Source organism: Luteimonas padinae (assembly GCF_014652935.1).
Taxonomy (GTDB): Bacteria; Pseudomonadota; Gammaproteobacteria; order Xanthomonadales; family Xanthomonadaceae; genus Luteimonas; species Luteimonas padinae.
On sequence record NZ_BMZT01000005.1, the window covers coordinates 1 to 113,569 of the forward strand.

95 protein-coding genes, 3 tRNA genes and 2 pseudogenes (1 of these 100 cut by a window edge) are annotated in these 113,569 nt (G+C 72.0%); 48 read left to right on the top strand and 52 right to left on the bottom strand.

Translation table 11 applies throughout. The annotated features are described in order from the left end of the window. Positions 1 to 133 precede the first annotated feature (133 nt). Genes IE168_RS06580 through IE168_RS06590 form a run of 3 tightly spaced genes read right to left on the bottom strand, consistent with a single transcriptional unit; the run spans position 134 to position 2,519 of the window. A complete protein-coding gene (locus IE168_RS06580; RefSeq protein ID WP_189496485.1) occupies positions 134 to 367 on the bottom strand; it encodes a DUF6587 family protein in 234 nt (77 codons plus the stop codon). After that, complete coding sequence (feoB, locus tag IE168_RS06585) at positions 367 to 2,229, bottom strand: ferrous iron transporter B (RefSeq protein ID WP_189496486.1); 1,863 nt, start codon at positions 2,227 to 2,229, stop codon at positions 367 to 369. Before feoB ends, IE168_RS06580 begins: the two co-directional genes overlap by 1 nt. Next, complete coding sequence (locus IE168_RS06590) at positions 2,226 to 2,519, bottom strand: FeoA family protein (RefSeq protein ID WP_189496488.1); 294 nt, start codon at positions 2,517 to 2,519, stop codon at positions 2,226 to 2,228. Before IE168_RS06590 ends, feoB begins: the two co-directional genes overlap by 4 nt. A gap of 89 nt (positions 2,520 to 2,608) precedes the next feature. Here IE168_RS06590 and IE168_RS06595 point away from each other — a divergent pair, with 89 nt between their 5' ends. The 7 genes from IE168_RS06595 (at position 2,609) to yeiP (ending at position 10,852) form a co-directional block, all read left to right on the top strand. Beyond that, positions 2,609 to 3,391, top strand: coding sequence for an enoyl-CoA hydratase-related protein (locus tag IE168_RS06595; RefSeq protein ID WP_189496490.1), 783 nt, complete (start codon positions 2,609 to 2,611; stop codon positions 3,389 to 3,391). A gap of 90 nt (positions 3,392 to 3,481) precedes the next feature. After that, positions 3,482 to 3,865 carry a GxxExxY protein gene (locus IE168_RS06600; protein WP_189496493.1) on the top strand — a complete coding sequence of 128 codons (384 nt, stop codon included), beginning with the start codon at positions 3,482 to 3,484 and terminating at the stop codon, positions 3,863 to 3,865. Between the two features lie 60 nt (positions 3,866 to 3,925). Further along, positions 3,926 to 5,935 carry an acetyl/propionyl/methylcrotonyl-CoA carboxylase subunit alpha gene (locus IE168_RS06605; protein ID WP_189496496.1) on the top strand — a complete coding sequence of 670 codons (2,010 nt, stop codon included), beginning with the start codon at positions 3,926 to 3,928 and terminating at the stop codon, positions 5,933 to 5,935. Between the two features lie 16 nt (positions 5,936 to 5,951). After that, positions 5,952 to 6,836, top strand: a complete 885-nt coding sequence (locus IE168_RS06610; RefSeq protein WP_189496914.1) for a hydroxymethylglutaryl-CoA lyase — start codon at positions 5,952 to 5,954, stop codon at positions 6,834 to 6,836. Continuing rightward, positions 6,833 to 9,373 carry a sensor domain-containing protein gene (locus IE168_RS06615; RefSeq protein WP_189496498.1) on the top strand — a complete coding sequence of 847 codons (2,541 nt, stop codon included), beginning with the start codon at positions 6,833 to 6,835 and terminating at the stop codon, positions 9,371 to 9,373. The genes IE168_RS06610 and IE168_RS06615 overlap by 4 nt, the downstream gene beginning before the upstream one ends. A gap of 131 nt (positions 9,374 to 9,504) precedes the next feature. Continuing rightward, positions 9,505 to 10,275, top strand: coding sequence for an SDR family NAD(P)-dependent oxidoreductase (locus IE168_RS06620; protein ID WP_189496501.1), 771 nt, complete (start codon positions 9,505 to 9,507; stop codon positions 10,273 to 10,275). 10 nt (positions 10,276 to 10,285) lie between these two features. Beyond that, positions 10,286 to 10,852: an elongation factor P-like protein YeiP gene (gene yeiP, locus IE168_RS06625; RefSeq protein ID WP_189496502.1), complete on the top strand. Its 567-nt coding sequence runs from the start codon at positions 10,286 to 10,288 to the stop codon at positions 10,850 to 10,852. A gap of 155 nt (positions 10,853 to 11,007) precedes the next feature. Here yeiP and IE168_RS06630 read toward each other — a convergent pair whose 3' ends face one another. The 3 genes from IE168_RS06630 to IE168_RS06640 are packed head-to-tail and all read right to left on the bottom strand — an operon-like array spanning position 11,008 to position 14,662. Continuing rightward, positions 11,008 to 12,924, bottom strand: coding sequence for a DUF7844 domain-containing protein (locus IE168_RS06630; protein ID WP_189496504.1), 1,917 nt, complete (start codon positions 12,922 to 12,924; stop codon positions 11,008 to 11,010). Positions 12,925 to 12,956: 32 nt separating this feature from the next. Then, positions 12,957 to 13,259: a DUF2388 domain-containing protein gene (locus IE168_RS06635; RefSeq protein ID WP_189496506.1), complete on the bottom strand. Its 303-nt coding sequence runs from the start codon at positions 13,257 to 13,259 to the stop codon at positions 12,957 to 12,959. Between the two features lie 8 nt (positions 13,260 to 13,267). Then, a complete protein-coding gene (locus IE168_RS06640; protein WP_189496508.1) occupies positions 13,268 to 14,662 on the bottom strand; it encodes an FAD-binding oxidoreductase in 1,395 nt (464 codons plus the stop codon). Positions 14,663 to 14,781: 119 nt separating this feature from the next. Here IE168_RS06640 and serA point away from each other — a divergent pair, with 119 nt between their 5' ends. Next, positions 14,782 to 16,014, top strand: coding sequence for a phosphoglycerate dehydrogenase (gene serA / locus IE168_RS06645; protein ID WP_189496510.1), 1,233 nt, complete (start codon positions 14,782 to 14,784; stop codon positions 16,012 to 16,014). A gap of 281 nt (positions 16,015 to 16,295) precedes the next feature. On the opposite strand, the gene IE168_RS06650 is transcribed toward serA, so the two are convergent. Beyond that, complete coding sequence (locus tag IE168_RS06650; RefSeq protein WP_189496512.1) at positions 16,296 to 16,853, bottom strand: NUDIX hydrolase; 558 nt, start codon at positions 16,851 to 16,853, stop codon at positions 16,296 to 16,298. A 191-nt stretch (positions 16,854 to 17,044) separates the two neighbouring features. Between IE168_RS06650 and IE168_RS06655 the strand changes: the two genes are divergently transcribed. From IE168_RS06655 to IE168_RS06670, 4 genes are all read left to right on the top strand, one after another. After that, the gene (locus IE168_RS06655; protein ID WP_189496513.1) at positions 17,045 to 18,535 is read left to right on the top strand and encodes an amino acid permease; all 1,491 of its coding nucleotides are present in this window, start codon (positions 17,045 to 17,047) and stop codon (positions 18,533 to 18,535) included. A gap of 21 nt (positions 18,536 to 18,556) precedes the next feature. Next, a complete protein-coding gene (locus IE168_RS06660; protein WP_189496515.1) occupies positions 18,557 to 19,858 on the top strand; it encodes an amino acid permease in 1,302 nt (433 codons plus the stop codon). A gap of 163 nt (positions 19,859 to 20,021) precedes the next feature. Beyond that, complete coding sequence (locus tag IE168_RS06665) at positions 20,022 to 20,666, top strand: methylthioribulose 1-phosphate dehydratase (protein WP_189496517.1); 645 nt, start codon at positions 20,022 to 20,024, stop codon at positions 20,664 to 20,666. A gap of 103 nt (positions 20,667 to 20,769) precedes the next feature. Then, entirely contained in the window at positions 20,770 to 21,324 is a 555-nt protein-coding gene (locus tag IE168_RS06670) for a 1,2-dihydroxy-3-keto-5-methylthiopentene dioxygenase (protein WP_189496519.1), read from the top strand. Positions 21,325 to 21,392: 68 nt separating this feature from the next. On the opposite strand, the gene IE168_RS06675 is transcribed toward IE168_RS06670, so the two are convergent. Continuing rightward, positions 21,393 to 21,548: a hypothetical protein gene (locus tag IE168_RS06675; RefSeq protein WP_189496521.1), complete on the bottom strand. Its 156-nt coding sequence runs from the start codon at positions 21,546 to 21,548 to the stop codon at positions 21,393 to 21,395. Between the two features lie 57 nt (positions 21,549 to 21,605). Here IE168_RS06675 and mtnC point away from each other — a divergent pair, with 57 nt between their 5' ends. Then, the gene (mtnC, locus tag IE168_RS06680; protein ID WP_189496523.1) at positions 21,606 to 22,298 is read left to right on the top strand and encodes an acireductone synthase; all 693 of its coding nucleotides are present in this window, start codon (positions 21,606 to 21,608) and stop codon (positions 22,296 to 22,298) included. A gap of 92 nt (positions 22,299 to 22,390) precedes the next feature. On the opposite strand, the gene IE168_RS06685 is transcribed toward mtnC, so the two are convergent. Further along, positions 22,391 to 23,998 carry a calcineurin-like phosphoesterase C-terminal domain-containing protein gene (locus IE168_RS06685; protein ID WP_229823209.1) on the bottom strand — a complete coding sequence of 536 codons (1,608 nt, stop codon included), beginning with the start codon at positions 23,996 to 23,998 and terminating at the stop codon, positions 22,391 to 22,393. A 133-nt stretch (positions 23,999 to 24,131) separates the two neighbouring features. Here IE168_RS06685 and IE168_RS06690 point away from each other — a divergent pair, with 133 nt between their 5' ends. Then, positions 24,132 to 25,967 (top strand): sensor domain-containing diguanylate cyclase, encoded by a 1,836-nt coding sequence (locus IE168_RS06690; RefSeq protein ID WP_189496525.1) that lies wholly within the window; start codon positions 24,132 to 24,134, stop codon positions 25,965 to 25,967. 135 nt (positions 25,968 to 26,102) lie between these two features. Here the strand turns inward: IE168_RS06690 and IE168_RS06695 are convergent, their stop codons facing one another. From IE168_RS06695 to hisS, 3 genes and pseudogenes are all read right to left on the bottom strand, one after another. After that, positions 26,103 to 26,474 (bottom strand): hypothetical protein, encoded by a 372-nt coding sequence (locus tag IE168_RS06695; protein ID WP_189496527.1) that lies wholly within the window; start codon positions 26,472 to 26,474, stop codon positions 26,103 to 26,105. Next, a complete protein-coding gene (locus tag IE168_RS06700) occupies positions 26,471 to 28,372 on the bottom strand; it encodes an HAL/PAL/TAL family ammonia-lyase (RefSeq protein ID WP_189496529.1) in 1,902 nt (633 codons plus the stop codon). Before IE168_RS06700 ends, IE168_RS06695 begins: the two co-directional genes overlap by 4 nt. 125 nt (positions 28,373 to 28,497) lie before the next feature. Further along, a pseudogene (gene hisS / locus IE168_RS06705) lies at positions 28,498 to 29,844 on the bottom strand (histidine--tRNA ligase); the annotation flags it as partial. A gap of 133 nt (positions 29,845 to 29,977) precedes the next feature. Between hisS and IE168_RS06710 the strand changes: the two are divergent. The 6 genes from IE168_RS06710 to pgaD all read left to right on the top strand — a co-directional run bounded on the left by IE168_RS06710 (position 29,978) and on the right by pgaD (position 37,242). Continuing rightward, positions 29,978 to 30,054: transfer RNA gene (locus tag IE168_RS06710), tRNA-Pro, on the top strand. 86 nt (positions 30,055 to 30,140) lie between these two features. Next, positions 30,141 to 31,439, top strand: a complete 1,299-nt coding sequence (locus IE168_RS06715; RefSeq protein WP_189496533.1) for an MFS transporter — start codon at positions 30,141 to 30,143, stop codon at positions 31,437 to 31,439. Between the two features lie 136 nt (positions 31,440 to 31,575). Continuing rightward, positions 31,576 to 33,663 carry a tetratricopeptide repeat protein gene (locus IE168_RS06720; RefSeq protein WP_189496535.1) on the top strand — a complete coding sequence of 696 codons (2,088 nt, stop codon included), beginning with the start codon at positions 31,576 to 31,578 and terminating at the stop codon, positions 33,661 to 33,663. Beyond that, entirely contained in the window at positions 33,660 to 35,546 is a 1,887-nt protein-coding gene (pgaB, locus tag IE168_RS06725; protein ID WP_189496537.1) for a poly-beta-1,6-N-acetyl-D-glucosamine N-deacetylase PgaB, read from the top strand. Before IE168_RS06720 ends, pgaB begins: the two co-directional genes overlap by 4 nt. Continuing rightward, a complete protein-coding gene (pgaC, locus tag IE168_RS06730; RefSeq protein WP_189496540.1) occupies positions 35,543 to 36,805 on the top strand; it encodes a poly-beta-1,6-N-acetyl-D-glucosamine synthase in 1,263 nt (420 codons plus the stop codon). The genes pgaB and pgaC overlap by 4 nt, the downstream gene beginning before the upstream one ends. Beyond that, entirely contained in the window at positions 36,802 to 37,242 is a 441-nt protein-coding gene (pgaD, locus tag IE168_RS06735) for a poly-beta-1,6-N-acetyl-D-glucosamine biosynthesis protein PgaD (protein ID WP_189496542.1), read from the top strand. The genes pgaC and pgaD overlap by 4 nt, the downstream gene beginning before the upstream one ends. A gap of 30 nt (positions 37,243 to 37,272) precedes the next feature. Here pgaD and IE168_RS06740 read toward each other — a convergent pair whose 3' ends face one another. The 8 genes from IE168_RS06740 to IE168_RS06775 form a co-directional block, all read right to left on the bottom strand. Continuing rightward, the gene (locus IE168_RS06740) at positions 37,273 to 38,259 is read right to left on the bottom strand and encodes a magnesium transporter CorA family protein (protein WP_189496544.1); all 987 of its coding nucleotides are present in this window, start codon (positions 38,257 to 38,259) and stop codon (positions 37,273 to 37,275) included. A 99-nt stretch (positions 38,260 to 38,358) separates the two neighbouring features. Then, positions 38,359 to 39,654, bottom strand: a complete 1,296-nt coding sequence (gene argH, locus IE168_RS06745; RefSeq protein ID WP_189496546.1) for an argininosuccinate lyase — start codon at positions 39,652 to 39,654, stop codon at positions 38,359 to 38,361. Positions 39,655 to 39,774: 120 nt separating this feature from the next. Then, the gene (argC, locus tag IE168_RS06750; protein WP_189496548.1) at positions 39,775 to 40,785 is read right to left on the bottom strand and encodes an N-acetyl-gamma-glutamyl-phosphate reductase; all 1,011 of its coding nucleotides are present in this window, start codon (positions 40,783 to 40,785) and stop codon (positions 39,775 to 39,777) included. Beyond that, positions 40,782 to 42,119 carry an acetylglutamate kinase gene (locus IE168_RS06755; RefSeq protein WP_189496550.1) on the bottom strand — a complete coding sequence of 446 codons (1,338 nt, stop codon included), beginning with the start codon at positions 42,117 to 42,119 and terminating at the stop codon, positions 40,782 to 40,784. The genes argC and IE168_RS06755 overlap by 4 nt, the downstream gene beginning before the upstream one ends. 198 nt (positions 42,120 to 42,317) lie before the next feature. Beyond that, positions 42,318 to 43,424 carry an acetylornithine deacetylase gene (locus tag IE168_RS06760; RefSeq protein WP_189496916.1) on the bottom strand — a complete coding sequence of 369 codons (1,107 nt, stop codon included), beginning with the start codon at positions 43,422 to 43,424 and terminating at the stop codon, positions 42,318 to 42,320. 26 nt (positions 43,425 to 43,450) lie between these two features. Then, a complete protein-coding gene (locus IE168_RS06765; RefSeq protein WP_189496552.1) occupies positions 43,451 to 44,659 on the bottom strand; it encodes an argininosuccinate synthase in 1,209 nt (402 codons plus the stop codon). A gap of 152 nt (positions 44,660 to 44,811) precedes the next feature. Beyond that, entirely contained in the window at positions 44,812 to 45,828 is a 1,017-nt protein-coding gene (locus tag IE168_RS06770) for an N-acetylornithine carbamoyltransferase (RefSeq protein ID WP_189496554.1), read from the bottom strand. Between the two features lie 242 nt (positions 45,829 to 46,070). Beyond that, complete coding sequence (locus tag IE168_RS06775; RefSeq protein WP_189496556.1) at positions 46,071 to 46,550, bottom strand: glycine zipper 2TM domain-containing protein; 480 nt, start codon at positions 46,548 to 46,550, stop codon at positions 46,071 to 46,073. A gap of 102 nt (positions 46,551 to 46,652) precedes the next feature. On the opposite strand from IE168_RS06775, the gene cysS reads away from it, so the two are divergent. The 3 genes from cysS to IE168_RS06790 all read left to right on the top strand — a co-directional run bounded on the left by cysS (position 46,653) and on the right by IE168_RS06790 (position 49,862). Then, on the top strand, positions 46,653 to 48,098 hold the full coding sequence (cysS, locus tag IE168_RS06780; RefSeq protein ID WP_189496558.1) for a cysteine--tRNA ligase: 1,446 nt from the start codon (positions 46,653 to 46,655) through the stop codon (positions 48,096 to 48,098). Positions 48,099 to 48,103: 5 nt separating this feature from the next. Further along, complete coding sequence (locus IE168_RS06785; RefSeq protein ID WP_189496560.1) at positions 48,104 to 48,547, top strand: SufE family protein; 444 nt, start codon at positions 48,104 to 48,106, stop codon at positions 48,545 to 48,547. A 136-nt stretch (positions 48,548 to 48,683) separates the two neighbouring features. Continuing rightward, positions 48,684 to 49,862, top strand: a complete 1,179-nt coding sequence (locus IE168_RS06790) for an MFS transporter (protein WP_189496917.1) — start codon at positions 48,684 to 48,686, stop codon at positions 49,860 to 49,862. 180 nt (positions 49,863 to 50,042) lie between these two features. Here the strand turns inward: IE168_RS06790 and dksA are convergent, their stop codons facing one another. After that, positions 50,043 to 51,062, bottom strand: a complete 1,020-nt coding sequence (gene dksA / locus IE168_RS06795) for an RNA polymerase-binding protein DksA (RefSeq protein ID WP_189496562.1) — start codon at positions 51,060 to 51,062, stop codon at positions 50,043 to 50,045. 300 nt (positions 51,063 to 51,362) lie between these two features. On the opposite strand from dksA, the gene yidD reads away from it, so the two are divergent. From yidD to IE168_RS06810, 3 genes are all read left to right on the top strand, one after another. Continuing rightward, on the top strand, positions 51,363 to 51,602 hold the full coding sequence (gene yidD / locus IE168_RS06800) for a membrane protein insertion efficiency factor YidD (protein WP_229823239.1): 240 nt from the start codon (positions 51,363 to 51,365) through the stop codon (positions 51,600 to 51,602). Next, positions 51,599 to 52,945: a dihydroorotase gene (locus IE168_RS06805; RefSeq protein WP_189496564.1), complete on the top strand. Its 1,347-nt coding sequence runs from the start codon at positions 51,599 to 51,601 to the stop codon at positions 52,943 to 52,945. Before yidD ends, IE168_RS06805 begins: the two co-directional genes overlap by 4 nt. 139 nt (positions 52,946 to 53,084) lie before the next feature. After that, positions 53,085 to 53,906: a M23 family metallopeptidase gene (locus IE168_RS06810; protein ID WP_229823241.1), complete on the top strand. Its 822-nt coding sequence runs from the start codon at positions 53,085 to 53,087 to the stop codon at positions 53,904 to 53,906. Between the two features lie 299 nt (positions 53,907 to 54,205). Here IE168_RS06810 and IE168_RS06815 read toward each other — a convergent pair whose 3' ends face one another. From IE168_RS06815 to efp, 8 genes are all read right to left on the bottom strand, one after another. Beyond that, positions 54,206 to 55,099, bottom strand: a complete 894-nt coding sequence (locus IE168_RS06815; protein ID WP_189496566.1) for a hypothetical protein — start codon at positions 55,097 to 55,099, stop codon at positions 54,206 to 54,208. Further along, entirely contained in the window at positions 55,096 to 56,799 is a 1,704-nt protein-coding gene (locus IE168_RS06820; RefSeq protein ID WP_189496568.1) for a GGDEF domain-containing protein, read from the bottom strand. Before IE168_RS06820 ends, IE168_RS06815 begins: the two co-directional genes overlap by 4 nt. 49 nt (positions 56,800 to 56,848) lie before the next feature. Next, positions 56,849 to 57,772 carry a GTP cyclohydrolase FolE2 gene (folE2, locus tag IE168_RS06825; RefSeq protein WP_189496569.1) on the bottom strand — a complete coding sequence of 308 codons (924 nt, stop codon included), beginning with the start codon at positions 57,770 to 57,772 and terminating at the stop codon, positions 56,849 to 56,851. Positions 57,773 to 57,883: 111 nt separating this feature from the next. Further along, positions 57,884 to 58,570: an isoprenoid biosynthesis enzyme family protein gene (locus IE168_RS06830; protein WP_189496571.1), complete on the bottom strand. Its 687-nt coding sequence runs from the start codon at positions 58,568 to 58,570 to the stop codon at positions 57,884 to 57,886. Further along, on the bottom strand, positions 58,567 to 59,208 hold the full coding sequence (gene gph, locus IE168_RS06835) for a phosphoglycolate phosphatase (protein WP_268245199.1): 642 nt from the start codon (positions 59,206 to 59,208) through the stop codon (positions 58,567 to 58,569). The genes IE168_RS06830 and gph overlap by 4 nt, the downstream gene beginning before the upstream one ends. Positions 59,209 to 59,279: 71 nt before the next feature. Continuing rightward, positions 59,280 to 60,002 carry a bifunctional 2-polyprenyl-6-hydroxyphenol methylase/3-demethylubiquinol 3-O-methyltransferase UbiG gene (gene ubiG, locus IE168_RS06840; protein ID WP_189496575.1) on the bottom strand — a complete coding sequence of 241 codons (723 nt, stop codon included), beginning with the start codon at positions 60,000 to 60,002 and terminating at the stop codon, positions 59,280 to 59,282. A 34-nt stretch (positions 60,003 to 60,036) separates the two neighbouring features. Further along, positions 60,037 to 61,386 (bottom strand): TRZ/ATZ family hydrolase, encoded by a 1,350-nt coding sequence (locus IE168_RS06845; protein ID WP_189496577.1) that lies wholly within the window; start codon positions 61,384 to 61,386, stop codon positions 60,037 to 60,039. Continuing rightward, a complete protein-coding gene (gene efp, locus IE168_RS06850) occupies positions 61,386 to 61,952 on the bottom strand; it encodes an elongation factor P (protein WP_189496579.1) in 567 nt (188 codons plus the stop codon). Before efp ends, IE168_RS06845 begins: the two co-directional genes overlap by 1 nt. A 49-nt stretch (positions 61,953 to 62,001) precedes the next feature. On the opposite strand from efp, the gene epmB reads away from it, so the two are divergent. Both epmB and IE168_RS06860 read left to right on the top strand, forming a co-directional pair. Further along, entirely contained in the window at positions 62,002 to 63,006 is a 1,005-nt protein-coding gene (epmB, locus tag IE168_RS06855) for an EF-P beta-lysylation protein EpmB (RefSeq protein ID WP_189496580.1), read from the top strand. A 101-nt stretch (positions 63,007 to 63,107) separates the two neighbouring features. Then, positions 63,108 to 65,189, top strand: a complete 2,082-nt coding sequence (locus IE168_RS06860) for a GGDEF/EAL domain-containing response regulator (protein WP_189496582.1) — start codon at positions 63,108 to 63,110, stop codon at positions 65,187 to 65,189. A 52-nt stretch (positions 65,190 to 65,241) separates the two neighbouring features. Here the strand turns inward: IE168_RS06860 and htpX are convergent, their stop codons facing one another. Further along, on the bottom strand, positions 65,242 to 66,150 hold the full coding sequence (gene htpX, locus IE168_RS06865; RefSeq protein WP_189496584.1) for a protease HtpX: 909 nt from the start codon (positions 66,148 to 66,150) through the stop codon (positions 65,242 to 65,244). 97 nt (positions 66,151 to 66,247) lie between these two features. Between htpX and gluQRS the strand changes: the two genes are divergently transcribed. The 3 genes from gluQRS (at position 66,248) to phaR (ending at position 68,538) form a co-directional block, all read left to right on the top strand. After that, positions 66,248 to 67,174: a tRNA glutamyl-Q(34) synthetase GluQRS gene (gene gluQRS / locus IE168_RS06870; protein WP_189496920.1), complete on the top strand. Its 927-nt coding sequence runs from the start codon at positions 66,248 to 66,250 to the stop codon at positions 67,172 to 67,174. A 49-nt stretch (positions 67,175 to 67,223) separates the two neighbouring features. Beyond that, positions 67,224 to 67,964, top strand: coding sequence for an acetoacetyl-CoA reductase (gene phbB / locus IE168_RS06875; RefSeq protein WP_189496587.1), 741 nt, complete (start codon positions 67,224 to 67,226; stop codon positions 67,962 to 67,964). 94 nt (positions 67,965 to 68,058) lie between these two features. Beyond that, positions 68,059 to 68,538 carry a polyhydroxyalkanoate synthesis repressor PhaR gene (phaR, locus tag IE168_RS06880; RefSeq protein WP_386659250.1) on the top strand — a complete coding sequence of 160 codons (480 nt, stop codon included), beginning with the start codon at positions 68,059 to 68,061 and terminating at the stop codon, positions 68,536 to 68,538. A gap of 250 nt (positions 68,539 to 68,788) precedes the next feature. Here the strand turns inward: phaR and IE168_RS06885 are convergent, their stop codons facing one another. Both IE168_RS06885 and IE168_RS06890 read right to left on the bottom strand, forming a co-directional pair. After that, positions 68,789 to 69,688, bottom strand: coding sequence for a M48 family metallopeptidase (locus tag IE168_RS06885; RefSeq protein ID WP_189496591.1), 900 nt, complete (start codon positions 69,686 to 69,688; stop codon positions 68,789 to 68,791). A 26-nt stretch (positions 69,689 to 69,714) separates the two neighbouring features. Next, complete coding sequence (locus tag IE168_RS06890) at positions 69,715 to 71,577, bottom strand: SUMF1/EgtB/PvdO family nonheme iron enzyme (protein ID WP_386659268.1); 1,863 nt, start codon at positions 71,575 to 71,577, stop codon at positions 69,715 to 69,717. A gap of 116 nt (positions 71,578 to 71,693) precedes the next feature. On the opposite strand from IE168_RS06890, the gene rnd reads away from it, so the two are divergent. From rnd to IE168_RS06925, 7 genes are all read left to right on the top strand, one after another. Next, positions 71,694 to 72,812 carry a ribonuclease D gene (gene rnd, locus IE168_RS06895; protein WP_189496595.1) on the top strand — a complete coding sequence of 373 codons (1,119 nt, stop codon included), beginning with the start codon at positions 71,694 to 71,696 and terminating at the stop codon, positions 72,810 to 72,812. 15 nt (positions 72,813 to 72,827) lie between these two features. After that, positions 72,828 to 72,903: transfer RNA gene (locus IE168_RS06900), tRNA-Ala, on the top strand. 113 nt (positions 72,904 to 73,016) lie between these two features. Further along, a tRNA-Arg gene (locus IE168_RS06905) sits at positions 73,017 to 73,093 on the top strand. Between the two features lie 93 nt (positions 73,094 to 73,186). Continuing rightward, entirely contained in the window at positions 73,187 to 74,722 is a 1,536-nt protein-coding gene (gene amaB, locus IE168_RS06910; protein WP_189496597.1) for an L-piperidine-6-carboxylate dehydrogenase, read from the top strand. Between the two features lie 10 nt (positions 74,723 to 74,732). Further along, the gene (locus IE168_RS06915; protein ID WP_189496599.1) at positions 74,733 to 75,791 is read left to right on the top strand and encodes a quinone-dependent dihydroorotate dehydrogenase; all 1,059 of its coding nucleotides are present in this window, start codon (positions 74,733 to 74,735) and stop codon (positions 75,789 to 75,791) included. Next, on the top strand, positions 75,788 to 76,846 hold the full coding sequence (gene murB / locus IE168_RS06920; protein ID WP_229823219.1) for a UDP-N-acetylmuramate dehydrogenase: 1,059 nt from the start codon (positions 75,788 to 75,790) through the stop codon (positions 76,844 to 76,846). The genes IE168_RS06915 and murB overlap by 4 nt, the downstream gene beginning before the upstream one ends. Positions 76,847 to 76,887: 41 nt before the next feature. Continuing rightward, entirely contained in the window at positions 76,888 to 77,757 is an 870-nt protein-coding gene (locus IE168_RS06925) for a DMT family transporter (RefSeq protein ID WP_189496922.1), read from the top strand. A gap of 77 nt (positions 77,758 to 77,834) precedes the next feature. Here IE168_RS06925 and IE168_RS06930 read toward each other — a convergent pair whose 3' ends face one another. The 3 genes from IE168_RS06930 to ispG all read right to left on the bottom strand — a co-directional run bounded on the left by IE168_RS06930 (position 77,835) and on the right by ispG (position 83,275). Next, a complete protein-coding gene (locus tag IE168_RS06930) occupies positions 77,835 to 81,119 on the bottom strand; it encodes a S8 family serine peptidase (protein ID WP_189496603.1) in 3,285 nt (1,094 codons plus the stop codon). Positions 81,120 to 81,303: 184 nt separating this feature from the next. Continuing rightward, the gene (locus IE168_RS06935) at positions 81,304 to 81,993 is read right to left on the bottom strand and encodes a phosphatase PAP2 family protein (RefSeq protein WP_229823221.1); all 690 of its coding nucleotides are present in this window, start codon (positions 81,991 to 81,993) and stop codon (positions 81,304 to 81,306) included. Beyond that, positions 81,983 to 83,275 (bottom strand): flavodoxin-dependent (E)-4-hydroxy-3-methylbut-2-enyl-diphosphate synthase, encoded by a 1,293-nt coding sequence (gene ispG, locus IE168_RS06940; protein ID WP_189496605.1) that lies wholly within the window; start codon positions 83,273 to 83,275, stop codon positions 81,983 to 81,985. The genes IE168_RS06935 and ispG overlap by 11 nt, the downstream gene beginning before the upstream one ends. A gap of 63 nt (positions 83,276 to 83,338) precedes the next feature. Here ispG and xseA point away from each other — a divergent pair, with 63 nt between their 5' ends. From xseA to IE168_RS06960, 4 genes are all read left to right on the top strand, one after another. Next, positions 83,339 to 84,682: an exodeoxyribonuclease VII large subunit gene (gene xseA / locus IE168_RS06945; RefSeq protein ID WP_189496607.1), complete on the top strand. Its 1,344-nt coding sequence runs from the start codon at positions 83,339 to 83,341 to the stop codon at positions 84,680 to 84,682. Between the two features lie 142 nt (positions 84,683 to 84,824). Beyond that, on the top strand, positions 84,825 to 86,471 hold the full coding sequence (locus IE168_RS06950; RefSeq protein ID WP_189496609.1) for an acetolactate synthase large subunit: 1,647 nt from the start codon (positions 84,825 to 84,827) through the stop codon (positions 86,469 to 86,471). 37 nt (positions 86,472 to 86,508) lie between these two features. Beyond that, positions 86,509 to 88,050, top strand: a complete 1,542-nt coding sequence (locus tag IE168_RS06955) for an aldehyde dehydrogenase family protein (protein ID WP_189496611.1) — start codon at positions 86,509 to 86,511, stop codon at positions 88,048 to 88,050. Between the two features lie 94 nt (positions 88,051 to 88,144). Next, the gene (locus IE168_RS06960; RefSeq protein ID WP_189496613.1) at positions 88,145 to 89,851 is read left to right on the top strand and encodes a vWA domain-containing protein; all 1,707 of its coding nucleotides are present in this window, start codon (positions 88,145 to 88,147) and stop codon (positions 89,849 to 89,851) included. A gap of 22 nt (positions 89,852 to 89,873) precedes the next feature. Here IE168_RS06960 and IE168_RS06965 read toward each other — a convergent pair whose 3' ends face one another. After that, positions 89,874 to 92,762: an EAL domain-containing protein gene (locus tag IE168_RS06965; RefSeq protein ID WP_189496615.1), complete on the bottom strand. Its 2,889-nt coding sequence runs from the start codon at positions 92,760 to 92,762 to the stop codon at positions 89,874 to 89,876. Positions 92,763 to 92,939: 177 nt separating this feature from the next. Between IE168_RS06965 and IE168_RS06970 the strand changes: the two genes are divergently transcribed. The 5 genes and pseudogenes from IE168_RS06970 to IE168_RS06990 all read left to right on the top strand — a co-directional run bounded on the left by IE168_RS06970 (position 92,940) and on the right by IE168_RS06990 (position 97,918). Then, positions 92,940 to 93,548 carry an RNA polymerase sigma factor gene (locus IE168_RS06970; protein WP_189496617.1) on the top strand — a complete coding sequence of 203 codons (609 nt, stop codon included), beginning with the start codon at positions 92,940 to 92,942 and terminating at the stop codon, positions 93,546 to 93,548. Then, complete coding sequence (locus IE168_RS06975) at positions 93,545 to 94,630, top strand: hypothetical protein (protein ID WP_189496618.1); 1,086 nt, start codon at positions 93,545 to 93,547, stop codon at positions 94,628 to 94,630. The genes IE168_RS06970 and IE168_RS06975 overlap by 4 nt, the downstream gene beginning before the upstream one ends. Beyond that, positions 94,627 to 95,212, top strand: a pseudogene (locus IE168_RS06980) (IMPACT family protein). Before IE168_RS06975 ends, IE168_RS06980 begins: the two are co-directional and overlap by 4 nt. 27 nt (positions 95,213 to 95,239) lie before the next feature. Then, complete coding sequence (locus IE168_RS06985; RefSeq protein ID WP_189496620.1) at positions 95,240 to 97,063, top strand: ABC transporter transmembrane domain-containing protein; 1,824 nt, start codon at positions 95,240 to 95,242, stop codon at positions 97,061 to 97,063. Positions 97,064 to 97,366: 303 nt separating this feature from the next. After that, positions 97,367 to 97,918: a DUF6630 family protein gene (locus IE168_RS06990; RefSeq protein ID WP_308430345.1), complete on the top strand. Its 552-nt coding sequence runs from the start codon at positions 97,367 to 97,369 to the stop codon at positions 97,916 to 97,918. A gap of 19 nt (positions 97,919 to 97,937) precedes the next feature. On the opposite strand, the gene IE168_RS06995 is transcribed toward IE168_RS06990, so the two are convergent. The 9 genes from IE168_RS06995 to IE168_RS07035 all read right to left on the bottom strand — a co-directional run bounded on the left by IE168_RS06995 (position 97,938) and on the right by IE168_RS07035 (position 106,412). Next, the gene (locus IE168_RS06995; protein ID WP_189496622.1) at positions 97,938 to 98,621 is read right to left on the bottom strand and encodes a hypothetical protein; all 684 of its coding nucleotides are present in this window, start codon (positions 98,619 to 98,621) and stop codon (positions 97,938 to 97,940) included. Positions 98,622 to 99,024: 403 nt separating this feature from the next. Next, positions 99,025 to 99,231, bottom strand: coding sequence for a cold-shock protein (locus IE168_RS07000; protein WP_189496624.1), 207 nt, complete (start codon positions 99,229 to 99,231; stop codon positions 99,025 to 99,027). Between the two features lie 97 nt (positions 99,232 to 99,328). Beyond that, the gene (locus tag IE168_RS07005) at positions 99,329 to 100,081 is read right to left on the bottom strand and encodes an S-methyl-5'-thioinosine phosphorylase (protein WP_386659245.1); all 753 of its coding nucleotides are present in this window, start codon (positions 100,079 to 100,081) and stop codon (positions 99,329 to 99,331) included. Positions 100,082 to 100,086: 5 nt separating this feature from the next. Beyond that, on the bottom strand, positions 100,087 to 100,650 hold the full coding sequence (locus IE168_RS07010; RefSeq protein WP_189496628.1) for a hypoxanthine-guanine phosphoribosyltransferase: 564 nt from the start codon (positions 100,648 to 100,650) through the stop codon (positions 100,087 to 100,089). After that, on the bottom strand, positions 100,647 to 101,648 hold the full coding sequence (nagZ, locus tag IE168_RS07015; RefSeq protein WP_189496630.1) for a beta-N-acetylhexosaminidase: 1,002 nt from the start codon (positions 101,646 to 101,648) through the stop codon (positions 100,647 to 100,649). Before nagZ ends, IE168_RS07010 begins: the two co-directional genes overlap by 4 nt. A 12-nt stretch (positions 101,649 to 101,660) precedes the next feature. Then, positions 101,661 to 102,176: a CYTH domain-containing protein gene (locus IE168_RS07020; RefSeq protein ID WP_189496927.1), complete on the bottom strand. Its 516-nt coding sequence runs from the start codon at positions 102,174 to 102,176 to the stop codon at positions 101,661 to 101,663. A 135-nt stretch (positions 102,177 to 102,311) separates the two neighbouring features. After that, positions 102,312 to 103,640, bottom strand: coding sequence for a 23S rRNA (uracil(1939)-C(5))-methyltransferase RlmD (gene rlmD, locus IE168_RS07025; protein WP_189496632.1), 1,329 nt, complete (start codon positions 103,638 to 103,640; stop codon positions 102,312 to 102,314). Between the two features lie 111 nt (positions 103,641 to 103,751). Continuing rightward, the gene (locus IE168_RS07030; RefSeq protein WP_189496634.1) at positions 103,752 to 104,378 is read right to left on the bottom strand and encodes a YdbL family probable chaperone protein; all 627 of its coding nucleotides are present in this window, start codon (positions 104,376 to 104,378) and stop codon (positions 103,752 to 103,754) included. 18 nt (positions 104,379 to 104,396) lie between these two features. Next, positions 104,397 to 106,412: a translocation/assembly module TamB domain-containing protein gene (locus tag IE168_RS07035; RefSeq protein WP_189496636.1), complete on the bottom strand. Its 2,016-nt coding sequence runs from the start codon at positions 106,410 to 106,412 to the stop codon at positions 104,397 to 104,399. 34 nt (positions 106,413 to 106,446) lie between these two features. Here IE168_RS07035 and IE168_RS07040 point away from each other — a divergent pair, with 34 nt between their 5' ends. Further along, positions 106,447 to 107,160, top strand: a complete 714-nt coding sequence (locus IE168_RS07040) for a response regulator transcription factor (RefSeq protein WP_229823226.1) — start codon at positions 106,447 to 106,449, stop codon at positions 107,158 to 107,160. Here the strand turns inward: IE168_RS07040 and recO are convergent. The 7 genes from recO to IE168_RS07075 form a co-directional block, all read right to left on the bottom strand. Further along, on the bottom strand, positions 107,139 to 107,888 hold the full coding sequence (gene recO / locus IE168_RS07045; protein WP_343224895.1) for a DNA repair protein RecO: 750 nt from the start codon (positions 107,886 to 107,888) through the stop codon (positions 107,139 to 107,141). The two genes, IE168_RS07040 and recO, sit on opposite strands and share 22 nt — an antisense overlap. A gap of 246 nt (positions 107,889 to 108,134) precedes the next feature. Further along, on the bottom strand, positions 108,135 to 109,058 hold the full coding sequence (gene era / locus IE168_RS07050) for a GTPase Era (protein WP_189496641.1): 924 nt from the start codon (positions 109,056 to 109,058) through the stop codon (positions 108,135 to 108,137). Continuing rightward, complete coding sequence (gene rnc / locus IE168_RS07055; RefSeq protein ID WP_189496643.1) at positions 109,055 to 109,735, bottom strand: ribonuclease III; 681 nt, start codon at positions 109,733 to 109,735, stop codon at positions 109,055 to 109,057. Before rnc ends, era begins: the two co-directional genes overlap by 4 nt. Beyond that, complete coding sequence (locus tag IE168_RS07060; RefSeq protein WP_189496645.1) at positions 109,722 to 110,102, bottom strand: DUF4845 domain-containing protein; 381 nt, start codon at positions 110,100 to 110,102, stop codon at positions 109,722 to 109,724. The genes rnc and IE168_RS07060 overlap by 14 nt, the downstream gene beginning before the upstream one ends. Positions 110,103 to 110,165: 63 nt before the next feature. Further along, on the bottom strand, positions 110,166 to 110,960 hold the full coding sequence (lepB, locus tag IE168_RS07065) for a signal peptidase I (RefSeq protein ID WP_189496647.1): 795 nt from the start codon (positions 110,958 to 110,960) through the stop codon (positions 110,166 to 110,168). A 37-nt stretch (positions 110,961 to 110,997) separates the two neighbouring features. Beyond that, positions 110,998 to 112,791, bottom strand: a complete 1,794-nt coding sequence (lepA, locus tag IE168_RS07070; protein WP_189496929.1) for a translation elongation factor 4 — start codon at positions 112,789 to 112,791, stop codon at positions 110,998 to 111,000. A 165-nt stretch (positions 112,792 to 112,956) separates the two neighbouring features. Further along, a protein-coding gene (locus tag IE168_RS07075; protein WP_189496649.1) for a Do family serine endopeptidase crosses the window boundary here: on the bottom strand, positions 112,957 to 113,569 show its 3' portion. The gene runs 893 nt beyond the window's last position; the window shows 613 of its 1,506 coding nt (coding positions 894–1,506); its start codon lies beyond the right edge, outside the window; its stop codon occupies positions 112,957 to 112,959.

Here is a 113,569-nt window from a genome sequence, read left to right on the forward strand (position 1 = left end):
GCGCTCATCCGCAACCCCGCCCCCTACGATGGTGCCAAGCTCTTCGCCACCCTGCAGGCTTGACCGAGAACAGAGTGTCTACATGGGCATGCGCATGCGGTCATGTGCATGCGGTGCTGCGGTGCTGCGGCGCTCAGTCGCAGCCGCTGCAGCCGCCGCAGCCCTTGCCGCCGCCCGCCACCGGCGGGGCGATCCTGCGCCCCAGCGTGCGCATCCACGCCGGTCGGCCGTCGCGCACCAACGGGACCGCCAGCGCCACGCGCAGGCGCCGCGCCGCGGCCGGGAACTGCCGGCGCAGCACCATCCACGCGCTGAGCGCGACCACCGCCGCGACCACCGCGTACTGCAGCGCCAGCCCGGCATCCATCAGCCCGCTCCCAGCGCGGTCGCGACCTGGTAGGTCACCAGCGACGCCAGGTAGGCCAGCGCGAACAGGCCGACGGCATTGGCCGCCATCAGCCTCCACGAGCCGGTCTCGCGACGGATCGCCGCCCAGGTGGCGATGCACTGCGGCGCGTAGATGAACCACACCAGCAGCGACAGCCCCGTCGCCAGCGACCAGCCGTCGCTGATGATCGGCAGCAGCGCCTGGCTCGCCGCCTCGTCGTCCGCCGCCGACAGCGCGTACACCGTTGCCAGCGACGACACCGCCACCTCGCGCGCCGCCAGCCCCGGGATCAGCGCGATGCAGATCTGCCAGTTGAAGCCAACCGGCGCGAACACCGCCGCCAGCGCGTGGCCGATGCGGCCGGCGAAGCTGTAGTCGATCGCCGGCCCGACCGCATCCGCCGGCGGCGCCGGGAACGTCAGCAGCACCCACAGCAGCACGGTCAGCGCGAAGATGATGCCGCCCACGCGGCGCAGGAAGATCATGCCGCGCTCGTACAGCCCGATCGCCAGGTCGCGCGGATGCGGCACGCGGTACGACGGAAGCTCCAGCAGCAGCGGATGCTCGCTCCTGTCGCGGCGCCAGCGCTTCATCGCCCACGACACCGCCAGCGCACTGAGGATGCCGGCCATGTACAGCCCGAACAGCACCAGGCCCTGCAGGTTGAAGCCGCCGGCCACCGTGCGCGCCGGGATGAAGGCGCCGATCAGCAGCGCGTACACCGGCAGCCGCGCCGAACAGGTCATCAGGGGCGCGACCATGATCGTGGCGATGCGGTCGCGCGGGTCCTGGATCGAGCGCGTGGACATGATCCCCGGCACCGCGCAGGCGAAGCTCGACAGCAGCGGGATGAAGGAGCGCCCCGACAGCCCCGCCGCCGCCATCATGCGGTCCAGCAGGAAGGCCGCGCGCGGCAGGTAGCCCGACTCCTCCAGCGCCAGGATGAAGGCGAACAGCACCAGGATCTGCGGCAGGAACACGATCACGCCGCCGAGGCCGGAGATGATGCCGTCGACGACGAGGCTCCGCAGCGGGCCGTCGGGCATCGCCCCGCCCACGGCCTCGCCCAGCCACGCCGTGCCGGCCTCGATCAGGTCCATCACCGGCGTCGCCCAGGCGTAGACCGCCTGGAAGATCAGGAACATCACCACCGCCAGCGTCAGCAGGCCGAACACCGGGTGCAGCAGCCAGCGGTCGAGCGCGTCGTCGACGTGCGCGGTGCGGCTGGGCATGGTGACGGCGAGGTCGAGCAAGCGGCGGGTCTCGGCGTGGAGCGCGTCGTCGCCGTGGAGGCGCCCGGCCGGCGGCCGCGGCGCCCGGGCCATGGCCTCGATGCCTTCGACCAGAGCCGCCGCGCCGTCATGGCGCACTGCGACGGTCTCCACCACCGGTACGCCCAGCTCGGCCTCCAGCACCGCACGGTCGATGCGGATGCCCCGGCGCTCCGCCACGTCGGCCATGTTCAGCGCCAGCACCATCGGCACGCCGAGCTCGCGGACTTCCAGCGCGAAACGCAGGTGCAGGCGCAGGTTGGTGGCATCGACCACGCAGACGATGACGTCGGGCGCCGGCTCGCCGGGATAGAAGCCGCGGCAGAGATCGCGGGTGATCGCCTCGTCCAGGCTCGACGGCACCAGGCTGTAGGCGCCCGGCAGGTCGAGCACGGCATAGCTGCGGCCCGAGGGCGCGAGCAGCCGGCCCTCCTTGCGCTCGACCGTGACGCCGGCGTAGTTCGCCACCTTCTGCCGGCTGCCGGTCAGCTGGTTGAACAGCGCGGTCTTGCCGCAGTTGGGGTTGCCGACCAGCGCCAGGCGCATGACCGGAGCGGTGGCCTCGCTCATGCGGCGGCACCTCCGGCCCGGCGTTCCGCGGCACCGGCGGCGTCCGCCGCTTCGCCCGGCGACGCCAGCACGACCCGCGCGGCCTCATCGCGCCGCAGTGCGAAGCGGGTGTAGCCGACCTGCACCAGCAGCGGCTCGGCGCCGAACGGCCCGGCGGCGGTGACCTGCACGTCCTCGCCGGCAACGAAGCCGAGTTCGCGCAGGCGGCGGGCGATGGGATCGTTCTCCGAGCGCGCCTCGACGCGCTCGACCACGCCGCGGACGCGGCGGGGAAGTTCGGAAAGCCTCACTGGGCGGATCCATTTGGGAATGGTTCTCATTATAGGGGCATGCGGGCCGGCGGCTATCATTCCGCCTCTTCTTTTTTCGAGGCCTTCCCATGTCGGCAAACCTCACGGTGGCCCGCGAGGGCGCGGTCGCGCGCCTGCGCCTGGACCGCCCCGCCCTGCACAACGCCTTCGACGACGCCCTGATCGCCGGCCTGACCGATGCGCTGCAGGCGCTGGGCCGCGACCCCACCGTGCGCGCGGTGGTGCTGGAGGGCGCCGGCGCCTCGTTCTCGGCCGGCGCCGACCTGAACTGGATGCGCGGCATGGCCACCGCCAGCGAGGAGGCCAACCGCGAGGACTCGCTGCGCCTGGCGCGCTTGATGCGCACCCTGGACGAGCTGCCGAAGCCGACAATCGCCCGCGTCCACGGCGCGGCCTTCGGCGGCGGCGTCGGCCTGGTGGCCTGCTGCGACATCGCCATCGGCGTGCCCGCGGCGAAGTTCGGCCTGACCGAGAGCCGCCTGGGCCTGCTGCCGGCGGTGATCTCGCCCTACGTCATCAATGCGATCGGCGCCCGCAATGCCCGACGCTATTTCGCCACGGCCGAGATCTTCGACGCCGCCGAAGCGCAGCGCATCGGACTGCTGCACGACGTGGTGGCCGCGGACGAGCTGGACGCCGCCGTCGACCGCCAGATCGCCCTGCTGCTGAAGGCCGCGCCCTTCGCCTCCGCAGACGCCAAGCGCCTGGTCCGCGAAGTCGCCGCCGCCCCCGACCGCGACCGCCTCGACCACGACAACGCCGCCCTCATCGCCGCCCTGCGCGTCTCCCCCGAAGGCCAGGAAGGCCTGGGCGCCTTCCTCGACAAGCGTCCGGCTTCGTGGGTGGAATGACGGAAGAGCATTTTTTGCCGCGGATGAACGCGGATGGACGCGGATTTTCACGGATAGAGCAAAAGCTGGATTGATGGATGAGGACTTCGCATGGATGCGGATCGCGGTTCATTGGTGCTTCGGCGGCTGAGTGATCGGGTGATCGGGGCGTTTTTCGATACCTACAACGAGTTGGGGCACGGCTTCCTGGAAAGTGTGTATGAGGCGGCGCTGGCCGTCCGGCTGCGCGAATGCGGATTGCGGGTGGAGCAGCAGGTGCCCATCGACGTCCGCTTTCACGGTCATGTCGTCGGCCAGTTCCGCGCGGACATGCTGGTCGAGCGTCGGCTGCTCATCGAGATCAAGGCAGCCGTCCAGATCGCCCCCGCCCACGAAGCCCAGCTCCTGAATTACCTCAAGGCGACCCGCGTGCACCTCGGGCTTCTCTTCAACTTCGGCCCCCGCCCGGAATTCCGCCGCCGCGTTTTCTCTTAGACTCTCCCTGCTTTATCCGTGTAAATCCGCGTCCATCCGCGTTCATCCGTGGCCAAAAAAATGCTCTCGAAGATCCTGATCGCCAATCGCGGCGAAATCGCCTGCCGCGTCATCCGCACCGCCCGCCGTATGGGCATCACCACGGTGGCGGTGTACTCGGAGGCCGATGCGGATGCGCAGCACGTCAGGCTGGCCGACGAGGCGTATCCGATCGGCGGGCCGCGGCCGCAGGACAGCTACCTGCGCGGTGACGCCATCATCGAGGCAGCGCTGGCCAGCGGGGCGCAGGGCATCCATCCCGGCTACGGCTTCCTGAGCGAGAACCCGGACTTCGCCGATGCGGTCGAGGCGGCGGGCATGGTCTTCATCGGGCCGAAGGCGGAGTCGATGCGGCGCATGGGCAGCAAGGCCGGCGCCAAGGAGCTGATGGCGGCGGCCGGAGTGCCGGTGGTGCCGGGCTATACCGGCGAGGAGCAGTCGCCGGAGCTGCTCGCCCGCCAGGCCGGGCGCGTCGGCTTCCCGCTGATGATCAAGGCGGCCTACGGCGGCGGCGGCAAGGGCATGCGCATCGTGCGCTCGGCGGAAGAGTTCCTGCCGGCGCTGGAAAGCTGCCAGCGCGAGGCGCGCAACGCCTTCGGCCGCGACCGGGTGCTGCTGGAGCGCTACATCGAGTCGCCGCGGCACATCGAGATCCAGGTGTTCGCGGACTCGCAGGGCAACACCATCCATCTCAACGAGCGCGAATGCTCGGCGCAGCGGCGCTACCAGAAGGTGCTGGAAGAGGCGCCCTCGCCGTTCCTGACGCCGGAGCTGCGCGCGCGCATGGGCGAGGCGGCGGTGCTGGCCGCGCGCGCGATCGGCTACCAGAACGCGGGCACGGTTGAGTTCATCGTCGCGCCCTCGGGCGAGTTCTTCTTCATGGAGATCAACACCCGCCTGCAGGTGGAGCATCCGGTGACCGAGATGGTGACCGGGCTGGACCTCGTCGAATGGCAGCTGCGCGTGGCCGCCGGCGAGCCGCTGCCGCTGGCGCAGGCCGACATCCCGCAGCGCGGCCATGCGATCGAGGTGCGTCTGTACGCCGAGGATCCCGACGCCGGCTTCCTGCCCGGTTCCGGCCGCCTGCAGCGCCTGCGCCTGCCGGCCGATGCCGAGGGCGTGCGCATCGATTCGGGCGTGGTCGAGGGCGACGTGGTCACGATCTTCTACGACCCGATGATCGCCAAGCTCATCGTCCATGCCGCCGACCGCACCGGCGCGCTGGCGCGGCTGCGCGCGGCGCTGGCGGCCTGCGTGATCGAGGGCCCGAAGTCGAACATCGCCTTCCTCGAGCGCCTGGCGCGGCATCCGGCGGTGGTCGAGGGCCGCATCGACACCGGCTATCTGGACCGGCACCTGGACGAGTTCATCGGCGACGACGGCGCCCAGGCCGGCGCTGGCGACGACGCGCGCGCCGCGGCGGTGGTCGCGATGCTGCTGGCCACCGAGGCCGAGGCGCGCTGCGCGGCCGCCGGCAGCGGGGATCCCGGCTCGCCCTGGGCCGCCGCCGATGGCTGGCGGCTGGGTCATGCCGGACAGCGCCGGGTGGTCCTGGGCGACGGCGACGCCCGCCACGTCGCGGTCGCGCACGGCGCCGGCGGCGACTACCGGATCGAGCTCGAAGGCGCGGAACCGCTGACGGTCGAAGGCGGGACGATGGCCGCAGGCGCACTCCAGGCACGTTTCAACGGCCGGGGGCTGCGCTTCCAGGTGGACACTGAAGGCGGCACCGTGCGCCTGCACGACGGTCGCCGCCACTGGCGCTTCGAGCGCGTCGGGGCCTATGAGCCCGAGCGCAGCGAAGGCGCCGGCGGCGGCAACCGGGTTGCGGCGCCGATGCCGGGGCGTATCGTGGTCACGCGGGTCCAGGCCGGTGACAGTGTCAGCGAGGGGCAGGAACTGCTGGTGATGGAAGCGATGAAGATGGAACTCGCGCTGAAGGCGCCGCGCGACGGCGTGGTCGGCGAGGTGCGCGCCCGCGAAGGCGACTTCGTCGACGCCGACGCCGTGCTGGTCACGCTGGAGGACTGAGGTGGCGCTTCCGTCCATGGTGCGCATCGTCGAGGTCGGCCCGCGCGACGGACTCCAGAACGAGTCCGCGATGGTGCCGACCGCGGCCAAGATCGAACTCGTCGACCGGCTGTCGGCCACCGGGCTGCGCACGGTGGAGGCGACCAGCTTCGTCAGCCCGAAGTGGGTGCCGCAGCTGGCCGACGCCGCCGAGGTGTTCGCCGGGATCGCGCGCCGGCCCGGCGTGGCGTATCCGGTGCTGGTGCCGAACCTGCAGGGCTACGAGCGCGCCCGCGCCGTGGGCGCCGACGAGGTGGCGGTGTTCACCGCGGCGTCGGATGCCTTCAACCGCCGCAACACCAACGCCGGCATCGACGAGTCGCTGGAGCGCTTCGCGCCGGTGCTCGAACGCGCCCGCGTCGACGGCGTGCGCGTGCGCGGCTACGTCTCGACCGTGCTCGGCTGCCCCTACCAGGGCGCGGTGCCGCTGGCCGACGTGGTGCGGGTGGCGCGCGCGCTGCATGCGATGGGCTGCTACGAAGTCTCGCTGGGCGACACCATCGGCGTCGGCACGCCGGCGAAGGCCCGCGACATGCTGCGGGCGGTGGCGGCCGAGGTGCCGATGCCGGCGCTCGCGATCCATTTCCACGACACCTACGGCCAGGCGCTGGCCAACGTGCTGGCCTGCCTCGAGGAGGGCGTGGCGGTAGTCGACGCCGCGGTGTCGGGCACCGGCGGCTGTCCCTATGCGCGTGGCGCCAGCGGCAACCTCGCCACCGAGGACCTGGTCTACATGCTGCATGGGCTCGGCATCGCGACCGGCGTCGACCTCGATGCCCTGGTCGACACCGGGGCGTGGCTGTCCGGCATCCTCGGGCGTGCCACCGGCAGCCGGGTCACGCGGGCCAGGGCCACCGCGTGAACGGACCGCCGCCGGACCCGCTGTCGAAGGCGTCGGGCGAAGGCGGCGGCACGGTACCGGCGGAACTGGAAGCGGCGGCACGCGACGGATCGCTGCCGGCGGACATCCGCCGCCTGCTGGCAAGGGCGGCCGACGCGCTGCGCGCGGCCAGCGCCGACGTCAAGGACGCGCAGACGCGCTACCACGCGCTGTTCCACGCGGTGCCGGACCCGGTCAGCGTGATCGCCGCCGACGGCACCGTGCTCGACCTCAACCGGGCCGGCATGGCGGCCTACCGGCGGCCGCGGCACGAGATCGTCGGCCAGCCGATCCACGTGCTCAATCCGGACCTTCCCGAGGAGCACATGGGGCCGGTGCTGGAAGCGCTCGACCGCGGCGAGACCTACGTGATCGAAGTCAGCAACATGCGCGCCGACGGCACGCGCTTCCCGGTCGAAGTGCATTCGGCCGGCGTCGACTACGACGGCCGGCGCTGCGTGGTGGCGGTGGCGCGCGACCTCAGCCGCCGCCGCGAAGCCGAGGTGCGCTACCACGACCTGCTGGAGCAGATCGACAAGGGCATCGTGATCCAGGCCGCGGACGGCAGCCTGCTGCACGCGAACTCCGCGGCGCTGCGGATGCTGGGCGTGGGCGAAGGCACCGCGGTGCCGCGCGACGGCAGCCTGCCTGCACAGTGGATGGCGCTGCGCGCCGACGGCAGCGAGCTGCCACTGGAGGAATACCCGTCGATGCGCGCGCTGCAGGAGGGCCGCGTCGTGCGCAGCACGGTGCTCGGCCTGTTCCACCGCGAGCAGCGCCGACTGCTGTGGCTGTCGGTGACCTCCATCCCGCACTACTCCGCCGGCGGCGACCGCCCCGACCAGGTGCTGTCGATGTTCTCCGACGTCACCGGGCTCAAGCGCGACAGCGCGCTGTTCGACCGCGTCCAGGCGCTGGCCAGCATCGGCGGCTGGGAGTGGGACCGCGCCAGCGGCCAGCTCTACCTCACCCGCGAAGCCGCGCACATCCTCGACCGCGCGCGCGCGCCCGATTCGATGGACGCCATGCTGGCCTGCCTGCAGGCGCCCGACGCCGCGCGCCTGCGCCAGGCACTCGCGGACGCCGGCGAAGCCACCGGCTTCGACCTCGACCTGCAGGGCCAGCGCGCCGACGGCCGGGCGTTCTGGGTGCGCGTGATCGGCGAGCGCGGCCGCGGCGTGGCGGGCTCCGCGCTGGTCACCGGGACCCTGCAGGACATCACCGTCAGCAAGCACGGCGAACACACGCTGCGCGTGGCGGCGCGCAGCGATCCGCTGACCGGCCTGCTCAACCGCGACGCCATGCTCGCAGAGATCGACGGGCTGCTGGCAGGCGCGCAGCCGGTGGCGGTGCTGTACATCGACCTCGACCGCTTCAAGCTGGTCAACGACGTGCTTGGCCACGCCGCGGGCGACGACCTGCTCGCCACGGCCGCCCAGCGCCTCATCCGCGCGGTGGGCGATGATGGCCAGATCGCGCGCTTCGGCGGCGACGAGTTCCTGGTGGTGTGCGGCTGCGGCGACGATCCGGCGCGCCCCGAGCGGCTGGCCGATGCGATCCTCGACGCGTTCGCGGTCGGCTTCGGCTTCGGCAACGACGAGTTCGTGGTCACCGCCAGCATCGGCCTGGCGCGCTCGCCCGAGGACGGCGTGGACGCGCAGACGCTGATCCAGCACGCGGATGCGGCGATGTACGAGAGCAAGCGCCGCACCCGCAACGGCCGCCTGGCCTACACGCCGGCGCTGGCGCAGTCGCAGCGCGACCGCCTGCAGTTCGAGACCCAGCTGCGCCACGCCGCCGACAATCAGGAATTCCACCTGGTCTACCAGCCGCAGGTCGACCTCGGCAGCGGGCGGTTGGTTGGCGCCGAGGCCCTGATCCGCTGGCGCAGCGAACGCCTGGGCGAAATGCGCCCGGACCACTTCATCGCCCAGGCCGAGGGCACCGGCGACATCGTGCGCATCGGCGACTGGGTGCTGCGCGAGGCCTGCCGGCAGGTCGCGGCCTGGCACGACGACGGCCTGGGCATCGTGCGCGTGGCGGTGAACGTGTCGTACCGGCAGCTGCTGGGCAGCGACCTCATGGCGTCGGTGCGCGGCCTGCTGCGCGAGTTCGACCTGCCCGGCGATGCGCTGGAGCTGGAGTTCACCGAACGCGTGCTGATCGAGGACGCTCCGGAGACCCTGGGCAACTTCGCCGCGCTGCGCGCGCTGGGCGTGAGCCTGGCCATCGACGACTTCGGCGAGGGCTACAGCGCGCTGAACTACCTGCGCCGGCTGCCGATCCAGGGCCTCAAGCTCAGTCCGATGTTCGTGTCCGGGGTCCCGGACAACCAGTCCGACGTCGCGGTGTGCGAGGCGGTGGCCGGGATCGCTCGCAGCCTGCGGCTGGCGCTGGTGGCCGAGGGCATCGAGAACGAGGCCCAGCGCCGCTTCCTGCTCGAGCTCGGCGTTCCGGTGGGCCAGGGCTTCCTGTTCGCGCCGGGGCTGGCCCCCGCCGACTTCGCGAAACGCCTGTAGGAGCGGCTACAGCCGCGGTTGGCCCTCGCCACGGCCCTGATCGAGGCCCTGATCGCGGCCTCGGTCGCGGCTATAGCCGCTCCTGCAGGCGGGCCAGTAAAATCGGGGTTTTCGCTGGTTACGGGACCGCCATGCAAGCTGATTCCATCCGCGCCGTCGTCACCGGCGGCGTCTCCGGCCTCGGCCTCGCCGTTGCCACCCGCATCGTCGCCGACGGCGGCAGGGTCGCGCTGTTCGACGTCAACGACGACAAGGGCGCGGCCGCCGTCGCCGCGCTGGGCGACGACAAAGCCCGCTACTTCGCCACCGACGTCACCGACGAGGCCGCCGTAGCCGCGAACATGGCCGCCGCGAAGGACTTCCTGAACGGCCTGAACATGGTGGTCAACTGCGCCGGCATCCTCGGCGCCGGCCGCGTGCTCGGCCGCGAGGGCTCGATGCCGCTGGGCCGCTTCCAGTCCACGGTGATGGTGAACCTGGTCGGCAGCTTCAACGTCGCCAAGGCGGGCGCGGAGCTGATGCAGCACAACGACGCCGGCGAGGACGGCGAGCGCGGCGTGATCGTCAACACCGCATCTGTCGCGGCCTACGAGGGCCAGATCGGCCAGGCGGCGTATTCGGCGTCGAAGGGCGGCGTGGTCGGCATGACCCTGCCGATGGCGCGCGAACTCTCGCGCTTCGGCATCCGCGTCAACACCATCGCGCCGGGCATCTTCTGGACGCCGATGGTCGACGGCATGCCGGACGACGTGCAGCAGTCGCTGTCGGCCTCGATCCCCTTCCCTTCGCGGCTCGGCCGCCCCGAGGAATTCGCGGACCTGGTGGCCTACATCGCCGGCAACCGCTACATCAACGGCGAGACCATCCGCCTCGACGGCGCCGTGCGCCTGGCCCCCAAGTAAGGAACACGCGATGAAGGCTTACGACGTCAAGAAGGGCAACGTGGTCGAACACAACGGCACCGTCTACCAGGTGCGCGACATCGAGCGCAGCTCGCCGCAGGGCCGCGGCGGCAACGTGCGCTTCCGCTTCACCATGTACAGCGTGCCCGGCGGCAACAAGACCGACGCCTCGTTCGACGGCGACGACGAGCTGAAGGAGGTCGAACTGCTGCGCCGGCAGGTCAGCTTCTCCTACAAGGACGGCGAGGCCTTCGTGTTCATGGACGACGAGGACTACACGCCCTACACGCTGGATGCCGACGTCGTCGGCGAGGCCGCGGGCTACATCACCGACGGCCTGACCGGCTGCTACGTGCAGATCATCGACGAGCTGCCGGTGGCGGTGCAGCTGCCGCAGACGGTGGCGCTGGAAGTCGTCGAAACGCCGCCGGAGCTCAAGGGCGGCACCGCGACCAAGCGCCCGAAGCCGGCGCGGCTGTCGACCGGCATCGAGATCCAGGTGCCGGAATACATCGTCAACGGCGAACGCGTGCTGGTGAACACCACCAGCGGCGAGTTCTCGGGCCGCGCGGACTGAGTCTGCGGGCATCCCTGCCTGTAGGAGTAGCTACAGCCTGCGACCGCTCTTCCGCGTGGGCAGGCTCTCCCTCCGCGCAGGGCAGCACCGGGTCGCAGCTGTAGCTGCTCCTACAGCGGTTACAGCGGTTACAGGGGTTACAGGGGTTACAGGGGTTACAGGGGATCGGGGGTTTCGGGGGTGACGGGCAGCGCGAGGCCGCCCGCGGCGTTGTGGAGTTCGCGCAGGCGGCGGCCGAGGGTGGCGATGTTGGCGCGGGTCTGTTCGAGGGCGTGGCGATTGGCCGACGGCAGCCAGTGGTGCGCGGCCGCCTCCACGCGCTGGTCGAGCGTGCGCAGGCGCGCGGCGCGCGCTTCGGCGCCCGCGCGCGCATCCTCGCGCTCGCGCGCCTGCGGCAACCCGTAGCCGTCCATCGGCAGCAGCTCCGCGGGGCTGGCGAAGGCACCGCCCTCGCGCAGCGCCTCGGCCAGCAGTGCCGGCAGCGCCCCGCCGGCGTCGGCGCGGAACACCGCCCGCTTCAGCACGTCGCGCGCCTGCTGCTCTTCGCGGCGCAGCGCGGCCTGTTCGAGCAGCAGCAGGGCCGCGGTCGCGCGCATGTCCACGCGTTCCAGCGCAGGCGCGCGCGTCGACGGCGGCATGCGCAGCCATGACTCCACGTCCGCCGGGCCCGAGCCGATGGCCGCGCGCGCGGTGTCGTACAGCGCCTGGTAGTGCGCGCTCCAGGGTTCGTACCGGTAACCCAGGCGCAGCGCCTCTGACGGCTCCGTCGGCACCTGCGCGTCGTCCACCAGGCCGGCGCGGCGCAGGCGCCGCAGCAGCCCCTTCGGCGTGATGCTGTCGAGCCGCGCCGACGCCGCGCGCGGCACGCCGTCGTGCAGCAGCTTCCAGGTCTCGACCGCGCAGTTGTTGCCGACGAACCGGTAGCGGCCGTCGTAGCTCCAGTGCACGCGCGCCGCGCGCTGCAGCAGCGCCTGGATCTCCTCCCGCGACAGTGCCAGCGGGATCGCGTCCAGCGGCCGCATCTCCACCCGGGTGTACTCGTCGACCACCTGCTGCAGCGGCAGCACGAACAGCCGCGAGGGATAGCCGCCGGTCAGGCCGCGCCAGCTCGACAGCTGCAGGTCGTCGACGAAGGCGCGGAACGAGAGCACGCGGTGATGGTCGAGGTCCAGGCGGCAGTCGGGCCCGGGCTCGCGCCCCGGCGCGCAGACCACCAGGCGCAGCATGCTGTGGCCCCAGCGGCTCATCAGCGCGTCGCCGTCGCCGGCCAGCAGGTAGTCGACGGCGTACACGCGCGCCGGATCCAGCTCCAGCAGCGCGGGGGCGGCGGCATCGGCCAGCGCGCCGCCATCGACCCAGGGCAGCGTGTCCGCGCACGGCGTGGCCGGCGGCGTCCAGCCGAAGTGCGCCGCGAACCACGCGTGCAGCGCCGGCCGTCGGCAGGCGTAGCCGGGATCCAGGACGAAGTGCTCGAGGTTCACCGCCACGAACTCCGCCGGCGAGTGCAGCTCGTAGGGATCCGGGCTGCGCGCGCCGAACGGGTTGCGCCGCGTCCGGCCCGGCCACAGCGGGCGCACCTGCCAGCCGGCCAGGTCGAGCAGGCGAGGATCGCGCGACAGCCCGTGCTCGCGGTCCCAGACGTGGGCGAGTTCGTGCACCAGGGCGGCAACGGCCGCCTCGCCGGGGACCACCGCCTCAGCCGCCAATTCCGCTGCTGGTTCCGCCTGCAGCAGCGCTCGCGACAGCCCGATCCGGTGGCCGCGGATACGCCCGTGCACGCCGTCGGGCAGATCGTCGCGCCAGGCCAGCCGCAGCGTCCGCTCCTGCCGCCGCCACCGCGGTGGCAGCCTGCCGAGCACCTCGTCGACGAGCGCGCGCGTGAACCGCCCTTCGGGCGCGGACGGCGCCGGCTCCGGCTCGATGCGGAGCTCCGCGCGGGCGGCCGGTGAGGCGGCGAACGCCAGCAACAGCGTCAGCGCCGCCAGCCAGGTCAGCCGCGCGGCGCTGGCGCTGGCGCTGGCCGGCGCATTCCGCGTCACGCCGGGCGCCCGTCCGGCTCGATCGAGGGGCATGTCGCCGCCCGTCGCGGGAACGCGCGCGGCGTTCAGCGCGCCAGGATCGCCCGCGCCAGCTCCAGGTCGCTGGCCGCACGCGCTTCGGCCGAACCCTCGCGCAGCTGCCGCAGCGCCGCCTCCAGCCGCGCGCCGCGGATGCGCCCGTCGCTGGCGACGAAGCCCGCCGCGTCCTCACGCGCCTGCAGCACCACCTTGTCGTTGCCGGACGTCGAACCGGAACTGGCCCCGCTGGATGCCGAGCCCGCGCCGGCGCTGGTGCCCGCGAAGCTGGAGGCGTGGACGGGGGCGGCGAAGGCCAGCGCGAGCGCGCAGCCGATGGCCAATCGGATCATGGGCAGGTCTACCGGGGAGAGGGATCGAAGAGCTTTCCGGGGTTCAGGATACCCGCCGGATCCAGCGCCGCGCGCAGCGCGCGCATGACCGCGATCTCGGCGTTGCTCCGCGTACAGCCGAGGTAGGGCTTCTTGACCAGGCCGATCCCGTGTTCGGCCGAAATGGTGCCGCCATGGCGCTCGACCAGGCCGGCCAGGTGCGCGGTCACCGCGCCGCAGCGCTCGACGAACGCGTCCTGCCCCAGCGCCGCCGGCTTCAGCACGTTGATGTGCAGGTTGCCGTCGCCGATGTGCCCGAACCAGGCCACCTCGAACTCCGGGTACTCCGCCGCCAGCAGCGCCTGCGCTTCGGCCAGGAACGCCGGCATCGCCGACACGCGCACCGCCACGTCGTTCTTGTACGGCAGGTGCGGTGCCAGCGCCTCGGTGATGCCCTCGCGCAGGCGCCACAGCTGCGCGGCCTGCGCCTGCGACTGCGCGACCACGCCGTCCTCGACCCAGCCCTGCTCCGCGCAGTGGCCGAAGGCGTCGAGCAGCCGCGCGTCGTCCGGCCCTTCGGCCGCGGCGTCGAGCACGACGTAGTAGGGATAGGCCTGGTCGAACGGCGCCTGCGCGCCGTGCGCCAGCACGTGGCGCAGCGCGACGTCGGTGAAGAACTCGAAGGCCTCCAGCGCCAGCCGCTCGCGCAGGGCCTGGAACACCTGCATCAGCACCTCGAACGACGGCAGCGCCAGCAGCAGGGTCGCCACCGGCGGCGGCGGCGGCGCCAGCTTCAGGGTCGCCTCCACCACCACGCCCAGCGTTCCTTCCGACGCGATCGCCAGGTGCCGCAGGTCGTAGCCGCTGGAGTTCTTGACCAGGCCGCGGTTGAGGTCGAGCAGTTCGCCCGTGGCCGTGACCAGCTTCAGGCCGGCCACCTGCTCGCGGGTGTTGCCGTAGCGCAGCACGCGGATGCCGCCGGCATTGGTGGCGATGTTGCCGCCGATGGTGCACGACCCGCGCGCGGCGAAGTCGACCGGGTACTGCAGGCCGTGCTCGCGGGCCGCGGCCTGCACGGCCTCCAGCGGGGCGCCCGCCTCGACGGTCAGCGTGCGGTCGACCGGATCGAAGGCCAGCACGCGGCGCATGCGTTCCAGGCTCAGCACCAGCTCTCCGTTCGCGGCGACGGCGCCGCCGGACAGGCCGGTGCGTCCACCCGAAGGCACCACCGGCACGCCTTCGGCGCTGGCCCAGCGCAGCACGGCCTGCACTTCGCCGGCATTGGCGGGCAGCGCCACCGCCAGCGGCGCCGGCGTCCAGCGCCGGGTCCAGTCGCGACCGTAGTGTTCCAGCTCCGCGGGCGCGGTGGCCAGGCGCAGCCCGGGCGCCGCGGCGCGCAGCGAATCAAGTCGGGGATCGGGCATGTCGGTGCCTGCCATTGCCGGGCGACCAGCCTGCCAGCGGCGCGCGCCAGCGTCCACCGCTGCAGTGCAACATCGCGGCGCCGCTGGCACACTGCGGGCATCCCACCAAGGCGCCGACGATGAAGACCTCCTACCCGCGCAAGGACATCCACGTACTGCTGCTGGAGGGCGTCAGCCCGAGCGCGGTGGACGCCTTCCGCAGCGCCGGCTACTCCAGCATCGAGACCCATGCCGGCTCCCTGTCCGGTGACGCGCTGCGCGAACGCATCGCCGGGGCGCACATCGTCGGCATCCGCTCGCGCACCCAGCTCACCGCCGACGTCCTGGCCGAGGCGCGGCGGCTGATGGCCGTGGGCTGTTTCTGCATCGGCACCAACCAGGTCGACCTGGAGGCCGCCGCCCGCGCGGGCGTCCCCGTGTTCAACGCGCCCTACTCCAACACCCGCAGCGTGGCCGAGCTGGTCATCGCCGAGATCATCATGCTGATGCGCGGCGTGCCCGCGCGCCACGCCGCCTGCCTGCGCGGCGGCTGGCTGAAGTCGGCCGCGGGCAGCCGCGAGGTGCGCGGCAAGACCCTGGGCATCGTCGGCTACGGCCACATCGGTACCCAGGTCGGCCTGCTGGCCGAAGGGCTGGGCATGCGCGTGCTGTTCCACGACATCGAGGCCAAGCTCTCGCTGGGCAACGCGCGCGCCGCCGCCGGCCTCGACGACCTGCTGGCGCGTGCGGACGCGGTGACGCTGCACGTGCCCGAAACTCCGGCCACGCGGATGATGTTCGGCGCGGCGGAGCTCGCGGCGATGAAGCCCGGCGCCCACCTGGTCAACGCCTCGCGCGGCACGGTGGTCGACATCGATGCGCTGGCCGCGGCGCTGGACAGCGGCCACGTCGGTGGCGCCGCGATCGACGTGTTCCCGGTCGAACCCAAGGGCAACGACGATGCCTTCGCATCGCCGCTCACCCGCTTCGACAACGTGATCCTGACCCCGCACGTGGGCGGCAGCACGCTGGAGGCGCAGGACAACATCGGCACCGAAGTGGCGTCGAAGCTGGTGCGCTACAGCGACAACGGCAGCACCCTGTCGGCGGTCAACTTCCCCGAGGTCACCCTGCCCGGCCACGAGGGCAGCCAGCGCATCCTGCACATCCACCGCAACGTGCCGGGCGTGCTGTCGCGGGTGAACGAGGTGTTCTCGCAGGCCGGCCTCAACATCGACGGCCAGTACCTGCGTACCGATGCGAACGTGGGCTACGTGGTGATCGACGTCGGCGCCACGCCGGAGCAGGCCGTCGCGCTGAAGGCCGGACTGGCGGCGATCCCGGAGACTCTGCGCGCGCGGGTCCTTTACTAGTTCGCTTCGGTCGGGAGAGCGGAAGCTTTTTTGCCACGGATCACGCGGATGACGCGGATTGCACGGATAGAGCAGAGCGCTGTTCATGCTCTCCTGTAGGAGCAGCTATACCTGCGCCCCCCTGGCGCCGCACTTTTCTCCTGCAGGAGCAGTTGCAGCTGCGACCTCCGGTATCGCACACCGTTTCGCAGCTGTAGCTGCTCCTACAGGGCAGCGCGGCTCTATCCGTGCAAATCCGCGTCATCCGCGTAATCCGTGGCAAAGCTTTTGAATGCCCCCTCCTACGGAGCACCACGGCCAAGCCACTTGCGGGCCATGCGGCGCAGCGAGGGGTCCATCGACGCGTCGGCGGCGACGGCGTCGATGTCCAGCCAGGCGAGGTCGTTGGACTCCTCGCCAACCACGTAGCGTTCGTCGTCGCCTGCGCGGACCACATAGCGCACGTCGTGGTGCCAGTGGCCGGGCACGCCCTTGCGCTCGGGGATCCAGTGCCGGTCGAGGTCGAAGATGCCGCCCTCAACGCGCAGGCCCGTCAGGCCGCTTTCCTCGGTCGCCTCGGTCAGCGCCACCCGCGCCAGGTCGGTGTCACCGTCGGCGTGGCCGCCGGGCTGCAGCCAGCGGTCGAGCTTGCGGTGGTGGGTCAGCAGGGTGCGCCGTCCGTCGGCGCTGACCAGCAGCGCCGAGGCGGTGAAATGCCCCTTCAGCCGCTCGCGCAGGAACGCGTGCTCGCCTTCGCCCAGCAGGTCGATGAACAGCCGGGCCTCGGCGGCCTCCTCCGGCCAGGCCGCGGCGTGTGCGGTGAATGCGGCTTCGAGCGTGGCGATCGGATCCTGGGACATGCTGCATGGCCGCACGCGCGGCACCGGTTCGGGAGGATGCCCATTATCGCCGCGCGGCGCTGCACTGCCGCTTGTGCATGTCCGACCGCTTTGGCAAGGTACGGCGGCCGTGGCGCGACGCGCCATCCATCGCGGCACGGCTGAGGGGAAGGCGTGCCGCGGCAACAGACCAACGAGGGGAGAAGCCGCGGATGCTGAAAGCGCTGATGAGGGTCAAGCCGGTCGAGCCGGCTCCGCACGTCGATGCCGGCGAACCCGTCGAGGGCAGCCTGCAGGGCGAAGCCACCCTCAAGCGCACGCTGACCGCGCGCCACCTGGTGCTGCTGGGCGTGGGCGCGGTGATCGGCGCGGGCATCTTCGTGCTCACCGGCCAAGCGGCGGCCAACCACGCCGGCCCGGCGATCATGCTCAGCTTCGTGCTCGCCGGCCTGGCCTGTGCCTTCGCCGGCCTGTGCTATGCCGAGTTCGCGGCGATGATGCCGGTCTCCGGCAGCGCCTACTCGTACTCGTACGCCACCCTGGGTGAATACGTCGCCTGGTTCATCGGCTGGTGCCTGGTGCTCGAATACCTGTTCGCCTCCAGCACGGTGGCGGTGGGCTGGTCGGGCTACCTGGTCAGTTTCCTCACCACCACGCTCGGCCTGCCGTTCCCGGCCGAACTGGCGTCGGCGCCGATCACCTGGGACGGCTCCGGCTTCGTGCGCACCGCGGGCATGATCAACCTGCCGGCGGTGGCGATCGTCGCCGCGGTCAGCGGCCTGTGCTATGTCGGCATCACGCAGTCGGCCTTCGTCAACGCCATCGTGGTGGCGATCAAGGTGGCGGTGATCGCGGCCTTCCTCGGCTTCGGCTTGCAGTACATCGACCCGGCCAACTTCACGCCCTTCATCCCGGCGAACGAAGGCCCCGGCCGCTTCGGCATGGAGGGCGTGTTCCGCGCCGCGACCATCGTGTTCTTCGCCTACATCGGCTTCGATGCGGTCTCGACCGCCGCGGGCGAGGCGAAGAATCCGCAGCGCGACATGCCGATCGGCATCCTCGGCTCGCTGGTGATCTGCACCCTGGTCTACATCGCCGTGTGCGCGGTGCTGATCGGCATGGCGCCCTACCGCGAGCTCGACACCGCCAAGCCGGTGGCCACCGCGCTGGAACTGGCCATGCGCGCCGACCCGGGCGCCAACCTCGCCTGGCTCAAGACCGCGGTGGAGATCGGCGCGATCGCCGGCCTGTCCTCGGTGATCCTGGTGATGCTGATGGCGCAGCCGCGCATCTTCTATTCGATGTCGCGCGACGGCCTGATGCCGAAGATGTTCGGCAAGGTGCACCCGAAGCACCAGACGCCCTATGTCGGCACGCTCGTGGTCGGCGCGATCGCCTGCCTGCTGGCCGGCTTCATGCCGCTGAGCGTGCTTGGCGAACTGGTGTCGATGGGCACGCTGATCGCGTTCGCGACGGTCTGCCTGGGCGTGTTCGTGCTGCGTTACACCCGGCCGGACCTCACCCGCCCCTTCCGGGTGCCGATGTTCTGGCTGATCTGCCCGCTGGGCGTGATCGCCTGCCTGTTCCTGTTCTTCCAGTCGTTCATGGAGCACTGGCTGATCTTCGTGCTGTGGACCCTGCTCGGCCAGGTGATCTACTTCGGCTACGGCTACCGGAACAGCAAGCTCAACAGGGCGCGCTGACGCCGACCAGGGATCCACGCGATGTCCACGACCACCGCCGTCAAGAAGATCGGCCCGGTGCTGGCGACCTTCATGGTCGCCAACAACATGATCGGCTCCGGCTTCTTCCTGTTGCCGGCCACGTTGGCCAAGTCCGGCACGGTGACCGCGCTGTCGTGGCTGCTCGGCACCCTGCTGGCAGTGGCACTGGGCGCTGCCTTCGCGCGCATCGCCCGCCAGCACCCCGACCTGACCTCGCCCGACGACTACGTGCGCCCCTCGCTGGGCCGCGACATGGGCTTCCTGGCCTCGACCCTCTATTGGCTGTCGTCGTGGATCGGCAACAACGCCATCGCGGTGGCGGCCTTCGGCTACCTGATCATCCTGCTGCCGATCGAGGACACGCTGGGCGTGCGCCTCGCCGGCCAGGTGCTGCTGATCTGGGCGATGTTCGGGCTCAACCTGCTGGGACCGCGCAGCATCGCCCGCTTCCAGTCGTTCTGCGTGGTGTTCGGGCTGCTGCCGGTGGCCGCGATCCTGGTCGCCGGCTGGACCCACTTCAACCCGGAGCTGTTCGGCGCCGGCTGGAACGTCAGCGGCGAGTCCGACGCGATGGTGGCCTTCGGCTCGCTGGCCGTGGTGTTCTGGGCCTTCATCGGCCTGGAGACCGGGGCGATGGTGGCCGGCGTGGTGCGCAACCCCGAGCGCAACGTGCCGATCGCGACCTTGGGCGGCATCCTGCTGGCGGGCGTGGTCTATCTGACCTCGTCGGTGCTGATGATGGGCATCGTGCCGGTGCAGGAGCTGGCAGGCTCGAGCGCGCCGTTCGCGCTGGTGGCCGGCCGCATGTTCGGTGAATGGGCGATCCCGGTGATCGCCGCGGCGGCCGCGCTCAAGGCCACCGGCACCCTGGGCGGCTGGATGATGGTCACCGGCGAATCCGGCGCGCGCGCCGCCCAGCGCGGCTTCCTGCCGGCGGTGTTCGGCCGCGTCCGCCGCAACGGCGCCGCATCCACCGGCCTGCTGCTGATCGTGCTGGCGATGACCCTGATCGCGCTCACCACCCTGTCGGACTCGGTGTCCTCGCAGTTCGAAGTGATCATCAACATGGCGGTGACGCTGGTGGTCATGGCCTACGTGGCCGCCGGCCTGAGCCTGCTGCTCGGCAGCCCCGCGCGCCCGGCCACCACCTCCGACCGCCTGCTGGGCATGGGCGCACTCGTCGCCTGCGGCCTGCTGGCCTGGTCGACCCCGATCGACACCCTGATCGGCGCCGTGATCATCGCCCTGCTCGCCCTGGCCGCCTATCGCGGCTTCGGCCGACGCCGGGCCCCTGCGCCCTGAACGAGGCTCGCAGAGCTTTTTTGCCACGGATCACGCAGATCAAAGCAGATGGGCCGAGGCGAACGCGCCGCCATCCACTATCTGCTCCTATCCGCGTGATCCGTGGCAGAAAATGCTCTTCCTCGCCCGTCCCGGCGATCGGCTTAGGGGCTAGACTTGCGCGATGAACGAGACACTGCCCTATGACGTCCACCGGCTGCGCGAGCTGGCCGGGGAGATCATCATCAACGTGCGCGAGCTGGCGGCGCTGGGCTGGACGCCGGCGACGAGCAGCAATTTCTCGCACCGGCTCGACGATGCCCACGCGGCGATCACCGTGTCCGGGCGCGACAAGGGCAAGCTGCGCGAGGGCGACATCATGGTGGTCGACATGGCCGGCCGCGCGGTGGGCAGCGACCATCGCCCCTCGGCCGAGACCCTGCTCCACACGCAGCTCTATTCGCGCTTCCCGGACGTCGGCTGCGTGCTGCACACGCATTCACGCGCGCAGACCATCGCCTCGCGGCTGTTTGCCGGCGCCGGCCACGTGCGGCTGGAGGGCTACGAGCTGCTCAAGGCCTTCCGCGGCAACGACACCCACGAGGCCGCGGTCGACGTGCCGGTGCTGCCGAACTCGCAGGACATGCCCACGCTCGCCGCCCAGGTCGACGCCCTGTTCGACCGCGGGCCGCTGTGGGGCTACCTGATCGATGGCCACGGCCTCTATGCCTGGGGCCGCGACATGGCCGAGGCGCGCCGCCACCTGGACGCCTTCGAGTTCCTGCTCGACTGCGAGCTGGAGCTGCGCCGGCTCACCGCCGGCCACTGAGCCCGATTCCACGCCGCGACGACGCGCAGCGTTCCGCGGCCGCAACCCCGCGGCCGCCGGCGCCTGCTACGCTGGCCCGCCGCATCCGCCCTGGAGATCCGCCATGAGCCGCCTGCGCATCTTCGCCGACGACGCCCCCGGCACCGCGCTGCTGGACACCCGCGATGGCGACGCCATCGCGCGCGAGCTCGACGCCATCGGCGTCACCTTCGAACGCTGGCAGGCCAGCCAGCCGGTCGCCGCCGGCGCCTCGCAGGACGAGGTGCTGGCCGCGTATGCCGACGACATCGCGCGCATCAGCGCCGAGCGCGGCTTCACCACGGTCGACGTGGTCAGCATCGCGCCCGACCACCCGAAGCGCGAGGACATGCGCCGCACCTTCCTCGACGAGCACTTCCACAAGGAAGACGAGGTCCGCTTCTTCGTCGCCGGCTCCGGCCTGTTCACCCTGCACGTGGGCGACCGCGTGTACGAGATCGAGTGCGTCAAGGACGACCTGATCGCGGTGCCCGACGGCACCACGCACTGGTTCGACATGGGCCCCGAGCCCGAATTCGTCGCCATCCGCTTCTTCCAGCAGCCCGACGGCTGGGTCGGCCACTTCACCGGCACCGACATCGCCCGGCGCTTCCCGCGCTACGAGAAGTCCGCGCGCTGACGGAAGTCAGAAGCTCTTGCCACGGATCACGCGGATGACGCGGACTCACACGGGTAGAGCAGAAGCCGTCATGCGGGAAAGCGCCCTGTAGGAGCAGCTACAGCTGCGACCTGCAGCGAGCCGCCGGCCGCAAACCGCCAACCACCAGTCGCCAGTCGCCAGTCGCCAGTCGCCAGTCGCCAGTCGCCGAAGGTCGCAGCTGTAGCTGCTCCTACAAAAAGCAAGTGCTTTATCCGTGTAAATTCGCGTCATCCGCGTTCATCCGTGGCAAAAGAGCTTTTATGACAACCACCATCCTGACCGACATCGAAGGCACCACCGGAAGCATCTCGTTCGTGCGCGAGGTGCTGTTTCCGTATGCGCGGCGCGAGCTGCCGCGGTTCGTGCGCGAACGCGGCCATGAGCCGGACGTGCGGCGCTGGCTGGACCAGGTGGCGACCGAACACGGGGCGATGTGCGACGACGCGGTCATCGTCGAAGTGCTGCAGGGCTGGATCGACGAGGACCGCAAGCACACCGCGCTCAAGGCGCTGCAGGGCATGATCTGGGCCGACGGCTACCGGCGCGCGGACTTCACCGCGCACGTGTATCCCGATGCGGTCGCGGCGCTGCGCCGCTGGCATGCGGATGGTCACCGGCTGGCGGTGTACTCGTCGGGCTCGGTGCCGGCGCAGCGGATGTTCTTCGGGCATTCCGACGCCGGCGACATGCTGCCGCTGTTCGAGGCCTTCTTCGATACCGAGGTCGGCGGCAAGCGCGAGGCGGCGAGCTATGCGCGCATCGCGTCGGAACTCGGCGCCGATCCCGGCGCGATCCTGTTCCTGTCCGACGTGGTCGCCGAACTCGACGCCGCGCGCGAAGCCGGGATGCGCACGGTGCTGGTCGACCGCCTCGAGGACTACCCGCAGCCGCGCAGCGCCGCCGAGTGCAACGGGCACGCGCGCGTGGACAGCTTCGACGCGATCGATCCGTAACACGAAGCCGAACGCTTCTGCAGGAGCGGTTACAGCCGCGACCGCTTGTCCAGGCGGCTGGTCGCGGCTGTAGCCGCTCCTACAGGGATGGTTCACGTGGTGGGGGTGGCGTCGGCCTCTCTCCATTCCTGCAGGCGATAGCGCGTCGAGGCGCGCTGTTCGCCCTGCCAGCGGTCGAAGGCCCGGACCTCCACGGCGTGCTCGCCGGCGTCGAGGTCGGTCGGCAGCGCGCCGCGCCACAGGTGCGGGGACGGCTCGGCCTCCGGCGAGCGGTCGTAGCCGCGCAGCGCGGCGGCCGCGTCGTCGCGCGCGTTCTCGGCCGCAAGCCACGGATCCGGGCGTTCCACACGCTGCATCGCGGTCCATTCGCCGTCGCCCACGCGGTACTCCACGCGGGTGTCGGCCTCGCCCATGTAGACGTTGGCGTACACCGCCCACGCGGGGTACGCGCCGCGGCGCAGCACGCGCGGGGCATGCAGGTGCATCGCGTCCGTGCGCGCCGGATCGTCCTGCGCCCGGCGGGCCGGATGCCAGGACAGGCGGTAGCCGCCATCGGCGTCGACTTCCAGCCGCGCATGGCCGTTGGGCGTGCCGTCGGCCATGGTCGCGTCGGGGATGCCTTCGGCGTCCGGCGCGCCCGACCAGAACGCGCCGCTGGCCGCGCCGACGTTGAACTCGTGCAGCGGTTCATCGCCATGCCAGCCATCGGCAGGCCCGTGCCGGTAATGCCGCTGCGTGTGCCGATGGCCGCTCAGCACCAGCAGCTTCGGCACGCGCGCCAGCAGCGCGAACAGGCGCTCGCGGTCGGCGCGCCGGAAGGTGGCGGGCCGCCCCGGCGCCGCGGTGTCGAACAGCGGGATGTGCACGCCCAGCACCAGCAGCCGGTCCTGCGGCAGCGTCGGCAGCCAGGCTTCGAGGAAGGCGAACTGGTCCTCGCGCAGGCCGCCCACGTAGGCGGGCCGCGCGCCCGGCTGCAGCACGACGTCGTCGAGCATCAGGAAAGTCGCCGCGCCCTCCTCCCAGGCGAAGGTGTCGGGCCCGTAGCTGGCGCGGAATGTGGCCAGCGACGCGTCGTCCGCGCGCGCGCCCGGATCGAGGTCGTGGTTGCCCGGCACGTGCAGCCACGGCACGCCCAGGCGCGTGGTGACGGCGTTGACCTCGGGATAGAGCCCGACGACGTCGTCGACGATGTCGCCCAGGCTGATGCCGAGGTCGGCCTCGCGGCCACCGGCGGCGGCCAGCGGGTCGACGATGTCGCGCGCGTAGTAGTCGACGTCGGCCAGCGACTTCACCTGCGGATCGGCGAAGACGAGGACCGACAGCGCGCCGTCCCGCCGCATCGACGGGCGCTGCAGGGCGAAGTCGCCGCGGACCGCGCCATCCCCGCGCCCGCCCGCCCGAGGCGCGTGCCATGCCGCGGGCAGTCCGTCCGCGCGTGCCGGCAGGCGCCAGCCGGCCGGCTTGACCACGAACACCGGCGCGTCGTCACGGGCGTCGAGCCTGTAGCGGCCGTCGGCGTCGGTCCGCGCGATGGCCAGGCCGTCGGAAACCACGACGCCGGCAACGCCCGGCTCACCCGCGTCCGCGGCGCCATTGCCGTCGATGTCATGGAAGACCCGCCCTTCCCACCTGGCCGCTCCGGCCGTTCCGGCCGCCGCCAGCAGGCACAGCATGCAGAAGACGCGCAGGGACGGGGACATCGTGGCTCCGCAAGGCGTGGAATGGCCGCTTATCCTGCCCCATCGCGTTGATCCTTGGGTTGCCGGCAGGCATATGATCTGGTCTGGCGATGGCCGGGCGGGGTGCCGTGGACGCGTCTGAGGGGACGTCAGGATGATCATCGCAAGGCCCTGGATGGCCTGGATCGCGTTCGTCTTCGTCGCGCTGCTGGCGGCGGCCGGCCCGGCCGCGGCCGCGGCCGATGTGATCGAACTGTCCCCGGGCACCGGCGAACTCGCGCTCTCGCCGCATGTCACCTACCTCCATGACACCGACGGCCGCGACACGGTGCAGGACGCATGGGCGCGCGTCGGCACCGACGCCTTCGCACCGCTGCCCGGCGGCAATCCCGCCTTCGGCTTCCAGGACGGCGCCTTCTGGGTGCATGCGCGCGTGGTCAACCGCGACCCCGACGAGCCGCGCTGGCTGCTGGTGCAGACCTATCCGCTCAGCGACCACCTCGACCTCTACCTGCGCTATCCCGACGGCCGCGTGGTCCACCATGCCGGCGGCGACACCCTGCCCTTCGGCCAGCGCGCGATCCGCTACCGGCACCCGAACTTCCTGCTCGACCTGCCGGACGGCCAGCCCGTCGACATCCTGCTCCGGGTACAGAGCCAGAGTTCGATGCAGCTGCCGCTGGTGTTGTACACGCCAGGCGCGTTCACCGAGCTCTCGCGCGACGCGCAGTTCGCGATCGGCCTGTACTACGGCATCCTGGTCGCGCTGTTCTTCTACAACCTGGTGCTGTGGCTGGTGCTGCGCGACGCCAGCTACTTCTGGTACCTGTTCCACATCGGCGCCTTCGGCCTGGTGCTGTTCTGCCTCAACGGCCTGGGCTTCGAATACCTCTGGCCCGACAACACCTGGCTGGCCGACAAGTCGGTGCCGCTGTCGATCAGCCTGGCGCTGATCGGCATGCACCAGTTCGCGCGCGTGTTCCTCGGCCTGCACGAACGCTGGCCGCTGGGCAACCGCGTGAGCATCGTCGCGATCGCGGCCTTCGTCTGCTTCGGCATCGCTGCGGTGTTCGTGCCCTACCGCCTGATCACGCCGGCGGTGTCGCTGGCGGTGCTGGCCAGCATCGTCTGGATCACCGTGGCCAGCATCGACTCGGTGCGCAAGCGCTACGCCCCGGCCCGGCTGTTCCTGCTGTCCTGGGCGATGTTCCTGGCCGGCACGGCGGTCTTCACCCTGGTCGCCTTCGGCATGATCCCCAAGACCTTCTTCACCGAGTACGGCGTGCAGCTGGGCTCGGCGCTGGAGATGCTGTTCCTGTCGGTGGCGCTCAGCTACCGCTACGCCGCGCTGCGCAACGAGAACGGGCGCATCGTCCGCGAGGCCAACGTGCGCCTGGAACGCGAGGTCGCCGAACGCACGCAGGAACTGCGCGGCACGCTGGAGCAGCTGGAGCAGGCGCATGCCCGCCTGCACGAATCCAGCCGGCTCGACGGCCTCACCGGCCTCTGCAACCGCAGCCATTTCCACGACGCCTTCGAGCGCCTGCTGCTGGAGTGCAACGCGGAGCGGCGCCCGCTGTCGCTGCTGATGGTCGACCTCGACCACTTCAAGTCCATCAACGACGCGCACGGCCACCTGGTGGGCGACGACGTGCTGCGCGCCGCCGCGCAGCGCATCGGCACGGCGCTGCGGCCGCACGAAGCCCTGCTGGCGCGCTTCGGCGGCGAGGAGTTCGTGATCGTGCTGCCGCGCACCGACCTGCACGGCGCGGTGGCGGTGGCCGAGGCGGTGCGCCGCGCGATCGCCGCCGCGCCCTGCGATTCGCAGCACGGCCCGCCGGTCAGGGTGTCGGCCAGCGTCGGCGTGCACACGGTGGTGCCGGGCACCGTGGACGACATCGAAGACGCGCTGCAGGTCGCCGACCAGGCGCTGTACGCCGCCAAGGCCAACGGCCGCGACTGCGTGCGCACCTCGATCTCGGCGGCCTGACACACACGCCCTGCAGGAGCCGCTGCAGCTGCGACCGCCGGTTGGATGCAGGAGCAGCTATAGCTGCGACCTGCCTGCCATGCGTAACAGCGACCGGCCGGCCATGCGGATCAGCGGTCGCAGCTGTAGCTGCTCCTACAGGCGGGGGCGGGGGTGGCGCTTGCGCTCGGCGATGAGCCAGGCCAAGGCGACGCCAGCCAGCGCGCCGATGACTTCCATCAGCACGCGGATGCCAAGCCCGTCCGGATCGTGGATCTTCGACAGCGCGATGCGCGCGTAAACCGGCGACTCGAGCCTGACCACGCCCATGTAGAACAAGTGCCAGGCATCGATGCCGGCGCCGACCGCCACCGCGACCAGACTGGCCCAGCCGATCGCGTGTCCGTGCGGCCAGCGCGCGCGCGTGCCGATGGCGTGGAACAGCGCGAAGGCCAGCAGGCCGACCACCAGCGCGATCAGGCCCGCCTCCAGCGCACCCGGCCAGCCCAGGTGCAGGGGCAGGTTCAAGCGCCCTGCCCCGCGTCGCGCACGGCCGCGAGCAGCACGCCGTCGCCGACCAGGCGCAAGGCCTCGGCCACGTCGCCGTCCATCGCGCGGTCGCGATCCATGCCGGCGATTCGGGCGCGGATCACCGCGTGCGCGACGTCGACGGCGCGGCCGGGATGGAAGGGCTCGCTGTCCGCGAGCTCGACGCGCAGCGCCTCGACCTCGTCCATGAAGCGCGCATGCTCCGGCGTACCCGCAGCCGGCGCACCCGACACCTTGGCCGCCAGCGCCGCCGCATCGCCGCGCCGCGCCAGGTCGCGCGCGGCGTTGATCATGTCGCGGCGCAGGTCCAGCGCTTGCGCGGCGGTGTAGAGCTCCAGGCCCAGTACCTTCCCCAGGTCGTCGGCCATGGCGAGCACGTGGCGCGCCTCGTTGGCGCCCATCGACACGTGGTCTTCCGCATTCGCGCTGGTCGGCACCGAGTACACGCTGGCCGGATGCGCGCGGCTGGCGAGGTCGTTGACGATGGCCGCGGCGGTGTACTGCACGATCATGAAGCCCGACTCGGTGCCGTCCTCGTTGCCGATCAGGAAGGCCGGCAGGCCGTCGTTGGTGGCGGGGTCGACCAGTTTGTTCAGCCGGCGCTCGCTGATCGAGGCCAGCACCGGGATCGCCGCCTTGAGGTAGCTCATCGCCAGCGCCAGCGGCATGCCGTGGAAGTGGCCGGCGGAAATCACCTGCTCCTCGACGTGTTCCGCGGCGCGATCGGGGAACACCAGCGGGTTGTCGGTCACCGCGTTGAGCTCGACCTCGAGCACGCGCGCGGCCTGGGCCGCGGCATCGCGCACCGCGCCGTGCACCTGAGGCACGCAGCGCAATGAATAGCTGTCCTGCGGCTGGTGCTTCTTGCCGCCGCGGAAGGGCTTGAAGCGCTGGTAGAACTTCTCGCGGCCGTGGCGCTGGCCGGCCGGCACCCAGTCCCAGCCGATGTCGAAGGGCAGCGCCTGCGCGCCGGCCTCGTCCCAGCTGCCCGGCAGCCACTGCCGGAAGCGCGGCACCAGGTGATAGGCGATGTCGGCGAGCGTGGAACCGTCCAGCAGCGCGCGCAGCTGCGCGGCGGCGGACACCTGACCCGGATGCGGACGCAGCGCATGCACGTCCTCGGCATAGGCGCCCAGGCGGCCGGCAAACGCGTCGAGCGTCATCGCCGCGGCGAGGTCGGCGGTGTCGAGCAGGTCCTCCAGCTTCGCCAGCGCCAGCACGCCCATCGCCAGCATCTGCGCGGTGCCGTTGTTGAGCGCCAGGCCTTCCTTGTACGACAGCTCGACCGGCGCGAGTCCGGCTCGGCGCAGCGCATCGGCGCCCGGCACGCGTTCGCCATCGACGAAAGCCTCGCCGCCGCCCAGCAGCACGATCGCCAGGTGCGACAGCGGCGCCAGGTCGCCCGAGGCGCCGACCGAGCCCAGCTGCGGCACCACCGGCACCACGCCGGCGTTGAGCAGCGCCGCCATCGCCTGCAGCGTGGACACGCGGATGCCGGAATGCCCGCGCAGCAGGGTGTTGAGGCGGATGCACATCATCGCCCGCACCACCGGCGCCGACATCGGCTCGCCGACGCAGACGGCGTGGGTGATCACCAGATTGCGCTGCAGTTCGGCGTGCAGCGAGCGCCCCGACGGCGCCGCGCCCGGCACCTCGTCGCGCAGCGGATGCGCGCCGAGCAGCTTGTCGGCGTTGCTGCCGAAGCCGGTGGAGACGCCGTAGATGGGCTCCTCGCGGCGCACCTGTTCGGCGAGGAAGTCCGCGGCGCGGGCCACGGCCTGCAGCGCGCCCTCGTCCAGCGACACCTGCGCGCCGTGGGCGACCGCGACCAGCTGCGGACGGGTCAGCGAACGGCCGTCGAGCAGGACCGGCTTCATGGCGTGCCTCCTTCGGAATCGGGGCGGGACGACGCCACCGCGCCGCCAAGCGTGGGCGTGGGCGTGCCGGCGCTGGCCGCGCCCTCGCCCCTCTCCGCGTGCGCGTTGGTTCCACGCCGCGTCAGCAGCGCCGCGCCCAGCGCATCCAGCGCCACCTCGAACTGTTCGCCGCCGCGCAGGTCCTTCACCGTGGCCACGCCGCGTGCGACCTCGTCTTCGCCACGCACCACCACGTGGCGGATGCCGGCACGGTCGGCGTACTGGAACTGCTTGCCGAGCTTGCGCGCTTCCAGCTGGGTCTCGACGTTGAGCCCGGCCGCGCGCAGTCGCTGCGAGAGTGCCAGCGCATCGTCCAGGCCGGCGTCGTCGAACAGCGCCACCAGCGCGTCGACCGTGCCTTCGGCGGCCTGCACCAGTCCGGCCTCGCGCAGCTGCCAGAACAGGCGCGTCAGGCCGATGGAGATGCCGACGCCGGGAAGCTTCGACTTCGTGTAGTGCCCGGCCAGATCGTCGTAGCGCCCGCCGGAGCAGATCGAACCGATGGCCGGGTTCGCGGTCAGCGTGGTCTCGTAGACCATGCCCGTGTAGTAGTCGAGCCCGCGCGCGATCGACAGGTTGATCGCATAGCGAGACTCCGGCACGCCCATCGCCTTCAGCATGCCCAGCAGCGCGCGCAGCTCGTCGCGGCCTTCCTCGAACAGCGGCGTGCCGTGACCCAGCGCGGCCAGCTTCGCCAGCGCGTCGTCATGGCCCTCGGAGCGGATGCGCGAGAACGCCAGCAGCCGCTCGGCCACCTCCGGCGCCAGGCCGAAGCCCTCGCCTTCCAGCGTCGCGCGCACCGCGTCCTCGCCGCGCTTGTCGAGCTTGTCGATCTCGCGCAGCACCAGCGGCTGGGCCTCGTCGCCGATGCCCTGGCCGGCGAAGAAGCCGCGCAGCAGCTTGCGGTGGTTGAGCTGGATGACGAACTCGCCGATGCCCAGCGCCTCGAACACGGCGTTGATCACCGCCGGCACCTCGGCCTCGAAGCGCGGCGACAGCGTGTCCTTGCCGATCACATCGATGTCGCACTGGTAGAACTCGCGGAAGCGGCCGCGCTGCGCACGCTCGCCGCGGTAGACACGCTGCATCTGGTAGCGGCGGAACGGGAACGCCAGGTCGTGCTCGTGCTCGGCGACGTAGCGCGCCAGCGGCACGGTCAGGTCGAAGCGCAGCGCCATTTCGGGCACCGTGCCGGCATCGCCGCCCGCCGCCTTCTCCAGCGCGCCGGTGGACTGCACGAAATACACCTGGCGCTCGGTCTCGCCGCCGGTCTTGGTCAGGAGCACCTCGGACAGCTCGAACACCGGCGTCTCCACCGGCAGGAAGCCCCAGGCCTCGAAGGTGCGGCGGATGGTGTCGAGCATGCGCTGGAAGGCGACCTGCTCGCGCGGGAGCAGCTCGAGGACGCCCGGGGGCGTGCGGGGCTTGATCAAGATCGGTCTCCGGTGCGGGGCGACGCCGCGGTGGGCCGCACATTCTAGCGGCAGCGACCCGCCACGCCGCCGCCTGCGCGCGGGGTGCTTGCCTCCCCCGCCCCGGGGTCATTACAATGCGCAGCTCGCCTGTCGGGGTGTAGCTCAGTCTGGTAGAGCGCTACGTTCGGGACGTAGAGGTCGCAGGTTCGAATCCTGTCTCCCCGACCAAAGGTGACCCGCAGAAACCGGCCCCGCGGCCGGTTTTTTGCTTTCCGCACCCAGCTTGCGCGCGGCCCCGGGCGCCAGGACCGACCATGCCGGCCTCCCCCACACCCGCCGGCGGCACGCATGCCCGCAGCTGGCTGCTCGCCCTCGCCGGCATCACGCTCGCCGCCTTCAACCTGCGCACCGCGGTCACCTCGATCACGCCGCTGCTCGACGTCGTCGGCCGCGAGTTCGGCTTCGGCGCCGCCATGGCCGGCGTCATCGGCATGCTGCCGGCCGCGGCCTTCGCGGCCTTCGGCGCCGCCACGCCCGCGACCGCCCGCCGCCTCGGGCTCGAACGCACCGTGCTGCTGGCCATGGCGCTGGCGGCGATCGGCCTGGTGCTGCGCTCGCTCGCCGGCGGCACCTGGCTGCTGATCGGCGCCTCGCTGGTATCGCTGGCCGGCATGGGCATCGGCAACGTGGTGCTGCCGCCGCTGGTGAAGCGCTGGTTCCCGCACCGCGTCGGCACCCTGAGCGTGGTCTACATCACCGCACTGCAGGGCGGCACGATCATGGCCGCGCTGATGGCCGTGCCGATGGCCGATGCCTTCGGCTGGCGGCTGTCGATGGGCTCGTGGACGCTGGCCGCGGTGGCGGCGATGCTGCCCTGGCTGGTGCTGCTGCGCCGGGGGCTGGGAGAGACTCCCGGCGCCACCGCCACTGCAGCGCACACCGGCGCCGACGTGTCCGCCCCCGACCCCGACGACGGGATTCCCGCCGCTGGCGCCACCGGGCTCGATTCCACGCCGGTGACCCGCCATCGCGTCTGGCACACCGCGCTGGGCTGGGGCATGGCGCTGATGTTCGGCATGACCTCGCTGGCCACCTACGCCATGTTCACCTGGATGCCGCGGATCTTCACCGACGCCGGCGCCTCGCCCGCCTTCGGCGGCGCGATGGTGGCGCTGTACACCGGCTTCAGCCTGCTCGGCGGCCTGGTCATCCCCGGGCTGGCCGTGCGCATGCGCAACAGCTTCCCGATGGCGCTGGCCTGCGCGCTGGCGCAGTTCGCCGGTTTCTACGGCCTGTGGCAGGCGCCGATGGCGGCACCGTGGCTGTGGGCGACCCTGGTCGGCATCGGCGGCTGCACCTTCCCGCTGGGCCTGACCCTGATCAACCTGCGCACGCGCACGCCCGACGGATCGGCGGCGCTGTCCGGGTTCACGCAGGGCCTGGGTTACACGCTGGCCTGCCTGGGGCCGCTGCTGTTCGGCATCCTCAAGGACACGACCGGCGGACTGGCCTGGCCATTCGCGATGCTGGCGGCGAGCGTGGTGGTGATGCTGCTTGGTGCCTGGCAGGCGTGCCGGCCGCGGTACCTCGAAGACGTCCGCGCGCGCGGCTGACGTCCGCCATCTGAACACCGCGTGCAAGACCGGCGAACGCGTATACGCCGCCTGAACTTTTCGCGCGGCACATTCCGTCTCCGACACGCGAGGCGAAGGATTGCCTGAGTGCATTCCCTTCCTTCCGCTTTCGCACATGCCGCCATCGAATACGACGCCCCGCCTCCTGTTCCTCGCGCTGCTGTTCTCATCCGCGTCCGCCGCTGTCGCCGCGGACCCTGGGCGTGCACATGGCGCAGCGGCGTCCGCGCTGCCAACAGCATCCGCCCGCGACGGGCTCGCGCACCTGCACGAGGCCGGAAACCCTTCCGCCGCGCTGCTGGCGGCCGAGCGCCGCCTGGGCGACTCACCGCACGACGACGACGCCTTCCGGCTGCGCGCGCTGAGCCTTGCCGAGCTGGGCGCGTCGGTGCTGGCAGCCGACGCGGTCGCAGAACGCCCGGCGCTGTTCGCCGACCACGAGCGCGAGCGCATCGAGGGCGATGCGATCGCCCGCCGTATCGGATGGGGCCAAGCCCTGGCGACGACACCCGAGCGGCGCCTGGACGAGACGCGCGACGCCCTGCAGCGGCTGCGCGCGCTGCAGTCCGGGACACCACGGCGCACACGCTGGGAAGCCACGCGCCTGCGGGTGGACGCGCTGGACGCGCTCAACCACCTGCAGCGACACGAGGAGGTCGTGGCCGGCTACCAGGCGCTGCGCGCCGAAGGCATCGACGTTCCCGCCTACATCCTGCCCACGGTGGGCGATTCGTTCCTGGCACTGCGGCGCCCGCGCGAGGCGATCGCAGTGCTGCAGGAGGCCCTCGCGCACCAGCCCGGCCACGTCGACGCGCGCGTGCTGCTTGGCTACGCATGGCTGGAACGCGAGCGCTTCGACCTGGGGCTTGCGGAGTTCGAGGCCGTGGCCGCCGGTCAGCCGGCGTGGCCGCGCCGCGATGGCGCGCTCGAGCCCTACGAGAACTGGGACCGTTTCCAGGCCGACCTCGCCCTGGCGATGGCGCATTCGCAGGCCAACGACAACGTCCGCGCCGAAGCCCTGCTGTCCGACCTGGTCGCCATGGGCCCGGCCAATGCGCCGCTGCAGGCCGCGCTTGGCACGGTGCATGCGCGCCGCGGGCAGCCCGCCGCCGCGCTGCAGCGGCACGACATGGCGCTGGCACTGGCGCCGGACGACCGCGACGCACTCGCCGGGCGTACAGACGCCCTGCTCGCGCTCGACCGCGTCGACGGGGCGCGCGACGCGGCGGCCGCCCTGCAGCGAGCCTGGCCGGATGATCCGCGCCAGCAGCGGCTGGTCGAGCGCCTGGAGCGCCATCGCGGCCCGCAGGCGGTCGTCGCGCACGCCTGGGCGCGCAGCACGCCGCGCGACGCGGCATCGCCCGCGCCGATGGGCAGCCGCGATGCCGTCACCACCGTCGAGCTGCGCTCGCCGCTGCTCGCCGACCGCCTGCGCCTCGGCGTCGTGGGCCGCGACAGCCGGGTGGACTTCGACCCGGAGCGCACCCGCCTGCGCAGCGCGGGCATCGGCGCCTGGTACCGCCACGACCGGCTGGCGCTGGCCGCGACCGCGTCACGCCAGCGCGACGACGACGGACGCGAAGGCACTGCCTGGACGATCGAAGCCGGCTGGCGCGCGAACGATGCCTGGCGCTTCGACGCGCGCCTGGCGGCGGATGATCCGGAGGCGTCGATGCAGGCGCGCCGCCACGGCATCGGCGCCGACAGCCTCGCGGTCTCGGCGCGATGGACGCCGCACGAACTGACGTCGTTGCAGGCCGGACTGGCGCGATACCGCTACGACGACGGCAATCGCCGCGACCAGGCCAGCCTCGACCTGCGCCAGCGGTTGATGTCCCGACCGCACCTGCTGGTCGACGCGCTCGCGGGCGCTGCCGCGGGCCGCGCCTCGCTCGGCGAGCGCGCGGCGTACTTCAATCCTTCGCGCGACGCGTCGATGCGGGTCGGCGTCGGCGTCGACCACATCGCCTGGCGACGCTACGAGGCCTCCTTCCGCCAGCGGCTGGAGGTCACCGCCGGGCCGTACCGGCAGCGCGGCTACGGCACGCACTGGACCCCCGCCGTCAGCTACCGGCACGTCTGGGACAGCGGCCGCGGGCCGTCGCTGGAGTACGGCGTGGCCTGGTCGCGCCCGGTCTACGACGGCGCGCGCGAACAGCGCATCGCCTTCGACGCGGTGCTGAGCTGGGGGGCCGCGCCATGAGACGGTTCGCGCTGGTGCTGATGACCCTGTGGCTGGCGCTGTCGGCGGCGCCGCTGCGCGCCTCGCTGGTGGTGCTGAGCTACCACGACGTCCGCGACGATGTCGCACCCAAGGGCGATCCGGATCCCTACGCCGTTTCCACCGCCAACTTCGCCATGCACCTGGACTGGCTGCGCGCGCACGGCTACGTGCCGGTCAGCGTGCAGCAGGTGCTCGATGCGCGCGCGGGACTGCAGCCGCTGCCCGGGCGCGCGGTGCTGCTGACCTTCGACGATGGTCTGCGCAGCGCCTACACCCACGTGTTTCCGCTGCTGAAGGCGTACGGCTGGCCAGCCCTGGTCGCCCCGGTGACCGGCTGGATGGAGATGGGCGCGGACCGCCGCGTCGCCTACGGCGCGCGCGACTTCGGCCGCGACGACTTCCTCACCTGGGCGCAGCTGCGCGAGATGCGCGACAGCGGCCTGGTCGAGATCGCTTCGCACAGCCACGACCTGCACCGCGGCGTCCCCGGCAATCCGTTCGGGAACCTGCTGCCGGCGGCCACCACCCGTCTGTGGGACGGCGGCGGCTACGAGTCCGACGCGGCCTGGCGCCAACGCATCCATGCCGACCTCGCCACCAGCCGCGACCTGATCCTGCGCCATACCGGCGCCGCGCCGCGGGTGATGGTCTGGCCCTACGCCGCCTACAGCCACGAGGCCAACGCCATCGCCGGCGGGCTGGGCATGCCGCTTTCGTTCGACCTCGAAGGCCGCGCGCAGGAGGCGGACCTCGGCCTGCAGGGCGAGGCACGCGTCGAACAGCACGCGCTGGCCAGCCTCGCGCGCCTGCTGATGCACGACAACCCCGACGTGCGCGACCTCGCCGGCGAGCTGCGCCGCGACCTTGCGCTGGACGGCGTGCGCGCGCTGCAGATCGACCTCGACCACGTGCACGACGCCGACCCGGAACAGCAGGCGCGCAACCTCGACACCCTGGTGCAGCGCGTGCGCGACGTCCGCCCCAGCCACGTGTTCCTGCAGGCCTTCGCCGATCCCGACGGCGATGGCGCCGCCGACGCCCTGTACTTCCCCAACCGCCACCTGCCGGTGCGCGCCGACCTGTTCAACCGCGTGGCCTGGCAGCTGCGCACGCGCGCCGGTGTGCGCGTGTACGCCTGGATGCCGGTGCTGGGCTACGTGCTGCCCGACGCGCGGCTGCAGCGCGAACTGCGCATCGCCGCCGCCGATCCGGCCGACATCCCGCGCCTGGATCCAGGCGACGCGCGCACGCAGGCCCTGGTCTCCGACCTGTACGAGGACCTTGCGCGCAACGCCGCCTTCGACGGCCTGCTGTTCCACGACGACGCCTACCTGCGCGACGACGAGCTGCCCGGCTACGGCGGCGGCGACCCGCGGCGCCGCACCGCCGGGCTGGTCGACTTCACCCTGGCGCTGAAGGCGGCCGCCGAGCGCTGGCGGCCGAAGCTCGCGACCGCGCGCAACCTGTTCGCGCGCCCCGTGCTCGAACCCGCGTCGGAGGCCTGGTTCGCGCAGGACCTGGACGCCTTCCTCGCCGCCTACGACCACACCGCGCTGATGGCGATGCCCGCGCTGGAAGGGACCGACGACCCCGGACGCTGGCTGCGCGCGCTCGTGGAGACGGTGGCCCGGCACCCGGACGGCCTGGCGCGCACCCTGTTCGAACTGCAGACCGTGGACTGGCGCAGCGGCCGGCGCGTCCCGCCACCGGTACTGCTTGCCCAGGTGCGCGCGCTGCAGGCGGCGGGCGTGCGCCACCTCGGCTGGTATCCGGACGACTTCATCGGCGACCACCCGCCGCTGCCCGCCGCGCGCGCGGCGATGTCGGCGCGGCGCTTCCCCTACGCGGAGGGCGCCGAATGAGCGGCGACACCGGTCCGTTCGCCGCGTGGCTGTTCAACTTCGCCTTCTACTACCCGATCGTGATGGCCTTCCTGTGGATGACCGGCGGCCTCTACTTCTACGCCCGCCGCGAGCACCGCGCGCCGCCGCCGGACCAGCCGCCGCCGCTGCCGGACACGCCCTTCGTCTCGATCCTGGTGCCCTGCTACAACGAGCAGAGCTGTATCGTCGGCACCATCCTCGCGCTCTCGGCGCAGGCCTGGCCCGACTTCGAGATCATCGCCGTCAACGACGGTAGCCGCGACCGCACCGGCGAGCTCCTCAACGGCCTGGTGCCCGACCATCCGCGCCTGCGCGTGGTGCACCTGGCGGAAAACCAGGGCAAGGCCAACGCGCTGCGCATCGGCACCTTGGCCGCCACCTCGGACTACATCGTCTGCGTGGACTCCGACGCCACACTCGACCCCCACGCCGTGCGCTGGATGGTGGGCCACCTGGCCACCGGCCCGCGCGTGGGCGCGGTGACCGGCAACCCGCGCATCTGCAACCGCACCACCCTGCTCGGACGCATGCAGGTGGGCGAATTTTCCGCGATCATCGGCCTGATCAAGCGCGCGCAGCGGACCTACGGCCGCCTGTTCACGGTCTCCGGCGTGATCTGCGCGTTCCGGCGCACCGCGCTGCACGACGTCGGCTACTGGTCCGACCGCATGGTCACCGAGGACATCGACATCTCCTGGCGGCTGCAGCTGGCCGGCTGGGACATCCGCTACGAACCCAACGCGCTGTGCTGGATCCTGATGCCCGAAACCCTGCGCGGGCTCTGGTCGCAGCGCCTGCGCTGGGCCTGCGGCGGCGTGGAGGTGCTGCTGGGCCATGGCGCCGGCGTGCTGGGCTGGCGTCACCGACGCATGTGGGGCGTGCTGGCGGAGTACCTGCTGAGCCTGGTCTGGGCCTACGCGATGCTGGCGATCATCGTGCTGTGGGCCGCCGCAAAGTTCATCGCACTGCCGTCGGCACTGCACGTGGACACCCTGCTGCCGCGCTGGCACGGCGTGGTGCTCGGCATCGTGTGCATGCTGCAGTTCGCGACCGGCCTGGTGGTCGAGCGCCGCTACGAACACGGGCTGGCGCGGCACTTCTACTGGGTGATCTGGTATCCGGTGGCGTTCTGGACCATCGGCATGCTCACCGCCGTGGTCGCGGTCCCGCGCACCCTGTTCCGCCGCCGTGGCGTGCGCGCCGGCTGGATCAGTCCCGACCGCGGGAGCGCCGCATGATCCGGCCCGACCTCGACCACCGGCGTGCGCGACCGCCGCGCCGGCGACTGGCAGCGGGCGCGATGACCGCGGCGGCCTGGGCGGTGTACGCCTGGCTGTGGGCGCCGGTGGTCACGGCGCTCGCGTGGCTGGCCGGAATCCGTACCGCATGGCTGCGCCTGTACCTCGACGAGAACGGCGCCGACCTGTTCCTGCTGCTGTCGCTGCCATTGATTGCGCTGGGCTGCGCGGCGGTGCTGATCGGCTGGGCGGAGTACAACCGCATGCGCTTCGCGCGCGAGGACCGGCGCCGGCGCCGCGCCGCGATCGACGAGGCCGCGGTACGCCGTGCGCTGCGCGCGAGCGACGCCCTGGCGCACCGTCTGCAGCAGGGGCGCATCGTGCAGGTCGCGCTGGATGATGATGCCTTCCCGCTCGCGGCCTGCAGCGGTGATTGACGCCGGCCGCCATCTGCGCCGAGCGGGACGCTAGAACCAGCCGCGCCACCTGCCGAGCAGCAGCGATGCGAGCGCCAGCGCCGCCAGCCCCGCTACCACCGTCCAGAAGCCCATGTCGCGGGTGCCGAACAGGTCGGCCTGGAAGTTCATGCCCAGCGCGCCGACCACGGTCGCCAGCACGCCGGTGATCACGGTGACGAAGGTCAGCACGCGCATGAAGTCGTTGGTGCGCAGCGCGGTCTGGTTGCTGAAGAGTTCGAAGCTGCCGATCACCAGCTCGCGCGCGTTCTCGACCACGTCCATGGCGCGCTCGAAGCGGGTGTCGAGCGCGACGAAGTGGCGGTCGGCCGAATGACCATCGTCGGGCCGGAAGTCCGGCCGCGACATCACGCCGAAGACGTTGCGGTGCGGGGCCAGCATGCGCCGCAGCCGCGACGACCACTTGCGCAGGCGCTGCAGCTCGGGCAGGCAGCGGCGCTCGCTGCGGTCGAGGATGGACACCTCCAGCCGTTCGATCGCGTTCTCGTAGTCGCCCACCGCCTCGAAATAGGTCGACAGCTGGCGGTCGAGCAGCGTGGTGACGAAGCTCTCGGCGTCGAGGCGACCCAGCGCGGCGCGCTGTCCTTCGCCGTTGCGCATCGCATCGAGGAAGGGAATCCCGCGCCGCCGGAACGACAGCACGCGGTTGCAGCCGGCCACGCAGACCAGCACCGCGCCGGCGACGTCCTCCTTCGCCGCGCCGTCCTCGACCACCGCCACGCTGCGCACCCAGAGCCACTCGCCCTCCTGCGCGACCTCGGGCGTGGTTCCCGCGTCCAGGAACCGGCGCGCGGCGTTCGGGAAGCCGCACTGCGCCCAGACCCGGTCGATGAGCTCCTCGGAAGGATCGGCGAGGTCGATCCAGAGCAGCGCCTGCTCGCCGGGTTCGCCGCCGAGCGACTCCAGCGCCACGTCCTGCGGTTCACCCTGCCGGAACAGCCGCGCGAAGAACGGGGGAATGTCGGAAGTCTTGGCCATCGCCGCCTGCCGGAACCGGTGGCCGACGCTACCCGCGCGGGCATGCGGCCCCGGTGAAGCCCGGCCGTGACGGTCGCGGAAACGCCTGGCGCCGCGGGCTCAGGGCGGCGCCAGGGCGTGCAGGCGCGCGGCCAGCGCGTCCAGGCGCAGCGCACCGGCCGCACCCGGCGAGGTGCGCGCCGCCAGGCTCGCCGCCGGATCGCCTTCCGCCCAGCGCACCGGATCAGCCGCCTGGCGGTAGGCCTCGCGGAAGGGCACGCCTTCGCGCGCCATGTCCACCGCGAGGTCGGTGGCATACATCGACGGCTCCAGCGCGGCGCGCATGCGCGCGATGTCCCAGTCGAGGTTACGAAGCAGGTCGGGCAGCAGCGCCAGCGCCTGCAGGCCCTTGCCGAAGCCGTGGAACAGCGCGCCCTTCGAGACCTGCAGGTCGCGGTGGTAGCCCGAGGGCAGCGACAGCAGCTGTTCGATCTCGCAGCGCGCGGCGGCGACGCTGGCGTAGGTCGCGCGCATCAGTTCGATGACGTCGGGGTTGCGCTTGTTGGGCATGATCGAGCTGCCGGTGGTGTACTGCGCCGGCAGCGTCGCGAAGCCGTACTCGCTCGAGGTGAACAGGCTGAGGTCCCAGGCCAGGCGGCGCAGGTCCAGCATCGCGCTGGACAGGGCCTCGAGCGCGGCCATTTCGAACTTGCCGCGCGAAAGCTGCGCGTAGGTCGCGGCCAGCTGCAGGCGGCCGAAGCCCAGCGCGGCGGTGGTGTGGTCGCGCTCCAGCGGCAGGTTGACGCCGTAGCCGGCGGCGCTGCCGAGCGGGTTGGCGTCGACCCAGGCGAGCGTGTCGGCGGCGCGCGCGGCGTTGTCGATGAAGCCCTCGGCCCACGCCGCCCACCACATGCCCAGCGAGCTCACCACGGCGCGCTGCAGGTGGGTGTAGCCCGGCAGCGGCACGTCGGCTTCGGCCTGCGCGCGTTCGAGCGCGATGCCCGCGATCTCGACGCACAGCGCCCGGGTGCGCGCCAGCTGTTCCTTCAGCCACAGGCGGGTGGCCACCAGTACCTGGTCGTTGCGGCTGCGGCCGGTGTGGATGCGGCGGCCGGCGTCGCCCAGGCGCTCGGTCAGGCGCGCCTCGATGGCGGAATGGCCGTCCTCGTAGCGGGCATCGAGTACGAAGCGGCCGGCGCTGAAATCGTCGGCCAGCGCGTCGAGCTCGCGGGCGATGCCCGACCGCTCGTCGCCGGAGAGGATGCCGATGCGCTCGAGGCCTTCCGCGTGCGCGCGACTGGCGGCGATGTCGTGCAGGAAGAACTCGCGGTCCAGCACCACGTCGTCGCCGGCCAGGAAGGCCTGGATGTCGGCGTCGACGGTGACGCCGGGCTTCTGCCAGAGGAGGTCGGACATGGTGGTCTCCGGGATGGTTGTCGGTGATGGGCTGGCGGCCGCAGCCCTCTCCCTGCAGGAGCGGCTACAGCCGCGACCGATGTAGCCTTGCGCAGGATCCGGTCGCGGCTGTAGCCGCTCCTACAGGGTGGGTGTGGGCGCTGAATCGGAGGGAATGCCTTCGATCTCGGGGTAGCCGAACGCGAGGTTGAGGTTCTGCAGCGCCTGCGTCGCCGCGCCCTTGAGCAGGTTGTCGAGGGTGGCGACGACGACCAGGCGGCGGCCGTCCTCCGACACCGTGAAGCCGCCGATCTCCACGCCGTGCCTGCCGGCGATGCGGCTCACCCAGGGCGCTTCGGTGCTCACGCGCACCAGCGGTTCGTGCTCGTAGCGCGCGCGGTACGCCGCCTCCACCGCCTCGGCCGTCACCGGCTCGTACAGGTGCATGTTCGCGGTCAGGGTGATGCCGCGGAAATGCGGAGCGACGTGCGGCATGAACTCCACGTCGTGGCCGAGGTGGCGGGTGACCTCGCGCTCGTGCACGTGGCCGGCCAGCGCGTAGGGCATGAGGTTGTCGCGCAGCTTGTCGGCGTCGTTGCGATCGGACGGCGTGGTCCCGGCGCCGGAATAGCCGGATACGCCGAAGCACTGCACCGGGCCGTCGAGCAGGCCCAGCATCGGCGCCAGCGCCAGCTGCATGGCGCTGGCATAGCAGCCGGGGTTGGCGATGCGGCGCTGGCCCGTGTAGCCGCCGCGCGTGAGCTCGGGCAGGCCGTAGTACCAGTCGCCGTCGAAGCGGTGGTCGGCGGACAGGTCGACGATCACCGGCCCCGCCGGCGGTGCCGCGGCAACGTCCGCGGCCGGCTCGACGGAGCCGTCCGCTGCGGCCAGCGAGGTGATGCACGCCTCCGACTTGCCGTTCGGCAGCGCCAGCACCCAGGCGTCCAGGCCCAGGTCGGCCAGGTCGTCATGCGCGAGGCTGCGGTAGCGCAGCCCGCCGCGGTACTCGGGCACGTGGTCGGCCACGCGCTGGCCGTCGAGCTCGCGCGAGGACACCGCGGCCAGTTCGAAGCCGGGATGCCCGGCCAGCAGCCGGATCAGCTCCGCGCCAGTGTGCCCGCGCGCGCCGACGATGCCGACGGTCTTCTTCATGCCTTCGCCTCCTCCACTGGATCGGCCAGCGTGGCCGGCCGCTCGGCGCAGTGCGCCACCGCGCGCTCGATCGCCGGGAAGCCGTCCATGCCGTACCAGAACACCCGCCAGGCCGCCTGGCGGAAGCAGCCCTCGGATTCCGAGTGGTAGAAGGCGTTGACGCCGTTGCCGTGGCGCGAGCGCCAGAACAGCGTCGGCGTATCCTCGCGCATCACCTGCCACACCGCGCGCCCCAGGCCTTCGCCCTGGGCATCGTCAAGCACCGCGAACTTGTCCAGGTAGGGAACGCCGTCGACCTCGGTGAGGATCACCGCGGTGCGGTAGTTCTCGCTGACATAGGCGCGCAGCAGCGGCGTGCGTTCGAAGTAGTCGGGCAGCAGCGCGCGCCCGAAGGCCGACTCCACCAGCGTGCGCAGCCGCGGCAGGTCGAGCGCGTCCCAGGACGTGGCCCGCAGCACGCGTTCGCCCCGGCGCACCAGGGTGCCCGAGCCCTTGTGCGTGAACAGCTCGCGGGCGAGCTGGTCGGGCCTGGTGATCGACACCGACGACGACGGCGGCAGCGCCATCAGCAGGTCGTGCACCTGTTCGATCTTGACCCGCATGCCCGAGTGCAGCCAGGGCTGCGCCATCAGGTCGTCGTACTCGGTGCTGAGGTTGATCGAGTCGATCACCCGGCCGTCGGGCCCGAGGAGGCCGCCGGTGCCGGTGAGGAAGACGATCTTGTAGGGCTGCAGCGTCTTGATCAGCTCGTTGGCGGCCCAGTCGGCGTTGACGTTGACGATCTGGCCGTCGGCGGTCTCGCCCAGCGAAGTGATCACCGGGATCGAGCCGGCCTTGATCGCCGCGCCGATGCCGTCGGTGTCCACGCGCACCACCTGCCCCACCAGGCCGTAGCGGTCACGGTCGAGGAACCGGCACTCGAACACGCCGGACTGGATCGAGGTTGCGCGCACGCCTTCCACCTGCAGCGCCTCGACCAGGCGCAGGTTCTGCTGCCGCATCACCCGGCGCACGATGGCCAGGCCCTCGGGGTCGGTGTAGCGCAGGTTGTCGACGGTGCGCTTGGCGATGCCCGCCTCCTGCATGGCCTCGTCGAGCTGCGGCCCGGCGCCGTGCACCACGATCGGCGTCAGCCCGACCTGCTGCAGGAAGGCCAGCGACGAGGTCAGCGCCTCGAGGTCGTCGCGCAGCACCGCGCCGCCGACCTTGACCACGGCGAAGCGCTTGGCGTCCAGCTGCGAGAACCGCTTCAGGTATTGGCTGATCTCCTTCGCACTGCCCATGCTCGAAAGCAGTCGGACGATGGTCTGGCGTGTCTGCGCATGTGCTTGCATGGTCTTTGCTTCGTAGGTTGCTTTTGTTTTTGCCACGGATGAACGCGGATTTGCACGGATAGAGCAACAGCTTTTTTGGCCACGGATTTGCGCGGATCACGCGGATCTGGCTGAGGCGAGCGCCAGCGCCGCGCACAGGCACAACATTCTTCTTTCAATCAGATCTTTCGCATCGGACTTGCCTCGGCTGGATCCGCGTCATCCGCGTTCATCAGTGGCAGATCTCTTGCTTTTGATGACCCGCGCCACCGAATCGGCATAGCGCTGGAGCTGCTCCAGGGCCACCCATTCGTCGGCGGTGTGGGCCTGGGCGATGTCGCCGGGGCCGTAGACGATGGCGTCGAGGCCGGCGGCGGAGAACAGCGAGGCTTCGGTCCAGAAGTCGACGGCGTTGCCGATCGGCAGCTCCAGGGCTTCGGCCAGGTCGCGGGCGGCGAGGCGGCGGTCCTCTGCGGCGGCGGTGTCGCCGGCCGGGAGCGCGGGGCCGTGGAAGGTGGCGGTGTAGTCGCTGCCTTCGGGCGCCAGGGCGGCGAAGCGGGCGTGCAGGTCGCCGACGTCGTGCGACGGGAGCGGGCGGAAGCCGAAGCGGACTTCGGCCGCCGGGGCGATCACGTTGGCCTTGATGCCGCCCTCGACGCGGCCGATGTTGAAGCGCAGGCCGGTCAGGCCGCCGAAGCGCTGGTGGGCTTCGCTTTCGGCCAGCGCCAGCGCATCGACGCCCCAGCGCATGGCCTTGTGCACGGCGCTGGCCGACAGCGCCTGCGCGCCGGAAGCGTGGCCGGCCTCGCCGTGGAAGCGCAGCTGCACGGCGGCGATGCCGCGGTGCGCGAGCACGGCTTCGCAGCCGGTGGGCTCGGCCACCAGCACCTGGCGGAAGCCGTGGTCGCTGGCCAGGAAGGCGGCAATGCAGCGCGGGTCGTTGGCCTCTTCGTCGCTGCTGAAGAGGAAGGCGGCGTCGCCTTCGACCGCCTGCGCGGCGGCGATCAGGGCCGCGGCCGCACCCTTGATGTCGCAGGCACCGAGGCCGATGGCGCGGTCGCCGGTGACGCGCAGCAGGTGCGGATCCGCGCTCCAGGCCGGCGAATCCGGCACCGTATCCAGGTGCACGTTGAACAGCCGCGCGGGATTCCCACGGCGCGCGAACAGCGACACCGCGCCGGCGCCGTGGTCGGTCACGGTGACTTCAAAGTCCGGCAGCTGGGCGCGGATGTAGTCGAAGATGCCATCGGTACCGATCGCACGCGGCGGGTTGCGGGTGTCGAAGCCCACCAGCGCCGCCAGGTGCTTCAGCACCGCATCCAGCAGTACCCCGCCATTGGCCGCACCCGTGCTCACGACTTGTTGATTTCCGCCCACAGGGTGCTGCTCATGCCGAACAGCTTGATGAAGCCCTCGGCCTCCTCCACGCCCCAGTCGGCCGACTGCGCGTAGGTCGCGCCGCTGGCGTTGAGGATGTGCGGCGAACGCACGGCCACCGCGTCGACGCGGCCGCCGCGGGTCTCCAGCACCACCTCGCCGTTGACCATGCGCTGCGAGGAGGCGAGGAAGGCTTCCAGGTCGGTCTTCAGCGGGTCGTGGTAGAAGCCCTCGTACACCAGCTCCACCCACTTGCGGCCGATTTCGGGCTTGAAGCGGTTCTGCTGCTTGGACAGCACCGCCTCCTCCAGCGCGCGGTGCGCGGCCAGCAGCGCGGTGAGGCCCGGCGCTTCGTACACGATGCGGCCCTTCAAGCCGATGGTGGTGTCGCCGGTGTACATGCCGCGGCCGACGCCGTAGGCGGCGAACATGGTGTTCAGCCGCGCCAGCAGCTTCGCGCCCGGCATCGCCTCGCCGTCCAGCGCCACCGCCTCGCCCTCGACGAAGCGCAGCGAAACCTGCAGCGGCTCGACCGGCCAGGCGCTGCGCGGCGCGCACCAGCCGCGCGCGCCCTCGCCCGGGGCTTCCCAGCGGTCGATCTCGCCGCCGGACATGGTGATGCCGAGCAGGTTCTCGTTGATGGTGTAGGCCTTCTGCTTCGACTGCACGCCGAAGCCGCGTTCTTCCAGGTAGGCCTGCTCGTAGGCGCGGGTCTGGGTGTGCTCCTTCTGGATCTCGCGGATCGGCGCCACGATGCGGTAGTCGCCGCTGGCCTTCACCGCCAGGTCGAAGCGCACCTGGTCGTTGCCCATGCCGGTGCAGCCATGCGCGATCGCGTTGGTGCCCAGGTCTTTCGCCCTCGCGAGCGCGGCGTCGACGATCAGATAGCGGTCGGAGACCAGCAGCGGGTACTGGCCCTGGTAGGCCTCGCCGGCGTGGATGAAGGGCTTCACGAAGCCCTCCCAGATCGCAGGGCCGCCGTCGATGGTGAGGTGGCTGGCCACGCCCAGCTCGGCGGCGCGTGCCTCGATCGTCTCGCGCTCGGCCGCGCTGACGCCGCCCGTGTCGGCGAACACGGTGTGCACGGCCCAGCCGCGCTCCATCAGCCACGGCACGCAGAAGCTGGTGTCCAGCCCGCCGGAGAATGCGAGCACGATGTCTTTGGATTCGGATGCAGCGTTCATGTCTGGGTTCTCTGGAAATCGCCTGCAATCGCCTGTAGGAGCAGCTATAGCTGCGACCACAAGAGCAGGACGGCGTCGGAGGAGCGGTCGCAGCTGTAGCTGCTCCTACAGGGGGGTGACGGGGTGACGGGAAAGGAATGGACGCCGGGAACTCAGCGCCCGGCCAGCGCCTTCATCACCGCCTTCTGCACGTGCAGGCGGTTGCCGGCCTCCTGCACGGCGATGCAGCGCGGTGAGTCCATCACCGCGTCGCTGGCCTTGACGTTGCGGCGCAGCGGCAGGCAGTGGCTGAAGACGCCGTCGTTGGTCAGCGCCATCTTGGCCTCGTCGACCATGTAATGCCGGTACTGGTCGCGGATCGGCTTCTCCGGGCCCCAGTTGCCGAAGTACGGCAGCGCGCCCCAGCTCTTGGCATAGACCACGTCGGCGCCGGCGTAGGCACTGTCGATGTCGTGGCTGACGGTCAGCGAGCCGCCGCTTTCGGCGACGTTGTCGCGCGCCCAGTCCATGTAGCGCTCGTCGAGCACGTACTCCGGCGTCGGGCACAGCAGGGTCACGTCCATGCCCATCCGCGTGGCGATGGTCAGCGCCGAGTTCGCCACCGCGGTGTTGAGCGGCTTCGGGTGGTAGGTCCAGGTCAGCACGTACTTCTTCCCGCGCAGGTCGCTGCTGCCGAAATGCTCCTGCAGCGCCAGCGCGTGCGCCAGCTCCTGGCAGGGGTGGGTGATGGTCTCCATGTTGATCACCGGCACCGTGGCGTACTTCGCGAAGCCCTTCAGCACCCGGTCCTCGCGGTCGACGGACCAGTCGACGAACTTCGGGAAGGCGCGCACGCCGATCATGTCGACATACTGGCTGAGCACGCGCGCGACCTCGGCGATGTGCTCCTCGGCCTCACCGTCCATCACCGTGCCCAGCTCGAACTCGATCGGCCAGGCGTCCTTGCCCGGCTGCAGCACCACCGCGTGCGCGCCCAGCTGGAAGGCGCCCAGCTCGAAGCTGGTGCGCGTGCGCATCGACGGATTGAAGAACACCAGGGCGATGGACTTGCCCTTCAGCGCATCGCCGAGCGGGTCGCGCTTCAGGCGCGCGGCCTCGGCGAGCACGGCGTCAAGCTGGGCCCGGGACCAGTCCTGGGTGTTGAGGAAGTGCTGCGGCGTGGTGGTCATGACGTGATCCGTGGAATCGGAAACAAAAAAACCCGGCGCGGGCCGGGCTTCGGAAGAACGGAATACAGGCGCAGTCCGGTCCTAACCCAGGGAAAGGTGGGCTTCCGGTCGGCGCGCGCGCGAGGTCATGCCTGCCGCCATGTAGGCGGAGGTCAGCAGACCGTGGACGGTGGCGCAGGCGTGTTGCATCGCGGCAATCTTCCCATGGGCCACGGCGGCCCGCAAGCGGCCGGCGGCCCGGCTCACTCGGCGCCGCCGCCGGGCACCACGGGGGTGACCGCAACCTTGACCCGCAGCCGGTTGCCGGGGTCGTTCGGAAGGCGGGAGCGGTACTTCACCCCCCGCACCACGTAATCCACGTCGTAGGCGATGGGACGCCGGAACTCGCGCTCCACCGGCACCATGCGGCAGTCCTCGTCGCCTTCGGCGGCCTGGTTCCCGCGGCCCGGCGTCAGCACGTCGCGCACCGCGCCGACGACGCGCGACAGCCCGCGCCGCTCCTCGCCCTGCTCGGGCGCGACCATCGACGACTGCTCGCAGCGTTCGACCATGCTGGTGGCGCGCAGCGTCTGGTACACCGGTTCGGCGCGCAGCACCTGCGCATACTCGTAGCGCACGTTCTCCGCCTGGATGACCGTGTGCTGGGCCCACGCCGGTGCCGCCGCCAGCGACGGAGCCAGGAGGAGCGGCAGCCACCGCTTGGCGGACAGGAAGGAATGCATGGCGATCCGGGAGTGTAGGCGCTGGCCGCCGCAAAGGGCTGAATCGTGGCTGTCACGCGCCCCCGCCGGTAGAATCGACGGCCTGCCCAGTGGCCCCAAGGCATGACCCTCAGACTCTTCAACAGCCTCACCCGCCGGGTGGAGGACTTCCAGCCCCGTGACCCCGCGCGCACGACGATGTACGTCTGCGGCCCCACGGTCTACAACTACGTGCACATCGGCAACGCACGCGGCCCGGTGGTGTTCGACGTGCTGGCCGCACTGCTGCGCCGGCGCTTCGGCGCGCTGGCCTACGCGCGCAACATCACCGACGTCGACGACAAGATCAACGCCGCCGCCGCCGCGCAGGGCGTGCCGATCTCGGCGATCACCGACCGCTTCGCCGCCGCTTACCGCGAGGACATGGCCGCGCTGGGCGTGGCGCCGCCGGACATCGAGCCCGAGGCCACCGCCCACATCGCCGAGATCATCGCCATGATCGAACGGCTGGTCGAAAGCGGCCACGCCTACGCCGCGGAAGGCCACGTGCTGTTCGCCGTAGCCAGCTTCGACGGCTACGGCAAGCTCTCGCGCCGCGCGCTGGAGGACATGCTGGCCGGCGCACGCGTGGACGTCGCGCCCTACAAGCGCGATCCCGGCGACTTCGTGCTCTGGAAGCCCTCCACCGGCGACCTGCCCGGCTGGGACTCGCCCTGGGGCCGCGGCCGGCCGGGCTGGCACATCGAGTGCTCGGCCATGGCCGCCGCCCACCTCGGCGAAACCATCGACATCCACGCCGGCGGCGTCGACCTGCAGTTCCCGCACCACGAGAACGAGATCGCGCAGAGCGAGTGCGCCCACGGCGGCGCGCCCTTCGCGCGCTTCTGGCTGCACAACGGCATGCTCAACTTCGGCGGCGCCAAGATGTCGAAGTCGCTGGGCAACATCGAGAAGGTGCACGACCTGGTGCGCAAGCACCCGCCCGAGGCGCTGCGCCACGCGCTGATGTCGGCGCACTACCGCCAGCCGCTGGACTGGTCGGACGCCCTGGTCGAACAGAGCGTGCGCACCCTGGACCGGCTGTACGGCACGCTGCGCGACGTCGACGCATTGCTGGCACAGCACGGTGCGACTGCGGACGGTGCGGCCGTCGCCTCCGCGGACGCCGCGATCCCCGACGCCATCGAAGCCGCGCTCGACGACGACCTCAACACCCCGCAGGCGCTGGCCGAGCTGGCGTCGATCGCCGGCAACGCGCGCGTGCTGCGCAATGCGATCGCCCAGGGCGAAGCCTCCGGCACCGGCCCGCTGCAGGCGCTGGCCACGCTGGCCGCCAGCCTGCGCGCGGGCGGCCGCGCGCTCGGCCTGCTGCAGCAGGCTCCCGCGGCGTGGTTCGGCCGGGGCGCGTCGGGCGACGACGACGCCCGCATCCAGGCCCTGGTCGAGGAGCGCGCCGCGGCCAAGCAGGCCCGCGACTTCGCCCGCGCCGACGCCATCCGTGAGCAGCTCGCCGCCGAAGGCGTGCTGCTCGAAGACACGCCGCAGGGCGTGCGCTGGAAGCGAGGCTGACACCCATGGACACCCGCACCCTGTTCCCGCTCGAAGCCAGCGCCGCCGAGGCCCAGGCCGCGATCCGCGACGAGTTCGCCTTCTTCGGCGACTGGTCCGAGCGCTACCAGTACCTGATCGACCTCGGCCGCAAGCTGCCGGAGTTCCCCGACGAATTCCGCACCGAGGCCCACCGCCTGCACGGCTGCCAGTCGATGGTCTGGATCGTGCCCTCGGGCGACGCCGACCGCCTGGACTTCGCCGCCGCAAGCGATTCGGCCATCGTCTCCGGCCTGGTCTACCTGGCGCTGCGCGTGTATTCGGGCCGCAGCGCGCAGGAAATCCTCGCCACCGACCCGGCCTACATCGCCGACATCGGCCTGGCGAAGCACCTGTCGCCCACCCGCAGCAACGGACTCGCTTCGCTGCTCGCCTTCATCCGCGACACGGCGCAGCGCGCGCTGGCGTGAGCATGCCGGCGTGAGCACGCCAGCGCCCGGAGGCGACGCGCCGGCCAGCCCGGCCGCGGGCGGAGGATCGCCGCTCCCTGCGCCGGTGGACGACGACCGCCTGGCGCCGCTGCGCAACGGGTCATTCCGCGGCCTGATGGCCTACCGCATCTGCACGATCATGAGCTACCAGATCGTGGCGGTGACCGTGGGCTGGCATGTCTACGAGCTCACGCGCAATCCGTGGATGCTCGGCCTGATCGGCCTGGCCGAGCTCATCCCCTACTTCTGCGTGGCGCCCTTCGCCGGCTACCTGGTCGACCACCTGCCGCGGCGCAAGCTCGGCATGGTGGCCTGCATCGGGCTGGCGCTGACCCCAGTCGCGCTGGCCCTGATCGCCTCCGGCGTCCTCGGCCAGGTGCGCGTGGGCTGGATCTACGCCGCGCTGGTGCTCACCGGCGCGGTGCGCGCCTTCCTCGGCCCGGTCTACAACGCGCTGTTCGCGCGCGTGCTGCCGCGCCCGCAGTTCGCGCGCGGCGCCAGCCTGGGCAGCATCGTGTTCCAGTCGGCGATGGTGCTGGGGCCGGCCGTGGGCGGCGTGATCGTGGGAGCCGCGGGCATGTGGGTGTCCTATGCCCTGGCCGCGGCGTTCGCGCTGGTGGCGGCGTTCGCCATCCGCAGGCTGCGGGTCACCGAGCCGGCGATCACCCTGCAGGGCGCGCCGATCTTCGCCAGCATCGCCGAGGGCGCGCGCTTCGTGTTCTCCAACCAGATCCTGCTCGGCGCGCTCGCCCTGGACATGTTCGCGGTGCTGTTCGGCGGCGCGATCTCGCTGGCACCGGCCTTCATCCGGGAGATCCTGCACTACGGGCCCGAGGGCCTGGGCATCCTGCGCAGCGCGCCGGCGCTGGGCGCGGTGGCGATGGGCGTGGTCCTGGCGCGGCATCCGCCGACCCGCCACGCCGGGCGCATCCTGCTGGCCGCCGTGGTCGGGTTCGGTCTGTGCATCATCGGTTTCGGGCTGTCGACCTCGTTCTGGCTCTCGGCGACCTTCCTTCTGCTGTCGGGCATGTGCGACGGCGTCTCGGTGGTGCTGCGCTCGACCATCCTGCAGCTGTCCACGCCCGACGAGATGCGCGGCCGGGTGTCGTCGATCAACGGACTGTTCGTGGGCTCGTCGAACGAGCTCGGCGCGTTCTACGCCGGCTCGATGGCGCGGCTGCTGGGACTGGTGCCGGCCGTGGTGCTGGGCGGCTGCGTGACCATGACCGCGGCCGCGGTCACCGCCTGGCGCGCGCCCAGGCTGCGGACGCTGGACCTCCGCGAGCTGCACTGATCCCTCGAAAGCCCGCGCTCCCCTTGTGGGAGCAGCTACCGCTGCGACCTGCCGTTTCCGCAGTCCGGGTCGCAGCGGTAGCTGCTCCTACAATGGAGAGCGAGGCGTGGTCGGAGTGGGCGCGGAAACGGAAAAGCCCCGCGCGGGCGGGGCTTTCCTGGCGTCGCGCGAGCCGATGGCTCAGTCGCCGATCTGCTTCTGCAGGTGCTCCCAGCGCTCCTGCTCGTCGATGGTGCGCTCGGCGGTGAGGCGGGCCTCGAGGCGGTCCAGGCCGATCTCCTCGCCGGAGTCGACGCTGTAGCCGTATTCGCCGGAGTCGACGCGCTTGAGCGTGCTGTCGATCTTGCCGATCAGCTTGCGGTAGCGGTCGCGGGTGCGCAGCTCCAGCGAGTTCTCGGTCTCGCGGGTGGCGCGCTCGGCGTCGTCGCCGACGTCACGCACCTCGTCCTTGAGGTTCTCGATGGTCTGCTTGGACTCCTCCACCAGGTCCGCGCGCCAGTCCAGCAGGCGCTGGCGGAAGTACTCCAGCTGCAGCGGGCTCATGTACTCCTCGTCCGCGCCGGGCTTGTAGCCCGCCGGCAGGATCGGGCGCCCGGTGGCCTCGTCGGTCTTGTAGGGAATGGTCTTGTAGCGCGGCTTCGGCGCGGGCGCCTGCGGCTGGCGGCTGGTCACGGCCTTGGCCACCTTGGCACCGCGACGGGCGGGCGCCTGGCGCGGCGCCGGCGTCGGCACCGGCGCGACCTTGGTCGAGGGCTTGGCGGTGGCCTTGCGGGCCGGCGCGGACGCCTTGGCCGGCGCGGGCGGGGCCTTGGCCACCGCCTTCTTCAGCGTCGCGGCGGGCACGGGCGACTTCGCGGTCGCCTTCGGCGCCGGCGCCTTGGCCACCGCGACCTTCTTCGCCACGGGCGCCTTGGCCGGGGCCTTCTTCACCGCCACCTTCTTCACCGCCGCCTTCTTCGCGGGCGCGGCCTTCTTCGTCGCGACCTTCTTCGCGGTGGTCTTCACCGGCGCCTTCTTCGCCGCGGCCTTGGCCGGGGCGGCCGTCTTCCCGGCCGGGGCCTTGCCCACCACCTTCTTCGCGGCTGCCTTCTTCGCGGCGGCCTTCTTCACCGCGGCCTTGGCCGGGGCGGCCTTCGTGGCCTTCTTCGCTGCGGGCTTGGCCGCCTTGGCGGCCTTCTTGACGGTCTTCTTCACTGCCACGTTCGGCGATCCTTCTGGGACAAGTGGGCGCCGGCGCGCTGACACGCGGCCGGCCGCCGGCCATGCAGCGGGAGCGGGGCATTCACCGACGTGGCCGCATGGCGGCGACGATTGACGTGTCCGGCCACCGGGAGCGCCCCGGAGGGCGCGCGAGTGGCCGGCGCCACACTCCCGTTGCTTGGACGGGAAAGCGGGGTGTTATACCCTGCCCTGACTGCAGCGGCAACCGCGGCGCACCGTACCCGCGCCCTTTCGCCGAAGCCTGCGATCAACCGCTCGCCCGACCGCTCGACCCGCCGCTTGATCGACCGCCTGCTCATCGCCCTGCTCCGCGGCTACAAGCGCTGGCTCAGCCCGCTGCTGGGGCCGCGCTGCCGCTTCGTGCCGACCTGCTCCGAGTACGCGATGCAGGCGATCTCGGCGCATGGCGCCCTGCGCGGAAGCTGGCTGGCGGCCCGGCGGCTCGGGCGCTGCCATCCCCTCCACCCCGGCGGTTTCGACCCGGTGCCGCCCCGCGACGACGGATCCCCCCAGCCATGACCGACACCCTGATCATCAACGCGCGCCTGGTGAACGAGGGCCGCGAGTTCGACGCCGACCTGCGCGTGCGCGGCGGCCGCATCGACGCCATCGGCAGCCTCTCGCCGCGCGAGGGCGAGACCGTGGTCGACGCCGCCGGCCGCCGCCTGCTGCCGGGCATGATCGACGACCAGGTGCACTTCCGCGAACCGGGCATGGAGTACAAGGCCGACATGGCCACCGAGTCCGCCGCGGCCGTCGCCGGCGGCCTGACCAGCTTCATGGACATGCCCAACACCAGCCCGCCGACGCTCGACGCCGCGGCGCTGGAGGACAAGTACGCCCGCGCCGCCGGCCGCGCCCGCGCCAACCACGGCTTCTACATGGGCGCCAGCAACGACAACCTCGAGGCCGTGCGCGCGATCGACCCGCGCGCGACGCCCGGCCTGAAGGTGTTCATGGGCGCGTCCACCGGCAACATGCTGGTGGACGATCCGGACACGCTCGACGGGATCTTCCGCGACACCCCGGTGCCGATCATCACCCACTGCGAAGACACCCCGATGATCGACGCCGAGCTGGCCCGCTACCGGGCGCAGTACGGCGACGACATCCCGGCCGCCTGCCATCCCGACATCCGCTCGCGCGAGGCCTGCATCAAGTCCACCCGCCTGGCGCTGGAGCTGGCGCGCCGCCACGACACCCGCCTGCACGTGCTGCACATCTCCACCGCCGACGAGCTGGCGCTGTTCGAGCCCGGCCCGCTGGTGGACGCGGACGGAAAGCTGCGCAAGCGCATCACCGCCGAGACCTGCATCCACTTCCTGCGCTTCGACCGCGCCGACTACGCCCGCCTCGGCCACCAGATCAAGTGCAACCCCGCGATCAAGGACGCCAGCGACCGCGAGGCGCTGCTGCAGGCGCTCGCCGACGACGTCATCGACGTGCTCGCCACCGACCACGCCCCGCACACCTGGGAGGAGAAGCAGGCGCCGTACACGCGCGCGCCCAGCGGCCTGCCGCTGGTGCAGTACGCCCTGGTGGCGGCGCTGGAATGCGTGCACGAGGGCCGCTTCGACACCGCGCGCGTGGTGCGGAAGTTCGCCCACGCGCCGGCGCAGCTGTTCGATGTGAAGGAGCGCGGCTTCCTGCGCGAGGGCTACTGGGCCGACCTGGTGCTGGTGGAGGACACGCCGTTCACCGTGAAGCGCGAAGACGTGCTGTCGAAGTGCGGCTGGTCGCCGTTCGAGGGCACCACCTTCCGCTCGCGGATCGCCTCGACCTGGGTCAACGGCGAGCTCGCCTGGGACGGTTCGCGGATCGTCGGCCCGGCCGTCGGCCGCCGCCTGGAGTTCGCGCGATGAGCGCCTGCCGGGCGGCCATCGCCTGCATCGGCGGGGGCGGCTGCACGGGTGAGGGCGGCTGCTCTTGTGAGGGCACCCGCGTGAGGGAGGGGCTGCGGTGACCACGGCCGGTGCGCTCCTGGTCGCCCTGCTGTCCGCCCTGCCCTGGGCGCTCGCGGTCGCGCAGGCGGCTCCCGCCGTCAGTGCCGCGAATGCCGCCGCCACTGCCGATGCGCGCGTGGTCTTTCCCGAACGCGTGCAGCAGGGCGCGCTGGTGCTGGGCAAGGTGCCGCCGGGCAGCCGGGTGGAATACGCCGGCCGCGTGCTGCGCGCCACCGGCTACGGCACGGTGGTGTTCGGCGTCGGTCGCGACGCCACTGGACCGCTGCGGGTGGCGGTGACCCGCCCAGACGGCAGCCGTGCCGAGGCCAGCATCGCGGTCGACCCGCGTGACTGGCCGATGGAGCGCGTCGACGGCGTGCCGCCGAAGACGGTCGAGCCGCCGCCGGCGATCGCCGAGCGCATCCGCCGCGAGCAGGCGCGCGTGACCGAGGCCCGCACCCGCGACGACGACCGTGCCGACTTCGCCCAGCGCTTCATCCGTCCGGTCGAGGGCCGCATCAGCGGCCGCTTCGGCAGCGGCCGGATCTACAACGGCAAGCCCGGCGCCGGCCACTCCGGCATGGACATCGCCGCCCCCACCGGCACGCCGGTGAAGGCCCCCGCCGCCGGCATCGTGACCTTCGCCGACCCCGGCCTCTACCTCACCGGCGGCACCGTGGTGATCGACCACGGCCACGGCGTCAGCTCCAACTTCCTGCACCTTTCACGCATCGACGTGAAGGTCGGCGACCGCGTCGAACAGGGCCAGGCCTTCGCCGCCGTCGGCGCCACCGGCCGCGCCACCGGCCCGCACCTGCACTGGGGCATGAACTGGTTCGACGTGCGCGTGGATCCTTTGCTCGTCCTGGAGCGGGAGTAAGCGCAGAAGACTTGCCACGGATGACGCGGATTTACACGGATAGAGCGAAAAGAGGAAAAAAGCTCATTGGCCACGGATTTGCGCGGATTACGCGGATCTGGCAGGGGCAAGTGCCAGCACCGCGCGCTGCACAAGCCTTCTTCTCCGGGTGAATCATTGGTATCAGTCTTGCCTCGGCCAGATCCGCATAATCCGCGCAAATCCGTGGCAAAAAAGCTCTTCGCTCTTCCTCTCTCTGCCTTTTCTGCTCTATCCGTGTAAATCCGCGTCCATCCGCGTCATCCGTGGCAAAAAAGCTACTACACCCCTCCGCCCATCAGCCGCCCGAGCAGCCGCGTGCCGGGTGAATTGGCGAGGTCCTGCGGAGAGACGAGGCGGGGGTTGGGGCGGTGGGCGAGGCGCTCGGCCTGGCCTCCGGTGCGCAGCAGGCCCGGCGCATCGAGGTGGGTGAGGACGCGCTGGCGCGCCTGGTCGAGGGCCTCGTCGGTCGGGACGTCGCCGGTTTCCATGAGCCTGCCGCCATCGGGCGCGCCGGTGCGCAGCCGGTCGCCGGCGGCCCCGGGGAACAGCAGCGGGCCGATCTCGGCGGCCAGGCGCTTCCAGTCGATGTCCGGGAACGGCGCGGTGCCGCGCTCGCCCTCGACGATCGGCGGCGCCAGGCGGCCGCGCGGATCGACGGCGCATTCCGCCCAGGCGCGATAGACGACCTCGCTGCAGACCATCGCCGGCGACGTCGACGGCACCGCGTGGTCCAGCGCGATCCGCACCAGCTTGCGCAGCAGCGGCTGCAGCGGCCACTTGCCGCGCACCGCCATGATCGCGCCGAACAGCGCCAGCTGGTCGACCGGGTACGGCGCGCCCAGCATCTCGCCGGCGCGGTCGCACACCAGCACCAGCTCGGCCGCCGCGAATGGGCGGGCATCGGGGCCCTGCGGGCGCCAGGCGTCGATGAAGTGGAAGTGCGCGTGCTCGGTGGCGCGGCGCGCGAGCGGATAGCGTCGCACCCCGCCCAGCGAGGCTTCGACGAGTTCGCCGCCGTCGACGACGATGCCGGCGTGGCTGTACACGCCGTCGCTGGCCCAGGCGATCAGGTCCGACAGCGGACCATCGCCCATCATCAGCAGGATGTCGCCTTCCTGCAGCGCGTCGACGCCGATCGCCTTCATGCCACTCCCGTCGTGCGCGATGTTCATGCCGATGCCCCTGCCAGCCCCGCCTCTTCCCGCGCCGCGCCCGACACCCGGTTGCGGCCGCCCTGCTTGCTCACGTACAGCGCGGCGTCGGCGCGTTCGACCAGCGATTCCACGGTGTCGCCGGGCATGGACTCGGCCACGCCGATGCTCAGGCTCGCGCGCAGCCGCAGCTGGTCGATCGTCAGTGGGCGGCCCCTGACCGAGACCCGCATCCGCTCGGCCACGGCAAGCGCCTCGGCCAGCGGCGTCGCCGGCAGCACCACCAGGAACTCGTCGCCGCCGTAGCGCCCGATGAGGTCGCCGGCGCGCAGCTGGTTGCGCACGCGCTGCGAGACGATGCGCAGGCACTGGTCGCCAACGCCATGGCCGTATTCGTCGTTGACCGGCTTGAAGTCGTCGAGGTCGACGAAGGCGATGCACAGGCCACCGCCGCCGCTGGCCTGCAGGGCCTGCCGCAGCCCGGCCTCGATGCCGGAGCGGTTGAGCAGGCCGGTGAGCTTGTCGGCCACCGCCAGCGCGCTGGCATGGTCGCGGTCGCGGCGCAGCTCGAGCAGCTTGTCGGCCAGGCCGATGGCCAGCAGCAGGCTGGCGAGCGCGAAGCTGCCGGCAAGCCCCTGCGCCAGCCACGGCGGCGCGTCCCACAGCCCCATGTGGCCCGTGGCCACCAGCGTGGTGAAGACCATCAGCGGCAGCCACGAGGCCATCACCACGCGCCCGGGACGGTCACCGCGCAGCGCCAGGATCGTGCTCCCGGCCAGCAGCAGGATGGACGACAGGATCAGGCCGAGGTTGCCCGCGAGGATCTGCCAGCGGGCGCTGGCCACGAGTGCGCCGATGCCGCAGGACGCCGACAGCGCCGTGCCCAGCCACAGCAGGCGGTCGATGCCGGGCAGCTTGCCGGGCAGGTCGAGATAGCTGCGCTGGAACAGGTTGCTGCAGACCACGCCGAAGCCGCCGACCAGCACGTGCGCGCGCGTCGTCGAGAACAGATATTCGGCGCCCGGCAGCAGCCGCGCGTCCCCGCCCACCGCCACCAGGTAGAGCACCGCGAAGCACAGCATGCCGCCGAACCAGGCGAAGCTCGATTCGCCGGTGCCGATCCGGAAGATGAAGGCCAGCACGGCGAGCAGCACGAGCACCGACAACACCAGCGTGCGCCAAGCGACATAGGCCAGGTCGTCGCGGTGCACCTGGGCCAGTGGCTCGATCGCCAGCTGCATCGGCAGCGCGGAACGGCCCTCCATCCGCAGCCACACCGCCGCGCCCGCCGGCAGGCCCTGCGGCAGCTCGATGACCAGGGCACGGTGCGCATGGGTGGGAGCGGCGTGCTCGCCGTACAGGGCCGCGTGAACGGGCCCGTCGCGCCCGGGAACCCAGGCCTGCACGCGATTGACGAACGGCGAGCGCAGCAGCAGCTGAGGCCGCTCCGCGGCGGGCACCGGAACCGGCGAGGTGATGCGCCACCAGCCGACCTCGCCCTGGCGCAGCTGGATCACGGGCGCGACCGCGGGCTTCAGGCCTCCGTCCAGCCGCCCCGCACGCAGCGCCGCGACATCGACGCCCGCGGCGTCGGCGACCTCCAGCGGCTGCAGCACCAGGGGAAACCCGGCGGACGTGGCCGCGGCGGCGAGCGGCCACGCGCACAGCACCAGCAGCAGCCAGACGCCGCTCCAGTACGCACGATGCCTGCGTATCCCCATCCCCATCGCGCCATCGTATCCCAGGCTCCGACCGGTGCGGGATGGCGGGCTACTCCAGCTGCCCGGTCACCCGGGCCACGGCGTCATGGGCGTGGAGGCTCTCGAAATGCGACACGGTGGCGTCGAAGCGGGCGACGGCGGGGCTGGCGGAGATGGCGGCGGCGACGCGGCGGGCCGCGTCCTCGCAGAACATCAGGTTCTCGGCGTTGGCGCGGGCGAAGGCCTGCTCGTCCTCGCGCTTGACCGCGGTCTGCACCGGGGTGCCGAGCGCGGCTTCGATAGCATCGACGAGTTCGAGCAGCGGCAGCGCCTCGACGTCGTCGCGGAGGGTGACGCGCACGTCGGCACGGCTGCGCTGGGCGTGCGGGGTCGCGGCCAGACCGCGGCCGGACGACAGCCACTCGCGCATGTCGACCTTCGACGGCGCATCGTCGCCGGCGAAGTCGGCTTCGAAACGGTCGGCGTTGGCCCGGCGCGACAGCGCCGCCGAGGCCGGGCAGGTGCTGGAATAGTCGACGCCGAAGGCGAGCACGATCTCCGTGCCCGCGGGCGAGAGGGTCGCGTCGACCTCGACCGGATAGGCCTTCCAGCCGGCGTTGTCGCTGGCCAGCGCGCGGCGCCTGAGCAGCTGGTCCCAGCGCAGCGTCAGGCGCGCGGTAGTGGCCAGCCCGGACTGCGAATCGATGCATTCGCGCAGCAGCCCACGCAGGCCGGACACGGCCAGGGGCTTCGCCGAAAGCGCGTCCTGCACCAGCAGGTACAGCCGCGACATGTGGATGCCGCGCGTCTCGGCGCTGGCCAGGTCCACGCCGATGTCGGCGGAGGCCGGCACCCGCTGCGGCTCCCCGCCCTCGCCCGCCACGCACAGCGGCAGCGCGATCCGGCGCATGCCGACCCAGTCGAGCGGCCGCGCGGCCGCGGCGCGGTCGTAGGCGACGTCGGGCAATGCCGGAGGCTGCTTGGAAGAAGTCACGCGTGAACCTGCAAACGGAAGCGGTGCGCAATTCTACCCGTGCATCGGCCGTGGCCCGGCGAAACGCTGCATGCCGCATGGAGTTTCCACGCAGGCAGGCTGCAGGCAGGCTCAGCGCGCCGAACGCGCGCCGCGCCAGGCCGCGAACAGCGCGCGCAGTGGTGGCACCGGGGTGGCAGGCCGAAGCTGGCGGGCCGCGACCAGGGCGGCGGCGATGCCGCGGGGCCGGCTGCCGGCGCGGGCCGGCACCGCCTCGCCATCGTCGGCGTCGATCGCGTCCATCGACGCCGCCTGCATCAGCCTGCGCTCGCCGAGCAGGCTGGCCAGCACCGCGGCCCGGGCGGCGTCATCGTCGCGGCCGTCGAACAGCGCCGCCTCGCAGGCCGCGACCGCGGTCGCGAAGGCCTGGCCGGGCACGGCGTCGCCATGTGCGTCCCGCGCAACCGCGTCGTCAGGGGCGTCACCGCGCAGGGCGCGCAGGTCCGGCAGCGCGCGTCCCAGCGCCTGCCACGGCGCCGCCCGCGGCTGCAGCAGCGCGCCGAGCGGGTGGCGGCGCGCCCCCTTGCCCCACCCGACCAGCTCCTCCTGCCACCACGCCAGCTTGGCCAGCCCGGGCGTGGGATCGCCGCCGCCCCAGGCGGCATCGGCCAGTTCCTGCAGCAGGGTGAACCAGGCCTCGACCAGCGGCCGCCGCGCGGCCGGCACGAACACCATCGCCAGCTCCCACTCCGGCCAGCGCGCGCGCCACTTGGCGACGAAGCTGCCGGTGTCGTCGCGGACGTCGACGTCGATGCTCACGGCCAGGCGTCCGGATCGAGGAGGTCGGCGGGCGCCTCCACCATCGCGTCGGCCTCCCAGGCCAGCGGATCGTCGTGCTGCAGCCGGTAGCCCCAGAGCGCGACCAGCGAACGCATGCCGGCGGCGCGAGCGGCGAGGATGTCGCGCTCGTCGTCGCCGACATAGACGCAGTCGGCGACCGCGAAGCCCATCGCCTCGGCCGCGTGCAGCAGCGGCAGCGGATGCGGCTTGCGCTCGGCCAGGGTGTCGCCGCCGATCAGCACGCCGCTGCGCGTCTCCCAGCCCAGCGCGGGCATCAGGCCGCGCGCGAGGTACTCGGGCTTGTTGGTGACGATGCCCCAGCGCGCGCCGTCGGCTTCCAGCGCGGCCAGCATCGCCTCGATGCCGTCGAAGGCGGCGCCGTGGCGGCCGAGCTCCTCCGCGTACACGTCCAGGAACTCGCGGATGAGCTCCGGCGGCACCTCGCCGCCGAGTTCAGGGAACGCCGCCGCGCTCATCGCGCGCGCGCCCTTGGAGACGTGCGGGCGCAGCTCGGCCAGCGGCATCGGCGGCACGCCGCGCGCGGCGCGCATGCGGTTCACGGTGGCGGCCATGTCCGGCGCGCTGTCGAGCAGGGTGCCGTCGAGGTCGAACAGCACGCAGCGCGGGAAGCGCCCGCGACGCGCGCCGGCACCTCCGTGGCCCGCGCCGGCCGCGGCATCCGCGCCGCTCACGGCGCGTCCGGCTTCGTCGCCGCGGCGAGGTAGTTGACGTCGGTGCGCGAGGACAGGCGCGCACGGTTGGCCCAGGGCTCGTAGGCCAGGCCGGCGACGTCGTCGAGCTGCAGGCCGGCCTCGCGCAGCCAGGCAGCAAGTTCGGACGGGCGGATGAAGTCGCGGTACTGGTGGGTGCCGCGCGGCAGCAGGCGCGCCACGTACTCGGCGCCGACGATGGCCAGTGCGAAGGCCGCTGGCGTGCGGTTGAGCGTGGACACGAACAGCTTGCCGCCCGGCTTCAGCAGCGCCGCGCAGGCGCGGATGATCGCGCCCGGATCGGGCACGTGTTCGAGCATCTCCATGCAGGTCACCGCATCGAAGCTTCCCGCGGCCTCCGCCGCCAGCGCCTCGACCGACTGCACGCGGTAATCGACCTTCACCCCGGATTCCAGCGCGTGCAGCCGCGCCACGCGGACCAGGTCGTCGGCCAGGTCGATCGCGGTCACCCCGGCGCCGGCGCGGGCCATGGCCTCGCTCAGCAGGCCGCCGCCGCAGCCGACGTCGAGCACCTTCGCGCCGGCCAGCGGCCGACGCGCGGCGACGTAGTCCAGGCGCACGGGGTTCAGCGCGTGCAGCGGCTTCTGCGGGCCTTCCGGATCCCACCAGCGGTTGGCCAGCTCGGCGAACTTGTCGAGCTCGGACTGGCGGAAGTTGGTGCCGTGGGGCGAGGTGGTCATGGGCGGCTCGGAGTTGGGGGGAAACACCGGCGCCTCAGGCGCCGGTGCGGACGCCGGCCATGCGCGCGCGCCACTGGCGGGCGTTGGCGACCAGGGCGGCGGGGTCCATGTCGACCAGTTCACGCGCGCGCAGCTTCGCCGCACCCGCGATCCAGACGTCGGACACCTGGTGGCGGCCGGCTGCATAGACCAGCTGCGAAACCACGTGGTGCAGCGGCTGGGTCTCGAGGTCTCCGAGGTCGATGCAGGCCATGTCGGCCTGCTTGCCCGGCTCCAGCGAACCGATCCGGTCGTCGAAACCGATCGCCTTGGCGCCGCCCAGGGTCGCCGCGCGCAGCGCCGTGAAGGCGTCGAAGCCGGCGGCGTCCTGCGCCACGGCCTTGGCCAGCAGCGCCGCGGTGCGGGTTTCGCCGACCATGTCGAGGTCGTTGTTGCTGGCACAGCCGTCGGTGCCGATGGCGAGGTTCACCCCCGCGCGTTCCAGCGCGCAGGCCGGGCAGAAGCCGGAGGCCAGCTTCAGGTTCGATTCCGGGCAGTGCACCACGCTCACCCCGCGCTCCGCGCAGAGGTGGATCTCGGCCTCGGTGAGCTGGGTCATGTGCACCGCGATCAGGCGGTCGTTGACCAGGCCCAGGCGGTCCAGGCGCGCGATCGGGCGCTGGCCGTGCTCCTTCAGCGACTGCTCCACTTCCTGCGCGGTCTCGTGCAGGTGCAGGTGCACCGGCACGTCCAGCTGGTCGGCCAGCATGCGCACGCGCTCGAAGTTGGCGTCGTTGACCGTGTACGGCGCGTGCGGCGCGAAGGCCATGGCGATCAGCGGGTCGCCGCGCCACTGGTCGTGGACGGCGCCGGCCTTGTCGAAGTACTCGTCGTCGCCCGCCGCCCAGGCGGTCGGGAAGTCGATCACCGGCAGGCCGACCCGGGCGCGGAAACCGTGGCGCTTGTACACGGCCGCCTGCACGTCGGGGAAGAAATAGTTCTCGTTGCAGCAGGTGGTACCGCCGCGCAGCATCTCGGCGATGGCGAGCGCGATGCCCTCGGCAACGAAGTCCGGCGCCATCACCGCGGCCTCGATCGGCCAGATGTGCTGCTGCAGCCAGACCTTGAGCGGCAGGTCGTCGGCGATGCCGCGCATCAACGTCATCGGGTTGTGGGTGTGGGCATTGACGAAGCCCGGCAGCAGCACGCCGTCGGGCCGCGACACCACCTCGGCCGGCGCGAAGCGCGCGCGCGCCTCGGCCCGCGGCAGCACGGCGACGATCGCGCCGCCGCGCACCGCCACGGCATGGTCCTCCAGGACCACGCCGTGCGGCTCCACCGGTACAACGTATCCAGCCTCGACCAGCAGGTCGCAGGCCTCGGGCGCGCCCGCGTCGACCGCCATCACTTGACCCGGCTGACGTACTCGCCGGAGCGGGTGTCGACCTTGATCACCTCGTCCTGGCCGACGAACAGCGGCACGCGCACCACGGCGCCGGTCTCGAGCGTGGCCGGCTTGCCGCCGCCGCCCGAGGTGTCGCCGCGGACGCCCGGGTCGGTCTCGGTGATCTTCAGCTCGACGAAGTTCGGCGGGGTGACCTGGATCGGCGTGCCGTTCCACAGCGTGACCACGCATTCCTCCTCGCCCTTGAGCCACTTCTCGGCGCCGCCCATGCCGGCCGCGTCGGCCTGGACCTGCTCGAAGCTCTCGGGGTTCATGAAGTGCCAGTACTCGCCGTCGGCGTACAGGTACTGCATGTCGGTGTCGATGACGTCGGCAGCTTCCACCGAGTCGGTCGACTTCATGGTGATTTCCTGCACGCGGCCGGACTTGATCAGGCGGTACTTCACGCGCGTGAACGCCTGGCCCTTGCCCGGCTTGACGTACTCGGTGTCGGTGATGATCGCGGGTTCCGCGTGGACGAGGATCTTCATCCCGTTCTTGACGTCGTTCATGCCATAGCTGGCCATGCGTGCTCCTGCAGGGTTGGGCCGCCGGAGCGGCTAGAATGTGGCGGAAATGATACCCGCAGCCCCCCTTTCCATGCAGCCGCGCGGCTGGCAGCAGGCCTGGCGCGAGTCGGTGCGCGATCCGCGCGAGCTCCTGCGCCTGGTCGGCCTGGAGGCCGAGGCCGACGCGGTGCCTGCGGCCGCGCTCGAGGCCTTCGCCCTGCGCGTGCCCCGCGGATTCGTGGCCCGGATGCGGCCCGGCGACCCCCACGACCCCCTGCTCCGCCAGGTCCTGCCGCTGGCCGACGAGCTGCGCAGCGTGCCCGGCTTCGGCCTGGACGCGGTGGGCGACGCGGCCGCGAAGAAGGCCCGCGGCGTCATCCATAAATACGAGGGCCGGGCGCTGCTGGTGGCCACGGGCAGCTGCGCGATCAACTGCCGCTACTGCTTCCGCCGCCATTTCCCCTATGCCGAGGAGACCGCCGCCGCCGGCGGCTGGGCCGACGCGGTGGCGGCGATCGCCGACGACCCCGGGATCACCGAGGTCATCCTGTCCGGCGGCGACCCGCTGTCGCTGGCCACCCGCAAGCTGGCCGAGCTGACGGACCGGCTGCGCGATATCCCGCACGTCCGCCGCCTGCGCATCCACAGCCGCCTGCCGGTGGTCCTGCCCGAGCGCGTGGACGACGAGCTGCTGGACTGGCTGCGCGGCCTGCCCTGGCCGGTGGCCGTGGTGGTGCACGCCAACCACGCCCGCGAGTTCGACGCATCGGTCGACGCAGCAATGGCCGCGCTGCGGGGCACCGGCGCCAGCCTGCTCAACCAGGCGGTGCTGCTGGCCGGCGTCAACGATTCGGCCGATGCGCTGGCCGAGCTCTGCGAGCGCGGCTTCGAGGCCGGCGTGCTGCCCTACTACCTGCACCAGCTCGACCGCGTCGCGGGCACCGCCCACTTCGAGGTCGACGACGCGCGCGCGCGCGCGCTGCACGCCGCGCTGGTGGCGCGGCTGCCGGGCTATCTCGTGCCGCGCCTGGTGCGCGAGCTGCCGGGCGACACCTCCAAGCGCGCACTGTGACCGCGGTCGCCGCCGCGGCTGTACACCCTGCCCGCTGCCGGCACCGCGCCGTGGACGCCACGCGCCGACGCATGGCATAACGCCGCATCACGGAGAACCCCATGTCCAAGAGCCAGGACGCCGCCCTGCGGCTGATGATCGTCGACGACAGCCCTGAGGCGGCGGAGGCCATCGTCAGCACGCTGCGCAACGCCGGGATCGCGGTGCGTCCGCTGCGGCCGGCGTCGGCGGACGAATTCACCGCGATGCTCGCCGCGCAGCCGGTCGATGTGGTGGTGGCGCAGGTCGACTCGGCGGTGCTGCCGCTCGCCACCGTGGTGCAGCAGGTCACCGCGACCGGCAAGGACATGCCGGTGCTGGCCGTGTGCGACGCGATCGACCACGACACCTGGGTCCAGGCCATCGGCGCCGGCGCCCGCGCCCTGGCCGCGCGCGAGCCGGCGCCGCTGCTGCTCGCCCTGGTCCGCGACGCCTGGACCGACCTCGAGGCGCGCCGCGCCCAGCGCCGGCTCGAGGCCCGGCTGCGCGAGACCGAGCGCCGCTGCGACGCCCTGATCGACTCCTCGCGCGACCCCATCGCCTACGTCCACGAAGGCATGCACATCCGCGCCAACCAGGCCTACCTGGAGATGTTCGGCTACGACGACTTCGAGGACATCGAAGGCATGTCGCTGCTGGACATGGTGGCGCCGCAGCACGTGGAGGGCTTCCGCCAGCTGTTGAAGTCGCTGGCCCAGGGCGAGGCGCCGCCGCCGCGCCACGAGCTGCAGGCGCGCGATATCGACGGCAACGCCTTCCCCGCGGCCATGGAGTTCGCCCAGGCCCAGTACGAGGGCGAGCCCTGCGTGCAGGTGGTGATCCGCCGCCAGGAGCTCGATCCCGAGCTCGCCCAGGAGATCGAGGAGCTGCGCCAGCGCGACCAGGCCACCGGCCTGTACAACCGCGCCACCTTCCTGCACGCGCTCGAGGGCGCGGTGGATTCTGCGGCCCGGGGCAGCACGCAGCACGGCCTGCTGCTGGTTGAGCCCGACCACTACCAGCACCTGCTGGCCGACATCGGCCTGGACTCCGCCGACGACCTCCTGGCGTCGGCCGCCGCGCGCCTGACCGCGGCCGCCCAGGGCCTGGACGCGGTCGCCGCGCGCTTCGGCGAGCACACGCTGGCCCTGCTGGTGCGCAACACCGACCACGCCGGCACCGAGGCGGCCGCCAACCGCGTGCTGGCCGCCTTCGCCGCCGACCTGTTCGAGATCGGCGCACGCTCGAGCGTGATCACCGCCAGCATCGGCGCGGTCCAGGTCGGCGAGAAGATCGCCAGCGTCAGCCAGGTGCTCGCCAAGGCCACCGAGGCCGTGGCATCGGCCAGCGCCACCGGAGGCAACCGCTTCGAACTGTTCGACCCGAGCGCGGTGGACCGCGCCGAGGAGGAGCACATCCAGGCCTGGGTGACGCGCCTGCGCGACGCGCTCGACCACCAGAACTTCGTGCTGCACTACCAGCCGGTGATCAGCCTGCACGGCGACACCGGGCCGGTGTACGAGGCTTTCCTGCGCCTGAAGGGCGCCGACGGCGAGCTGATCAAGCCGCTGAGCTTCCTGCAGATCGCCGAGGAACACGGGCTGCTGTGGGAGATCGACCATTACGTGGTCGGGCGCGCGATCGCGGTGATCGGCGAGCGCATCCGCACCAACCAGCCGACCACCCTGCTGGTCAAGGTCAGCCAGGCCTCGCTGGCCGACGACAGCCTGACACGCTACATCGGCGAGCAGCTGCTGGCGCACGGCGTGCCGGGCGAATACCTGGTGCTGGAGCTGGCCGAGGCCAAGGTGTTCACCCATCTCAAGGCGGCGCAGGCCTTCGCGGCGGCAGCCGCGCGCCTGGACTGCCGCATCGCGCTGGAGAACTTCGGCGCCGGCCTGGATTCGTTCCAGCTGCTCGCGCACCTGAAGCCGAACATGCTCAAGATCGATCCCGGCTTCACCGAGGACCTGACCGGCAACGCCGACAACCAGACGCGGGTTCGCGAGATCGCGGCCAAGGCGCGCGAGCTCGGCATCCGGACCATGGCGGACTTCATCTCCGACGCGGCCACGATGTCGGTGCTGTTCGGCACCGGCGTGGACTACGTGTCGGGCAACTTCCTGGCCCCGTCGGGGCCGGACATGACCTACGACTTCGAGTGATGCCGGCGGGGCGGCGCAGGCGCGTCGCCCCGTGACATCGTCGCGGCCGGACTCAGGCCAGCAGGCCCTGGCGCAGGGCCGCTTCGCCGTCGACTCTGCCGGCCTCGAGCGCGCGGATGCGCTCCTCCAGCGGCGGGTGGCTCAGCAGCAGCCGGCGCAGGCCATGCCCCATCGCGCCGCTGATGCCGAAGGCGGCGATCTGCTTGGGCAGGGTGTTCTGGCCCTGGTTGAGCGACAGGCGCTTGAGCGCGGCGATCATCTTGTCGCGCCCCGCCAGCGCGGCGCCGCCGGCGTCGGCGCGGAACTCGCGGTGGCGCGAGAACCACATCGCGATCATGCTCGCGAACAGGCCGAACACCATGTCCAGCACGAACACGATGGCGAAGTACGCGAGCCCGCCGCCGCCGTTGTCGCGGCCGCCGCTGAGGTAGCCGTCGACCACGCGCCCGACCAGGCGTGCGAGCACGATCACGAAGGTGTTGAGCACGCCCTGCAGCAGGGCCATGGTGACCATGTCGCCGTTGGCGACGTGGCTGACCTCGTGGGCCAGCACCGCCTCGGCCTCGTCCTGGTCCATCGAGCGCAGCAGGCCCGTGGACACCGCCACCAGCGCGTTGTTGCGGCTGGCGCCGGTGGCGAAGGCATTGATCTCCGGCGCGTCGTAGATCGCGACCTCGGGCATGCCGATGCCGGCGGCCTGCGCCTGGCGGGCGACGGTGTCGACCAGCCAGCGCTCGACGTCGCTGTTGGGGCGCTCGATCACGTGCAGGCCGGCGGCGCGCTTGGCCACCCACTTCGACGACAGAAGCGAGATCAGCGAGCCGCCGAAGCCGAACAGCGCGGCCATGACCAGCAGGCCGCCCATGCCCTGCGGATTGATGTTGAACACCGACATGATGATGCTGAGCAATGCCAGCACCGCCAGGTTCGTGGCGAGAAAGAGTGCGACGCGCTTGAGCATGGGACAGGATTCCTGCGGGATCACGGTTCAGCCATCAAGTGTGCACGCCCGGCATTGAATTCAAGGTGACGCGATGAGTCCGTCCTTCCCGCCTGATATGCCGTCCATCGCCCAGGGGCCGCCCGCGGGCGGGGTCCGCGGCCGCTTCGCGCCCTCGCCCACCGGCCCCCTGCACTTCGGCTCGCTGCTCGCCGCCTTCGGCAGCTGGCTGGCCGCGCGCAGCGCCGGTGGCGAGTGGTGGATCCGGATCGAGGACGTGGACCGCGGCCGCGAGGTGCCCGGGGCGGCGCTGGACCAGCTGCGCACGCTCGCCGCCTTCGGCCTGGAGCACGACGGCCCGGTGGCCTGGCAGTCGGCGCGTGGCCACCTGTATGCCGCGGCGCTGGAGCGGCTGCTCGCGGCCGGGGACGCCTTCGAATGCCACTGCAGCCGCGCCGACGTCGCCGCGACCGGCGGCGTGCACCGCGCCTGCCGCCCCGGCGCGCGCCGCCCGGATCCGGCGATACGACTGCGCGTGCCCGACGGCCGCCGCGCCGCGTTCGAGGACGCCGTGCATGGCCATGTGGCCCAGGACGTCGGCCGCGAGGTCGGCGACTTCGTGCTGCGTCGCGCCGACGGCTGGTGGGCCTACCAGCTGGCGGTGGTCGTGGACGACGCCGACCAGGGCATGACCGACATCGTGCGCGGCGCCGACCTGCTCGACTCCACGCCGCGCCAGCTGTTGCTGCAGGACGCGCTCGGCCTGCCGCGGCCACGCTACCTGCACCTGCCGCTGGTGCTCGGCGACGACGGGCGCAAGCTGTCGAAGTCGCACCGGTCGCTCGCGGTCGATGCGGGCGACCCGCTGCCCGCCCTGCGCGCCGCCTGGCACGCGCTCGGCCAGCACGCAAGCCTCCTGCCGGCACGTGGACCGCTGCGTGCGACCCTGGCCGCGGCGGTGGCCGGCTTCGATCCGCGGCGCATTCCATCCGGGCCGGTTCCGGCCATCGCACTGCACAATGCTCCTGCAATGCGCCATGCCTAGAATCGAGTCCAGGGGGCGCAATCCGCGTCCGCGCATCGGGAGCGACGACATGACGTCACGGGTTGCGTTGGTGACCGGGGGAACCGGCGGCATCGGCACCGCCATCTGCAAGCGCCTGGCCAAGGCCGGCCACAGGGTGGCGACCAACTATCGCAACGAGGAGAAGGCGCGTGCCTGGGAGCAGGCGATGCGCGCGGAGGGCTTCGAGTTCACCCTGGTGCCGGGCGATGTGTCTTCCCCCGAGGACGCCGAGGCGATGGTGCGCAGGGTCGAAGAGGCCCTGGGCCCGGTCGAGGTCCTGGTCAACAACGCCGGCATCACCCGCGACTCCACCTTCCACAAGATGACGCCGCAGCAGTGGACCGACGTCATCACCACCAACCTCAATGCCTGCTACAACGTCACCCGCCCGGTGATCGAGGGGATGCGCGAGCGCAAATGGGGGCGGATCGTGCAGATCAGCTCGATCAACGGCCAGAAGGGCCAGTACGGCCAGGCCAACTACGCCGCCGCCAAGGCCGGCATGCACGGCTTCACCATCTCGCTGGCGCAGGAGAACGCGAAGCTCGGCATCACCGTCAACACCGTCTCGCCCGGCTACATCGGCACCGACATGGTGATGGCGGTGCCGGAGGCGGTGCGCGACAAGATCGTCGCGCAGATCCCCACCGGGCGACTCGGCACGCCCGAGGAAATCGCCTACTCGGTGGCCTTCTTCGTCGCCGACGAAGCCGCCTGGATCACCGGCGCCAACCTCGCCGCGAACGGCGGCCAGTACATGGGCTGGTGAGCCCCGCGGCCCTTCCGGGGGGCCGGTTGCAAGCACTGTTGCGCTGCGTCATGCTGCGGTCAGGAGAGAAAAAAACGGGCACCGCAGCATGGCCATGCGCGTCATCAAGAAGTATCCGAACCGCCGTCTGTACGACACCGAGATCTCGAGCTACATCACCATCGAGGATGTGCGCCAGCTGATCGTCGACGGCGAGGAGTTCGAGGTCCTGGACGCCAAGAGCGGCGAGGACCTGACCCGCCAGGTGCTGCTGCAGATCATTTCCGAGCAGGAACAGGACGGCCAGCCGATCCTGTCGACCGAGCTGCTCAGCCAGATCATCCGCTTCTACGGCGACTCCCTGCAGGGCTTCATGGGCTCCTACCTGGAGCGCTCGATGAAGACCTTCCTCGACCAGCAGCAGCAGTTCCGCCAGCAGATGGGCAGCATGCTCGGCCAGACGCCGTGGTCGATGATGACCGAGCTGACCGAACGCAACATGGCGATGTGGCAGGAGTTCCAGCGCAACCTGGCCTCGACGGCCACGCCTGCGGAAAAGCCGCGCGACTCCGCCGGCAGCGGCAAGCGCAAGTAGTCCTGCGTTTGCTGTAGAAGCTCTAGAGCTTTTTGCCACGGATTTGCGCGGATTACGCGGATCGGTTCGAGGCCAGTGCCGGTGTTGTGCCCTGCACTGGTCTTCTCGTCCAGATCCTTCTCGTCCAGATCCTTATGGACAATGTGTCATGACCAAGCCCCAAAGCCTTGGCCTGGCCCCGGACAAATCCGCGTAATCCGCGTAAATCCGTGGCAAAAACTGCTTTCTGCCCGCCGGCGCCACAGCCCGGCTACAGGGCGCGTTCGGGGCAGTAGCGCTCGTAGAATTCCAGCGCCTTCGGCATCAGCGACTCCAGGTTCTGGATGCGCGTGCCCGGGTTGGGGTGCGTGGACTGGAACTCCGGCGGCGACTGGCCGCCGCTGGCCGCGCTCATGCGCTCCCACAGCGGCACCGCCTCGCGCGGGTCGTAGCAGGCGGCGGCGGCCAGCATCAGGCCCACGTAGTCGGCCTCGGTCTCGTGCTTGCGGGCGTAGGGCAGCAGGTATCCGTAGCCCATCGCGGCCATCACCATCTGCTGCTGCTGCGGATCCATGCCGCTCATCGCGCCAGCCATCTGCCCCACCTGCGACAGCTTCTGCTGGGCCATGCGCTGGGCGCCGTGGCGCAGCAGCGCATGCGCGATCTCGTGCCCCATGACCACGGCCATCGCATTCTCGTTCTGCGCCACCGGCACCAGGCCGGTGTAGACGGCCATCTTGCCGCCGGGCAGGCAGAACGCGTTGGCCTGGTCGGACTGGATGACGTTCACGTCCCAGTCGAAGCTCGACGAGAACCCGGTCGGCTGCTGGCCGTTCTCGGCCGCCAGCGCGGCTTCGATGTCGGGCACCCGCTCGATCAGCCGGCGCGCGATCTCGCGGATCTCGCGCGCGATCGGGGTGTTCGGATCGACCGGGCGTTCGGTGGACAGGATCTCCTCGTAGGCCTGCAGGCCCAGCGCCTTCTCGTCCTCGACCGACAGCGAACGGTCGATCAGCACCTTCTCGCCAGTGACCGGATCCAGCGTCTGGTTGGAGAAGTAGTAGTACGCGCCGTAGGCCATGAAGGCGACGAGGACCAGGATCCTCGGGTTGAAGCCGCGCCGCGGCCTCGACTGCTGCTGACGCTGACGTCCGAACGGATCCTGGCGCATGCGCTTGCCTGTCCTCAGTGTGTGCTTCAGATGTCCCGCGCGACCCGGAAGCCGACGCGCGCGTTGGTGTTGTCCACCGGCGACGGCGCCCGCCACGAGCTGCGCGTCTGCGGCGGCGAGCTTGCCCAGGCACCTCCGCGCACCACCTGCATCCGGCAGCCCGGGTTGACCCAGGCGGCGCCGGACGTCGGCGCGCGGCGGTAGCTGTCGTGCCAGCAGTCGGCCACCCACTCGCTGACATTGCCCTCAAGATCGTGCAGGCCGAATGCATTCGCCGTGAAGCTGCCGACCGGCGCCGGCCCCCAATGGCCATCGCCGTAGCCGTCGAAGGCATTGCTCCAGCCGCGGCCGCCGGGCGAGCGGTCCTTGCCACCGGTGAGGTTGCCGGTGCCCGCGGGCGGCGCGTCGTCGCCCCAGGGATAACGGCCGCGGCCGCCGGCGCGCAGCGCGTACTCGAATTCGGCCTCGCTGGGCAGGCGGTAGCGCTCGCCGCTGACCTCGGCCAGCCAGTCCGCGTAGGCCTGCGCATCGCGCGCGCTGACGTGGACCACCGGCAGGTTGGCCGCGGCCGGTGCGCCGGCGAAATCCGACCTCCAGTCCACGCCGCTGCGGCGGACGAAGTTGCCGCTGCGCTCGTCGTAGGCCATCGAGAAGCCGCGGCGCTCGGCGCGGGTGCGGTAGCCGGTGGCCTCGACGAAGCGGCGGAACTGCGCCACCGTGATTTCGTGAAGCGACAGCGCGAAGCCGCGATCGAAGCGCAGGTTGCGGCGCGGGCGCTCGCTGTCCCCGGCGTCACGGTCGCCGTCGACCGCGCCCATGGTGAAGCCGCCGTGCGGGACCACCACCATCCGCGGCCCGCGGCCACCGGCGGCAGCGTCGGTGAAGCGCTGGCCGGGGCGGAAGCTGCCGTAGTGCACCGCAAGGTCGATGCGCTCGCGCAGCTCGGCCACGGCGGGATCGCCCGGCTCCGCCAGCGTCAGCATGCGCGCCAGCAGGGTACGGGCGCGCTCGATGCCGTCGGGCTTCGACAGCGCGGCGACGCCGTCGTCGCGCAGCCGTTCTATCCAGCGCCGGCGCTCGGTATCGACGCGGGCGCGCGCGTCGTCGACCGTATCGACGTCCTCGCGCACCTCGCCGGCGTGGGCCAGCCAGGTCCCGGCGGTCTCGAAATCGCCCTCCGACGCGGCTTCCTCGGCGCGCCGGATCATCGCGCTCTCCACGGCCGCGAGGGTCTGCAGCGCACGCGGCTGGTCCGCATCGAGCGCCAGCGCCTGGCGCACCTTGGCCAGCGCCCCGCCGCCGGCCTCGCCCAGGCGGCCCTCGCGCAGCTCGACCTCGGCGGCGCGGTTGATCTCGGCCATTTCCTCGGCGCGGTCGACGCCGGCCAGGTACTCGACGACCTGGTCGCCGCCCGGGCGCAGGCTGCGCGCGACCGCGGCGACCTCGCGCGCGCGCCTGAGCGCGGCATCGTCATCGCCGGCGCGCGCCAGTGCCTGCCGGCCCTCGGCGAGAAGCGCGGTGAAGGCGCGTTCGAGGCCCTCGCGCGCGGGCGCGCTGTCGGGCACGTGCGCGAGCACGGCCTGGTAGAGCGGGATCGCCGAGCCCGGCCCCGCATCCAGGTCACCCGCTTCCAGCGCGGCATCCGCGCGCTCGAGGGCGTCTTCCAGCGCGACCTCGTTGTTGTCCAGCTCCACCTTCGGCGCGCGCCAGGTCAGGGTGTCGGCGAGGCGGTCGTCACCGCTGATGGTCACGCTGCCGTCGCCGCGCGCCTTGTCGGCGACAGCGTCCGGGGCCGCATCGCCGGACCCGGAATCGCGCCCGCAGCCGGCGGCCAGCAGCAGCGCCAGCGCCGCGGCGGCGCCCGCGCGGCGCGCCCGGGCGGAGGTCAGGTGGAGGAATCGGCAGTCGGTCACGGTGGCAGAGTACGGCAAGCCGCCCTGCCCGCGCAGCCACATGGCCCCGCCGCCGTTGCCCCCGGCCCGCGGCGGCCGGTACGCTGGCGCCGATGGAACCCGACTTCACCTGGGTGGCCGAGCCCGCCGCCCTCCTCGCACGCTTCGACACCCCGCCCTCCCGCATCGGCCTGGACACCGAGTTCATCCGCGAGCGCACCTGGTGGCCGCACCTGGCCCTGGTGCAGGTGGCGGTGCGCGACGAAATCCTGCTGGTCGACGTGCAGGCTGCGGGCATGGCGAAGGCCCTGCGCGGCATCCTGGCCAACCCCGCCATCACCAAGGTGATGCACAGCGCCAGCGAGGACCTGGTCGCCCTCCAGCACGCCTGCGGGGCGGTGCCGGAGCCACTGTTCGACACCCAGGTGGCGGCGGCGATCGCCGGCATCGCGGCCGGTGCCGGCTACCAGCGCCTGGTCGCCGACATCGCCGGCGTCACCCTGGACAAGGGCGAGACCCGCTCTGACTGGTCGCGCCGTCCGCTGTCCGACGCCCAGCTCGCCTACGCCGCCGACGACGTGCGCCACCTGTTCGAGCTCCACGACGCGCTGTCCGCGAAGCTCGAGGCGCTCGGCCGCATGGACTGGCTGCGCGAGGACTGCGCGCGCATGATCGCCACCGCCCGTGACAGCGGGCTCGAGCGCTGGCCGCACCTGCCGATCCGCAGCGCGCAGCACTTCGACCGTGCCGCCCAGCTCCGCCTGCTGCGCCTGCTGCGCTGGCGCGACGCCTGGGCCCGTGAACACGACCGCCCGCGCAGCTGGGTGCTCGACAACGAGCTCGCGACCACCCTGGCGCGCAGCGCGCCGGCCGATCTGCCGGCGCTGAAAGCGGTGCTCGACCGCCACCCCAAGGCCCCGCGCAAGCTGGCCGCGGAGCTGCTGGACGCGCTGGCCACGCCGCTGCCGGACGAGGATGACGCACCGCCGGTACGCATCGACGAGCGCGACAAGCGCGCCCTGCGGCGGCTGCAGGATGCCGTGGCCGCCGAAAGCGCGGCACTCGGCCTGCCCGACGGGGTGCTGGCGTCCCGCCGCAAGCTGGAGGCGCTGAAGGACGAAGGCGACTGGTCGGTATTCGGCACATGGCGCCGTGCGCGGCTGGAGCCGGTGCTGGCCCCCCTGCTGCCGGGCGCCGCGGGGGAATTGCCGAGCGGCGAGGCAGGCGTATAGAATGCGATCCCCTGTGGGGCCATAGCTCAGCTGGGAGAGCGCGTCGTTCGCAATGACGAGGTCGGGAGTTCGATCCTCCCTGGCTCCACCACGATCCAAAGGAAGGCCCCGGGCGCGCTGGCTCCCGGGGCTTTTCCTTTCCGGGCCTGCCACGGGCCGGCGAGGTTGGGAAAGTCGCGGCTCCATGCGAAAATCGCCGGATCGGGCCCCGTAGCTCAGCTGGATAGAGCGTCCCCCTCCTAAGGGGAAGGTCGCACGTTCGAATCGTGCCGGGGTCGCCATCCGCATTCCACGCATCCGTCGCGGCCTTGGCCGCTGCTCCCTTCAAGCTGCGCGGCGTTCCCGCCGCGGCCAAGACTCAGGAGTTCTTCCGCATGACCCACCCCGTCCTCACCGCCCTCGGCCTGTCCGGCAGCGAATCCGGCACCTACCTCGGCAATGGCGAGTGGGCGTCGACCCGCGACGCCGGCGTGCTGGAGCCGGTCAACCCGACCGACGGCGAGGTGCTGGGGCAGGTGCATGCCGCCTCCGAGGCCGACTACGAGCTGATCGTCGAGCGCGCCCAGCGCGCCTTCAAGTCCTGGCGCACCACCCCGGCGCCGCTGCGCGGCGAGGCCATCCGCCTGTGCGCCAACGCGCTGCGCGCGAACAAGGACATGCTCGGCTCGCTGGTCGCGCTGGAGATGGGCAAGTCGAAGCCGGAAGGCGACGGCGAGGTGCAGGAGATGATCGACATCGGCGACTTCGCCGTCGGCCTCTCGCGCCAGCTCTACGGCCTGACCATGCACTCCGAGCGCCCCGGCCACCGCATGTACGAGCAGTGGCATCCGCTGGGCATCGTCGGGATCATCTCGGCGTTCAACTTCCCGGTCGCGGTCTGGGCCTGGAACTCCTTCATCGCCGCCGTCTGCGGCGACATCTCGATCTGGAAGCCCTCGGGCAAGACCCCGCTGTCGGCGATCGCGTCGATGCGCGTGTGCAACGAGGCGCTGCGCGAGGGCGGCTTCCCCGACCTCTTCTTCCTGTTCAACGACACCGACAACTCGCTGGCCGAGCGCATGGTCGACGACAAGCGCGTGGCGATGATCAGCTTCACCGGTTCCACGAAGGTCGGCCGCCAGGTCGGCGAGCGCGTCGCGCGCCGCATGGGCCGCTCGCTGCTGGAACTCGGCGGCAACAACGCGATGATCGTCGACGAGACCGCGGACCTGAAGCTCGCCATCCCGGCGATCGTGTTCGGCGCCGTCGGCACCGCCGGCCAGCGCTGCACCACCACGCGCCGCGCCTTCATCCATGAGTCGATCTACGACGACGTGCTGGCCAAGCTCAAGGCCGGCTACGCGCAGGTCGAGAAGAAGATCGGCGACCCCACCGACGCCGCCAACCTGATGGGCCCGCTCAACAGCCAGGCGGCGGTCGACGCCTACCTGGCGGCGATCGAGAAGGCCAAGGCCAGCGGCGGCACCGTCGAGACCGGCGGCCGCGCGCTGACCGACCGCAAGGGCTTCTTCGTGCTGCCGACCATCGTCACCGGCCTGGCCAACGACGCCGAGGTGGTGCAGACCGAGACCTTCGCGCCGATCCTGTACGTGATGAAGTACTCGGAGCTCGAGGACGCGATCGCGATGCAGAACGACGTGCCGCAGGGCCTGTCGTCGGCGATCTTCACCACCAACCTCAAGCGCGCCGAGGCCTTCCTGTCGGCGGCGGGTTCGGACTGCGGCATCGCCAACGTCAACATCGGCACCTCGGGCGCCGAGATCGGCGGCGCCTTCGGCGGCGAGAAGGAGACCGGCGGCGGCCGCGAGTCGGGTTCGGACGCGTGGCGCGCCTACATGCGCCGCCAGACCAATACCATCAACTACTCCGACGCGCTGCCGCTGGCCCAGGGCATCAAGTTCGACCTCTGAGGACACCCCCATGTACGGGTTGGCGCGGCCCTTCCTGTTCGCCCTCGACGCCGAGCGCGCGCATGGCCTGGGGCTGTCGTCGCTCGAGGCGCTGCACCGCCTGCGGCTGCAGCGCCTGCTCGGGCGCGCGCCGCGCCCGTTCCCGGTCAAGGCCCTTGGCCTGGACTTCCCCAACCCGGTCGGCCTGGCCGCCGGGCTGGACAAGAACGGTGAACACATCGACGCGCTGCTGGCGCTGGGCTTCGGCTTCGTCGAAGTCGGCACGGTGACGCCGCGGCCACAGCCGGGCAACCAGGCGCCGCGCATGTTCCGCCTGCCGCAGCACCGCGCGGTGATCAACCGCCTGGGCTTCAACAACGCCGGCGTGGATGCGCTGGTGCGCAACGTCGCGCGCGCCAGGCGCAGCGGCGGCGGCGTGCTCGGCATCAACATCGGCAAGAACAAGGACACGCCCAACGAGTCGGCGCACACCGACTACCTGCACTGCCTGGAGCGCGTCTACCCGCTGGCCGACTACGTCACCGTCAACATTTCCTCGCCCAACACCGCCGGCCTGCGCGAGCTGCAGGAGGAACAGGCGCTGCGCCGCCTGGTGGGCGAGCTGCGCGAGGCGCAGGAGCGTCTGGCCTCGCGCCATGGCCGCCGCGTACCGCTGCTGGTCAAGGTCGCGCCCGACCTCAGCGACGAGGACATAGACGCCGCCGCGCGCGTGCTCGGCGACCTCGGCGTGGACGGCGTGATCGCCACCAACACCACGGTGTCGCGCATCGCCGTGCAGGACCACGCGCACGCGCACGAGACCGGCGGCCTGTCGGGCGAGCCGCTGATGAACAAGTCCACCGCGGTGCTGCGGATGCTGCGCACGCGGCTGCCGGAGACGATCCCGCTGGTGGGCGTGGGCGGCATCCTGTCCGGCGCGGACGCGGCGAAGAAGACCGCGGCCGGGGCTTCGCTGGTGCAGCTCTATACCGGCCTGGTCTATCGCGGCCCGGCGCTGATCGGCGAATGCGTGGAGGCGATCCGCCGCCGCAAGGAAGCCCCCAGCCGCGGCAACCTGCCCAACCTGTGAGCACCGCTGCTTCCGAAGCCGGGTCCGCCGCACGCTGGACGCGCGACGCCGACCTGACCGCGCGCACCAGCTTCCGGGTGCCGGCGCGGGCGGCGTGGCTGGTCGAAGTGTCCGACGCGGGCAGCCTGCCCGCCGTGCTCGCCGATCCCCGGATCGCCGGGGCCGAACTGCTCGTGTTCGGCGGCGGCAGCAACCTGCTGTTCGCCGCGCCGCTCGACGGCGTTGCGCTGGCCCTGACCGGCGACGCCGTGGAGGTCGTGGGCGACGACGGCGACCACGTGGTGGTGCGCGCCGGGGCCGGGCACGGCTGGCATGGCTTCGTGCAGCACACGCTGTCGCTGGGGCTGTCCGGACTGGAGAACCTGTCGCTGATCCCCGGCACCGTGGGCGCCGCGCCGATCCAGAACATCGGTGCCTACGGCGTCGAAATCGACCAGCGCGTGCATGCCGTCGAGGCCTGGGACCGCGACGCCGGACGCCCGGTGCGGCTGGCCGCGGACGACTGCGGCTTCGCCTACCGCGACAGCCGCTTCAAGCGCGAGAGCGGGCGCTGGGTGGTCACGGCGGTGGAGTTCGCGCTGTCGCGCACGCCGCGGCTGCAGCTCGGCTATGCGGGCATCGGCGCTGAACTCGCGACGATGGGCGTCGTGGAGCCCACGCCGGCGCTGGTCTCCGAAGCCGTCTGCCGGATCCGCCGGAGCAAGCTGCCCGACCCGGCCGTGCTCGGCAACGCGGGCAGCTTCTTCAAGAATCCGATCGTGCCGGAAGGCCAGGCCGCGGGCCTGCTCGACGCGCATCCCGGCATGCCTTCGTTCACGGCGGGCCCGTGCCTGCGCAAGCTGTCCGCCGGCTGGCTGATCGACGCGGCGGGATGGAAGGGCCATCGCGATGGCGATGCCGGCGTCGCGCCCGGGCACGCGCTGGTGCTGGTGAACCACGGCCAGGCGAGCGGTGCGGAGCTGCTGGCGCTGGCGCGACGGATCGCCGGCTCGGTGCAGGCGCGCTTCGGCGTGGCGCTGGAGCCTGAGCCGCGCATCGTCGGCGCCAGCTGGTGAGCCCCGCCGCATCCAGCCCGCAGGCCCGCGCCGCGCTGCTGATGCTGGGCAGCACCAGCTTCTTCGCCGCGATGGCGGTGACCATCCGACTGGCGTCCGAGGCCCTGTCGACCTACGAGGTGGCGTTCTTCCGCAACCTCTTCGGCCTGCTGTTCCTGCTGCCGTTCCTGTTCCGCGGCCGCCGGGAGCTGCCGCGCACGAAGCAGCTGCCGCGCTACCTGGTGCGCTGCGCGATCGGCGTCGCCTCGATGCTGTGCGGGTTCTGGGCGCTTGGCCACCTGCCGATGGCGCAGGCGGTGGCGCTGTCCTACGCCACGCCGCTGTTCGCGACCGTGGCCGCGGTGTTCATCCTCGGCGAGACCGTGCGCCTGCGGCGCTGGTCGGCGGTGGTCATCGGGCTGGTCGGGGTGCTGGTGATCGTGCGTCCCGGCAGCACCGAGTTCAGCCTCGGCACCCTGGTCGCCCTGTCCGGCGCCCTGCTCGCGGCGCTGGTGGCGATCCAGATCAAGCAGCTTTCGCGCGTCGACGCCGCCGACACCATCGTCTTCTACACCTACGTGTTCTGGGTGCCGATCTCGCTGGTGCCGGCGCTGTTCGCCTGGCAGTGGCCGCAGGGCATCCAGTGGCTCTGGCTGCTCCTGCTCGGCGCCTTCGGCACCGGCGGGCAGCTGCTGTGGACGCGGGCCCTGAAGATCGGCGAGGTTTCGGCGCTGCAGCCGATCAGCTTCGTCCAGCTGCCGCTGGTGGCGCTGGCGGCGTGGCTGCTGTTCGGCGAGGCGCCCACGCGCTGGACCCTGGCAGGCGCCGGCATCATCCTCGCCGCCAACATCTACATCGCGCATCGCGAGGTGCAGCTGGCGCGGCGTGCGGCGACCACCGCGCCCGCCGAGGCGGCCAAGCCGGCGGAATGAGTCCGGCCGTACCCCCGCAATGACGAAGGGCCCGGTTTCCCGGGCCCTTCGCTTGCATCACCGCAGGCTTGCGCCGGTCACGGCGTGACGGTCAGCGCCACGCGCGTGGCCTTCAGCGGCGCCACCGGATCGTTGCTCGCCACGCAGGCGTAGCCCGAGTAGCTGCCCGCCGCCAGGCCATTGGCCAGCAGCTGGGCCACCAGCGGCTGGCTGTCGCCCGGCTGCAGCGCGCCCGACGACGGCGCGATCGCACCGAGCCAGCTCGCGCCGCACGGCACTTCGCCGTCGACCTGCAGGTCGAGGCTGTTGAACGCCGTGTTCGCGGCCCACGCGCCGGTGCCGTTGGTGGCGATGTTGATGCCGGCGAAACCACCCTGCCCGTCCGCGCTGCCGAACCACGCCCAGCGGTTGGCGAAGGTGCCGGTGGTGTTGATCACCACCCAGTAGCGACCGGCCGGAAGGGTGACCGCCTGCCCCGCCGCATCCAGGTCGATGCTGATGCGACCGCCGGCCAGGGTCACGCCAGCGCCGTTGGGCGCGCTGGAGTAGGTCCAGACCGCGGCATCGGCGCTGGTCAGGGGATTGCCGGCGGGAAGGCCGGCGGCATCCGGGTAGATGCTCCACTGCAGCGACTGCGCGGCCGTGGCCAGCGCTGCGCCGCTGACCACGAAGCCTTCGGCCGAGATCCCGGTCAGGCGCGTCGCGGAATCCACCACGAAGTCGTCGCCCGAGAACTGGGCCAGCAGGCCGGCCGTCGCCGGGTCGGTGTAGCGGGTCGCACGGAAGCCGCTGCCGACCGCACCGCGCCAGCGCTCCACCAGCCGGCTGATCGCCTCACCGGTGTTGTCGACCGACCAGTTGAGCACCGAGCCGCCGGTATTGCCGAGCGGGATGCTGACCGAGCCCTGGCCGCCCGCGGCGACGCTGGCCGCGGTGACCGGCGGCAGGCTCGCGACCGGCGGCTGCACCGCGATGCCGACCGGCAGGTTGAGCACCGGATCGGCCTTGCCGCCGCGCAGACCGCTGGCCTTGAGCTGCAGGTTGCCGAAGCTCCAGCTGCCGTCGTTGGGCAGGCCGCGGCTGTCGATGGTCACGTGGAAGGTCACCGTGCCGTTGGCGGGAACGCGCGCCACCATCGGTGCCACCTTGCCGCGGATGCCGCCGAGGCTGGCCGTCCAGGTCTGCACGCGGCCGTCCACGTTGCGGAAGGTCCGGGTGAAGGTGCAGCTGGTCTCGCAGTTGCGGTTGGCCAGGGTGGGCAGGTTCAGCGTCGAGGGGTCCCCGCCGTCCGCCGGGTCGGCCGCCAGGTAGTTCTCGGCGGACTCGTCGAGCACGAGGCCCGCGCGCACGGCCTGGTCGACGCGGATCCGGCCCGAGCCGCGCGCGAACGGATTCGCAGGGGTCACCTCGTCCTCGAGGAAGACCTCGCTGGTCGCCGTCATCGCGAGTGCCGACTTGACCTCGGACACGCTCCAGTCGGGACGCGCCTGGCGCACCAGCAGCGCGGCGCCGGCCTGGTGCGGCGACGCCATCGAGGTGCCGTTCATCAGGCCGACGGCGTTCTCGGAGCCGGTGAGGGTGGTGCCGGAGACGGCGGCGAGGATCGCATAGCCCGGCGCGGTGACGTCCGGTTTGATCATGCTGAAGCTGCCTGCCGGCCCGCGCGAGCTGAAGTCCGCCAGCGCATCGGGCGTGTTCGGCACCGGCGTGGCCGGGTAGCCGATCGCGGCGGTGGCCGTCGGGTTCGCCTGCTGGAAGTCGCGCAGCGCGTTGCCGATCGCCTGGGTCACGCCGAACGCCGGCACCGTGGTGTCGGGCACCGAGGGGATCAGCGGATCGGCGACGTTGTTCGCGATCACGACGGCGACGGCACCGGCGGCGCCCGCGCTGTTCACCTTGATCGTGAAGCTGCAGCTGCCGCGGCGCACGACCGCGATCGCACCGCTGAAGCTGCCGGCGGGATAGCCGGCGCAGCCGTCGTCCACGGCATCGATGGTCGGGCTGACGCGCAGTGGCGTGTTCGCCGGGTACGGCTGGGTGTGGCCGACGCCGTTCGCGCCCGTGGTGAGCTCGATGGCGGTGAGCGGCTCCGGCACGGTGCCCGGTCCGGTGACCTGCATCAGGAAGGAGAACCCTTCGCGGCCGTGCTGGGACGCGGCCGTGGACGACACCCACGGCTCGAGGTGGCCGAGGGTATTGGCCGCCGGACCGCTGTTGCCGGCCGAGCTGGCGACGAACACGCCGGCCTCGACGACGTCGAGGAAGGCCAGCGATACCGCCTCGCTCCACGGCTGCGAGCCGCCGCCGATCGAGTAGTTGATGACGTCGGCCACGCCGTCGGCGACGACCTGGTTCACCGCCGCGACCGCGGACACGTTCGGGCACAGGCCCTGGCCGGTGGAGATGTTGGTGTAGCAGATGTCGAACGCGATCACGCCCGCGCGCGGCGCCACGCCGGAGATGTCCGCCTGCGCGCCGCTGATGCCGACGGTGCGCCGGTTGCCGGCGACGGTGGAGGCCACGTGCGTGCCGTGCGAGTTGGTGTCGCCGAAGCCGGGCTCCTCGCGGAAGCCGGGGTTGGCGCAGGTATTGCCCGGCGCCTCGCAGACGAAGTCGTAGCCGCCGATGAGCTTGTCGTTGCAGCGGCCCTCGTCGACGCCGCCAGGCGCGCAGGTGCCGAGGTAGGTGCCGGCGCCGAGCGGATTGACGTGCGTGTAGCCGTCGACGGGATCCACCGCGGAGAACGAGGGGCTGCCGAAGTTGATGCCCGAATCCAGGATCGCGGCCACCATGCCCTCGCCCTGGTACTCGCTGCCCGCCGCGGCGCCCGACCAGACCGCCGGCGCGCCGATCAGGGCCGGACCGGTGTCGGTGTCGGCCGCGTACTCGCGGTAGCCCTCGACCAGGCGCACATCGCGCATGCGGGCGATCTTCGCGGCTTCGGACGGCGCCAGCGCCACCACGATGCCGTTGACCGCATGCTGCATCCGGTGCGAGACCTGAAGGCCGCGGCCGAGGCTGCGGCTGATGTCGGATTCGCGCGCGGCCTGGCGGCTGCGCAGGTAGTCGACATAGGCGCCGGCCGAACGGCTGGACACGTCGATGCGCCCGCCGGCGTGGCGCGCCGGCGCGGCGAGCCCGCGCACGCCGCCGCGGTAGGCGGCCAGCGACGGCTCGGCGAACAGCACGATATGCGGCTCGAGCGCTTCCTTCGGCGCCTTCGCGGCGGCGATCGAGACGGGAACGGGCGCTGGCTGCGCTGCGGCCGTCGCCGCGCTCCTCGACTTCACTCCCACCACGGTCGCGCCTGCGGCCGACACGACGACGGCGGCAGCCACCGCCTTCGCCAAGCTGGACTTCATGATCACGGGTTCTCTCCCCCTCGGATGGATGACGTGCATCCGGTCCCGGCAACCGCCGTGGCGGCGTGCCGGCCCCTGTGCCGGACGCGCAGCGCCTTGTGTCGCTGCGCGTCGGAGCATCTCCCGAAAGAAGGGGCGCCGCAAGTGCTGCCGCCGTCACACCTTGCCGCCGGCCGGCGACGGATCAGCCGGCGCCGTTCCCACGACGAAACGCGAGCCGGCAGGCCACCGTCCAGGCGGTGGCGAGCGCCCAGCCGGCGAGCACGTCCGAGGGGTAGTGCACGCCGAGGTGCACGCGGGACCAGCCCACGCCGGCCACGAAGACCGCCAGGCCCACGGCCAGGGGCCGACGCAGCGGCGTCCGCCAGGCCAGCAGCACCAGCACCCAGGCCAGGGTCATCGAGCCCATGGCGTGGCCGCTGGGGAAACTGAAGGTGTGCTCGGGGGCGAGCGGCATCCACAGGTCCGGCCGCGGGCGTGCGAACAGCTGCTTGGCCGCCATGTTCAGCAGGCCGGAGCCGCCCAGGGCGACGGCCGCGAACAGTCCCGCGCGCCAGCGCCGCCGCAGCAGGAGCAGCGCCACCAGCGCGATGTCCACCGGCACCACGCCCCACTCATGGCCGAAGCGCGACAGCAGCAGCCAGACCGGATCCATGGGCCCGCCCAGGCCGCGCTGCGCGATGCCGGCCAGCGACAGGTCGAAGCCGGGCGGTCCCGCTGCCACCATCGCGGCCAGGACGGCGAACGCGGCCAGCGGCAGCAGCACGCCGGCGACCAGCCAGGGCAGCGCCGGACCGATGCGTGGCGGCGCGCCCTGCCCGCCGCCGCGCGCTGCGGCCGACGGGCGCGGCGTTCCCGGATCTTCAGTCGGCACGCACCGCCGCGCCGTAGCGGCGGTCGACGTAGGCGTCGACCAGGGCCACGAACTCGTGGGCGATGTTCTCGCCGCGCAGGGTCATCGCCTTCTCACCGTCGACGAACACCGGCGCGGACGGCGCCTCGCCGGTGCCGGGCAGCGAGATGCCGATGTCGGCGTGGCGCGACTCGCCGGGGCCGTTGACCACGCAGCCCATCACCGCCAGCGTCATGTGCTCGGCGCCGGGGCGGGTGATCTTCCACTCCGGCATCTTCGCGCGCACGTGCTCCTGCACCACCTTGGCCAGCTCCTGGAAGAACTCGCTGGTGGTGCGGCCGCAGCCCGGACAGGCGGTCACCATCGGCGTGAACGCGCGCAGGCCCATGGTCTGCAGCAGCTCCTGCGCCACCACCACCTCCTGCGTGCGCGGCGCGCCGGGCTCGGGCGTGAGCGAGATGCGGATGGTGTCGCCGATGCCTTCCTGCATCAGCACCGCCAGCGCCGCACTGGAGGCGACGATGCCCTTGCTGCCGATGCCGGCCTCGGTGAGCCCCAGGTGCAGGGCGAAGTCGCTGCGCGCGGACAGGTCGCGGTACACCGCGATGAGTTCCTGCACGCCGCTGACCTTGGCCGAAAGGATGATCCTGTCGCGGCCCAGGCCCAGCTCGACCGCGCGTTCGGCGGAATCGATGGCCGAGCGGATCAGCGCCTCGCGCAGCACGCGCCCCGCGTCCCAGGGTTCGGCGCGCTGCGCGTTCTCGTCCATCAGCGCGGTCGCCAGCGACTGGTCGAGCGAACCCCAGTTGGCGCCGATGCGCACGGGCTTGTCGTACTTCATCGCGAACTCGATCAGCTGCGCGAACTGCAGGTCCTTCTTCCTGCCGAAGCCGACGTTGCCGGGATTGATGCGGTACTTGGCCAGCGCCTCGGCGCAGGCGGGCTCCCCGGCCAGCAGCTGGTGCCCGTTGTAGTGGAAGTCGCCGATGATCGGCACCTCGACGCCCATCATCGCCAGCTTCTCGACGATGCGCGGGACGGCGGCGGCGGATTCGGGGTTGTTGACCGTGATCCGCACCATCTCGGAGCCCGCGCGCCAGAGCGCGGCGACCTGCCTGACGGTGCCATCGACATCGGCGGTGTCGGTGTTGGTCATCGACTGCACCACCACCGGCGCGTCGCCGCCGACGGCGACCTTGCCGACCATCACCTGCCGGGTGGCGCGGCGCAGGGCCGGGCCGAAGGCCCACTCCTGGAGACTCTGGAGGGTGCCGGCGTGGGTGGTGTCGGGGGTTGCGTTCATGCCGCCATTTTAGTCCGCGCGGGGTGGCATTGGGTTGGCGGCGGGGGACGGTATCCTGACGGCATGCCAGCCCCCGCCCGCGACAACGTCCTCACCCCCAGCCAGCTGAACACCCTTGCGCGGAACCTGCTCGAGGACGCGTTCCCGGTGGTGCTGGTCGAGGGCGAGCTCGGCAACCTCTCCCGCCCGGCCTCGGGGCACCTCTATTTCACCCTGAAGGACGCCCGCGCCCAGGTGCGCTGCGCCCTGTTCAAGCCCAAGAGCCAGTGGCTGCGCTTCCAGCCGCGCGACGGCCTGCGCGTGCTCGCGCGCGGCCGGCTGACGCTGTACGAGGCGCGCGGCGACTACCAGCTCATCCTGGACTCGCTGGAGGAGGCTGGCGAAGGCGCGCTGCGCCGCGCATTCGATGAGCTCAAGGCGCGGCTGCAGGCCGAGGGCCTGTTCGACGAGGGCCGCAAGCGGCCGCTGCCGGCGTACGCGCGCCGCATCGGCATCATCACCTCGCCGTCGGGCGCGGCCGTGCGCGACGTGCTGAGCGTGCTGGCGCGGCGCTTCCCGCTGGTCGAGGCCGACGTGCTGCCGGTGCCCGTGCAGGGCGACGGCGCCGCCGCCCAGGTCCGCGCGATGCTCGAGCGCGCCGGCGCCAGCGGCCGTTACGACGTGCTGGTGCTGGCCCGCGGCGGTGGTTCGCTGGAGGACCTGTGGGCCTTCAACGACGAAGCCCTGGCGCGCGCGATCGCCGCCTCGCCGGTGCCGGTGGTCTCGGCCATCGGCCACGAGACCGACTTCACCCTGGCCGATTTCGCCGCCGACCTGCGCGCACCCACCCCGTCGGTCGCGGCCGAGCTGCTGGTGCCCAGCGCGATCGACGTCGCCACCCGCGTGCGCGGCCTGCACCAGCGCCTGGGCGTGCTGCAGCTCCAGGGCATGCGCGAGCGCATGCAGCGTACCGACCGTGCGGCGCTGCGGCTGCAGGTGGTGGCGCCGCAGGCGCGGCTGCACGCCCTGGGCGAGCGCCAGCAGCAGGCGCTGCGCCGGCTCCACGCGGCCTGGCAGGCGCGGGAAGCGGCGGCGCACGCACGCCTGCGCCACGCTGGCGCGGTGCTTCGTGCAACGCGCCCGGAGCGTCGGCTCGCCCAGCTGCGCGAGCGCCTGGACCGGCTGGCGCCGCGCATGCAGGCCGCGGTCGCGCGCCGGCTGCAGGCCGATGCGCTGCGCCTGCGCGGCGTCGCGCGCTCGCTGGAAGCGGTGAGCCCGCTGGCCACCGTCGCCCGCGGCTACGCCATCCTCCGCCATGCGGATGGCCGCGTGGTGCGCAGCACCGGCGACGTCGCCGCCGGTGACCGGCTGTCGGCGCGCGTGGCCGACGGCGCGCTACGGCTGCGCGTGGAGAGCGACGAAGGCTGACCGGCCGCGGCCACGACCACTCGTGGCCGCGCATGCAGGCGCCGTGCATGCGCAGGACCTGGCCGTCGCGCCATGCTCGCCCGGCGCTAACGTCGCGCGCTCCATACTGCCGGTCCACTCGTTGCCCGAGGACCCGCTGCCCATGGCCAAGGCGTCCGACCTGCTGGTTGCCGCACTCGAGGCCGAAGGCGTGGACCACGTCTTCGGCATCCCCGGCGAAGAAAACCTCGACCTGATCGAATCGCTGCGCACCTCGCGCATCCGCCTGGTCCTGACGCGGCACGAACAGGCCGCCGGCTTCATGGCCGCGACCTGCGGCCGCCTCACCGGCCGCACCGGCGTCTGCCTGTCGACGCTCGGCCCCGGCGCCACCAACCTGGTCACCGCCGCGGCCTACGCCCAGCTCGGCGCGATGCCGATGTTGATGCTCACCGGCCAGAAGCCGATCCGCAGCAGCCGCCAGGGCCATTTCCAGATCATCGACACCGTCGGCACGCTGCGCCCGCTGACCAAGTACACGCGCCAGCTGGTCTCGGCCGACAGCCTCCCGGCGCGCGTGCGCGAGGCCTTCCGCCGCGCCGAGGACGAGCGTCCCGGCGCCGTCCACCTCGAGCTGCCGCAGGACGTCGCCGGCGATGCGACGGACGCGACGCCGATCGCGAAGTCGTACTCGCGCCGGCCGCTGGCCGAGCACAAGGCGATCGCGCGCGCGGCCGATGCGATCCGCGCTGCCCGCCACCCGCTGCTGATGATCGGCGCCGGCGCCAACCGCAAGACCACCGCGCGTGCGCTGCGCGGCTTCGTCGACCGACTCGGCATCCCCTTCTTCAGCACGCAGATGGGCAAGGGCGTGCTCGACGAGACCGACCCGCTGTGGCTCGGCACCGCGGCGCTGTCCGACCACGACTACGTGCACCGCGCCATCGATGCCGCCGACTGCATCGTCAACATCGGCCACGACGTGATCGAGAAGCCGCCGTTCTTCATGCGCGAGGGCCGCCGCACGGTGATCCACGTCAACTACGACGGCGCCGAAGTCGATGCGGTGTACTTCCCGCAGCTCGAGGTGGTGGGCGACATCGCCGAAGCGGTATGGCGGCTGGGCGAAGCGCTCGAGCCGCAGCCGCACTGGGACTTCGCGTTCTTCGACCGCGTGCGCGCCGCGCTGTGCGACCAGCTCGCGGAGCGCAGCCAGGACGGGCGCTTCCCCATGGCCTGCCAGCGCATCGTCGCCGACCTGGCGCAGGCGCTGGGGCCGGACGACATCACCTGCCTGGACAACGGCCTGTACAAGCTCTGGTTCGCGCGCAACCAGCGCTGCCGGCGGCCGAACACGCTGCTGCTCGACAACGCGCTGGCGACCATGGGCGCCGGCCTGCCCTCGGCGATCGCCGCGCGCATCGTGCATCCGGCGCGCAAGGTGGTCGCGGTCTGCGGCGACGGCGGTTTCCTGATGAACTCGCAGGAGCTGGAGACCGCGGTGCGGCTGAAGCTGGACCTGGTGGTGCTGGTGCTGCGCGACGACGCCTACGGCATGATCAAGTGGAAGCAGGCGCACGAGGACTATCCGGAGTTCGGCATGGACCTCGGCAACCCGGACTTCGTGAAGTATGCGGAGAGCTACGGCGCGCGCGGCCACCGGCCGGCATCCGCGGACGAACTGCTCCCGCTGCTGCGGCAGGTCCTGGCGATCCCGGGCGTGCACCTGATCGACGTGCCGGTGGACTACGGCGAGGACGACTGGCTCCTGAACGATGAGATCCCGCGGCTGAGCGCCGCGGTGGAATGACGGCCGCGGACGGCGGCGCAACGGAGGACGGCAGGCGATGGCGAAGAAGAAGCAGGTGAAGGCGACGACGGGATCCCGGGCCGGCGCGAAGGCCGGCAAAGCCGGGAACACCGGGAAGGACGCGAAGGCGAAGGCCACCGGCGCGGCTGGCGGACTTGCGCGCAGCTATCCCTACTACCTGGCCAACCGGCCGGTCGCCGCCAACACCGACCTCGAGGTCCTGGACAAGTACAGCGGCCAGGTCGCCACGCGCGTCGCCTTCGCCGACGCCGCCACCGTGCGCAAGGCGCTGGTGGCCGCGTACGCCGCGCGCCCGGCGATGGCCGCGTTCCCGCCCGATGCCCGGCGCGACGTGCTCGAGCACTGCGTGCGCCGCTTCGGCGAGCGCGCCGACGAACTCGCGCTCGCCCTGTGCATCGAGGCCGGCAAGCCGATCAGCGACGCCCGCGGCGAAGTCGCGCGCCTGATCGACACCTTCCGCATCGCCGCCGGCGAGGCCACGCGTATCGAGGGCGAGGTGCTGGAACTGCAGGTCTCGGAACGCGCGCGCGGCTACCGCGGCATGGTCAAGCGCGTGCCCATCGGCGCCTGCAGCTTCATCACGCCGTTCAACTTCCCGCTCAACCTGGTCGCGCACAAGGTCGCACCGGCGATCGCAGCCGGCTGTCCGTTCGTGCTCAAGCCCGCCGCCAAGACCCCTGTCGGGGCGCTGATCATCGCCGAGGTGCTGGCCGAGACCGACCTGCCGAAGGGCGCCTTCTCGATCCTGCCCTGCAGCAACGAGGACGCCTCGCAGCTGGTCGAGGACGAACGCATCGCGCTGTTGAGCTTCACCGGCGGCCTGGTCGGCTGGGAGCTGAAGGCCCGCGCGGGCAAGAAGAAGGTCACGCTGGAACTCGGCGGCAACGCCGCCTGCATCGTCGACGCCGACCCCGGCGCCAGCCTCGACCACGTCGTCGAGCGCCTGGTCAGCGGTGCCTACTACCAGTCCGGACAGAGCTGCATCAGCGTGCAGCGCATCCTCGTGCACCGCGAGCTGTACCCGAAGCTCAAGCGCCGGATGAAGGCCGCGGTGCAGGCGCTGCGCATGGGCGACCCGCGCGACGAACGGACCTTCATTGGCCCGATGATCGACGAGGACGCGGCCATCCGCGTCGAATCCTGGATCCGCGCCGCGCGCAAGGCCGGCGCGAAGCTGGTGGCCGGTGGCGGACGCGAGGGCAACATGCTTGCGGCGACGCTGGTGGAGGACGTGCCGCGCGAGGCCGACCTCTACCGCAAGGAGGTCTTCGGGCCGGTGGCGCTGCTCGAACCCTTCGACGACTTCGACCAGGCGCTGGCGCGCGCGAACGACAGCGACTTCGGCCTGCAGGCGGGCGTGTTCACCGCCAGCCTGGCGCACGCCATGCGCGCCTGGGACCACCTCGAGGTCGGTGGCGTCGTGGTCGGCGACGTGCCGAGCTTCCGCGTCGACAACATGCCCTACGGTGGTGTCCGCGATTCCGGCCTCGGCCGCGAGGGCATCCGCAGTGCGATCGAGGACATGACCGAGCCGCGGCTGCTGGTGATCCGCGGCTGACCAGCAGATCCAGACCTACCGTGCAGGAGCATGGCGGGTAACCCCGTGGGGTGGGTCCGGGCGTTGTCATCCCCGTCCTTCGACGGAGCCCGCCATGAACCGCACCGCCTTCGCCGCCGCGCTCGCGGCCAGCCTGCTGCTCGCCGCCTGCCAGACCTCGCCCTCCACCACCGTTGACCCTACGGCCGACGCCGCGCCGGCACACGGCGCCGTGCACGCGCCGCCCCCGCCGCCCGCAGCCGCGAAGGACGCGGCCCTGGAGCGCATCGAAGCCACCGGCGCGCGACGCCAACTCGCCGCACGCGCCGCCGCGCCCGCTTCGGCCGCCGCGTACACGGTCATGCCGCCTCCGTGGACGCCCGCGCCGCCGGTCAACCGCGAGGAATACGCCGACCTCGACGACAACCCCGTGCGCCGCGCGTCCGAGCATCCGGTGTCGACCTTCTCCGTGGACGTCGACACCGGCAGCTACAGCAACGTCCGCCGCATGCTGCGCGCGGGCGTGCGCCCGCCTCCGGACGCCGTGCGCGCCGAGGAGTTCATCAACTATTTCAGCTACGAACATCCGGCCCCGGCCACGCGCGAGGTGCCGTTCCGGGTGACGACAGAGATCGCGCCCGCGCCCTGGGATGCGAAGCGCCACCTGCTGATGGTCGGCATCAAGGGCTACGACGTGCCCAAGGCGGAGCTGCCGCCGGCAAACCTGGTGTTCCTGGTCGACACCTCCGGCTCGATGCACTCGCCGGACAAGCTGCCGCTGCTGCGCCAGGCCTTCGGCGCGCTCACCGACCAGCTGCGCGCGCAGGACAAGGTCTCGATCGTCGCCTACGCCGGTTCCGCGGGCCTGGTGCTGCCGCCCACGCCGGGCGACCGCAAGGGCGAGATCCTCGCCGCGCTCGAGCGCCTGCAGGCCGGCGGCAGCACCAACGGCGGTGCCGGCATCACCCTCGCCTACGCCATGGCCCGGCAGGGCTACGTCGAAGGCGGCGCCAACCGCGTGATCCTCGCCACCGACGGCGACTTCAACGTCGGCACCGTCGACCGCGACGCGCTCGAAACGCTGGTCGCCGACCAGCGCAGCTCCGGCATCGCCCTGACCACGCTCGGCTTCGGCACCGGCAACTACAACGACGCCATGGCCGAGCGCCTGGCCGACGCCGGCGACGGCAACCACGCCTACATCGACACCCTGCTCGAGGCGCGCAAGGTGCTGGTGGAGGAGATGTCGTCGACGCTGCTGACCATCGCACGCGACGTCAAGGTGCAGGTCGAGTTCAACCCGGCCGTGGTCGCCGAGTACCGCCTGGTCGGCTACGCCAACCGCATGCTGCGCGAGGAGGATTTCGCCAACGACCGCGTCGACGCCGGCGACATCGGCGCCGGGCACGAGGTCACCGCGCTGTACGAGATCGCGCTGGCCGGCTCCGGTGGCGAGCGCCTGCCGCCGCTGCGCTACGGCGACAGGCCGGCGACGGCCGCGCACCGCGGCGAGCTCGCCCACCTGCGCCTGCGCTACAAGCTCCCCGCCGGCGAGCGCAGCCATCTCATCGAAGTGCCGCTGCGCCGCGACGACATCCGCCCGCAGCCCGGCGAAGCACTGCGCTTCGCCGCCACGGTCGCCGCCTTCGCCGATGCCCTGCGCGGCGGCCACCACCTCGGCGACTGGGACTGGGATGCGATCTCGGCCAGCGCACGCGCCACGCGCGGCGACGACCGCTGGGGCCTGCGCGGGGAGTTCGCCACCCTGGTCGAGGCCAGCCGCGTGGCCACGCGCGACGCGGCCGCCTCACGCGGCGACTGACATGGCCACGTCCCGCCGCCGCTCAGGCCGCGCCGCGGTCTCCGGCGGCGGGCGCCGGCATCGGCCGCCCGAACAGGAAACCCTGGCCCATCGTGCAGCCCAGCTGGCGCAGGGTCTCGGCCTGGGCCGCGGTCTCCACGCCCTCGCCGATGGTGTCGATGCCCAGGGTGCCGGCCAGCGCCAGGATCGCGCGCACCAGGGCCAGGCTTTCGGGGTGCATCTCGTCGTCGAGCCCGGCCACGAAGCTCTGGTCGATCTTCAGCGCATGGATCGGGAAGCGGTGCAGGTACGACAGCGCCGAGAAGCCGGTGCCGAAGTCGTCGAGCAGCGCATAGACGCCGCGCGCGCGCAGGGTCTTCAGCATGCGCAGCGCGCGCGGCGCGTCGTCGAGCAGGGCCACCTCGGTGATCTCGATGCGCAGCCGCGCCGGGTCCGCACCGACGTCCTCGAGCATCCGCAGCAGGCGCTCGGCGAAATTGTCGGAGTGGAAGTGGCGCGGCGAGACGTTGATCGAAACGTAGCCCTCGTGATGCCGCGCCATCCACTGGAACGCGCGGCGGTAGACCAGCCAGTCGACCTGCTCGATCAGGCCGCTGTCCTCGCCGACGCCGATGAACGCGCCCGGCGGCAGCGGCCCCTGCACCTCGTGGTTCCAGCGCAGCAGCGCCTCGTGGCCAACCACCCGGCCGTCGGCCAGGTCGACGATCGGCTGGAACCAGGGTTCGAAGGCGTCGGACAGGATCGCGCGCCGCAGGTCGGCCTCGAGGTCGAGCAGGCGCGTGGCCTCGGCGCGCATCTCCTCGTCGAAGAGTTCGCTGCGATCGCGGCCCAGGGCCTTGGCGCGGTACATGGCCGCGTCGGCGTCGCGCAGCAGGTCCTCGCCGTGGTGGTAGCGCGGCTGCCACATCGCGATGCCCACCGAGGCCGAGGGGAACAGCTCGCGCCCGGCGATCCACATCGGCCGCCCGAGGTCGGCCAGGATGCGCGACACCACCGCCTGCGCCGCGGCCTCGTCGCCGGCATCACCCAGCAGCACCGCGAACTCGTCGCCACCCAGGCGCGCGACCACGTCGCCCTCGCGCAGCAGGCGCGCGATCCGGCGCCCGACCTCCACCAGCATCTCGTCGCCGGCGGCGTGGCCGACGCTGTCGTTGACCAGCTTGAAGCGGTCCAGGTCGAGGAACAGCACCGCGAACGGCCCGCGCGCCTGGGCACGGGTGCGGGCGATCGCCGCGTCCAGCCGCTCCAGCAGGTGGATGCGGTTGGGCAGCCCGGTCAGGTGGTCGTGGCGTGCCTGGTGGATCAGGCGCTCCTCGGCGCGCAGCCGCTCCGACATCTGCGCGCGCAGCTCGCGGTTGGCCTCCTCCAGCTCGCGCGTGCGCGCCTCTACCCGGTTCTCAAGCTCGGCGTGGGCCGCCTTCAGGTGGTCCTGCGAGCGCTTGCGCGCCAGCGCGCCGCCGATGTGGTGGGCGACGAAGGTCAGCAGCCGCTGGTCGTGGATGGTGAAGGCGATGTCCGGCGAATAGCTCTGCACGGCGATCACTCCGACCGCGACGCCGTCGCGCAGCAGCGGCACGCCGAGCCAGAAATGGGCGAGCGAGCCATGGTGCTGCAGCTCGCCCGAGGCCTCCAGGCGCGCGATGACCGCGTGGTCGGCCAGCAGCGCGCGGCCGCTCTTGATCACGTATTCGCTCAGGCCGCGGATCATGCGCCGCGGCTTTCGGACGATGTCGCGCTCGTCCACCGAGTACGGGAATTCGATGTGGTCGCCATCGCTGGACACCATCGCGATGTAGAAGTTGCGCGAGTACAGCAGCTCGCCAACCACCGCGTGCAGGTCGTTGTAAAAGCCCTCGACGCTGCCGGCGGTGAACGACAGCTCGCTGATGCGGAACAGCGCGCGCTGCAGGCGCTCGGCGCGCTGGCGCTCGACGATCTCCGCCTGCAGCACCTCGTTGGCCTGCTGCAGTTCGCGCGTGCGCGCCACCACGCGCCGCTCCAGTTCGGCCTGTGCATGCTTGCGGTCGAGCGCGGTGAGGATGTGCTGCGCGACGAACTCCAGCAGCGCGCGGTCCTCGTCGGTGTAGCAGTCCGGCTGGTCGTAGCTCTGGACCACGATCGCGCCGCAGACGCGACCTTCGCGGCGCATCGGGACGCCCAGCCAGTCGGCGGAGTCCGGACCGTGGATGGCCGCGCGCTCGACGCCCAGCTGGTCGCGCAGCCGCTCCGACGGCCCGCGCAGCGGGTGCCCGTGCCGGAGCAGGGCCACGGTCAGGCTGGCCGGCATGTCCTCGAGCGGGATCTCCATCTCCGGATCGGCGACCCAGGTGTCGCGCCGGTCGGCGAAGTACAGGAAGCGCGTCGTGGCGCGCATGTCGTCATAGGCGACGATGTAGAAGTTCTCGGCCGACATCAGCCCGCCGACCACACCGTGGATGCGCTTGAGCACCTGCGCCATGTCCAGGCCGGAGCCGGCGAGGTCGGCGATGCCGTAGAGGGCCTGCTGCAGCCGCTCGGACTTGCGCAGCGACTCGATGCGGGCTTCGGCCTGCGCCGAGGCCAGGGTGGCCGAGACCAGCCGGCGCGCCAGCGCGCGCCAGGCGTCGCACGAGCCCGGCGCCAGCGCTTCCGGCAGGTGCGCGGCAATCGACACGGCGGCCTCGCCTTCCTGCCAGGCGTCCTCGACGGTGCGGCCGCCGCCGCGGGCGGGCGAGGCGCCGGCCACCAGGCTGCGCGCGCGCTCGAGCATCCGGCCGGGCGCGCCGTCCACGATGGACTCGCCTTCGCCCAGCCGCTCGTCGTTCCAGCAGACCGCGACCGTCGACCCGGTCGGCAGCGACTGCGCGAGCATGCCCGCCAGCCCCGCGAGATCGACCTTGCGGGGCGGCGACGCCACCGGGATGTCCAGCATTGCCTGCACCTGCCAAGCCCCCTCGCACAACTCCGCACCAGGGGAACAACGCCGGATCACGCCACCAGCGGCAAGCCGGGGCGGCCATCCCCCATGCGCCCCGCCGACATGATGCCGTGCATCGCGACGTCGCGCACGGGCTTCACGCGCCCGGGCCCAGCGCTTAACCTGCCGCCAATGGACGCCCTGCCGCAGCCCGAAGCCGCCGGACGCAGCGATGACGCGCTGATGCAGGCCTGGGTGGGCGGCGACGCCGGGGCGTTCGAAGCGCTGTACGCGCGCCATCGCCTGCGCCTCCACCGTTTCCTGCTGCGCCAGCTGCGCGATCCCGGGCTGGCCGACGAGGTCTTCCAGGACACCTGGCAGCGCGTGGTGGCCGCGGGCCGTGACTGGCGCCCCGAGGCCTCGTTCACCGCTTGGCTGTACCGCATCGCGCGCAACCGCGTGGCCGACCAGTGGCGCGCCCGCCAGCACCGCCCTCCGGCGCCGGACGACGCCGAGGCGCGCACCGCCGGCCTCGAGGACCCCGAAACGCCCGAACGCCGGCTTGACGCCTGGCAGCGCCAGCGCGGCCTGCAGCAGGCGCTGGACGCCCTGCCGGCCGAGCAGCGCGAAGTCGTGCTGCTGCGCCTGGAGCAGGAGCTGACGCTGGACGAGATCGGCGACATCACCGGCGTCGGCCGCGAGACCGTGAAGTCGCGCCTGCGCTATGCCATGGACAAGCTGCGCGCCGCCCTGGCCGGCCCCGTGCCGGAGGGCGTGCCCGCCCCGGAGGACGCCCGATGACGGGCCCGACCCGCCCCGACCCCCTGTCCCCGGCCGAGCGCCAGCTGGCCGACGCGCTCGCGCGCGGCGCGCCGCCGACGGGGCCGTCCGCGGCGCTGGACGCGGCGATCCTCGCGTCGGCCCGGGCCGCGGCCGGCGCCCGCGCGGGTGGCGCCGGCGCATCGGGCCACTCGGCCGGCCCTTCCCGTGCGACCGCGAAGACCGGTCGGCATCGTCGGCACCGCAGCCCGGCGTGGCTGCGCGGCGGCGCGCTGGCCGCGACCCTGGTGATCGCCGTGGGCGTGGCCTGGCAGCTGCGTCCCCGCTTCGACGCGCCCGACCTCGCGGGCGACGCGACGGCGGTGACGGCGCCTGCCGCGCCGTCGCGGCAGGTCGCGGCCGAGGCCGTGGCCCCTCCGCCCGCAGCGGACGCCGCGGCCAGGACACGGCCGGATCCAGGTCCACAGGCGACGACGCCGCCCGCGGAGCCGCCGGCTCCGGCCGTGGCTGCGCCCGCGCCGGCGGCGGCCGACGGTTCCAGGCGCATCAGCGCGGACAGGCCGACGCCTGCGATGACGGAATCGTCCGCGGCCGCCAGGGCGCAGGATCCCGAGCCACCCCCGATCGTCTTCGACGCGCCCTCGCCGATGGACACGCCCGCCCCGGCTCCGGCATCCGCACCGGTGTCGCTTTCGCCACCGCCGGCCCCGCCTGCTCCGCCGGCGCCGGCACCGTCGTCCACGGCCGCGCCGCGTGCGCTCCAAGCCCCCCTGCCCGCGATCCCGGACGCTGCGCGCGCGGGAGACGCCGCCAAGGCGCGCGCAGCCGCCGAAGCCCGCCGCCACCAGGCGGACACGGTCGACACCACCGCCGCGGCCGCGGACGAGACCGGCCACGAGGACTGGCTCGACCAGCCGCTTGACGACACCCCGCCGGCCTCGGTCGACTCGCCCGCCGTGCGCGAGGCCTGGCTGGCGCGCATCCGCGAGCTGGTCGCGGCCGAGCGCTACGCCGAGGCCCGCGACAGCTACGCCGAATTCCGCCGCCGCCACCCGGACGCCCCGGTGCCCGAAGACCTGCGGATGCTGCTGGGCGGGGAATGAGCACCATCACCCTCGCCGCGCCGGCCACGCACGAACTCGTCGTCAAGCACAGCCGCTTCCTCGCCAGCGCCGCGCCGGTCGCCGACGCCGACGCCGCGGCGGCCTTCATCGCCTCGGTCTCGGTGCCCGAGGCCACGCACAACTGCTGGGCCTGGCGCAGGCAGCGGCTACCGCTCCAGCGACGACGGCGAGCCCGCCGGCACCGCCGGCCGGCCGATCCTCGCCGCCATCGACGGCCAGGGCCTGGATGGCGTGGCGGTGGTGGTGACGCGCTGGTACGGCGGCATCAAGCTCGGTGCCGGCGGCCTGGTGCGCGCCTACGGCGGCGCCGCGGCCGAATGCCTGCGCACCGCCGAACGGCGCGAGGTGGTGGAGATGGCCGAGGTCGAGGTCGAGTGCCCTTTCGCCGACATCGCCGCGGTGCACGGCGCCCTGCCGGCCTTCGGCGCGGAGAAGCTGGGCGAGGACTTCGGCACCGACGGCGTGCGTTTCACCCTGCGCCTGCCGGCGGCCCGGCTGCCGGCACTGGCGGTGCACCTGCGCGATGCCACCCGCGACCGGGCGCGCGTCGGCGAACCATAGGCGCGGTCCATCGGCGACAATGCGCGGATGGTCCAGTTCGCGAACACGCCCACGCCACCGCCCGCCTCCGGCCGCGACAACGACGCCCCGGCCGGCAAGTCGAAGGCCCCGCTGTCGAGCCTGCGCCCGCTGTGGCCATTCCTGGCGCGGCACAGGGGGCTGCTGGTCGCCTGGCTGCTGGCGCTGGTCGCCTCCAGCACGGCCACGCTGAGCCTGCCGGTGGCGGTGCGTTTCATGATCGACGACGGCTTCGCCAGCGGCACCGGCATCGATACCGCCTTCATGCTGCTGTTCCTGGTGACGCTGGCGCTGGCGGTCGCGACCGCGGCGCGCTTCTTCTTCGTGTCCCTCCTGGGCGAGAAGGTGGTGGCCGACCTGCGCACGCAGCTGTTCGGGCACCTGGTCGGCCTGGACCAGGCCTTCTTCGAGAAAAGCCGCAGCGGCGAGCTGGTCTCGCGCCTGACCGCCGACACCGAGCTGCTGCGCGGCGTGGTCGCCACCAGCATGTCGGTGGCCCTGCGCAGCGCGGTGATGGTGCTGGGCAGCGTCGCGATGCTGGTGGTGACCAGCCCGCGGCTGGCGGCCTGGACCCTGGTCGGCATCCCGCTGGCGGTGCTGCCGCTGGTGCTCGGCGGCAGGCGGCTGCAGAAGATCTCGCGACAGAGCCAGGACCGCGTGGCCGATGCCAACGCGCTGGCGACCGAAACCCTGGGCGCGATCGACACCGTGCAGTCGCATGCGCGCGAACACCACGAGCGCGGCCGCTTCGGCGCGGCCGTGGCCACCGCGGTCGAGGTCGCGCGCAGGCGCATCGGCGTGCAGGCGCTGGTGACCGCAGTGGCGATCTCGGTGGTGTTCGGCGCCATCACCCTGGTGCTGTGGCTGGGCGCGCACGACGTTGCCGACGGCCGCATGAGCGCCGGCACCCTGGGCCAGTTCGTGCTGTACGCGATGTTCGGCGCCGGATCGGTGGGCGCGCTGGCCGAGGTCTGGAACGAACTGCAGAAGGCCGCCGGCGGCATGGGCCGGATCGGCGAGCTGCTCGAGGAGCAGCCGAAGGTGGTGGCGCCGGCCTCGCCGCACGCGCTGCCGCGCCCGGTGCGCGGCGCCGTCGCCCTGCGCGACGTCACCTTCCACTACCCCACCCGCCCCGACACCGCCGCGCTGGACCGCTTCAGTCTCGAGGTGGCGCCGGGCGAAACCGTGGCGCTGGTCGGCCCTTCGGGCGCCGGCAAGAGCACGGTGTTCGCCCTGCTGCAGCGCTTCCACGACCCGCAGTCGGGCAGCGTGTCGCTGGACGGGATCGACCTGCGCGAGCTCGACCCCGTCGAACTGCGCGGCACCATGGCGCTGGTGTCGCAGCGGCCCACCATCTTCGCCGCCAGCGCCGCCGACAACATCCGCTACGGGCGCCTGGACGCCAGCGACGCCGAGGTCGAGGCCGCCGCGCGCGCCGCCGAGGCCCACGACTTCATCGAACGGCTGCCGGGCGGCTACGCGTCCGAACTCGGTGAGCGCGGCGCGCGCCTCTCCGGCGGCCAGCAGCAGCGCGTGGCGATCGCCCGCGCCCTGCTGCGCGACGCGCCGCTGCTGCTCCTTGACGAAGCCACCTCGGCGCTCGACGCCCAGAGCGAGCGCGCCGTACAGCACGCGCTGGAACGCCTGATGGAAGGCCGCACCACGATCGTGGTCGCCCACCGCCTCGCCACCGTGCTGCGCGCCGACCGCATCGTGGTGATGGACCACGGCCGCATCGTGGCCGAAGGCAGCCACACCGAACTCCTTGCCCAGGGCGGTCTCTACGCCGAACTCGCCCGCCTGCAGTTCCTGGATGCTTCGTCGGTGGCTTGACGCGTTTTCAGCCACGGATTTGCGCTGAAAGAACAAGACGGGCTGAAGAGCTTTTTTTGCCACGGATTTACGCGGATGACGCGGATCGGACCGAGGCAGGATTGTGGTCCAGTGCCTATTCACAGCAGGCCGCGAAGAAGCCCCTTCAAGAGACGCTCGGGCAGCGCGTGGCGCTGGTACTGGCCTCGGCCCGATCCGCGTCATCCGCGTAAATCCGTGGCAAGAACGCTCTTAACCAGAGCGGCTGCTCCGCGAATGTGGCGCGTCGCGCGTATCCTGTGCGCCCGCCCCGCGGCCACCGCCATGCACGCACCCGACCACGAGTTCGACCCGGACGACGAATACGCCGGCGGTTTCGACGCGGAGATGGAAGTCGACGACGAAGCCGGCACCGAGGCGCTGGTCTGGCAGCTGCTGCTGCTCATCAACCCCGGCGACGAGGAGACCGCCCTGCGCCAGTTCGGCGCCTGGCAGGACGCCACCGCCGACCTGGACGATGGCGAGACCGAGCCGGCCTGGGTGCTGAAGGACATCATCGACTGGACCTCCGGCTTCCAGGTCCACGACGACGATGCGGCGGCCTTCGTAGAGAGCATCACCGAGCTCGTGGCGCGCTGGAACCTCGACCTCGACTGGGGCGTCGAGGATCCGACCGACGACGCGTTCCTGGACGAGGCCAGCATCCGGGAGCTGCTGCACGTGGCCTACGACGCGCTGCGCTCCCATGGCTACACGCTCTGGGTCTGGGAGACCGGAACCGACACCGTCGCCGGATGGATGACGCTGAGCCGCGACGACGCGGCGATGCGCGTGGTCGCGCCGGCGCTGGGCATCGAGGTGCGCCCCGCCGGCTGACGCACCCGGCGGATGCCCCCTACTCCCAGAGCTCGCGCGGATAGTGCGGCAACGGCAGCACGGCACGCACTTCGAACACCGTGCTGTCGGTCCCGGACTGCCCGTTGCGGTCGGTGGAGGTCACCGTCAGCACATGCACGCCTTCGGCCAGGTCTTCCGCCAAGCGCGTGCGCCACAGGTGATGGTTCTTCTCAGGCAGCTCGCCATACGGCTGTGGCGGCCGCACACGGCCGTCGACGTTGCCCTTTCCGCGCACGTGGCCCTGGGTGAGATCGTCGCCGGAACGGCTCGCGTAGGCCCAGCGACCCACCGTGGCAATGCGCTGGGCGGCAAACGGATCCACGTAATCGACCCCGACATTGATCGGCTCGCACACGCCCTGCTGCGTGCGTTCAAGCAGCAACTCGGGGCCGCCGTCGATGGTCGCCACGACCCGCGAACCAGCCGAACCCTGCCAGAAGTTCACGGTCGCATAGACCCCCTTCTTCAGGTCCTCCGGAGTGAACACATGGGTGTCCGGGAGGTCGTTGGTCGTCACCGGCGGGACCGGGTCACGTTCGCCGGCCGGCTGTCGCAGCCAGGCGTTCAGGGTCTGATGCCAGTTCCGGAATGCCGGCGTGCTGAAGTCTACCCACTGCCCCCGATCGCCCAGGCGCGTGCCGAAGAACCGCTCGCGGTAGTCGGTGCCGTCGAACTCGACCATCAGCAGGCCACGCGCCGAAGCCGGCCAGGGTTCCGGCGGCCCGTTGCAAGAAGAGCAGGCGCGCGTCGTTGCCTGCGTGACCCGCAATGTGCAGCAACGTTACGCCGCCTTTCTCGAGTGTTTCCAGGTGGACCGCTTCCACCCTCCCTCCAGCGGCCGACACCCTTCCGGACTGCGGTGCGATGCCTGCTGACGGGAAGTCAAGGAGGAGGCTGTGGCCGCAGGCCGCAGCCGGGGGACATGAGCGGCAGCAGGCATCGCGCCGCAGCACGACCAACCTCCCGCCGGCCTGCGCCAGGGATCAGCGCAGCGCGCAATCCCTCACTTGGGAGATGGGTCAAAAAAAAGGGCCCCGGCGGAACCGGAGCCCTGGAACAGGGAACACTTGTCTTGTCGGCGCCGCTTACGCGACCGGCGACACCCCTGCCGCCTGCGCGCCCTTCGGGCCCTGCGTGACTTCATAGCTGACGCGCTGGCCTTCCTGCAGGCTGCGGAAGCCCTTGGCGTCGATCGCCGAGTAGTGCACGAACACGTCCGCGCTGCCGTCCTCGGGAGCGATGAAGCCGAAACCCTTGGCGTCGTTGAACCACTTCACTGTGCCGTATTGCATGACTCTTCCTACCTCGTCTGGATGCGATTGCGGGGGCCGGCCTGCAAGGGACCGGCACGCGCGGCCCGAGTATGCAAAGCCTGAACGGCCCGCGCAATCATCCGGCCAGCAACGCCTCCACGACCAAGGGTAGACCCGAGGTGGCGGCGGCGACGTTGGCGAGCACCTCGTCGAGCGTGATCACCTCGTCGACCTGCGGGCCGGCGCCGGCCGCCCAGTTGGCGACGATCGCCAGGCAGGCGTAGTCGAGGCCGAGCTCGCGGGCGAGGCCGGCTTCGGGCATGCCGGTCATGCCGACCAGGTCGCAGCCGTCGCGGCGCATGCGCGCGATCTCGGCGCGCGTTTCCAGGCGCGGGCCCTGGGTGGCGCCGTAGCAGCCGCCGTCGACCAGGGCCACGCCGGCCTTCGCGGCCGCCGCCAGCACCTCCCGGCGCAGCGAGGGCGTGTAGGGGTCGCCCATGTCGACGTGCAGCACCTCGGTGCCGGGCTCTTCGCAGAACGTGGAAATGCGGCCCCAGGTGTAGTCGATGAGCTGGTCGGGGCACGCGAGCACGCGCGGGCCATAGGCCTCGGTGATGCCGCCCACGGTGTTGAGCGCCAGCACGCGCTGCGCACCCAGCGCGTGCAGCGCGGACAGGTTGGCGCGGTAGTTCACCAGGTGCGGCGGCACCGAATGCCCTTCGCCGTGGCGGGCCAGGAAGGCCACGCGCCGGCCGGCGATGCGCCCGATCCGCACCGGGCCCGACAGCGCGCCGTAGCGCGTCACCGGCTGGTGTTCCTCCGGGTCCTGCAGGCCGGCCAGGCGGTACAGGCCGGTGCCGCCGATCACCGCCAGCGCGATGGGCTCCATGGCGTTCATTCCCCCAGTGCGTAGATGGCGGGCAGGTTGCGGCCCTGCTCGTTGTAGTCCATGCCGTAGCCGAAGACGTAGCGGTCGGGCACGTCCACGCCCGACCAGTCGGCGCAGACGCCGTCGACGCAGCGGTCGTGCACCTTGGTCGCCAGCACCGCCACGCGCACGTCGGCCGCGCCCTCGTCCTCGCACCAGCGGGTCACGGCCTTGAGCGTGTGGCCTTCGTCGAGGATGTCGTCGACCAGGATCACGCGGCGGCCGCGCATCGGCGTCGCCGGGCGGTGCAGCCAGGCCAGGCGCGAGCCGGTGGTGCCGCCGCGGTAGCGGGTGGCGTGCAGGTAGTCGAACTCGACGTCGAGGCCGCGCTCGCCCAGCGCGAAGGCGAGCTGCGCGGCGAAGGGCATGCCGCCGTGCATGATGGTGACGAACAGCGGCGGGCGGTCGTCGCCAGCGTATTCGTCGCGGATGGCGTCGGCCATGGTGCCGATCGCGGCCTCGAGCACTTCGCGCCCGTGGATGAGGTCGGCATCGGCAAGCACAGCCGCCAGCGTGGGCGCGGCGGTCATGCCGCCACCCCGCCGCCCTGGCGCGCGGACGCGGCGCCGTGGCGCGCATCCGCCAGCAGGCCGTCCCAGCCTAGCGCGCCGCGCCCCATCAGGCCGGCCAGCGCCATGGTATTGAGTGCGCGGCCCTCGGCCGCGGCCAGCGATTCCTCCACCAGTTCCGGATGGCAGACCAGCACCACGTCGCAGCCGGCGTCCAGATGGGCGTCCACACGCGCCTTGATCCCGCCCACGCCGTGCGCGGCGGCCATGCCGATGTCGTCGGAGAACACCACGCCGCGGAAGCCCATTTCCTGGCGCAGGATGTCGTTGATCCAGCGCGGCGAGTAGCCGGCGGGCTCCGGCGCGACCTGCGGATAGACCACGTGCGCCAGCATCACCGCGTCGGCGCCGGCGTCGATGCCGGCGGCAAACGGCACCAGGTCCTCGGCGCGGATCGTCTCCAGCGGGCGATCGTCGACGGCATCGTCGAAGTGCGTGTCCTCCAGCACCGAGCCGTGGCCGGGGAAGTGCTTGAGCGTGGCGGCCATGCCGGCCTCGTGCATGCCTTCGACGTAGGCGCGGGTGAACGCGGCCACGACTTGCGGATCGTCGGAGAAGGCGCGGTCGCCGATGGCGAGGTTGCCGCGGCCGAGGTCGACCACCGGCGCGAAGCTGAGGTCGACTCCGGTGGCGCGGATCTCGCTGGCCATCAGCCAGGCGTGCTCGCGGGCGCGGGCCAGCGCGCCTTCGCGGTCGCGGGCGTAGTCGCGGCCGAAGGTGTCCAGCGGCGGCAGCGCGCTGTAGCCCTCGCGGAAGCGCTGCACGCGGCCGCCCTCCTGGTCGACGCAGACCAGCTGCGGCCGCGGCGCGGCTTCGCGGATGGCCTGCGTCAGCTCGGCCACCTGCGCGCGCGAGGCGAAGTTGCGGGTGAACAGGATCACGCCGGCGCAGGCGTCGTGCTGCAGCCAGTCGCGCTCCTGCGCGGTGAGTCCGGTTCCGGCGACGCCGATGACGAGCATGCGTGTTTCTCCTCAGGTGCCCGGGCCCGCGCGCTCGGCATCGCTCCACAGCGAGTACGGGCGGGCGGCCAGGGCCAGGTTGTAGTAGCGGGGGCAGTCGGTGGCTTCGCTGCCCGCCCAGCTGGGGCGTTCGAAGGCCTCGTCGGCGCTGCCCAGTTCGATCTCGGCCACGACCAGGCCGGCGTTGTCGCCGAGGAACTCGTCGACCTCCCACAGGTGCGCGCCGTGGCGCACCAGGTGCCGGCGCTTCTCGACCAGGCCGCCGACGCACAGGTCCAGCAGCGCGCGCGCCTCGTCCACCGGCAGCGGGTATTCAAACTCCTGGCGGGTGTGGCCGAGCTCGCGCGACTTGATGTTGAGGAAGGCGGCGTCGCCCTCCAGGCGCACGCGCACCGAGGCGCGCTGGCGGCCCTCGTCCATCGACGACTGGTCGTTGAGGTAGCCCTGCGCCATCGGCACCACGGCGTGCGCGGCCTCGCGCCAGCCGTCGCCGGTGACCAGGAACTTCCGCTCGATCTCGATGCCCATCAGCACGTGCCCTGCAACCATAGGAGCGGCCATGGCCGCGATCGCGCCGTGCCTGTGGCCGGCGGCCCGCCAGCATATCGCGGCCATGGCCGCTCCCACACGCATCGGGCCCCGGTCCGGCGTATCGGCTCGCGGTCAGGCGGGCTCGAACACCGCGATCGACTCCACGTGCGTGGTGTGCGGGAACATGTCCATGACGCCCGCCGCGCGCATCCGCCAGCCGCGTTCATCGACGAGATACGCCGCGTCCCGCGCCAGCGTCTCCGGGTTGCAGCTCACGTAGACGATGCGCTTCAGCCCGTCGAGCGGCAGCTGCTGCAGCACCTCCAGCGCGCCCGCGCGCGCGGGATCCAGCAGCAACCGGTCGAAGCCCGCGCCCATCCACGGCTCGGCGGAAAGATCGGTGGTGAGGTCGGCGGCATGGAACTGCACGTGCGGCATGCCGTTGCGCGCGGCATTCGCGCGCGCGCGCGCCACCAGCCCGGCGTCGCCCTCCACGCCCACGACCTCGGCCGCGTGGCGCCCCAGCGGCAGGCTGAAGTTGCCCAGGCCGCAGAACAGGTCGAGCACGCGCTCGCCCGGCTGCACGTCCAGCAGCGCCAGCGCGTGCGCGATCATCTTCGCGTTGAGGTCGGCGTTGACCTGGATGAAGTCCAGCGGCTCGAAGTCCAGCTCGACGTCCCAGGGCGCGAGCCGGAACGACAGCCGCGGCGCCTCCGGCCACAGCGGCGCGACGGTGTCGAGGCCGCCCGGCTGCAGGTAGATAGCGAAGTCGTGTTCGCGGGCGAACGCCGCCAGCGCGGCGCGGTCGCCCTCGCCCAGCGGCTCCAGGTGGCGGATCACCAGCGCGGTCGCGTCGTCGCCGGCGCTGAACTCGATCTGCGGGATGGTGCTGCGCGCCTCGAGGCTGTCGACCAGCGCCGAGAGCGCCTGCAGGTGCAGGCCGACCTGCGGCACGATCGAGTGGCACTCGGAGAGTTCGGCGACGAAGCGCGCGTCGCGCTCGCGGAAGCCGACCAGGGTGCGGTCCTTCTTCTCCACGCGACGCACCGAGAGCCGGCCCTTGCGTCGATAGCCCCAGGCCGCGCCGGTCAGCGGCGGCAGCACGGCCTCCGGCGCCACCCCGGCGCGCTCGAAGCAGTCGGCCAGCATCCGCGCCTTGCCTTCGACCTGCCGCTCCGGCGCCAGGTGCTGGACGCTGCAGGCACCGCAGGTGCCGAAGTGCGGGCAGCGCGGTTCGACGCGGTCGGGCGAGGCCTCGCGCACGTCCAGCACCTCGGCCTCGTCGAACCGGCGGCAGCGCCGGATCTGGCGCGCCAGCACCCGCTCGCCCGGCAGCGCGCCCGCGATGTACAGCGGCTTGCCGGCGTGCGGATGCCCTTCGGGCCGCTGGGCCACGCCGCGGCCGTCATGGCCGAGGCCGAGGATCACGGTCTCGAAGGGCGTCTTGTCGATGCGTGCCAATGTGCTGCTGCCGGTGCGGTGGGCCGGCCATTGTCTCAAACGTGCGTGGCGGACATCCCTGGGGGCGGTCGCAGCTGTAGCTGCTCCTACAGAGGGATTGCAGGGTGCTGGCTATTTCTGCTTCCAGCTGCCGCCCTCCTGGTACCACCAGCCGGGGCGCGCGCTGGCGATCCACTGCTTCGCGAACACTTCGCGGATCTGGGGCTCCCATTCGGGATGGCCGTTGGCGACCGCCACCTCGCGGTAGACGGCGTTGCGGTCGCGGTTGTCGTCGGCGACGGCGGCGTTCACCGCCACCCGGTCCTTCAGCGGCAGCGAGCCGGCGTCGCGCACCACCACCAGGCCGTCGCTGCCGAAGCCCAGCGCGCCGCTGTCGAAGTGCGGCCGCAGCGTGGACGCGAAGCGCGATTCCATGCGCTGCTGGATCGCCTGGATCGCCGGCGTGCGGATGGTGATGTCGGGCGTCTGGGCGTGCGCGGGGGCGATGCCGAGCAGGATCCACGGGTCGAACGCCAGGCCGCGGCCGGTCGCGCCGCCCTCCAGCGCCATCCCGCCCGGCATGCCGCCGGGATCGTCCGCCGGCAGCTCCGGCGCGGTGCCCGCGCCCTCCTCGCCGATCACGTTCTCGACGAACTCGCGCGCCGCCTCGCGCGCCTCGGCGGCGGGGAAATACACGTTGATGGTGACGCAGGCGGTGAGCGCCAGCGCGGCGACGAAGGGCAGTCCGGTCCAGCGCATGCAGTCCTCCTCGGACGGTCAGTCGAACACGGGCGAGACCTCGCCCGATCCTGCGGCGGCCACGCGCTCGACCAGGGTCTCCCAGTCGACGCGGCGGTTGTAGCCGACGATGTCCAGGCGCGGCAGCCCGGCGCCCTCGACGATAACAAACCCGCTGCCGCGAGGCTGAAGCCCGGCCATCGTGCAGACGCCATTGGCGAGCCGGCAGGAGATGCCGATGCGGCGGTAGCCGAAGTCGTCGAACAGCGCCAGCAGCCGGCCCTGCAGGCTGGCGGTGAACGAGGCGTCGCCGACGCTGGAGATGTCCTGCACCGCGCGCTGGCTGATGCGCTGGCGCACGCCGCGGCGCGGCTCGGTGTGCAGCTCGGCGTCGAACGCCGCCGCCTCCCAGTCGACCAGTCGCAGGCCGTGGATCCGCCCGTGCAGCCGGCCGCTGATACTGCCGACGTCGAACACGCCGGTCAGGGCTTCCAGGTCGAGCCCCTCGAGGTCGATGTCGGCCAGCAGCGTGGGCGCGACGCCGAAGGGCCGCTCCATCGCCAGCGACGACACCCGGACCTCGCCGTCGAAGGCGCGGGCCACCAGGCCGCCGTCGAAGTCGAGGCGATCGCCGACGTAGCGCGCCGACGGGATGCTGCCGGTGAGCATGCCCGGGAACGCCGGCAGCCCGAGTGCCGATGCCAGCGTGGCCATGTCCAGTGAGTCCACGGCCAGCGCGCCTTCCACCAGCAGCGGGCCGTGGCTCCCGGCCGGGCGCAGGCGCAGCGCCGGGATGTCGAGCCGGCCGCCGAGCAGGTCGATGCCGACCCCTTCGCGCAGGTGCAGCTCGCCGCCGCTGCTGCGCCAGGGCAGGCGCGCCGGTCCGAACGGGATCGCACCGATCGCCGCGGCCTGCCAGCGCAGTTCGCTGACGGCGCCGCCCGTGGATACCAGGCGCACGTCGCCGTCCAGGCCGTCGAAGCGGAAGCGCCCGTCCGGCGCCGCGACGTCGAGCGAGCGCGTGCGCAGATCGAGACCCGCCAGCGCACCGTCGGCCAGCGCGACATCGACGTCCAGGCCGCCCGACATGGCCAGCCCGCCCAGCCCCGCCTGTCCGAGCCAGCCCGACAGATAGCGCGCCGGCAGCTGCGAGGCGTCGGCGCTGCGAAGCCCGAGCGTGAGCGCACGCAGGCCGCCCGACGCGATGTCGGCGCTGCCGCGCACGTCGAGCACGCCGGGATCCTCGGCCGAGAACGACGTGATCGCCCAGCCGCCGTCGTGGCCCTGCGCACGCACGTGGACGCTGACCGGCGTCTCCGGCAGCACCACGTAGCCGCTGCCGAACAGCAGCTCGCCGCCCAGCAGCCGGCCTTCGATCGCCAGCAGCGGCCCCGCGTCGGCGGCCAGCCAGTCGATGGCGAGCCGCCCACCCAGTCCCGCGCCGGCCTGCGTCCCGTCGGCGCTGTCGAACGCGCCGCCGGCCAGGCCCAGCTCGCCCTGCAGGCGCATCGGCCCGGCGTCCGGAACGCGCAGCTCGATCCGGCCGTCGATGCGGCCCTCGCCGAGGCGCACGCCCGCCCACGCGGTTTCGGCCAGCGACTGCGCCCAGGCCACCGGCACGCGCGTGATGTCGATGGCGAAGAGGTCGGGCGCGGCGTCGCGATGGCGCAGGGCCAGGCGCGCCCCGTCCGCGCCGGACAGTGCCGCCTCGATGCCTTCGGGCGGCAGCGCCAGCGCCAGGCGCAGCGGCGCGGCGCGGCCCGCCCTCAGCTCGCCGTCGCAGGCCCAGCCGCCGCGTCCGTCGCGGCGCAGCGGACAGCGCCAGGCCAGCGATTCGTGGTGCTGGCCCAGGTCCGGTGCGTCCGCGCGCATTGCGGTGATGCGCAGGTCGCCGGTCGCCGCGTCCGCGGGCCAGTCCAGCCGCACCTCGACCCCTTCCAGCGTCGCTACCGGCGTCGACACCTTCGCCATCTTCGCCACCAGCACGCGCGCTTCCGCCCCGCCGGCGTGCAGCAGCGCAAACAGGACGAGCAGGGTTAAGATCCTCGCGGGCATGGCAGCCAGAGTAGCGACAGGAGGGGACGCGCGAATGAAGCCACGCATCCTGCTGGTCGAGGACGACCACACCACGGCCACGTTCCTGTGCGCCGCCGCGGAGGCGCTTCCGGCCAACGTCGACACCGTCGGCTCACGCGCGGCGGCGCTAGCCCAGGCGACCAACATCGCCTACGCGCTCTGGCTGGTGGATGCCCACCTGCCCGACGGCGACGGCGCCGGACTGCTGGCCGAGCTGCGCGCCCTCGGACTCGACACCCCGGCCATCGCCCACACCGCCGCACGCGACGCCGAGCTCCACCACACCCTGCACCAGGCCGGCTTCGACGCGGTGCTGGTCAAGCCGCTGGCCGCGGCGGCGCTGCGCGCGGCGCTGGCCGGCGCCCTGGCCGGACGCAGGCCGCTGCGCGTGGCCGAGGCCGGGCCGGAAGAACCCGCGGGATCCGGCGCGCTGGCCTGGGACGACGCCGCCGCGCTGCGCGCGCTCAACGGCGAACGCGCGCACATGGAGGCGCTGCGCCAGCTGTTCCTGGCCGAGCTGCCGGTCGCGCACGGCCAGGTCATGGCGTCGGCCCGGAGCGGCCGGCACGACGCGCTGCGCGATGCCCTGCACCGCCTGCGCGCGAGCTGCGGCTTCGTCGGTGCGGCGCGGCTGGAAGCCGCGGTGAAGGCACTGCAGGCCGCGCCGGATGCGGACGCGGCGCTCGCCGGCTTCGACGCCGCGACTCAGGAGCTGCTGCCGCCCTGAGGCCGCGGCCGGGCCATGCGGCCCAGGTCGCCCAGCAGCTGCCAGGACGCCAGCGGCCTGCCGCCCAGGTGCGCTTCGAGCACTTCGCGCAGCACGCGCCGCAGTCCGCCGAGCTCGTCCGCGGGCGGCGCGATGTCCGCGGCCAGCCCGAGCAGTGCGCGCCCGGTGGCGCTGCGGTCGCGTTCGCCGCCCCGTTCGCCGCGCACGCGCACCGGGCCGTGGCCCGGGTCCAGCCGGTAGCGCGCGGCCGGATCGACCGGGTCGCCATCGCCTTCGTGCCCGTAGTCGAGGCCGACACCGATGGCGTCGAGCAGGTCGCGCTCGAAGCGCCGCAGCGTCCAGGCCAGCGGCTCGCCCTCGCCCAGGCGCGCGCGCAGCAGGTCGTAGGCGGCGTACAGCTCGGGCTGCGGATCCTGGCGCGGCGCCAGGCGCAGCACCAGTTCGCTGGCGTAGAAGCCCGACAGCATCGCTTCACCCTGCAGGCGCGGGGCGGCATCGAGGGCTTCGGCGGACGCCAGGTGTGCGAGTTCGCCGCGCAGCACGGCATCGAAGCGGATGTGCTGCATCGGCTGCAGCGCCGCGCGCAGCGCCTGCCGCTTCGGCCCGCGCACGCCGCGCGCGACCAGTCCCAGCCGCCCATGCTCCGCGCACAGCACTTCGACCAGCAGGCTGGTCTCGCGCCAGGCCCGCGCGTGGAGGACGAAGGCGTGCTCGCCGAGGATCCGCATCACGCCATTGTAGGAGCGGCTACAGCCGCGAAGGATGTCGGGGGCCGTGGGGGCCCGGGTCGCAGCTGTAGCTGCTCCTACATGGGCGGAGGGGCGGAGGGGCGGAGGGGCGGAGGGGCGGAGGGGCGGAGGGGCGGAGGGGCGGACGGGCGGACCGATGGACGGGCGGACGAGGCGGAGGGGCGGACGGGCGGACCGATGGACGGGTGGACGGGGCGGACGGCTGGACGGGGTTGGTCGCCGGGGTTATTGGTCGTAGCCGAAGCTGCGCAGGGCGGCCTCGTCGTCGGACCAGCCGGCGCGCACGCGCACGAAGGTTTCCAGGAACACCTTGCTGCCGAACAGGCGCTCCATCGACATCCGCGCCTTCGTGCCGATCTCGCGCAGGCGCGCACCGCCCTTGCCGATCACGATCGCCTTCTGGCCGTCGCGCTCCACCCAGACCACCGCGCCGATGCGCATCATCGGGCCGGACTTCGTCGCCTCCTCGCTGAAGGACTCGATCTCGACCGTGGTCGAATACGGAAGCTCCGCGCCGAGCTGGCGCATCAGCTGCTCGCGCAGCAGTTCGGCGGCGAGGAAGCGCTGGCTCTTGTCGGTGATCTCGTCCTCGGCGTAGGCCGGTTCGCCCTCGGGCACCAGCGCCAGCAGCTCGGCCACCAGCGCGTCGAGGCCGGTGCGCTTGAGCGCCGACACCGGGTGCACGCCGGCGAACTCGCGGCCCTCGACCACCTGCTGCAGATAGGGCAGCAGGGTCGCCTTCTCGCGGATGCGGTCGACCTGGTTGACCACCAGCACCACCGGCACCTTCGCTTCGCGCAGGGCCTCGTAGGCGAGCGTGTCCTCCTCGTCCCAGCGGCCGGCCTCGACCACCAGCACCGCGGCGTCGACGCCTTCCAGCGCGCCGCGCGCGGCGCGGTTCATCATCCGGTGCATGGCCGTGGCCGACTGGCTGCGCTCGCCGCGGTGGATGCCGGGCGTGTCGACCAGCTGCAGCTGTCCCGCCGGGAACGTGGCGATGCCCAGCAGGCGATGGCGCGTGGTCTGGGGGCGGTTGGAGACGATGCTGACCTTGGCGCCGACCAGCGCGTTGACCAGGGTGGACTTGCCGACGTTCGGCCGGCCGACGACGGCGACCGCGCCGCTGCGGCTGGCGGCTGGGGTGTTCATGGCTTGAGGGATTCCAGTTGGGTGAGGATCGCCGCGGCGGCGTCCTGTTCCGCGGCACGGCGCGAGCTGCCGTTGCCTTCGGCTTCGAGCGCGGGATCGGAGAGCAGGCAGCGCACGTGGAAGGTGCGGGCGTGCTCCTCGCCGCTCTCGGAGACCAGTTCGTAGGCCGGCAGTGGGCGCTGGCGGCCCTGCAGCCATTCCTGCAGCCGGGTCTTGGGGTCCTTGCCGATGCCGCCGGCCGGCAGCGCGGCGAACTGCGCCTCGAACCATGGCATCACGACGCTGCGGCAGGCCTCGAAGCCGGCGTCGAGGTAGATCGCGCCAACCACGGCCTCGAGCGCGTCGGACAGGATCGAATCGCGCCGGTGGCCGCCGGACTTCATCTCGCCGGGCCCCAGGGTGATCCGGCCGCCCAGGTCCAGGTCGCGCGCGATCCGCGCCAGCGAGGACTCGCGCACCAGCTCGGCGCGGGCGCGGGTCATCGCGCCCTCGTCGGCCTTGGGCCAGCGCAGGTACAGCGCCTCGGCCACGATCAGCCCCACCAGCGCGTCGCCGAGGAATTCCAGGCGCTCGTTGTGCGGCGCCCCGGCGCTGCGGTGCGTCAGCGCCTGTGCAAGCAGCGCGGGATCGCGGAACACATGCCCCGCGATGCGCGCATCGGCATCAGTCGACCGCACCGGTCCTGGTCAGCATCTGCGTGGACTCGAACTTGCCCACGACGTCGAGGTTGGCGATCAGCGGCTTGCGCACCTCGTACTTGACGTCCATCTGCCAGCCGGCGCCGACGCGCTTGATCTTGACGTGTTCGGGCTTCACGTTTTCCGAGTAGCTGATGTACAGCCGGCGGAAGAACAGGTCCTGGATCTTGCGCGGGTCGGTGTTGCCGATGCCCGGCTCGCTGGCCAGGCCCTTCATCGCCGAGCGCACGCTGTAGTACTCGGAATACATCGGGAACAGCTTCATGCCGACGTAGGCGAACAGGCCCACGACCGCCAGCACGATGATGAACCCGAGCAGGGTGATGCCGCGTTGCGAATTCCTCATTGCCGTCTCCCCTCGATCCCCGATGCGGTTGGTCATTGTGGCGCCAGGCCCCTTCCGGCGCGGTTACAGGCGCGTGCCGATGCGGTCGAAGTCGACGCCGCCGGCGGCGCTGTCGAAGTTCATCCACACCAGGAACGCCTTGCCGCGGAGCTGGGTCTCCGGCAGCGTGCCCCAGAAGCGGCTGTCGTCGCTTCTATCACGATTGTCGCCCATGACGAAATATTCACCCTCGGGCACCGTCCACTCGCCCACGCCATGCTGCGCGAACAGCGGGCTGTCAATCTCGAGCACTTCGTGGCGGCCGTCGCCGCCGAGGTCCTCGGCCAGCAGGCTGGCGCCGGTCATGTCCTCGCCGCGGCCCTTGCCGACGTATGCGCCGATCGGCTGGTACGCCGAGGCTTCGCCGTTCACGTACAGCACGTTGTCGCGGTAGGCGATGCGGTCGCCGGGCAGGCCGACCACGCGCTTGATCCAGTCCTGGTCGGGATACTGCGGCGGCCGGAACACCACCACGTCGCCGCGTTCCGGCAGGCCGATGCCGACCACCTTCTTGTTGTTGACCGGCAGGCGCAGGCCGTACGCGAACTTGTTGACCAGGATGAAGTCGCCGATCAGCAGCGTCGGCATCATCGAGCTCGACGGGATCCGGAACGGCTCGGCCACGAAGCTGCGCAGCACCAGCACCACCGCCAGGATCGGGAAGAAGGCGCGGGCATAGTCCACCACCACCGGCTCGCGGTCCTCGTCGAGCAGGCCCGCGCGCGCCTTGCGCGCCTTGGCGAAGAACAGCCGGTCGAGCAGCCAGACGAGGCCGGAGGCGAAGGTCAGGATGACCAGGCCGAGTTCAAACCACTTCATGCGCGCACCCCGTCCGCGGCGGGCCCGTGGGCCGCCGTCACTTGTTGTCCACCTGGAGCACCGCGAGGAAGGCTTCCTGCGGGATCTCGACGCGCCCGACCTGCTTCATGCGCTTCTTGCCTTCCTTCTGCTTCTCCAGGAGCTTCTTCTTGCGGCTGATGTCGCCGCCGTAGCACTTGGCCAGCACGTTCTTGCGCAGCGCCTTGACCGAGCTGCGGGCGATGATCTGCGAGCCGATGGCGGCCTGGATCGCGACGTCGAACTGCTGCCGCGGGATCAGATCCTTCATCTTTTCGGTCAGGTCGCGGCCGCGACGATCGGCATGGCTGCGGTGGACGATGATCGACAGCGCGTCGACCTTGTCGCCGTTGATCAGCGTGTCCACGCGCACGAACGGGCCGGCCTCGAAGCGCACGAAGTGGTAGTCCAGCGAGGCATAGCCGCGGCTCACCGACTTCAGGCGGTCGAAGAAGTCCAGCACCACCTCGGCCATCGGCAGCTCGTAGCTGACCTGCACCTGGCTGCCGAGGTAGTTGATGCCCACCTGGCTGCCGCGCTTCTCCTCGCACAGCGTGATCACGTTGCCGACGTAGTCCGGCGGCGTGAGGATGTTGGCGCGGATGATCGGCTCGCGGATCTCGTCGATGGTGTTGACCGGCGGCAGCTTGGCCGGGTTGTCCAGCGGCCGCACTTCGCCGTCGGTCATCAGGATCTCGTAGATGACGGTCGGCGCGGTGCTGATCAGGTTGAGGTCGTACTCGCGCTCCAGGCGCTCCTGCACGATCTCCATGTGCAGCATGCCGAGGAAGCCGCAGCGGAAGCCGAAGCCCATGGCCTCCGAGCTTTCCGGCTCGAAGCGCAGCGCGGCGTCGTTGAGGCGCAGCTTCTCCAGCGCCTCGCGCAGGTCCGGGTAGTCGTCGGCGTCGACCGGGAACAGGCCCGAGAACACCCGCGGCTGCATTTCCTGGAAGCCCGGCAGCGGATGCGGCGCGGGATCGCCGGCCAGCGTGAGCGTGTCGCCCACCGGGGCGCCGTGCACGTCCTTGATCGAGGCGTTGATCCAGCCCACCTCGCCCGCGCGCAGCGACGGCGTCTCCTTGCGCTTGGGCGTGAACACGCCGACCTTGTCGACCTGGTGGGTGCGGCCGGTGGACATGACCAGCATCTTCGCGCCGGCCTTGAGTTCGCCCTGCATCACGCGCACCAGCGACACCACGCCGAGGTAGTTGTCGAACCAGGAGTCGATGATCAGCGCCTGCAGCTTGTCGGTGTCGCGCGGCTGCGGCGGCGGGATGCGGTGGACGATGGCCTCCAGCACCTCTTCCACGTTGAGGCCGGTCTTGGCGCTGACCGCCACCGCGTCGCTGGCGTCGATGCCGATCACGGCCTCGATCTCGGCCTTGGCGCGCTCGATGTCGGCGGTCGGCAGGTCGATCTTGTTGAGCACCGGCACCACTTCCAGGCCCTGCTCCACCGCCGTGTAGCAGTTGGCGACCGACTGCGCCTCCACGCCCTGGGCGGCGTCGACCACCAGCAGCGCGCCCTCGCAGGCGGCCAGCGAGCGGCTGACCTCGTAGGAGAAGTCGACGTGGCCGGGGGTGTCGATGAAATTGAGGTGGTAGGTCTCGCCGTTGCGGGCCGTGTACGGCACCGACACCGACTGCGCCTTGATGGTGATGCCGCGCTCGCGCTCGATCGGGTTGTTGTCGAGCACCTGCGCTTCCATCTCGCGCGCGGTCAGGCCGCCGCAGAGCTGGATGATGCGGTCGGCCAGCGTCGACTTGCCGTGGTCGACGTGCGCGATGATGGAGAAGTTGCGGATGTTCCGCATCGATTCGGGTGGCATGTGTGCGGTCGGTTTGCCGGCGGCCGGCCGGGGGGAGTCGAACGGGATATTGTCGCACAGGCCGGAGAAGCCGCCACGGCGGCACATCCGCGCGCCAGGCCCCGAGCCGCCCCGAAAGGAAACGGGGCCGGTCGCCCGGCCCCGTTCGCCCTACTTCGACTCGTTCCTCGGCGTCACCGCGATGAACTGCGTGCCGCCGCTGCGGTTGCGCACCAGCAGCATCACCGTTTCGCCGACCCTGGCCTTGGCCAGCTCGCGGTCGAGCTCGGCCGGCGTGGCGACGTTGACGCGGCCCACCTGCAGGATCACGTCGCCAGGCTGGATGCCGGCGCTGCGCGCGGCCAGGCCCTCGACCCGGGCCACCGCCACACCCTCGTCCGGCCCGAGGTCCAGGCGCCGGCGCTGCTCGGCGCCCAGCTCGCTGCCGACGATGCCCAGCGGGTTGCTCGGCTTCGCCGCCGGGGCACCGGCGCCCGGCCGCTGCGGACCCGCCGCGACGCCTTCGTCGAGCTCGGTCAGGGTCACGGTGAGGTCGCGGGTGCGACCCTCGCGCCAGACCTTCACGGACACCCGGCTGCCCGGCGCCTTGGCGCCGATCATCGGCGGCAGGTCGCTGGACTGGTTGATGCGCATGCCGTCGACCTCGCGGATCACGTCGCCGCGCTGGATGCCCGCCTTCGCCGCCGCGCCCCCCGCGATGACGTCGGCGACCAGCGCGCCGCGGGTATCCGGCAGGCCCAGACCCTGGGCGGCGTCGGCGCGG

Bases quoted from the DNA above. Each gene is read 5' to 3' on its own strand.
- feoB (WP_189496486.1), bottom strand. From the start codon at position 2,229: ATGAGCGAGGCCACCGCTCCGGTCATGCGCCTGGCGCTGGTCGGCAAC.
- IE168_RS06860 (WP_189496582.1), top strand. From the start codon at position 63,108: ATGTCCAAGAGCCAGGACGCCGCCCTGCGGCTGATGATCGTCGACGAC.
- IE168_RS06990 (WP_308430345.1), top strand. From the start codon at position 97,367: ATGCACGCACCCGACCACGAGTTCGACCCGGACGACGAATACGCCGGC.
- recO (WP_343224895.1), bottom strand. From the start codon at position 107,888: ATGCGGATCCTCGGCGAGCACGCCTTCGTCCTCCACGCGCGGGCCTGG.
- IE168_RS07030 (WP_189496634.1), bottom strand. From the start codon at position 104,378: ATGCGCTGGACCGGACTGCCCTTCGTCGCCGCGCTGGCGCTCACCGCC.
- IE168_RS06765 (WP_189496552.1), bottom strand. From the start codon at position 44,659: ATGAACGCTGCATCCGAATCCAAAGACATCGTGCTCGCATTCTCCGGC.
- IE168_RS06595 (WP_189496490.1), top strand. From the start codon at position 2,609: ATGTCGGCAAACCTCACGGTGGCCCGCGAGGGCGCGGTCGCGCGCCTG.
- era (WP_189496641.1), bottom strand. From the start codon at position 109,058: ATGAACACCCCAGCCGCCAGCCGCAGCGGCGCGGTCGCCGTCGTCGGC.
- IE168_RS06770 (WP_189496554.1), bottom strand. From the start codon at position 45,828: ATGACCACCACGCCGCAGCACTTCCTCAACACCCAGGACTGGTCCCGG.
- argH (WP_189496546.1), bottom strand. From the start codon at position 39,654: ATGTCCGACCTCCTCTGGCAGAAGCCCGGCGTCACCGTCGACGCCGAC.
- epmB (WP_189496580.1), top strand. From the start codon at position 62,002: ATGATACCCGCAGCCCCCCTTTCCATGCAGCCGCGCGGCTGGCAGCAG.
- mtnC (WP_189496523.1), top strand. From the start codon at position 21,606: ATGACAACCACCATCCTGACCGACATCGAAGGCACCACCGGAAGCATC.
- phaR (WP_386659250.1), top strand. From the start codon at position 68,059: ATGCGCGTCATCAAGAAGTATCCGAACCGCCGTCTGTACGACACCGAG.
- lepB (WP_189496647.1), bottom strand. From the start codon at position 110,960: ATGAAGTGGTTTGAACTCGGCCTGGTCATCCTGACCTTCGCCTCCGGC.
- IE168_RS06955 (WP_189496611.1), top strand. From the start codon at position 86,509: ATGGCGAAGAAGAAGCAGGTGAAGGCGACGACGGGATCCCGGGCCGGC.
- IE168_RS06670 (WP_189496519.1), top strand. From the start codon at position 20,770: ATGAGCCGCCTGCGCATCTTCGCCGACGACGCCCCCGGCACCGCGCTG.
- nagZ (WP_189496630.1), bottom strand. From the start codon at position 101,648: ATGCTCGTCATCGGCGTCGCCGGAACCGGACTCACCGCGCAGGAGCGC.
- serA (WP_189496510.1), top strand. From the start codon at position 14,782: ATGAAGACCTCCTACCCGCGCAAGGACATCCACGTACTGCTGCTGGAG.
- IE168_RS06915 (WP_189496599.1), top strand. From the start codon at position 74,733: ATGTACGGGTTGGCGCGGCCCTTCCTGTTCGCCCTCGACGCCGAGCGC.
- IE168_RS06960 (WP_189496613.1), top strand. From the start codon at position 88,145: ATGAACCGCACCGCCTTCGCCGCCGCGCTCGCGGCCAGCCTGCTGCTC.
- yeiP (WP_189496502.1), top strand. From the start codon at position 10,286: ATGAAGGCTTACGACGTCAAGAAGGGCAACGTGGTCGAACACAACGGC.
- ubiG (WP_189496575.1), bottom strand. From the start codon at position 60,002: ATGACCACCTCGCCCCACGGCACCAACTTCCGCCAGTCCGAGCTCGAC.
- IE168_RS06785 (WP_189496560.1), top strand. From the start codon at position 48,104: ATGGACACCCGCACCCTGTTCCCGCTCGAAGCCAGCGCCGCCGAGGCC.
- IE168_RS06985 (WP_189496620.1), top strand. From the start codon at position 95,240: ATGGTCCAGTTCGCGAACACGCCCACGCCACCGCCCGCCTCCGGCCGC.
- rnd (WP_189496595.1), top strand. From the start codon at position 71,694: ATGGAACCCGACTTCACCTGGGTGGCCGAGCCCGCCGCCCTCCTCGCA.
- htpX (WP_189496584.1), bottom strand. From the start codon at position 66,150: ATGCTCAAGCGCGTCGCACTCTTTCTCGCCACGAACCTGGCGGTGCTG.
- xseA (WP_189496607.1), top strand. From the start codon at position 83,339: ATGCCAGCCCCCGCCCGCGACAACGTCCTCACCCCCAGCCAGCTGAAC.
- pgaB (WP_189496537.1), top strand. From the start codon at position 33,660: ATGAGACGGTTCGCGCTGGTGCTGATGACCCTGTGGCTGGCGCTGTCG.
- efp (WP_189496579.1), bottom strand. From the start codon at position 61,952: ATGGCCAGCTATGGCATGAACGACGTCAAGAACGGGATGAAGATCCTC.
- amaB (WP_189496597.1), top strand. From the start codon at position 73,187: ATGACCCACCCCGTCCTCACCGCCCTCGGCCTGTCCGGCAGCGAATCC.
- IE168_RS06805 (WP_189496564.1), top strand. From the start codon at position 51,599: ATGACCGACACCCTGATCATCAACGCGCGCCTGGTGAACGAGGGCCGC.
- IE168_RS06660 (WP_189496515.1), top strand. From the start codon at position 18,557: ATGTCCACGACCACCGCCGTCAAGAAGATCGGCCCGGTGCTGGCGACC.
- IE168_RS06720 (WP_189496535.1), top strand. From the start codon at position 31,576: ATGCCGCCATCGAATACGACGCCCCGCCTCCTGTTCCTCGCGCTGCTG.
- pgaD (WP_189496542.1), top strand. From the start codon at position 36,802: ATGATCCGGCCCGACCTCGACCACCGGCGTGCGCGACCGCCGCGCCGG.
- IE168_RS06995 (WP_189496622.1), bottom strand. From the start codon at position 98,621: ATGGTCGAGTTCGACGGCACCGACTACCGCGAGCGGTTCTTCGGCACG.
- IE168_RS06845 (WP_189496577.1), bottom strand. From the start codon at position 61,386: ATGGCGGTCGACGCGGGCGCGCCCGAGGCCTGCGACCTGCTGGTCGAG.
- IE168_RS06690 (WP_189496525.1), top strand. From the start codon at position 24,132: ATGATCATCGCAAGGCCCTGGATGGCCTGGATCGCGTTCGTCTTCGTC.
- IE168_RS07060 (WP_189496645.1), bottom strand. From the start codon at position 110,102: ATGAGGAATTCGCAACGCGGCATCACCCTGCTCGGGTTCATCATCGTG.
- cysS (WP_189496558.1), top strand. From the start codon at position 46,653: ATGACCCTCAGACTCTTCAACAGCCTCACCCGCCGGGTGGAGGACTTC.
- IE168_RS06580 (WP_189496485.1), bottom strand. From the start codon at position 367: ATGGATGCCGGGCTGGCGCTGCAGTACGCGGTGGTCGCGGCGGTGGTC.
- IE168_RS06820 (WP_189496568.1), bottom strand. From the start codon at position 56,799: ATGGGGATACGCAGGCATCGTGCGTACTGGAGCGGCGTCTGGCTGCTG.
- IE168_RS06740 (WP_189496544.1), bottom strand. From the start codon at position 38,259: ATGGCCAAGACTTCCGACATTCCCCCGTTCTTCGCGCGGCTGTTCCGG.
- phbB (WP_189496587.1), top strand. From the start codon at position 67,224: ATGACGTCACGGGTTGCGTTGGTGACCGGGGGAACCGGCGGCATCGGC.
- IE168_RS07035 (WP_189496636.1), bottom strand. From the start codon at position 106,412: ATGCCCGCGAGGATCTTAACCCTGCTCGTCCTGTTTGCGCTGCTGCAC.
- IE168_RS06600 (WP_189496493.1), top strand. From the start codon at position 3,482: ATGGATGCGGATCGCGGTTCATTGGTGCTTCGGCGGCTGAGTGATCGG.
- IE168_RS06975 (WP_189496618.1), top strand. From the start codon at position 93,545: ATGACGGGCCCGACCCGCCCCGACCCCCTGTCCCCGGCCGAGCGCCAG.
- IE168_RS06755 (WP_189496550.1), bottom strand. From the start codon at position 42,119: ATGCAAGCACATGCGCAGACACGCCAGACCATCGTCCGACTGCTTTCG.
- IE168_RS06620 (WP_189496501.1), top strand. From the start codon at position 9,505: ATGCAAGCTGATTCCATCCGCGCCGTCGTCACCGGCGGCGTCTCCGGC.
- gluQRS (WP_189496920.1), top strand. From the start codon at position 66,248: ATGCCGTCCATCGCCCAGGGGCCGCCCGCGGGCGGGGTCCGCGGCCGC.
- IE168_RS06605 (WP_189496496.1), top strand. From the start codon at position 3,926: ATGCTCTCGAAGATCCTGATCGCCAATCGCGGCGAAATCGCCTGCCGC.
- IE168_RS06635 (WP_189496506.1), bottom strand. From the start codon at position 13,259: ATGATCCGATTGGCCATCGGCTGCGCGCTCGCGCTGGCCTTCGCCGCC.
- lepA (WP_189496929.1), bottom strand. From the start codon at position 112,791: ATGCGGAACATCCGCAACTTCTCCATCATCGCGCACGTCGACCACGGC.
- IE168_RS06815 (WP_189496566.1), bottom strand. From the start codon at position 55,099: ATGAACATCGCGCACGACGGGAGTGGCATGAAGGCGATCGGCGTCGAC.
- IE168_RS06965 (WP_189496615.1), bottom strand. From the start codon at position 92,762: ATGCTGGACATCCCGGTGGCGTCGCCGCCCCGCAAGGTCGATCTCGCG.
- IE168_RS07020 (WP_189496927.1), bottom strand. From the start codon at position 102,176: ATGGGCATCGAGATCGAGCGGAAGTTCCTGGTCACCGGCGACGGCTGG.
- IE168_RS07040 (WP_229823226.1), top strand. From the start codon at position 106,447: ATGAAGCCACGCATCCTGCTGGTCGAGGACGACCACACCACGGCCACG.
- IE168_RS06715 (WP_189496533.1), top strand. From the start codon at position 30,141: ATGCCGGCCTCCCCCACACCCGCCGGCGGCACGCATGCCCGCAGCTGG.
- IE168_RS06700 (WP_189496529.1), bottom strand. From the start codon at position 28,372: ATGAAGCCGGTCCTGCTCGACGGCCGTTCGCTGACCCGTCCGCAGCTG.
- IE168_RS06930 (WP_189496603.1), bottom strand. From the start codon at position 81,119: ATGAAGTCCAGCTTGGCGAAGGCGGTGGCTGCCGCCGTCGTCGTGTCG.
- IE168_RS06610 (WP_189496914.1), top strand. From the start codon at position 5,952: ATGGTGCGCATCGTCGAGGTCGGCCCGCGCGACGGACTCCAGAACGAG.
- IE168_RS07005 (WP_386659245.1), bottom strand. From the start codon at position 100,081: ATGGAGCCCATCGCGCTGGCGGTGATCGGCGGCACCGGCCTGTACCGC.
- IE168_RS06790 (WP_189496917.1), top strand. From the start codon at position 48,684: ATGGCCTACCGCATCTGCACGATCATGAGCTACCAGATCGTGGCGGTG.
- IE168_RS07010 (WP_189496628.1), bottom strand. From the start codon at position 100,650: ATGACCGCCGCGCCCACGCTGGCGGCTGTGCTTGCCGATGCCGACCTC.
- IE168_RS06655 (WP_189496513.1), top strand. From the start codon at position 17,045: ATGCTGAAAGCGCTGATGAGGGTCAAGCCGGTCGAGCCGGCTCCGCAC.
- IE168_RS06665 (WP_189496517.1), top strand. From the start codon at position 20,022: ATGAACGAGACACTGCCCTATGACGTCCACCGGCTGCGCGAGCTGGCC.
- IE168_RS06885 (WP_189496591.1), bottom strand. From the start codon at position 69,688: ATGCGCCAGGATCCGTTCGGACGTCAGCGTCAGCAGCAGTCGAGGCCG.
- IE168_RS06775 (WP_189496556.1), bottom strand. From the start codon at position 46,550: ATGCATTCCTTCCTGTCCGCCAAGCGGTGGCTGCCGCTCCTCCTGGCT.
- IE168_RS07000 (WP_189496624.1), bottom strand. From the start codon at position 99,231: ATGCAATACGGCACAGTGAAGTGGTTCAACGACGCCAAGGGTTTCGGC.
- ispG (WP_189496605.1), bottom strand. From the start codon at position 83,275: ATGAACGCAACCCCCGACACCACCCACGCCGGCACCCTCCAGAGTCTC.
- IE168_RS06630 (WP_189496504.1), bottom strand. From the start codon at position 12,924: ATGCCCCTCGATCGAGCCGGACGGGCGCCCGGCGTGACGCGGAATGCG.
- IE168_RS06685 (WP_229823209.1), bottom strand. From the start codon at position 23,998: ATGTCCCCGTCCCTGCGCGTCTTCTGCATGCTGTGCCTGCTGGCGGCG.
- IE168_RS06640 (WP_189496508.1), bottom strand. From the start codon at position 14,662: ATGCCCGATCCCCGACTTGATTCGCTGCGCGCCGCGGCGCCCGGGCTG.
- IE168_RS06650 (WP_189496512.1), bottom strand. From the start codon at position 16,853: ATGTCCCAGGATCCGATCGCCACGCTCGAAGCCGCATTCACCGCACAC.
- IE168_RS06925 (WP_189496922.1), top strand. From the start codon at position 76,888: ATGCTGGGCAGCACCAGCTTCTTCGCCGCGATGGCGGTGACCATCCGA.
- argC (WP_189496548.1), bottom strand. From the start codon at position 40,785: ATGAAGAAGACCGTCGGCATCGTCGGCGCGCGCGGGCACACTGGCGCG.
- IE168_RS06950 (WP_189496609.1), top strand. From the start codon at position 84,825: ATGGCCAAGGCGTCCGACCTGCTGGTTGCCGCACTCGAGGCCGAAGGC.
- IE168_RS06970 (WP_189496617.1), top strand. From the start codon at position 92,940: ATGGACGCCCTGCCGCAGCCCGAAGCCGCCGGACGCAGCGATGACGCG.
- pgaC (WP_189496540.1), top strand. From the start codon at position 35,543: ATGAGCGGCGACACCGGTCCGTTCGCCGCGTGGCTGTTCAACTTCGCC.